The sequence below is a fragment of the Mycobacterium sp. NBC_00419 genome (assembly GCF_036023875.1).
Lineage (GTDB): Bacteria > Actinomycetota > Actinomycetes > Mycobacteriales > Mycobacteriaceae > Mycobacterium.
This window is the reverse complement of sequence record NZ_CP107931.1, coordinates 4,513,644-4,626,792: the sequence shown is the minus strand read 5'-3', so window position 1 is coordinate 4,626,792 and position 113,149 is coordinate 4,513,644. Positions and strand designations below refer to the sequence as shown.

At 67.4% G+C, this 113,149-nt stretch carries 114 protein-coding genes (2 of these 114 only partly in view); 36 read left to right on the top strand and 78 right to left on the bottom strand.

The features are described from left to right. Positions 1-775: the 3' portion of a phytoene desaturase family protein gene (locus tag OG976_RS22160; RefSeq protein ID WP_328353689.1), read on the top strand. The gene continues 653 nt to the left of window position 1, outside the view; 775 of the gene's 1,428 nt are visible here — the last part of the coding sequence; its start codon lies beyond the left edge, outside the window; the stop codon is at positions 773-775. A gap of 9 nt (positions 776-784) precedes the next feature. Here OG976_RS22160 and OG976_RS22155 read toward each other — a convergent pair whose 3' ends face one another. From OG976_RS22155 to OG976_RS22140, 4 genes are all read right to left on the bottom strand, one after another. Next, complete coding sequence (locus tag OG976_RS22155) at positions 785-3,088, bottom strand: PecA family PE domain-processing aspartic protease (protein ID WP_328353686.1); 2,304 nt, start codon at positions 3,086-3,088, stop codon at positions 785-787. 189 nt (positions 3,089-3,277) lie between these two features. Beyond that, positions 3,278-4,279, bottom strand: coding sequence for a ketol-acid reductoisomerase (ilvC, locus tag OG976_RS22150; RefSeq protein ID WP_328363889.1), 1,002 nt, complete (start codon positions 4,277-4,279; stop codon positions 3,278-3,280). A gap of 44 nt (positions 4,280-4,323) precedes the next feature. Then, positions 4,324-4,836, bottom strand: coding sequence for an acetolactate synthase small subunit (ilvN, locus tag OG976_RS22145; RefSeq protein WP_328353683.1), 513 nt, complete (start codon positions 4,834-4,836; stop codon positions 4,324-4,326). Then, positions 4,836-6,749: an acetolactate synthase large subunit gene (locus OG976_RS22140; protein WP_328353680.1), complete on the bottom strand. Its 1,914-nt coding sequence runs from the start codon at positions 6,747-6,749 to the stop codon at positions 4,836-4,838. The genes ilvN and OG976_RS22140 overlap by 1 nt, the downstream gene beginning before the upstream one ends. Before the next feature lie 240 nt (positions 6,750-6,989). Here OG976_RS22140 and OG976_RS22135 point away from each other — a divergent pair, with 240 nt between their 5' ends. Continuing rightward, complete coding sequence (locus OG976_RS22135) at positions 6,990-7,409, top strand: PH domain-containing protein (protein WP_328353677.1); 420 nt, start codon at positions 6,990-6,992, stop codon at positions 7,407-7,409. Positions 7,410-7,428: 19 nt separating this feature from the next. Here the strand turns inward: OG976_RS22135 and OG976_RS22130 are convergent, their stop codons facing one another. Beyond that, positions 7,429-8,265 carry a DoxX family protein gene (locus tag OG976_RS22130; protein WP_328353674.1) on the bottom strand — a complete coding sequence of 279 codons (837 nt, stop codon included), beginning with the start codon at positions 8,263-8,265 and terminating at the stop codon, positions 7,429-7,431. A 146-nt stretch (positions 8,266-8,411) separates the two neighbouring features. Between OG976_RS22130 and OG976_RS22125 the strand changes: the two genes are divergently transcribed. Together OG976_RS22125 and OG976_RS22120 are read left to right on the top strand one after the other, a co-directional pair. Beyond that, positions 8,412-9,533 carry a PQQ-dependent sugar dehydrogenase gene (locus OG976_RS22125; protein WP_328353672.1) on the top strand — a complete coding sequence of 374 codons (1,122 nt, stop codon included), beginning with the start codon at positions 8,412-8,414 and terminating at the stop codon, positions 9,531-9,533. A 183-nt stretch (positions 9,534-9,716) separates the two neighbouring features. After that, a complete protein-coding gene (locus OG976_RS22120; RefSeq protein WP_328353669.1) occupies positions 9,717-11,006 on the top strand; it encodes a hypothetical protein in 1,290 nt (429 codons plus the stop codon). 18 nt (positions 11,007-11,024) lie between these two features. Here OG976_RS22120 and OG976_RS22115 read toward each other — a convergent pair whose 3' ends face one another. Beyond that, positions 11,025-11,909, bottom strand: a complete 885-nt coding sequence (locus OG976_RS22115) for an NAD(P)H-binding protein (protein ID WP_328353666.1) — start codon at positions 11,907-11,909, stop codon at positions 11,025-11,027. A 397-nt stretch (positions 11,910-12,306) separates the two neighbouring features. Here OG976_RS22115 and OG976_RS22110 point away from each other — a divergent pair, with 397 nt between their 5' ends. The 5 genes from OG976_RS22110 to OG976_RS22090 all read left to right on the top strand — a co-directional run bounded on the left by OG976_RS22110 (position 12,307) and on the right by OG976_RS22090 (position 16,962). Next, the gene (locus tag OG976_RS22110; protein ID WP_328353663.1) at positions 12,307-13,326 is read left to right on the top strand and encodes a phytanoyl-CoA dioxygenase family protein; all 1,020 of its coding nucleotides are present in this window, start codon (positions 12,307-12,309) and stop codon (positions 13,324-13,326) included. Further along, positions 13,323-13,817 carry a nuclear transport factor 2 family protein gene (locus OG976_RS22105; RefSeq protein WP_328353660.1) on the top strand — a complete coding sequence of 165 codons (495 nt, stop codon included), beginning with the start codon at positions 13,323-13,325 and terminating at the stop codon, positions 13,815-13,817. The genes OG976_RS22110 and OG976_RS22105 overlap by 4 nt, the downstream gene beginning before the upstream one ends. Positions 13,818-13,961: 144 nt before the next feature. Next, positions 13,962-14,924, top strand: a complete 963-nt coding sequence (locus tag OG976_RS22100) for a DUF7065 domain-containing protein (protein WP_328353657.1) — start codon at positions 13,962-13,964, stop codon at positions 14,922-14,924. Further along, positions 14,921-16,114, top strand: coding sequence for a cytochrome P450 (locus OG976_RS22095; RefSeq protein ID WP_328353654.1), 1,194 nt, complete (start codon positions 14,921-14,923; stop codon positions 16,112-16,114). Before OG976_RS22100 ends, OG976_RS22095 begins: the two co-directional genes overlap by 4 nt. 158 nt (positions 16,115-16,272) lie before the next feature. Further along, positions 16,273-16,962, top strand: a complete 690-nt coding sequence (locus OG976_RS22090; protein WP_328363886.1) for a TetR/AcrR family transcriptional regulator — start codon at positions 16,273-16,275, stop codon at positions 16,960-16,962. Positions 16,963-17,064: 102 nt separating this feature from the next. Here the strand turns inward: OG976_RS22090 and OG976_RS22085 are convergent, their stop codons facing one another. The 13 genes from OG976_RS22085 to OG976_RS22025 form a co-directional block, all read right to left on the bottom strand. Beyond that, a complete protein-coding gene (locus OG976_RS22085; protein WP_328353651.1) occupies positions 17,065-18,192 on the bottom strand; it encodes an amidohydrolase family protein in 1,128 nt (375 codons plus the stop codon). A gap of 334 nt (positions 18,193-18,526) precedes the next feature. Further along, positions 18,527-19,219: a hypothetical protein gene (locus OG976_RS22080; protein WP_328353648.1), complete on the bottom strand. Its 693-nt coding sequence runs from the start codon at positions 19,217-19,219 to the stop codon at positions 18,527-18,529. After that, positions 19,216-20,532, bottom strand: coding sequence for a phenylacetate--CoA ligase family protein (locus OG976_RS22075; protein WP_328353645.1), 1,317 nt, complete (start codon positions 20,530-20,532; stop codon positions 19,216-19,218). The genes OG976_RS22080 and OG976_RS22075 overlap by 4 nt, the downstream gene beginning before the upstream one ends. A 94-nt stretch (positions 20,533-20,626) precedes the next feature. Next, positions 20,627-21,844, bottom strand: coding sequence for a cytochrome P450 (locus tag OG976_RS22070; RefSeq protein ID WP_328353642.1), 1,218 nt, complete (start codon positions 21,842-21,844; stop codon positions 20,627-20,629). Continuing rightward, entirely contained in the window at positions 21,841-22,677 is an 837-nt protein-coding gene (locus OG976_RS22065) for a hypothetical protein (RefSeq protein ID WP_328353640.1), read from the bottom strand. Before OG976_RS22065 ends, OG976_RS22070 begins: the two co-directional genes overlap by 4 nt. A gap of 28 nt (positions 22,678-22,705) precedes the next feature. Next, positions 22,706-23,917: an NHL repeat-containing protein gene (locus OG976_RS22060; protein WP_328353637.1), complete on the bottom strand. Its 1,212-nt coding sequence runs from the start codon at positions 23,915-23,917 to the stop codon at positions 22,706-22,708. After that, complete coding sequence (locus OG976_RS22055) at positions 23,914-24,801, bottom strand: NifU family protein (RefSeq protein ID WP_328353634.1); 888 nt, start codon at positions 24,799-24,801, stop codon at positions 23,914-23,916. Before OG976_RS22055 ends, OG976_RS22060 begins: the two co-directional genes overlap by 4 nt. Positions 24,802-24,804: 3 nt before the next feature. Next, on the bottom strand, positions 24,805-26,037 hold the full coding sequence (locus OG976_RS22050) for a hypothetical protein (RefSeq protein ID WP_328353632.1): 1,233 nt from the start codon (positions 26,035-26,037) through the stop codon (positions 24,805-24,807). A 49-nt stretch (positions 26,038-26,086) separates the two neighbouring features. Beyond that, positions 26,087-26,338: a hypothetical protein gene (locus OG976_RS22045; RefSeq protein ID WP_328353629.1), complete on the bottom strand. Its 252-nt coding sequence runs from the start codon at positions 26,336-26,338 to the stop codon at positions 26,087-26,089. Positions 26,339-26,359: 21 nt separating this feature from the next. Further along, entirely contained in the window at positions 26,360-27,151 is a 792-nt protein-coding gene (locus tag OG976_RS22040) for a hydrogenase maturation protease (protein WP_328353626.1), read from the bottom strand. Positions 27,152-27,222: 71 nt separating this feature from the next. Further along, positions 27,223-28,830 (bottom strand): nickel-dependent hydrogenase large subunit, encoded by a 1,608-nt coding sequence (locus OG976_RS22035; RefSeq protein ID WP_328353623.1) that lies wholly within the window; start codon positions 28,828-28,830, stop codon positions 27,223-27,225. A 48-nt stretch (positions 28,831-28,878) separates the two neighbouring features. After that, positions 28,879-29,850, bottom strand: a complete 972-nt coding sequence (locus OG976_RS22030) for a hydrogenase (protein ID WP_059020942.1) — start codon at positions 29,848-29,850, stop codon at positions 28,879-28,881. 98 nt (positions 29,851-29,948) lie between these two features. Continuing rightward, positions 29,949-30,485: a DUF1641 domain-containing protein gene (locus tag OG976_RS22025; RefSeq protein ID WP_328353616.1), complete on the bottom strand. Its 537-nt coding sequence runs from the start codon at positions 30,483-30,485 to the stop codon at positions 29,949-29,951. A 229-nt stretch (positions 30,486-30,714) separates the two neighbouring features. Between OG976_RS22025 and OG976_RS22020 the strand changes: the two genes are divergently transcribed. Beyond that, on the top strand, positions 30,715-31,776 hold the full coding sequence (locus OG976_RS22020) for an AraC family transcriptional regulator (protein ID WP_328353613.1): 1,062 nt from the start codon (positions 30,715-30,717) through the stop codon (positions 31,774-31,776). A 72-nt stretch (positions 31,777-31,848) separates the two neighbouring features. On the opposite strand, the gene OG976_RS22015 is transcribed toward OG976_RS22020, so the two are convergent. The 8 genes from OG976_RS22015 to OG976_RS21980 are packed head-to-tail and all read right to left on the bottom strand — an operon-like array spanning position 31,849 to position 40,053. After that, entirely contained in the window at positions 31,849-33,054 is a 1,206-nt protein-coding gene (locus OG976_RS22015) for a GAF domain-containing sensor histidine kinase (protein WP_328353610.1), read from the bottom strand. Then, complete coding sequence (locus OG976_RS22010) at positions 33,051-33,701, bottom strand: response regulator transcription factor (RefSeq protein ID WP_328353607.1); 651 nt, start codon at positions 33,699-33,701, stop codon at positions 33,051-33,053. Before OG976_RS22010 ends, OG976_RS22015 begins: the two co-directional genes overlap by 4 nt. A gap of 55 nt (positions 33,702-33,756) precedes the next feature. Further along, a complete protein-coding gene (locus OG976_RS22005) occupies positions 33,757-35,022 on the bottom strand; it encodes an amidohydrolase family protein (protein WP_328353604.1) in 1,266 nt (421 codons plus the stop codon). After that, positions 35,019-35,834 (bottom strand): energy-coupling factor transporter transmembrane component T family protein, encoded by an 816-nt coding sequence (locus OG976_RS22000; protein ID WP_328353601.1) that lies wholly within the window; start codon positions 35,832-35,834, stop codon positions 35,019-35,021. Before OG976_RS22000 ends, OG976_RS22005 begins: the two co-directional genes overlap by 4 nt. Continuing rightward, positions 35,834-36,394 carry an ECF transporter S component gene (locus OG976_RS21995; RefSeq protein ID WP_328353598.1) on the bottom strand — a complete coding sequence of 187 codons (561 nt, stop codon included), beginning with the start codon at positions 36,392-36,394 and terminating at the stop codon, positions 35,834-35,836. Before OG976_RS21995 ends, OG976_RS22000 begins: the two co-directional genes overlap by 1 nt. A gap of 43 nt (positions 36,395-36,437) precedes the next feature. Further along, the gene (locus OG976_RS21990; RefSeq protein WP_328353595.1) at positions 36,438-38,075 is read right to left on the bottom strand and encodes an ABC transporter ATP-binding protein; all 1,638 of its coding nucleotides are present in this window, start codon (positions 38,073-38,075) and stop codon (positions 36,438-36,440) included. Then, entirely contained in the window at positions 38,072-39,292 is a 1,221-nt protein-coding gene (locus OG976_RS21985) for an adenosylhomocysteinase (RefSeq protein WP_328353592.1), read from the bottom strand. The genes OG976_RS21990 and OG976_RS21985 overlap by 4 nt, the downstream gene beginning before the upstream one ends. Beyond that, the gene (locus OG976_RS21980) at positions 39,289-40,053 is read right to left on the bottom strand and encodes a hypothetical protein (RefSeq protein WP_328353589.1); all 765 of its coding nucleotides are present in this window, start codon (positions 40,051-40,053) and stop codon (positions 39,289-39,291) included. Before OG976_RS21980 ends, OG976_RS21985 begins: the two co-directional genes overlap by 4 nt. Positions 40,054-40,268: 215 nt before the next feature. Between OG976_RS21980 and OG976_RS21975 the strand changes: the two genes are divergently transcribed. Then, a complete protein-coding gene (locus tag OG976_RS21975) occupies positions 40,269-40,844 on the top strand; it encodes an HAD family hydrolase (protein WP_328353586.1) in 576 nt (191 codons plus the stop codon). Here the strand turns inward: OG976_RS21975 and gatB are convergent. The 4 genes from gatB to gatC are packed head-to-tail and all read right to left on the bottom strand — an operon-like array spanning position 40,841 to position 45,258. Next, positions 40,841-42,355 carry an Asp-tRNA(Asn)/Glu-tRNA(Gln) amidotransferase subunit GatB gene (gene gatB / locus OG976_RS21970; RefSeq protein WP_328353583.1) on the bottom strand — a complete coding sequence of 505 codons (1,515 nt, stop codon included), beginning with the start codon at positions 42,353-42,355 and terminating at the stop codon, positions 40,841-40,843. The two genes, OG976_RS21975 and gatB, sit on opposite strands and share 4 nt — an antisense overlap. Before the next feature lie 45 nt (positions 42,356-42,400). Next, positions 42,401-43,432 (bottom strand): ATP-dependent 6-phosphofructokinase, encoded by a 1,032-nt coding sequence (locus OG976_RS21965; protein ID WP_328353580.1) that lies wholly within the window; start codon positions 43,430-43,432, stop codon positions 42,401-42,403. Positions 43,433-43,473: 41 nt separating this feature from the next. Next, a complete protein-coding gene (gene gatA, locus OG976_RS21960) occupies positions 43,474-44,958 on the bottom strand; it encodes an Asp-tRNA(Asn)/Glu-tRNA(Gln) amidotransferase subunit GatA (protein WP_328353577.1) in 1,485 nt (494 codons plus the stop codon). Beyond that, a complete protein-coding gene (gene gatC, locus OG976_RS21955; protein WP_328353574.1) occupies positions 44,959-45,258 on the bottom strand; it encodes an Asp-tRNA(Asn)/Glu-tRNA(Gln) amidotransferase subunit GatC in 300 nt (99 codons plus the stop codon). It abuts the gene before it with no gap. A 129-nt stretch (positions 45,259-45,387) separates the two neighbouring features. On the opposite strand from gatC, the gene OG976_RS21950 reads away from it, so the two are divergent. After that, on the top strand, positions 45,388-46,047 hold the full coding sequence (locus OG976_RS21950) for an amino acid-binding protein (RefSeq protein ID WP_328353571.1): 660 nt from the start codon (positions 45,388-45,390) through the stop codon (positions 46,045-46,047). 1 nt (position 46,048) lies between these two features. Here the strand turns inward: OG976_RS21950 and ligA are convergent, their stop codons facing one another. Continuing rightward, positions 46,049-48,115, bottom strand: coding sequence for an NAD-dependent DNA ligase LigA (gene ligA / locus OG976_RS21945; RefSeq protein ID WP_328363883.1), 2,067 nt, complete (start codon positions 48,113-48,115; stop codon positions 46,049-46,051). 81 nt (positions 48,116-48,196) lie between these two features. Between ligA and OG976_RS21940 the strand changes: the two genes are divergently transcribed. Then, complete coding sequence (locus OG976_RS21940) at positions 48,197-48,592, top strand: MmcQ/YjbR family DNA-binding protein (protein ID WP_328353568.1); 396 nt, start codon at positions 48,197-48,199, stop codon at positions 48,590-48,592. 1 nt (position 48,593) lies between these two features. On the opposite strand, the gene OG976_RS21935 is transcribed toward OG976_RS21940, so the two are convergent. Together OG976_RS21935 and OG976_RS21930 are read right to left on the bottom strand one after the other, a co-directional pair. Next, positions 48,594-50,069: an alpha/beta hydrolase gene (locus OG976_RS21935; protein WP_328353565.1), complete on the bottom strand. Its 1,476-nt coding sequence runs from the start codon at positions 50,067-50,069 to the stop codon at positions 48,594-48,596. A 78-nt stretch (positions 50,070-50,147) separates the two neighbouring features. Further along, positions 50,148-51,158, bottom strand: coding sequence for a methionine synthase (locus OG976_RS21930; RefSeq protein WP_328353562.1), 1,011 nt, complete (start codon positions 51,156-51,158; stop codon positions 50,148-50,150). 60 nt (positions 51,159-51,218) lie between these two features. On the opposite strand from OG976_RS21930, the gene OG976_RS21925 reads away from it, so the two are divergent. After that, positions 51,219-51,857, top strand: a complete 639-nt coding sequence (locus OG976_RS21925; protein WP_328353559.1) for a sensor domain-containing protein — start codon at positions 51,219-51,221, stop codon at positions 51,855-51,857. Here OG976_RS21925 and mnmA read toward each other — a convergent pair. The 6 genes from mnmA to OG976_RS21895 form a co-directional block, all read right to left on the bottom strand. Then, positions 51,835-52,917, bottom strand: coding sequence for a tRNA 2-thiouridine(34) synthase MnmA (gene mnmA, locus OG976_RS21920; protein ID WP_328353556.1), 1,083 nt, complete (start codon positions 52,915-52,917; stop codon positions 51,835-51,837). The two genes, OG976_RS21925 and mnmA, sit on opposite strands and share 23 nt — an antisense overlap. Beyond that, entirely contained in the window at positions 52,914-54,116 is a 1,203-nt protein-coding gene (locus OG976_RS21915; RefSeq protein WP_328353553.1) for a cysteine desulfurase family protein, read from the bottom strand. The genes mnmA and OG976_RS21915 overlap by 4 nt, the downstream gene beginning before the upstream one ends. Positions 54,117-54,184: 68 nt before the next feature. Then, positions 54,185-55,021 carry a lysophospholipid acyltransferase family protein gene (locus OG976_RS21910; RefSeq protein ID WP_328353551.1) on the bottom strand — a complete coding sequence of 279 codons (837 nt, stop codon included), beginning with the start codon at positions 55,019-55,021 and terminating at the stop codon, positions 54,185-54,187. Further along, positions 55,021-55,857: a GNAT family N-acetyltransferase gene (locus tag OG976_RS21905; protein ID WP_328353549.1), complete on the bottom strand. Its 837-nt coding sequence runs from the start codon at positions 55,855-55,857 to the stop codon at positions 55,021-55,023. The genes OG976_RS21910 and OG976_RS21905 overlap by 1 nt, the downstream gene beginning before the upstream one ends. A gap of 129 nt (positions 55,858-55,986) precedes the next feature. After that, entirely contained in the window at positions 55,987-56,943 is a 957-nt protein-coding gene (locus OG976_RS21900; RefSeq protein ID WP_328353546.1) for an electron transfer flavoprotein subunit alpha/FixB family protein, read from the bottom strand. A 38-nt stretch (positions 56,944-56,981) separates the two neighbouring features. After that, positions 56,982-57,782, bottom strand: coding sequence for an electron transfer flavoprotein subunit beta/FixA family protein (locus tag OG976_RS21895; RefSeq protein WP_328353543.1), 801 nt, complete (start codon positions 57,780-57,782; stop codon positions 56,982-56,984). A gap of 206 nt (positions 57,783-57,988) precedes the next feature. Here OG976_RS21895 and OG976_RS21890 point away from each other — a divergent pair, with 206 nt between their 5' ends. The 3 genes from OG976_RS21890 (at position 57,989) to OG976_RS21880 (ending at position 61,687) form a co-directional block, all read left to right on the top strand. Further along, on the top strand, positions 57,989-58,765 hold the full coding sequence (locus OG976_RS21890; protein ID WP_328353540.1) for a class I SAM-dependent methyltransferase: 777 nt from the start codon (positions 57,989-57,991) through the stop codon (positions 58,763-58,765). Beyond that, entirely contained in the window at positions 58,762-60,357 is a 1,596-nt protein-coding gene (locus OG976_RS21885) for a glycoside hydrolase family 57 protein (protein ID WP_328353537.1), read from the top strand. Before OG976_RS21890 ends, OG976_RS21885 begins: the two co-directional genes overlap by 4 nt. A 91-nt stretch (positions 60,358-60,448) precedes the next feature. Beyond that, entirely contained in the window at positions 60,449-61,687 is a 1,239-nt protein-coding gene (locus OG976_RS21880) for a glycosyltransferase family 4 protein (protein WP_328353534.1), read from the top strand. 125 nt (positions 61,688-61,812) lie between these two features. Here OG976_RS21880 and OG976_RS21875 read toward each other — a convergent pair whose 3' ends face one another. Continuing rightward, complete coding sequence (locus tag OG976_RS21875; RefSeq protein ID WP_328353531.1) at positions 61,813-62,550, bottom strand: acetyltransferase; 738 nt, start codon at positions 62,548-62,550, stop codon at positions 61,813-61,815. A gap of 88 nt (positions 62,551-62,638) precedes the next feature. Between OG976_RS21875 and OG976_RS21870 the strand changes: the two genes are divergently transcribed. After that, entirely contained in the window at positions 62,639-63,925 is a 1,287-nt protein-coding gene (locus OG976_RS21870; protein WP_328353528.1) for an outer membrane protein assembly factor BamB family protein, read from the top strand. A gap of 3 nt (positions 63,926-63,928) precedes the next feature. On the opposite strand, the gene OG976_RS21865 is transcribed toward OG976_RS21870, so the two are convergent. From OG976_RS21865 to OG976_RS21830, 8 genes are read right to left on the bottom strand one after another with little or no spacing between them, the layout of a single operon-like run. Continuing rightward, complete coding sequence (locus tag OG976_RS21865) at positions 63,929-64,606, bottom strand: esterase (protein WP_328353525.1); 678 nt, start codon at positions 64,604-64,606, stop codon at positions 63,929-63,931. 59 nt (positions 64,607-64,665) lie between these two features. Continuing rightward, entirely contained in the window at positions 64,666-65,880 is a 1,215-nt protein-coding gene (locus tag OG976_RS21860) for a THUMP-like domain-containing protein (protein WP_328363880.1), read from the bottom strand. Further along, positions 65,838-66,902, bottom strand: a complete 1,065-nt coding sequence (locus OG976_RS21855) for a methyltransferase domain-containing protein (RefSeq protein WP_328353522.1) — start codon at positions 66,900-66,902, stop codon at positions 65,838-65,840. The genes OG976_RS21860 and OG976_RS21855 overlap by 43 nt, the downstream gene beginning before the upstream one ends. Before the next feature lie 10 nt (positions 66,903-66,912). Then, a complete protein-coding gene (locus tag OG976_RS21850) occupies positions 66,913-67,626 on the bottom strand; it encodes an enoyl-CoA hydratase (RefSeq protein ID WP_328353519.1) in 714 nt (237 codons plus the stop codon). Positions 67,627-67,629: 3 nt separating this feature from the next. Beyond that, positions 67,630-68,451: an NUDIX hydrolase gene (locus OG976_RS21845; protein WP_328353516.1), complete on the bottom strand. Its 822-nt coding sequence runs from the start codon at positions 68,449-68,451 to the stop codon at positions 67,630-67,632. After that, positions 68,448-69,305, bottom strand: coding sequence for an ABC transporter ATP-binding protein (locus OG976_RS21840; protein ID WP_328353513.1), 858 nt, complete (start codon positions 69,303-69,305; stop codon positions 68,448-68,450). Before OG976_RS21840 ends, OG976_RS21845 begins: the two co-directional genes overlap by 4 nt. After that, positions 69,248-69,943 carry a membrane protein YczE gene (yczE, locus tag OG976_RS21835; protein WP_328353510.1) on the bottom strand — a complete coding sequence of 232 codons (696 nt, stop codon included), beginning with the start codon at positions 69,941-69,943 and terminating at the stop codon, positions 69,248-69,250. The genes OG976_RS21840 and yczE overlap by 58 nt, the downstream gene beginning before the upstream one ends. After that, the gene (locus OG976_RS21830) at positions 69,940-70,107 is read right to left on the bottom strand and encodes a hypothetical protein (RefSeq protein WP_328353507.1); all 168 of its coding nucleotides are present in this window, start codon (positions 70,105-70,107) and stop codon (positions 69,940-69,942) included. Before OG976_RS21830 ends, yczE begins: the two co-directional genes overlap by 4 nt. Before the next feature lie 64 nt (positions 70,108-70,171). Between OG976_RS21830 and yczR the strand changes: the two genes are divergently transcribed. Then, the gene (gene yczR / locus OG976_RS21825; RefSeq protein ID WP_442930370.1) at positions 70,172-71,617 is read left to right on the top strand and encodes a MocR-like transcription factor YczR; all 1,446 of its coding nucleotides are present in this window, start codon (positions 70,172-70,174) and stop codon (positions 71,615-71,617) included. Positions 71,618-71,623: 6 nt separating this feature from the next. Here yczR and serB read toward each other — a convergent pair whose 3' ends face one another. Together serB and ctaD are read right to left on the bottom strand one after the other, a co-directional pair. Continuing rightward, positions 71,624-72,856 (bottom strand): phosphoserine phosphatase SerB, encoded by a 1,233-nt coding sequence (gene serB, locus OG976_RS21820; RefSeq protein ID WP_328353501.1) that lies wholly within the window; start codon positions 72,854-72,856, stop codon positions 71,624-71,626. Positions 72,857-72,880: 24 nt separating this feature from the next. Then, the gene (gene ctaD / locus OG976_RS21815; RefSeq protein ID WP_328353498.1) at positions 72,881-74,623 is read right to left on the bottom strand and encodes an aa3-type cytochrome oxidase subunit I; all 1,743 of its coding nucleotides are present in this window, start codon (positions 74,621-74,623) and stop codon (positions 72,881-72,883) included. Positions 74,624-74,822: 199 nt separating this feature from the next. On the opposite strand from ctaD, the gene OG976_RS21810 reads away from it, so the two are divergent. The 3 genes from OG976_RS21810 to OG976_RS21800 all read left to right on the top strand — a co-directional run bounded on the left by OG976_RS21810 (position 74,823) and on the right by OG976_RS21800 (position 77,401). After that, entirely contained in the window at positions 74,823-75,887 is a 1,065-nt protein-coding gene (locus OG976_RS21810) for an iron-siderophore ABC transporter substrate-binding protein (protein WP_328363877.1), read from the top strand. A gap of 56 nt (positions 75,888-75,943) precedes the next feature. Next, on the top strand, positions 75,944-76,219 hold the full coding sequence (locus OG976_RS21805; RefSeq protein ID WP_328353495.1) for a YciI family protein: 276 nt from the start codon (positions 75,944-75,946) through the stop codon (positions 76,217-76,219). 129 nt (positions 76,220-76,348) lie between these two features. After that, positions 76,349-77,401, top strand: a complete 1,053-nt coding sequence (locus OG976_RS21800; RefSeq protein ID WP_328353492.1) for an NAD(P)-dependent alcohol dehydrogenase — start codon at positions 76,349-76,351, stop codon at positions 77,399-77,401. On the opposite strand, the gene OG976_RS21795 is transcribed toward OG976_RS21800, so the two are convergent. Beyond that, positions 77,398-77,730, bottom strand: a complete 333-nt coding sequence (locus OG976_RS21795) for a DUF3349 domain-containing protein (RefSeq protein ID WP_328353489.1) — start codon at positions 77,728-77,730, stop codon at positions 77,398-77,400. The genes OG976_RS21800 and OG976_RS21795 overlap by 4 nt on opposite strands. Before the next feature lie 94 nt (positions 77,731-77,824). On the opposite strand from OG976_RS21795, the gene OG976_RS21790 reads away from it, so the two are divergent. Both OG976_RS21790 and OG976_RS21785 read left to right on the top strand, forming a co-directional pair. Continuing rightward, positions 77,825-78,631, top strand: coding sequence for a hypothetical protein (locus tag OG976_RS21790; RefSeq protein WP_328353486.1), 807 nt, complete (start codon positions 77,825-77,827; stop codon positions 78,629-78,631). 152 nt (positions 78,632-78,783) lie between these two features. Next, entirely contained in the window at positions 78,784-79,629 is an 846-nt protein-coding gene (locus OG976_RS21785) for an MlaE family ABC transporter permease (RefSeq protein ID WP_328353483.1), read from the top strand. Between the two features lie 22 nt (positions 79,630-79,651). Here OG976_RS21785 and nrdF read toward each other — a convergent pair whose 3' ends face one another. The 3 genes from nrdF to OG976_RS21770 form a co-directional block, all read right to left on the bottom strand. Then, on the bottom strand, positions 79,652-80,626 hold the full coding sequence (gene nrdF / locus OG976_RS21780; protein ID WP_328353480.1) for a class 1b ribonucleoside-diphosphate reductase subunit beta: 975 nt from the start codon (positions 80,624-80,626) through the stop codon (positions 79,652-79,654). Between the two features lie 162 nt (positions 80,627-80,788). Beyond that, complete coding sequence (locus tag OG976_RS21775) at positions 80,789-82,342, bottom strand: flavin-containing monooxygenase (RefSeq protein WP_328353477.1); 1,554 nt, start codon at positions 82,340-82,342, stop codon at positions 80,789-80,791. 65 nt (positions 82,343-82,407) lie between these two features. Continuing rightward, complete coding sequence (locus OG976_RS21770) at positions 82,408-83,145, bottom strand: TetR/AcrR family transcriptional regulator (RefSeq protein WP_328353474.1); 738 nt, start codon at positions 83,143-83,145, stop codon at positions 82,408-82,410. 153 nt (positions 83,146-83,298) lie between these two features. On the opposite strand from OG976_RS21770, the gene OG976_RS21765 reads away from it, so the two are divergent. Beyond that, a complete protein-coding gene (locus tag OG976_RS21765) occupies positions 83,299-84,477 on the top strand; it encodes an NAD(P)/FAD-dependent oxidoreductase (RefSeq protein ID WP_328353471.1) in 1,179 nt (392 codons plus the stop codon). Between the two features lie 9 nt (positions 84,478-84,486). Continuing rightward, positions 84,487-85,002 (top strand): hypothetical protein, encoded by a 516-nt coding sequence (locus tag OG976_RS21760; protein WP_328353468.1) that lies wholly within the window; start codon positions 84,487-84,489, stop codon positions 85,000-85,002. Positions 85,003-85,008: 6 nt separating this feature from the next. Here OG976_RS21760 and ygiD read toward each other — a convergent pair whose 3' ends face one another. From ygiD to OG976_RS21745, 3 genes are read right to left on the bottom strand one after another with little or no spacing between them, the layout of a single operon-like run. Next, positions 85,009-85,794, bottom strand: a complete 786-nt coding sequence (gene ygiD / locus OG976_RS21755) for a 4,5-DOPA dioxygenase extradiol (protein WP_328363874.1) — start codon at positions 85,792-85,794, stop codon at positions 85,009-85,011. A gap of 54 nt (positions 85,795-85,848) precedes the next feature. Further along, a complete protein-coding gene (locus OG976_RS21750) occupies positions 85,849-86,736 on the bottom strand; it encodes a phytanoyl-CoA dioxygenase family protein (protein ID WP_328353465.1) in 888 nt (295 codons plus the stop codon). A 57-nt stretch (positions 86,737-86,793) separates the two neighbouring features. Then, the gene (locus tag OG976_RS21745; RefSeq protein ID WP_328353462.1) at positions 86,794-87,516 is read right to left on the bottom strand and encodes a LysR family transcriptional regulator substrate-binding protein; all 723 of its coding nucleotides are present in this window, start codon (positions 87,514-87,516) and stop codon (positions 86,794-86,796) included. A 28-nt stretch (positions 87,517-87,544) separates the two neighbouring features. Between OG976_RS21745 and OG976_RS21740 the strand changes: the two genes are divergently transcribed. Then, positions 87,545-87,925: a DUF5997 family protein gene (locus OG976_RS21740; RefSeq protein WP_328353459.1), complete on the top strand. Its 381-nt coding sequence runs from the start codon at positions 87,545-87,547 to the stop codon at positions 87,923-87,925. 8 nt (positions 87,926-87,933) lie between these two features. Here OG976_RS21740 and OG976_RS21735 read toward each other — a convergent pair whose 3' ends face one another. The 6 genes from OG976_RS21735 to OG976_RS21710 form a co-directional block, all read right to left on the bottom strand. Further along, the gene (locus tag OG976_RS21735) at positions 87,934-88,323 is read right to left on the bottom strand and encodes a VOC family protein (protein ID WP_328353456.1); all 390 of its coding nucleotides are present in this window, start codon (positions 88,321-88,323) and stop codon (positions 87,934-87,936) included. Between the two features lie 114 nt (positions 88,324-88,437). Next, a complete protein-coding gene (locus tag OG976_RS21730) occupies positions 88,438-89,193 on the bottom strand; it encodes an NUMOD3 domain-containing DNA-binding protein (RefSeq protein ID WP_328353453.1) in 756 nt (251 codons plus the stop codon). A gap of 29 nt (positions 89,194-89,222) precedes the next feature. Next, entirely contained in the window at positions 89,223-91,388 is a 2,166-nt protein-coding gene (nrdE, locus tag OG976_RS21725; RefSeq protein WP_328353450.1) for a class 1b ribonucleoside-diphosphate reductase subunit alpha, read from the bottom strand. After that, positions 91,355-91,834, bottom strand: a complete 480-nt coding sequence (gene nrdI / locus OG976_RS21720) for a class Ib ribonucleoside-diphosphate reductase assembly flavoprotein NrdI (protein WP_328363871.1) — start codon at positions 91,832-91,834, stop codon at positions 91,355-91,357. Before nrdI ends, nrdE begins: the two co-directional genes overlap by 34 nt. 26 nt (positions 91,835-91,860) lie before the next feature. Further along, a complete protein-coding gene (locus OG976_RS21715; protein WP_328353447.1) occupies positions 91,861-92,103 on the bottom strand; it encodes a redoxin NrdH in 243 nt (80 codons plus the stop codon). Positions 92,104-92,557: 454 nt separating this feature from the next. Continuing rightward, complete coding sequence (locus OG976_RS21710; protein WP_328353444.1) at positions 92,558-93,100, bottom strand: NAD(P)H-dependent oxidoreductase; 543 nt, start codon at positions 93,098-93,100, stop codon at positions 92,558-92,560. An 87-nt stretch (positions 93,101-93,187) separates the two neighbouring features. Here OG976_RS21710 and OG976_RS21705 point away from each other — a divergent pair, with 87 nt between their 5' ends. Together OG976_RS21705 and OG976_RS21700 are read left to right on the top strand one after the other, a co-directional pair. Then, the gene (locus tag OG976_RS21705) at positions 93,188-93,790 is read left to right on the top strand and encodes a TetR/AcrR family transcriptional regulator (protein ID WP_328353441.1); all 603 of its coding nucleotides are present in this window, start codon (positions 93,188-93,190) and stop codon (positions 93,788-93,790) included. Then, positions 93,787-94,833, top strand: a complete 1,047-nt coding sequence (locus OG976_RS21700) for a DNA polymerase IV (protein ID WP_328353438.1) — start codon at positions 93,787-93,789, stop codon at positions 94,831-94,833. The genes OG976_RS21705 and OG976_RS21700 overlap by 4 nt, the downstream gene beginning before the upstream one ends. Before the next feature lie 3 nt (positions 94,834-94,836). Here OG976_RS21700 and OG976_RS21695 read toward each other — a convergent pair whose 3' ends face one another. Beyond that, a complete protein-coding gene (locus tag OG976_RS21695) occupies positions 94,837-95,706 on the bottom strand; it encodes an SDR family oxidoreductase (RefSeq protein WP_328353435.1) in 870 nt (289 codons plus the stop codon). A gap of 4 nt (positions 95,707-95,710) precedes the next feature. Beyond that, positions 95,711-96,349, bottom strand: a complete 639-nt coding sequence (locus tag OG976_RS21690) for a TetR/AcrR family transcriptional regulator (protein WP_328353432.1) — start codon at positions 96,347-96,349, stop codon at positions 95,711-95,713. 136 nt (positions 96,350-96,485) lie between these two features. Between OG976_RS21690 and OG976_RS21685 the strand changes: the two genes are divergently transcribed. After that, the gene (locus OG976_RS21685) at positions 96,486-97,970 is read left to right on the top strand and encodes a cytochrome P450 (RefSeq protein ID WP_328353429.1); all 1,485 of its coding nucleotides are present in this window, start codon (positions 96,486-96,488) and stop codon (positions 97,968-97,970) included. Between the two features lie 93 nt (positions 97,971-98,063). Here the strand turns inward: OG976_RS21685 and OG976_RS21680 are convergent, their stop codons facing one another. After that, positions 98,064-98,540 carry a homocitrate synthase gene (locus OG976_RS21680; RefSeq protein ID WP_328353426.1) on the bottom strand — a complete coding sequence of 159 codons (477 nt, stop codon included), beginning with the start codon at positions 98,538-98,540 and terminating at the stop codon, positions 98,064-98,066. Between the two features lie 295 nt (positions 98,541-98,835). Between OG976_RS21680 and OG976_RS21675 the strand changes: the two genes are divergently transcribed. Beyond that, positions 98,836-99,513, top strand: coding sequence for a DUF305 domain-containing protein (locus OG976_RS21675; protein ID WP_328353423.1), 678 nt, complete (start codon positions 98,836-98,838; stop codon positions 99,511-99,513). A gap of 4 nt (positions 99,514-99,517) precedes the next feature. Here OG976_RS21675 and OG976_RS21670 read toward each other — a convergent pair whose 3' ends face one another. The 4 genes from OG976_RS21670 to OG976_RS21655 are packed head-to-tail and all read right to left on the bottom strand — an operon-like array spanning position 99,518 to position 102,058. Beyond that, positions 99,518-100,630 carry a sensor histidine kinase gene (locus OG976_RS21670; RefSeq protein ID WP_328353420.1) on the bottom strand — a complete coding sequence of 371 codons (1,113 nt, stop codon included), beginning with the start codon at positions 100,628-100,630 and terminating at the stop codon, positions 99,518-99,520. After that, on the bottom strand, positions 100,627-101,358 hold the full coding sequence (locus tag OG976_RS21665) for a response regulator transcription factor (RefSeq protein ID WP_328353417.1): 732 nt from the start codon (positions 101,356-101,358) through the stop codon (positions 100,627-100,629). The genes OG976_RS21670 and OG976_RS21665 overlap by 4 nt, the downstream gene beginning before the upstream one ends. After that, complete coding sequence (locus OG976_RS21660; protein WP_328353414.1) at positions 101,348-101,761, bottom strand: DUF302 domain-containing protein; 414 nt, start codon at positions 101,759-101,761, stop codon at positions 101,348-101,350. The genes OG976_RS21665 and OG976_RS21660 overlap by 11 nt, the downstream gene beginning before the upstream one ends. A 27-nt stretch (positions 101,762-101,788) precedes the next feature. After that, positions 101,789-102,058, bottom strand: coding sequence for a metal-sensitive transcriptional regulator (locus tag OG976_RS21655; protein WP_328353411.1), 270 nt, complete (start codon positions 102,056-102,058; stop codon positions 101,789-101,791). Between the two features lie 162 nt (positions 102,059-102,220). Between OG976_RS21655 and trxA the strand changes: the two genes are divergently transcribed. Both trxA and OG976_RS21645 read left to right on the top strand, forming a co-directional pair. Further along, positions 102,221-102,595, top strand: a complete 375-nt coding sequence (gene trxA, locus OG976_RS21650) for a thioredoxin (protein ID WP_328353408.1) — start codon at positions 102,221-102,223, stop codon at positions 102,593-102,595. Between the two features lie 22 nt (positions 102,596-102,617). Beyond that, positions 102,618-102,755 (top strand): hypothetical protein, encoded by a 138-nt coding sequence (locus tag OG976_RS21645; protein ID WP_328353405.1) that lies wholly within the window; start codon positions 102,618-102,620, stop codon positions 102,753-102,755. 19 nt (positions 102,756-102,774) lie between these two features. Here OG976_RS21645 and OG976_RS21640 read toward each other — a convergent pair whose 3' ends face one another. After that, positions 102,775-103,587: a Fic/DOC family protein gene (locus OG976_RS21640; RefSeq protein ID WP_328353402.1), complete on the bottom strand. Its 813-nt coding sequence runs from the start codon at positions 103,585-103,587 to the stop codon at positions 102,775-102,777. Positions 103,588-103,598: 11 nt separating this feature from the next. Continuing rightward, on the bottom strand, positions 103,599-104,729 hold the full coding sequence (locus OG976_RS21635; RefSeq protein WP_328353399.1) for a putative nucleotidyltransferase substrate binding domain-containing protein: 1,131 nt from the start codon (positions 104,727-104,729) through the stop codon (positions 103,599-103,601). Between the two features lie 95 nt (positions 104,730-104,824). Between OG976_RS21635 and OG976_RS21630 the strand changes: the two genes are divergently transcribed. After that, the gene (locus OG976_RS21630; protein WP_328353396.1) at positions 104,825-106,357 is read left to right on the top strand and encodes an amino acid permease; all 1,533 of its coding nucleotides are present in this window, start codon (positions 104,825-104,827) and stop codon (positions 106,355-106,357) included. Positions 106,358-106,450: 93 nt separating this feature from the next. Here OG976_RS21630 and OG976_RS21625 read toward each other — a convergent pair whose 3' ends face one another. Genes OG976_RS21625 through hypF form a run of 5 tightly spaced genes read right to left on the bottom strand, consistent with a single transcriptional unit; the run spans position 106,451 to position 112,310 of the window. Next, positions 106,451-107,524, bottom strand: a complete 1,074-nt coding sequence (locus tag OG976_RS21625) for a phosphotransferase family protein (protein WP_328353393.1) — start codon at positions 107,522-107,524, stop codon at positions 106,451-106,453. Positions 107,525-107,526: 2 nt separating this feature from the next. Beyond that, entirely contained in the window at positions 107,527-108,603 is a 1,077-nt protein-coding gene (gene hypE / locus OG976_RS21620) for a hydrogenase expression/formation protein HypE (protein WP_328353390.1), read from the bottom strand. Beyond that, entirely contained in the window at positions 108,596-109,699 is a 1,104-nt protein-coding gene (hypD, locus tag OG976_RS21615) for a hydrogenase formation protein HypD (RefSeq protein WP_328353387.1), read from the bottom strand. Before hypD ends, hypE begins: the two co-directional genes overlap by 8 nt. After that, on the bottom strand, positions 109,696-109,971 hold the full coding sequence (locus tag OG976_RS21610) for a HypC/HybG/HupF family hydrogenase formation chaperone (RefSeq protein WP_167104208.1): 276 nt from the start codon (positions 109,969-109,971) through the stop codon (positions 109,696-109,698). The genes hypD and OG976_RS21610 overlap by 4 nt, the downstream gene beginning before the upstream one ends. Continuing rightward, a complete protein-coding gene (gene hypF / locus OG976_RS21605) occupies positions 109,944-112,310 on the bottom strand; it encodes a carbamoyltransferase HypF (protein ID WP_328353380.1) in 2,367 nt (788 codons plus the stop codon). Before hypF ends, OG976_RS21610 begins: the two co-directional genes overlap by 28 nt. Before the next feature lie 269 nt (positions 112,311-112,579). Here hypF and OG976_RS21600 point away from each other — a divergent pair, with 269 nt between their 5' ends. Together OG976_RS21600 and hypB are read left to right on the top strand one after the other, a co-directional pair. Then, positions 112,580-112,915 (top strand): hydrogenase maturation nickel metallochaperone HypA, encoded by a 336-nt coding sequence (locus OG976_RS21600; RefSeq protein ID WP_328353377.1) that lies wholly within the window; start codon positions 112,580-112,582, stop codon positions 112,913-112,915. Between the two features lie 23 nt (positions 112,916-112,938). Continuing rightward, positions 112,939-113,149 carry the beginning of a hydrogenase nickel incorporation protein HypB gene (gene hypB, locus OG976_RS21595; RefSeq protein WP_328353375.1) on the top strand. 557 nt of this gene lie beyond the right edge of the window, so only the first 211 of its 768 coding nucleotides appear in the window; the start codon lies at positions 112,939-112,941; the stop codon falls past the right edge of the window.

The window sequence follows — 113,149 nt, the reverse complement described above, 5'->3', positions numbered from 1 at the left end:
CGATGCGCTGCTGGCCGACCTGCAGGCCCACGGCGGGCAACTGATCGTCGGTGAGCCGGTGACGGCGCCACCGCCCGGCGTGGTCATTTATGACACCGCGCCCACCGCCCTGCTCGACATCTATGGACCCGATGTGCCCGACCGGTATGCAAAGGCGTTGCGGCGCTACCGATACGGTCCTGGTGTCTGCAAAGTCGATTTCGTACTGTCCGGCGAGATTCCGTGGCGTGACGAGCGGATGGCCTCGGCACCGACGGTTCACATGGGTGGCACGCGGGCTCAGATGGCGCAGTCGGAGAAGGAGATCGCCTCCGGTCGTCACGCCGATCGGCCGATGACGCTGGCCGCGCTTCCGCATCTGTGCGATCCGTCCCGTATCGACGCGGCGGGACGACGCCCCTTGTGGACCTATGCGCACGTTCCGGCCAATTCGTCCGCCGATCTCACCGAGACCATCACGGCGATGTTCGAGGAGAGCGCCCCCGGGTTTCGTGATCTGGTCGTGGCGGCACGCTGCGTGCCGGCCGCGCAGATGGCCGACCACAATGCCAACTATGTCGGCGGTGACATCATCGTCGGCGGCGCAACGCTGTTCGCCGCGATGGTCGGGCCGACGCTGCGCTGGAATCCGTGGACCACGCCGATTCCGCAGGCTTATCTCTGCTCGTCGGCCACTCCTCCGGGCACCGGTGTGCACGGCATGTGCGGCTATTACGCGGCGCGCGAGGTGTTGCGCCGCGAATTCGGGTTGCCGGTGCCGTCGCTGCGGCCCTGACTACCCCGCTTAGGCACTCGGCAGTGGCGCTGGGGTGAAGTCGAAGACCACGGTGCCGCCGTAGAAATTAGCGGGGTTCGGCACGTAGGCAGGGGTGTAGGAGACGTAGATGGGCCCCTGCAGGAACGGGATGATGCCGGTGTTGAAGCCCAGGCTGGCGGGCCACACTTCGGGTGCCTCTTGCGCCACGACCTGGGCCTCGGTAACCGTCGTCCAGTAGAGAAGTGTCTGACCATCGGGTGTGTAGACCTCGATGACGGTGCCGACACTCAGCGGGTCGTACTCGGCGATGCCGGCCAGGTTTGGGGGCAGCATGGCTGCCGGCACGCCGCCGCCGATACCGCCACTGTCGACGGTGGCGGTCGCGCCCTGGGTGGTCGTGGATTCCGAGTCGTAGCTGACCTTGACCGAGAGCGTGGAATAGAACCAGCCCGGGACGCTGGTGACCGCAGGCAACGGGTTGGCACCGAACGCGACCTGGCCCGCCGGCTCGTTGATTAAAAGGCCCTGCCCGAGTCCGCCCGGAAGCGTCAGGACGGGGCTGGCGATGTCGCCTCCGGTGTAGGGGGCGACGCCCATCGTCGGGGCGAGGGCAGTGGCGTACTGCGGCTCATCCCACTCCGACTGCGGAACCGGCACCCATTGGTTGTCCGAGTTCAGCTCCTCGATGTGGTCGACGACCGCGACCGGGGTGCCCGCAGTCACCATGCCGTTGCCGAAGTCGAGGGTGGGCGTATAGACGGTGTAGTAGAAGCGTCCCCAGTCCGCGTACTGGATCATGCCGGTGACGCCAAGCGTCGGGCCGAGATCGTTGGGATCCAACAGGTTAATGGGAATGACGAAACCCGCTGAGCCGGTGTCGATTTCAACACTCGTCAGCTGAGTGCCGTTGACCTTGACACCCACCGTCATGAAGTCGGCGGTGGGGTCGTAGGCCAACGCGACCACCGGTGCGCCCCCGGCGATCCCGGTGGCTCCGGTCATGCCGAGCAGTCCGCCCCGGCCACCGGCTCCACCCGCGGCCGACACCCCGCCGACGCCACCGGCACCGCCGTTGCCGGCGAGCAGACCGCCGGATCCGCCGACTCCACCTGCCGCACCGGCACCACCAGAGCCGGCCGCACCGCCATTGCCGACGAACAGCGCACCGCCACCGGCGCCACCGACCGCGCCGGCACCACCGGATCCGCCGGCACCGCCGTCACCCCAGAACACGCCACCGGCACCGCCTGCGCCACCGACCGCACCCCAGCCCCCGACGCCACCTGCGCCGCCGGTACCGATCAGCCCAGCCGCACCACCTTGACCCGCGGCGCCACCCGCGCGTGGCCCGGCACCGCCGGAGCCACCGTCGCCGCCGTCCGCGATCGACAGCGCACCGGCGTGGCCCCCGCCGCCGCCGGCACCGCCGAGCGCCGCGTAGCCCGTGGCCGCACCGCCGTCACCGCCCGCACCGGCCTGGCCCAACACCGAGAACAGACCCGTATTGCCGCCCGCACCACCGGTTCCGCCGGCGCCGAAGTTTCCGGACGCCGCACCGCCCGCGCCGCCGGTTCCGGCAACACCGAGAACCGAGAACACGCCGGTGTCACCACCGGCACCGCCGGCACCGGCGACCAGGCCGGTTCCGGTGACGGCCCCGCCGGCACCCCCCGAACCGCCATTGCCCGCGAGCAGCCCACCCCGGCCGCCGGCGCCACCGGCACCACCGTCGACGCCCGCACCGCCGGCGCCGCCGGAGCCCAGCAGACCCGCCGAGCCGCCGTTACCGCCGGCGTAGCCGCTGCCGCCGTTGCCCCACACCAGACCGGACCGTCCGCCGGCGCACGCCGCACCCTGGTTGCAGGTCTCCGAGGTCCAGCTGTAGCCGTTCCCGATCAGCAGACCGGCATCCGGATGAGTGGGGGTACCGTCGCCGACGAAGGTGCCGACGAACGTCTGGACCGAGTTCAGCGCCGGCGAACCAGCCGCGACCCGGGCACCGGTGACGACCGCCGTGCGAGCCGAACCGGCACGCGGCACCGGCGACATCGACGCCGGTTTGCTCGATTTCGCTGCGCCCGTTGCGCGGTGGGCAGCAGAGGCTCGGGGCGAGGATGCACCGGTGGACGCCGTGCCACTCGATGCCGTCGCGCCGGTGTCGGCGGCCGCCGGCGTGGACAGTGAGACCGCCGCGGCGCCCAGGGCAATCGTCAGCGCACCGGCCCAGCCGAGGTAGCGCGCACAGCCGATGCCGGCGCGGCTCCCGGGTGCCGTCGACCGGCCCGGAACCTGCTCGACAGAATCTGCAGAATCTGCAACGGGCACAGTCACTCCCCCACACCTGGTCGGCGGCACCGACTCTGAGCGCAGAGACTACAACCAACCGGCCGCGGTGCAGTCATGAATCGCCATCGCTCGCCCCCGTATCACATCCGCGGAGAGCCAACGGTCGTTCCAAAACCGAAGCCACGCAGGAGTTCCTGCGTGGCTTCGGCTCGGTGGTTCCAGACGCCCCTGGCGTCAGGCGGTTTCGGTGATCGGCCGGTCGACCCAGCTCATCAGGTCGCGCAGCTTCTTACCCGTGATCTCGATCGGGTGCTCGGCGTTCTCCTTGCGGAGCTTCTCCAGGCGCTTGTTGCCGCCCTCGACGTTGGCGACGAGTTCCTTGACGAAGCTGCCGTCCTGAATGTCCTTGAGGATGGCGCGCATGCGTTCCTTGGTGTCGGCGTCGATGACGCGCGGACCCGACAGGTAGCCGCCGAACTCCGCGGTGTCGGACACCGAGTAGTTCATCCGGGCGATGCCGCCCTCGTACATCAGGTCGACGATCAGCTTGAGCTCGTGCAGCACCTCGAAGTAGGCCAGCTCGGGGGCGTAGCCCGCCTCGACCATGACCTCGAAGCCGGTCTTCACCAGTTCCTCGGTGCCGCCGCACAGCACGGCCTGCTCACCGAACAGGTCGGTCTCGGTCTCGTCCTTGAACGTGGTCTTGATGACGCCGGCGCGGGTGCCACCGATGCCCTTGGCGTAGGACAGCGCCAGCGCCAGGCCTTCACCGGTCGGGTCCTGCTCGACGGCGACCAGGCAGGGCACGCCCTTGCCGTCGACGAACTGGCGGCGCACCAGGTGGCCGGGGCCCTTGGGGGCGACCATGCCGATGGTGACGTCGGCGGGAGGCTTGATCAGACCGAAGTGGATGTTCAATCCGTGGCCGAAGAACAGCGCGTCGCCGGCCTTGAGGTTCGGCTCGATGTCGTTCTTGAAGATCTCGGCCTGCGCGGTGTCGGGCGCGAGCAGCATGATCACGTCGGCCCACTTGGCGACCTCGGCGGGAGTGTCGACCTCGAGGCCCTGCTCCTCCACCTTGGCCCGCGACTTGGAGCCTTCCTTGAGGCCCACCTTCACCTGGACGCCGGAGTCCCGCAGGCTCAGCGAATGGGCATGCCCCTGGCTGCCGTATCCGATCACACCGACCTTACGGCCCTGGATGATCGACAGGTCGGCGTCGTCGTCGTAGAACATCTCGATTGCCACGTGGAGTTCCTTCTGCTCTCTGTCTTGTTTCTTTATTTGGAGTTCGTCATGCCGCGCGGACCGCGCGATAGTGCTACCACACCGGACTGCACGGTCTCGCGGATGCCATAGGGCTCGACCACCCGCAGCAGCGCTTCGAGCTTCTCCTGGGTACCGGTCGCCTCGATCGTCAGCGACTCGTTGGAGACGTCGATGATCTTGGCGCGGAACAGGTTCACCGCCTCGACCACCTGGCTGCGAGTTCCCGCGTCGGCGCGGACCTTGATCAGAGCCAGCTGGCGCGCCACCACGTTGTCATCGTCCTGCTCGACGATCTTGATGACGTTGATCAGCTTGTTGAGCTGCTTGGTGATCTGCTCGAGCGGCGTCTCCTCGGCGGTGACCACGATGGTCATCCGCGACATGTCCTTCTGGTCGGTGGGCCCCACCGCCAGCGACTCGATGTTGAAGCCACGCCGCGAGAACAGTGCGGCCACCCGGGCCAGCACACCGGGCTTGTCTTCGACGAGCACCGAAAGGGTATGGGTGACAGTGTTCGCCGACATCAGGCCCGTCCTTCTTCGTTGTCGTCGAACAACGGACGGATATTGCGCGCGGCCATGATCTCGTCGTTGCCGGTGCCCGCGGCGACCATCGGCCACACCTGTGCATCCGCGCCGACGATGAAGTCGATGACCACCGGGCGGTCGTTGATGGCGCGCGCCTGGTTGATCACGTCGACGACGTCTTCCTCACGCTCACAACGCAACCCGACACAGCCCATCGCCTCAGCCAGCTTGACGAAGTCGGGGATGCGATGGCTGTGCGTGGACAGGCCGGTGTTGCTGTAGCGCTCGCCGTAGAACAGGGTCTGCCACTGCCGCACCATGCCGAGGTTGCCGTTGTTGATCAGTGCGACCTTGATCGGCACGCCTTCGAGGGCACAGGTGGCCAGCTCCTGGTTGGTCATCTGGAAGCAGCCGTCGCCGTCGATGGCCCACACCTCGGCGTCGGGACGGGCCATCTTGGCTCCCATGGCCGCCGGGATGGCGTAGCCCATGGTGCCCAGCCCGCCGGAGTTCAGCCAGGTGCGCGGGTTCTCGTACTTGATGAACTGCGCGGCCCACATCTGGTGCTGGCCCACGCCGGCGACATAGATGGCGTCGGGCCCGGCGATCTTGCCCAGCTCGGAGATGACGTACTCGGGGCTGAGGCTGCCGTCACTCTGGGGATCCCAGCTCAGCGGGTAGGTCGACCGGATTCCTGACAGGTACTCCCACCAGTTGTCCAGATCCGCCTTCGGCGCTGTGCCGATTCCCCGGTCGCTTCGCTCCTGCCCGCCGGCGGTTTTCCGCAAAGCTTCGATCAACTCGGCGATCGCCAGCTTCACATCGCCCACGATCGGGACGTCGGCGTTGCGGTTCTTGCCGATCTCGGCGGGGTCGATGTCGACGTGGATCACCTTGGCCTCGGGCGCGAAGGACTCCAGCTTGCCGGTCACCCGGTCGTCGAATCGGGCGCCCAGAACGATGAGCAGGTCGCTCTTCTGCAGGGCGGCCACCGCGGCGACCGTGCCGTGCATGCCGGGCATGCCCAGGTTCTGCGGGTGGCTGTCCGGGAAGGCGCCGCGCGCCATCAGGGTGGTGACCACCGGGATACCGGTCAACTCGGCCAGATCCAGCAATTCCTGGGTCGCCTCCCCGCGGATCACGCCGCCGCCGACGTAGAGCACCGGCTTGCGCGCGGAGGCGATGAGCTTGGCGGCCTCGCGGATCTGACGGCTGTGGGGCTTGGTGTTGGGCTTGTAGCCGGGCAGGTCGATCGGCGGCGGCCAGGCGAACGTGCACTGAGCCTGCAGCACGTCCTTGGGGATGTCGACGAGCACCGCGCCGGGGCGTCCGGTGGCGGCGATGTGGAACGCCTCGGCGATCACCTGCGGGATGTCGTCACCGTTGCGCACCAGGAAGTTGTGCTTGGTGATCGGCATCGTGATGCCGGAGATGTCGGCTTCCTGGAAGGCGTCGGTGCCGATGAGCGCACGGCCGACCTGCCCGGTGATGGCGACCACCGGGATGGAGTCCATCTGGGCGTCGGCCAGCGGCGTGACGAGGTTGGTCGCGCCCGGACCGGAGGTGGCCATCATGACGCCGACCTTGCCGGTGGCGTGCGCGTAGCCGCTGGCCGCGTGGCCCGCGCCCTGCTCATGGCGGACCAGGACGTGGCGCAGCTTCTTGGAATCGAACAGCGGGTCGTAGACCGGCAGCACCGCGCCGCCGGGGATCCCGAAGATGGTGTCGACGCCGAGTTCCTCCAGCGAGCGCACCACGGACTCGGCGCCGGTGAGCTGGTAGGGGGCGATCCGTTTGGTCGGCGAGACCGACTTGGGGGCGGTAGTACCGGTGGTTTGCGCTGCGGCGTCGGCGCCGTTGGCGGGCGGGGCCGCCGATGGCTCGGGTGCTCGCGTGGTCGGTGCGCTCACGTTGTCCTCGATGTCCTCGTGTTGTTTCCTTGGGGCAAGAAAAAACCCCCGTCAGCGTCGGCGGCTGTACGAGGGTTGCGCGCTGGTGCGAGTGGCTATGCCCGGGTGGGGGCAAGCGCGGCACCAACGCGCTGGCCAATTACTACGAGCATTCCGCCGAACTTCATATGCCGACGGTAGCCTCCGCACTGGTCAGGCGTCAAATCTCGGTCACCCCGGCGGTGGTGGGATGATGCAGGCATGCCCTCCGGTTTCGCCCCCGACCCGACCTCGGCCACCACCGAACCTACAAAGCCGGTGGTGATCAGGATGTCACCGATGGCCCACTTCGCCTCCGGCTTCCTGGCGCTGGCGCTGATGGCCCTGATTCCGCTGTTCCCGGCCTGGGGCTCGGCGCTGTTGGCGATACCGGTGGTGGCCTCGGTGGCGATCGTCCGGCTGCGGACCGTGGCCAACCGGGAGACGGTCACCGCACGCAGCCTGTTAGGCAGCCGGACGGTGCGGTGGGACGACGTTCAGGGGCTGCGATTCGACCGGAATGCCTGGGCCAAGGCCCGGCTGGGAGACGACTCGGAGTTGCGGTTGCCCGCGGTGACGTTCGCGACACTGCCGCTGCTGACCGCGGCCAGCGGCGGCCGGGTGCCCAACCCCTACGAGTAAGGATCCACCTGCAGGGTGATCAGCCCAGCCTGCCGTGCAGGAAGAACCAGGCGGCCACCCCGCCGCCGATGCCGACCACCAGGGCGACGAATGAGCCGACGAACGGCCGGCGTGCCCAGCCCCGGCCGGCGTCGAACCCGTAGCGGCCCGGGCCGACCAGGATGATCGAGGCGACGGCCGCGGTGAGCACGAGCAGGTATTCCATCCCCTGCGCGCCGAACACCGAGAGATAGCCGTCCTGGCGCTGCGCGGAGATGACGGTCAGCAGGCTGTTGACCAGGTAGGCCAATCCGCCGGCCGCGGCCAGCGGGGTGAACAGTCCGAGCACCAGCAGCACACCGACGATGATCTGCGCACCGGCGCCGACGTAGGTCAGTAGCCCGGCGTGCTGGTACCCGGCGTCGGCGAGGGCGGTCTCGAAGCCGTCCATCCCCTGCCCGCCCAACCAGCCGAACGCCTTCTGTAGGCCGTGGGCGATGAAGATGACGCCGACGACGACCCGCAGCAACAGCAGGCCCAGGTCTTGGGTTCCTCGCCGCCCCGCCGCCTTGGCCCGCTCCTCGGCGTCGATGGGTTCGATCTCCATCGGTCCTGCCGCGGTGATCGGTGCGGGCTGGGCATGCGGTTGTACGTAGGGCAGCGGCTCCGGGTCGTGCAGCAACCCGTAACCGGTCGACGGCGACGCGTCCGGACTGGAGATTGCCGGGTTGTACTGCGGGATCTTCGTGGTCTCGAAGTCGCCACCATAGGTGGCCGACGGGAGATCGTCTTCCGGGTCGACCAGCTGGGCCGACGCGGGTCGAGCCGAGGAGTCGTCGGGGCGTTGCCAGCGCGTTTCGGGGCCTTGACTCGTCACGAAAGTCAGAGTAAGTGCAACTTCGCGCAAATCGGGGATTTGAGCGGCGCTTTCGGCGGTCAAATTCGCGTCCGCGCCGCCGTTGCGGGCAGGCTCGCCCGTACCGTCGTGGCGAACACCGGGGCTGTATCCGTAACCTGGCGGGCATGCGAATGCGCCGCCCGGTCCGTGGGGTGTTGGCCGCGGTGTGTGCGGCGACCCTGGTGTTGTCGGGCTGCGCGAAGTTCAACAACTCGATTTCGCAACCGTTCACCACCGCCCCCCAGCTGGCACCGGGCCCGACCTCGACGCCGCCGCCTCCCCCGCCGCTGCCGCCCAAACCGTTCCCGAAGGCCTGCCCCGCACCGGGTGTCATGCAGGGCTGCCTGGAGAGCACCAGCGGTCTGATCATGGGACCGGACAGCAAGACGGCGTTGGTCGCCGAACGCACCACCGGCGCGGTCAAAGAGGTGTCGGTCAGCGCCGAACCCAAGATCCGCACGGTCATACCGGTCGATCCGAGCGGCGACGGCGGACTGCTGGACATCGTGCTCTCGCCCACCTATTCGCAGGACCGGCTGATGTACGCCTACATCAGCACGCCGACCGACAACCGGGTGATCCGGGTGGCCGACGGCGACATCCCCAAGGAGATCCTGGCCGGCATCCCGAAGGGGGCGGTCGGCAACACCGGTTCGCTGATCTTCACCAGCCCCACCACGCTGGTGGTCCAGACCGGCGACGCCGGCAACCCCGGGCTGGCTGCCGACCCGAACTCGTTGGCGGGCAAGGTCATTCGCATCGAGCAGCCGACCACAGTCAACCCGGCGCCGCCGACGACAGCCCTGTCGGGCATGGGTTCCGGCGGCGGCATGTGCATCGACCCGACGGACAAGTCGCTCTACATCACCGATCGCACGCCCGCCGGCGACCGGCTGCAGCGCATCGGACCGGATTCCAAAGCGTCGACCGTGTGGACGTGGCCCGACCGGCCGGGCGTGGCAGGGTGCGCGGCGCTGGACGGCACGATCCTGGTGAACCTGGTCAACACCAAGCAAACGGTCGCGGTGCGGCTGGCGCAGGGCACCGGCGCTGTCACCGGCGAGCCCGAGGTGGTGCGCCAGGACACCCACGGCCACGCGTGGGCCCTGCAGGTGTCGCCGGACGGAAACATCTGGGGCGCAACGATCAACCGCACCGCGGGCGATCCGGAGAAGCTCGACGATGTCGTCTTCCCGCTCTTCCCCCAGGGCGGCGGTTTCCCGCGGAGCAACGCCGACAACACCTGATCGGTCGGTCTCGCTGTCCGACGCGATGGCAAACGCCTTGAATCGCAATGGATTCAGAAATCGGATCACCGATGCGACTCTGCCGTGCATCGGTTTCATAAAGGCGCCCACGTCGCCTTGTCTGCGGCCCGCAACCCGATACCGTCTGGTTGACGGATCAAGATCACCAGAGACGGGGAAGTCTTGTCACCCACCATCGACCGTCCGGCAGCACTGTCGGTCGGTATCGCCGCGTTGATCTTGTTCAGCTTCTCCCTCCAACCACTGGCCGGCGCCGACACCGCATCCAGCCCCGGGGTGCCGTGCGGGAGCATCATCGAGCAGTTCACCGCATCGCCGGAGACTCTGCCCGAGGTGCTGGGTAATGCGATCCCGGACTCCTCGGCGCTGGCCGCTGCCCCACCGGAGGCTGCTGTGCCCGCCGGGGTACCGGCTGCTGTGCCCGCGGCAGCCCCCGCTCCGGCCGCGATTCCGGCCGCGGCTCCGGCCGCCGCCATGCCGGTGGCCGCCGCGCCGGTGACCGATAGCGCATTGGGCCCGGCCGCCGCACCCGCGGCGGTTCCGGTTGTCCCTGCTGCGGTTCCGGTAATCCCTGCACCGCTTGGCGTGCCGGTGGTGCCGGTGGCCGCACCTGCTGCCGCCCCTGTTCCCGCACCGGTCGCTGCTCCCGTCGCTGCACCTGTCGCTGCGCCCGTCGCTGCTCCGGTGGCTGCACCTGTTGCTGCCCCGGTGGCCGCACCGGTCGCTGCTCCGGTGGCCGCTCCCGTGGCTGCACCTGCCGCACCGGTGGCGGCTCCCGTGACCGACGTGACGCCGGTGGCCGACATCTCGGCTGCACCGCCGGCGGCAGCACCGGCGGCAGCACCGCTTCCCGAAGCTGCGGCTGCAGCTCCGGCAGCACCCCCAGCCGCCGCGCCGGAAGCACCCGTTGCCGCACCGCCGACGGCGCTGGAAGCGGCTCCGGCCCAAGCACTTCCGGCCGCCCCACCCCCGGCCGCCCCGGCTCCGGCTCCGGAAGCCGCCGCACCCGCGCCCGCAGCGGCTGCCGCACCCGAAGCCGCCGCAGTCCCCGCCGACGTACCGATGGCAGCACCGATCGAGGACTCCGCATTGGCACCGGTAGCCGCGCCACCGGCCGCAGTACCTGTGGTCGTTCCGCCTGCGGGGTTTCCCCTCGGCGCACCAGTGCCGGTAGTTCCTGCACCCGCTGCCGCAGTACCCGCTCCGGTCCCGGCCGCCGCCGTTCCGAACATTCCGGCCGCGCTGACCACCCTGCCCGATACCGCAGCGCTGGCGCCGCCCCTACCGGTGCAGTCGATCGTCGACGCGGTGCCCGGCGGAGCGCTACTGCCCGACCAGATCCCGATGCCCCACGACCTGGTGTGTGAAGGCACCGCATGGTCGGCCAAAGCGCCGTCTGGCCAGTTGCCCCCGCATCCGCAAGTGCGGCACCGTTTCTGGGCGGCGAACTAACCCCAACCGGCGGCCCCGTCAGGTCCAGGCACGTTGTTCCCAGCGCCACGCACTGTCCTGCAGGAACACCTCCAGGCTGCGCGGCGGACGCCCCAGCAACTGTTCGACTTCGTCGGTGATCGGCTGGTTACGTCCCAGCCGCGTCAGCGTGTACACCGCCGCCATGAACGCGATGGCGTCCCAGCCCACGCCCCGGCGATGCAAGCGGGCGGCAAATCGCACCAGGCCCGGGCGGGTGTAAGTGACCTGATAGCCGAGGGTTTCGGTCAAAGCCGCGGCGACGTCGGCCATGCTCAATATCGTCGGCCCGGTGAGGTGATAGACGGCGTTGCGATGCCGTGGCGGGTCGGACAGTGCCAGCACGGCGACGTCGGCGGCATCGCGGGCGTCGATGAAGCTGGTCAGTCCACGTCCGGCCGGAATGAATAACTCGCCGCGCTCGACGATGTCGGTGCCGTGAGTCGAGATCGAACGGTGCAGGTTCTGCATGAAGAAACTGCACCGCAGCAGCGTCCAGCTCATCGCGGACGCCCGCAATGCGGCTTCGGCCTTGTAGTGCGGGATCACGCGGGCGCGGTCGGCGCCGAACACCGACAGATAGACCACGTGACGACAGCCGGCCTCCTCGGCTGCCCGTAGGAAAGGAATCACGGCCTCGCGAGCGGCACGATTAGTAGGCAGCGGGAACAGCAGAAACATCGTGTCGACCCCCTCGAGCGCCGCCTGCCACGTCGCCGGCTCGAAGAAGTCGAAGCGGCACACCTGGGCCCGACCCTCCACGCGGGAACGCAACGGCTCCGGGTGGCGACCCCCTACCCGCCACTCGTCAGCCGCCAGGCGCGCCTTGAGCACGTCCACCACTTCGCTGCCCACGTTGCCCGACGGTCCCGTGATCAACAGCACCGCAGCTGTATAACACAGCGACAACCGCCCAAAACGCGACTGATGAGGTCGCACGACTAGTAGTCGGCCGTTGGATCCGATCAACCCGCGTGCCGAGGCCAGCGCCGATCCACTGTGACGCTTGACACTCCCATTCGCTTGTCATACGCTCAGCGAGCTATTTGGCTTGTGGATCGACAAGCCACCCCAACCCGGTGTCGCGCTCTTATTCGTCGGTCAATTCGGAAGCGGAAGGCAGCAATGGCAAGCACCTACGCACCCGACAGCAGCGGTCAGACCACCCACGCAACACCCTGACTGCCACAGCCCTGAAAGCCTGCGGTCACCCAGACGTGCGCGGGTCAGATCTGTTGCAGCACTTAATTATTCGACGTCTTGCACAGAGAGGATTCACAATATGACACAAAACCTTGATTCCGCGACCGCCGCGGTGACGAGTTCAGGACTACCGGACCCGGTGACGGACGTCGAGGCCGGCAAAGCGGCGCTCGACCAATACGGCCTGGTGGTCCACAAGAACGTTCTCAGTCCCGACCAGGTGGAGGCCCTCAAGGAGCGGCTCATCGAACAAGCGGACTTGGAGCGCCAATACGACGTCGCCCTGATCAGCAATCAAAGCTTCACCGGCAAGACGTGGTACGGAGGAGCGGACGGTCAAACGCCCGCTTGGCAGAACGTGACGATGCTCGTCAACAAGGGCCGCGTCTTCATGGACATCGTGTTGAAAAACCCACTCGTTCACGAATACTGCCAGCACGCTTTCCGCGGCGCTCCCTACCAACTGTCCTCGACGTCGGGCATCATCCAGCGCAAGGGCTGCGAGTCCATGACAATTCACACCGATCAACAGTGGGTTCCGGTAAAGACGGAGACGGAGACGCCCGTCTTCCTGAACTTCTTCTTCTGCTTGAGCGACTTCGAAGAAGACATGGGCGCCACGCGCGTGGTCCCAGGCAGCCATCTGGGCCCGCCGCCCCAGGTCAACTTCGACGCGAACAAGGGGGCGACCAGCGCCCAAGCAACCGAGACTGTGCCGATCACCTGCAAGGCGGGCGACATTTTCTCCTGGGACGGCCGCCTCTGGCACCAGTCCGGCGCGTCTACCTCGGACAAGACTCGCTACTCGGTGGGCGCCATCTGGGGGCAGAGCTGGGTGAAGCCGATCGACAACTTCCTGCAGTCCTTGCACGACGACGTCTACGAACAACTGTCGCCCGAGGAACTTGACCTGCTGGGCTTCAGGGTGGATGCCGCGGGGCGAATGGCCCCGCGCCACCCGGGAGACCGCCAGTCGACTAATCGCAAGGTTCCCTACATTCCCGAACTTCGCACCGGTGCCCAGAACGTCGTAGAACTGGCGCCCGGCGAGCGCGGCGACATCGACACGTTGAATTCCATGAAGGCGGCTACGAAGTGACCGATGTCCACCCCAACGTCGCCCTCGCGAGGGCACTGTTCGAGGGTCCTAGTTCCGAAGCGGGCATGACGATGGGGGGCTATCTCGAGGGCGGTTGGGACACGCTCTTCGCTGACGACGTCACCTACTGCGGAACCAGTTCACACGGCAACCTCCAGATGGCGCTCGGAAAGGAGGCGGTGTTCGAATTGTCCCGTGAGGCAGCACAATTGATGGAGCCAGACGAACGGGGTGAGGAGCTACTCGACTGCGTACCATTCGGCGACGAACTCGTGGCGGTCTACGCCAGGTGTCACCGTCGCATCAAGAGCACCGGGGAACGCGTCAGCTATGAGTACGTCATGGTCGTCCGCGTCGAAGACGGTCAGATAACCCGGGGCGTCGATGTCGGGGAAAGCAAGATCGACGAAATTTACCGACGCGCCCGCGGGGTGACGGATACACCGAAAGTACTGACGACGACCGTGCTCTCGGCCCGTCCCGGGAACTAAGACGACAACGCAAGGAAACCTTTGATGACACTGAAACTTTCACCCATCGACCTGTCCGCTGAAGGCGAGTCGTACCCCCAGCCCAAGCCCGGGCAGGAATTCTGGCAACAGAGTGGGTTCACCTTCGTCGGTTCGTCAGAAGGCATGGACTTCCTGCTGTGGACCCGCATCTGCATCATCTCGGGACGGGAAGGCGGCCAGTGGCTGCACACCGGGCAGACCATCGAACACGTGACCACTCTGGTCATGGTCCCCACTGAGCGTCGCGGCTCGCTGTCGGATCACACCTTTATCGCCACCGGAGCGCAGGCGGCCCAACTACGTGCTCGCTCGGATTTGACCATCGCCGAGGACGATGGCGCCGTCTCATGGTCGATCGGCGGTCGCGTCTACAAGGCGACGCCCGATAAGTGGCACATCCGCGGTGAACACGCCGGAGTGAGCCTCGATTTGACCTTCACCCCGGCGCATCCGACGCTGTGGCCTTGGGGCAAGTCGAATGATCCTGCCGTCGTGCCGATTTGGTACGACATCATGAGCGAAGTCTCGGGAAGCATCACTGTGGACGGGAAGGCCTACACCTTCGAGACCCACGGAATCCGCGAGCACATGACGGTCGGTAAAGAGACCAACAACATCAACAACAATGCGCCTTACGACCCGATCTATTGGAACTGGTTGATCAACACCGACTTCGCGGTCTGGTACTTCCGGTACCCGGGACCGGGGCTCGAGCTGGCATTCGTCCAGGTGGACGGCGAGGAGATCGCCTACACGACGGGTCAGATCACCAACACAGTCCTGGAGCACTGGTCCGATCGCCGAAGCGGGCTGTCGCTGCCCTGTAAGTGGAACCTGGTACTCGCCTCGGAGAAGGGCACGCTTGTACTCGACTACTCTGCCCACGGACGTGCGTTCTTCCCATGGGTGCAGGTGTTGGGCGTGCGACTGGAGATCTGGATGCTGTGCTCGGCCAGCGGAAAGTTCTACCACCCAGATGGCCGGGTCACGGTGGTTGAAGAGCAGCTCATGTGCGTGAATCCGCTGCAATTCCTCACCTACGCCGAGGAAAGCCTGAGCGGCAAGATTGGGAGCTTGCCATCATGACCACATCCGCGGCGCCATTCGATTCGCGGTTGGCGCGAATCTTCACCGAAGTCGAATCCGAGAGTCAACCGCAGGACTTCTACCACCACAAGGCCAAAGAAGTCCGGTTGGAGCGCATCGACGGCGTTGTACACCTGTACCGCTACGACGACATCTTGGCCGTGAATCGCCATCCGGCTGTGCTCGGCCAAGGAGGCCGCGGGTCGATATTGGGTAGTAGCAGCGCGCTCATCCCCTTGGAACTCGATGGCCCGGACCATATGAAGTACCGAAAGCTGCTCGACCCGCTGTTCGCGCCCAAGCGAGTGGCGGAGCTCGAATCGAGCTTCCGAAAGCTGGCCGCTGAACTCATCGACAGCTTCAGCGATGAAGAGGAAGTGGATCTCTACGAGAAGTTCTGCGTACCGCTCCCCTGTCTAACGTTTTTGGGGCTGCTCGGAGCGCCCACCGAAGATCTCGACTTCTTCCTCGAGTTCAAGGACGGGGTGATTCACGCGGAGGGCAATACGGCCGAGGAGAAGATGGCCTCGGCGGCAGTCGCCGGTCTGAAGCTCTACGAGTATCTGAACGCGCTGATCGAAGAGCGCCGCAAGCACCCGCCGCGCGATGACCTGCTCGGCACGCTCATGGAGGGCACCGTCGACGGTGAGCCGGTTACTCAGCTCGAGTTGCTGAACATGCTGTTCCTACTCATGTTCGCCGGCCTTGACACGGTCACCGCGTCGATGTCGTGCATCTTCGCTTGGCTGGCCCGCAATCCTGATGAGCGCGACTTCCTAGTGGAGAATCCCACCTCGATCCGAGCGGCGGTGGAGGAACTGCTGCGGTACGAGTCGCCCGTCCCATCGGGCACCCGGTACGCGACTGAAGACATCGACCTAGGCGGCGAGGTGATACATGCCGGTGAGGCGATTCACGCAATCTGGTCGGCCGCCAACGCCGACCCGGCGAAGATAGATAATCCACTCGAAGTGAAGTTTGACCGTGCGCGGCAGATTCACATGGTGTTCGCCAGCGGAACCCACCGTTGTCTGGGGTCGAACCTGGCTCGGCTGGAACTGAAACTGGCGGTCGAAGAATTCCACCGCCGGTTTCCGCGCTATCACATTTCACCGGGCAAGCAACCGGTGTACAGCAACATCGCTGTCCGTATGGTGAGCTACCTGCCGGTCACCCTGCGAGCCGACTAGCCTGCTGCGCGGCGGTGGAGGCCGAGCATTGATCCCTTCCACCGCTGCGCGGCAATGCAACATTAGTCACGCACTGGTCGATTTCTCACCACGGCCCTTCGAGCCGCTCGACTACGATAAAACCTGCAAGAAAGGCCGATACTTCCGAAAGCGTGACGATGCCCGGTATTCGCCAGATGCAACGCGAGAGCGCCATGGAACTCATCAGCCAAGTTGCGGTTCAGATGATTGCGCGTGGCGGCTATGACGCAATGACCCTGGCCAATGTGGGACAGCTCGCTGGTTACAGCCGTGGCCTGGCTACCCACCACTTCGGTTCGAAGGCCGGATTACTCGAATCCGTGCTCGGCACCATCCTTGCCAAGAATGCTGAAGTGTTCAGATCCGTCACCGAAGGCAAAGTGGGCCGAGAGCGATTCGCCGCCATCATCGACTCCGCGCTGTCCCGATGCGTCGAAGCGCCCGACCAGGCACGGGCGTACTTGATGTTGACGCTGGAACCGACGGCCACATGGGCAGCGGCAAGGCTCATCGATCAGACAATCCAGTTTCGTGAGGCGGCCGAGGACGCAGCGAGGGATGCCATTGCGCGGGGCGAGATTTCGTCAGACTGGCATCCGGCGGACGTTGCAAGCATCGCCTCGGCCATGGCCCGAGGCTACGCGTATGAATGGGCTGCCGATCCGCAGACAGATCTCATGGACGCACGACGGCGCGTCGCGACATTCGTAGCATCCCTGGGCGGCAACTCAATGCCACCAAAGAGAACCTCCACTGCGGTTGACACTCGGCGAGGCAGCCGCACCCGGGACTCGAAGAAGGCAGCCGCCGATGACCCTTCAGGTTGAGTTTATTCCGTTGCGGCGTAACGCCATTGCGTTGAGCGAGAGTCCATAGCCACGACACAGGGCAGCCTGGTGGACCACCAGGCTGCCCTGTGCCATATGTACTCAGGACGTCTTGATGCTCAGTTCACCCGTATCCGGAACATCGAACAGTTCCTCGAAGGTACCGCGCAGCACGCGGTCCTTGATCTTGGGATCTACGGTGTCGAAGATGTCGTGCAACGTCTGCTGCGTGTGTCCGTACGTGCCCTCGAGGTGAGGGTAGTCGTCACCCCACATGACGTTGTAGTAGTTGGTGTCCTCGATAACCTGCACGGCACTGATGTCGTGCTGAAAAGACGTGTACACCTGCGAACGGATGATCTCACTCGGGAGCCGATCCAGTCGCGGCCGCACGAACATGCCGTGCTGACGGTAAGCCTCGTCCATGCGGTCGCCGATGGCCGGTACCCATCCGGCGCCACCCTCGGCGACCAGCATCTTGAGGTTGGGATGGCGGTCGAGGGCTCCGCTGGCGACCAGGTGCGAGATCACGCGCATACCGGGATAGGTCGTCTCCATGTAATTCACCACTGCGCCACCGGGACCCCGGTAGACCACCTGCGCACCGCCCGTGCCGATGTGATAGGCCAACACCATGTCGTTGGCGGCGGCGGCGTCCCACAGCGGCTTCCACAGATCCAACCCCCAGTCCTTATCCGCGGGCATCGTGCACGGCAGGAAAACGGACTGAAATCCGTTCTCCCGCGCCCACTCCAGTTCTCGGACGGTATCTGCGACATCGACGAGGGGCATCATCGCCGGCGTGAAGATGCGGTTCTGGTGGCCCATGAAATCGTCCTTGGCCCATTCGTTCCACGCGTGGGCCACCGCTTGTGACAGTTCGGGTTCACTAATATCGACCGACCAGAAGCCGACCGACGGGAAGGCTAGCTGGCAACGCACGCCCTCCTGCTCAAGATCCTGCAGACGAATGTCGAGGTCGCAGAATCCGGGCGGCCGCATGGCATCCATGAAGTCGTTGAGGTTCCGGGTCATCGTCTTGTTGTCGACGTAGATGACTTCGTACTTGTCACCCCGTTCGGTTCGGGGTGCTCGATCGGCCAAACGCTTGGGCAGTCGGGAGGTCCAGAGATCCTCCGGTTCCATCACATGAGAATCACCCGAGTGTGCCCAAATTTTCTCACCCTGAATGCTCGACTCCACTGCCGGAGAAGCGATTGCCTGCGCCATACGAACTCCTTTTGGTTATCCACTGCGCGGCGCCCACTCCATTTACCTGGCGACCGCCTTCTACAAGGCAACTATACACTGTAATGTGATTCCAGCGCCAAGATATTGCCCCAACTTCCGACAACAGTCACATGCTGCAACCCTTGATTCGTGGCGAGTCCCACTGTGCACAACGTTCCGCACATCTAGAGAGTCCGGCGCAACTGCTACCACGCCATCCACGTCGTCCCCGCCACCCAAACGTTCTAACTACCAAACGCTTTCGGTATGCGGCACAGCTGCTAGAACTCAAGGGGGACACCGACGGTCCGCCTTCGGTCAGGTTGGCTCCGGGCTAGTAGGTCAGCTCCACGAGCAACCGGCCGTCGACCTCAGTGACATGACCATGCAACCCCGTCGGTACCCGGTCGAAGGTGGCGGCACGGTCGGCGGTGTTGGACACGTAGAGCAGACCGCCCTCCTCATCAATGCGCCACTCCGCTTCATTCACCGCAGCGTTCGGTTCTCCCGGTGAACCCATCGCAAGTGCCGGGCCGCATGCGAAGACGGGCGCGATCGGCGCCACGACATCCGACAGCAGGGCGATTGCCGACGGACGCGCCCACACGGACTCCACGCCGCCGAGTAAGTCTCGTGGCGACAAGCCCTTCTCGGTCCAGCCGGCAACCGTATCGGCTCCCAAACCGACAAAGGCCTTCACCGGGAACTGCTGTAGAAACGCCGCTGACCGACCGGCATCGAACGGATACACCTCAGCGGGCAGATAGGTGATGCGAAGAGCCTTCATGGCACGCACGATCGGCGAAAACCAGGGAAGTTCGCATGCGGCAGCGGTCACGATCGCTATATCGCCGGCACCGAGGCCCGCTGCGGTCAGCCGCTCCAGCGCCCACGCGGTGTCACGCTCGAATTCCGGCCAGCCGATTTCGAAGTCGAACTGCTCTGAGCCGTATTCGTACCGTGCGATGCCGTAGATCGGCGCCCTCGGCAACTGGCCGGCTCGCGCCGTCATCGTCGCTCTGCTCATGCCTTCACCTTCCTGGCGAACTTGGCGACGCTCTTGCTGGCTGCAAGCAGTGAGTCGACGTCGATCATTTCTGCGTCGATCGGCACTCCGAGACCCTCCGCCAGGACCCGGGTGGCCCGGGTGCGGAGCTCGTCCACGTCACGAGTGCTCTGGGGCGAGTACCCAAGCCGGATGTGCAGTCTCGACGCCGGTCCGTCGTAGACGACCTGAAACATCGCGTCTGAGAACTCCGGCACCGACTCCACACGTTCCCACACATCGGAGAGCAGAAGCGCTTTGCCCGCAACGGACATCTCGTCACCACTGCGCCCGGCGATCCACATCCTGGCGTGCGTTCGACCGCTCGGCGCGGGATCGCGATTGAGCCGAACGAGGTCACCGGTCCGAAAACGGATGTAGGGCGCCGCCATGTTGTCAAGGTCGGTCGAGACGAGTTCCCCTAATTGGTTGTCTCCGACGGGCGTCCCTGTCACCGGATCAAGCGTCTCGGCGAACACGGTGTCCTCCCACAGTTGGTAGCCGTCGTGCTCAACGCCCTCCCATGCGGTGCCGGTGTCGCCTGCGCTCGTGTAGGTGAACAGGTTGAGTCCCCATTCATCACGCACCTTGGCGGTCTGCGCCTTGCCGAGCGGCATGCCTGCGAATGCGGCACCCTTAAGCGACGAGAGCATGTCCCGCATGTCGTACTTGTCCTCGAGCTTCTCCCACTCGAGCACGGTCGGCAAGAAGAGCTGCAGGTACCTGATGTCGTACTGCTTGATCGCCTTGAGTACCTCTTCGCCCCTGCCGATCCATCCATCGATGAAAACCGGTACTACACCGAGCATCTGGAAGAACGAGTCAAAGTAGTTTCGAAACGTGCCCGCCGGAATCAGGACTCGGTCGCCCGGGCGAAGGCCCAGACACCACAGGTCCCGCGCGGAGATTGTGGGCAGTGGCGCTGCGATGGACCAGATCTCCGGTATTGGTTCGGGGGTGCCCGTACTGCCGGAGGTGGAGGTGATCGACGTCAACTCGGCTTGATCGACGCACAACAGCCCGGCGAAGGGATCGCCGGTCCTGGCCCGGAACGCCCTAAGGTCGTCCTTGCAGATAGTCGGCACCTTCGTCACGAAGTCATCGATCGTACGGACCGACGCGGGATCGAGGCCAACGGCCGACCAGACCTCGCGGTAGAACGCGGAGCGCTCCCACGCGTACGGCACGAGTTCCAGAATCCGACGCTCCTGCAGAGCGGTGAGTTCGTCACGACTGGCTGTCTCGATCGACGGCTCGAAGAACCGATCGTCGTGAGCTTCGGCCTTTGTGCTCATGATCCTCCGCCTACTATCATTCGCATCACATTACAGCGTAAATGTGATGCATCGGCGGGGAACGCTACCACTCCGGCGGAGGAGAGTTGCGGTCCTAGTCGACGGCCAGTTCCAGATACTCGTATCGGCGCGCCAGAACGCTGGGCAGCCACGGTCCGACATCGGCGGCCTGGAACCACGACGTCCGCTCGAACAGTTTCGGCAGTACCGTCATGGCTTCCAGCCGGGCCAGCGGCGCACCCAGGCAGAAATGCGCACCCTTGCCGAAACTCATGTGGCCCTTGGTGTTCGGCCGGTCCAACCGGAACTCGTCGGGATCCTCGAAATGTTCCGGGTCGCGGTTGGCGGCACCCCACACCAGCAGCACCCGGGAACCGGCGGGCACCGCGACACCGGCCAGTTCGGTATCGCGCAGCACGTGTCGGTAGTGGGCACGGAACGGCGGCTCCATCCGCAACGTCTCCTCGACGAAGGCGCCCATCAGTTCGGGATGCGCACGCAGCCGGGTCTGCAGATCGGGGTTGGTCGCCAGGAAGCCGACCGCGGTGCCCAGCAGTGACGCGGTCGACTCGCCGCCGGCGCTGAACAGCGAGACCAGGATCAGCTGGGCAGTGAACTGATCGATCCGCCCGTCGGCGCACGCCTTGGCCAGGTCCCCGATCAGATCGTCGCGCGGATCGGCCGTCGCCCGAGCCAGCTGCTCGAGGATGTAGGAGCTCAGATCGGTGATCGCCGACATCGAGTCGGCGAGCTCCTCAGCGGACATCAACCCGTCCAGCAGCTGGGTCGAGGCATACCCCCACTGAGCCAGCTGGTCGGCGTCCTCGTCGGGCACGCCGATCATCCGGGCGACGATCATCATCGGCAGCCGATTGGCCACCGACTCCATCCATTCGACGTGTCCGGAGTCCAGGCTCCGCTCCCACAGCGTGTCGAAGATCTCGACGATCAGCGGCTCGAAGGCGCGCACCCGCTTCGCGGTGAACTGGGACAGCACCAGCTTGCGGTGGGCGGCGTGGATCGGGTCGTCAGCGGTCACCAGGATGTGGGTCGGGCCGCCGACCTTGTCCATGGTGAACGGTGCCACCCCGCCGTCGGCGGTGTAGGTCATCGTCGCGGTCAGATTGGACGAGAAGTCCTCGGTCCGTGTGACGACCTCGGTGATCGCCTCCCAATCGCACACCAGGTAGAAGCCGGAATCGCCGACCCGGTGCACCGGTCCGGCCTCGCGCAACCGGTTGTAGAGCGGGTACGGATCCTGGATCGCGGCGGTCCCGAAGAACTCGGCGGGGTCGAGAAGAAGAGCCGTCATGCGTTAAGGCCTACCAGACCGGGGTCGAATGTCGCCCGGGAAACAACCGAAGCCGCTGCCGCGGAGACGATCAGCGCCGCGTCGTCCTCGTGGCCTTTCGGGAAGACGATCTCGGCGCTGTCGGGGTCCTCACGGTGTGCCATCAGCCAGTCATAGAGCAACCAGTCGACCGCGCACGTCACCGCCAGCGGATCGGCATCCACCGAACGCGCCGAGGCCACCACTGCCTGGAGTGCGTCGCGGTGCTCCTTGCGGGCGGCCTCCTTGTTGACTCCGGAGCTGTCGAACAACAGCATCGACAGCGTCAGCGGAAACCGCTGGCCCGCTTCGGTTCGCACTAACCACCGGCCACCCTTCCACGGCTTGTCCGGGTCGACCTGGTGGAACTCCCCGAAGCCGCCGATCACCCCGAGCGACGGGTCGTCGAGTTCACCGTCGAAGGGCGCGGGTCCCAGCAGTCCCAGCGGCTGGCGGGCGCGGATGGAGAACAGTGCCGCGGTGCCGACGATCTTGCCGGCCCGGACATCGGCACTGTGCCCGGTCTTCTCCAGCGCCGCAGCATATTCGAAGCACAACCGGTCCAGGGTGCGGTGCAATTGCAGAAGGTCGTCGCGCTCGTCGGAACTGGCGGGGCCGCGGCCACCGCCCAGGACCTCACCGAATCGCTTGGCGGCGATGATCAGCGCGTCATCGAGCGCCTCCAGGTGGGTGGCGATCAGACGGTCAGGTTCGTCGTCGTCAGCCACCAGGGCCTGCAATGTGGTCGCGGTGCCCGACGGGGTCGCCCAGTAGAAGCCAATCTGGTCGTCGGCCTGCACGATCCGGGGTCTCACCGCTGCCTTCTGCTCTTCGCGCAAGCGCTCATCGGTCCCGCCTCCAGAGCATCACCCGGTTGTTGCCCGAGTCCGCCACCGCCAACATGTCACCGCGCAGGGACAGCCCGTAGGGCCAGCACAGGGTGTCGCGCTGCACCGAGGTCCAGCGGTTCTCGCCATTGGATCCGAAATCATGCTGGGCCAGGACGTGATCGGCGCCGCGACCGTCGACGGGCACGCCGTCCCACAACAGGATCCGATTGTTGGCGGTATCGGCAACGGCCAACCTCCCGGTATCAAGACACGCCGCGTACGGGAACCGGAACCGGTCATTGGTGTGCGGGCCGTACGGCCACTCGCCGGACTCGGCGAAATCCGGCTGCCCCAGCACCATGTCGGCGTCACGGTCGGCCTGCGGCGGCGGGGACCATCCCAGCACGCGGTGGTCACCGGCGTCGGCGATCAACAGAAGCTCGTCGTGGCCGGTGATGTCGTGCGGCCAGCGGAAACTGGCCGGTCCCGCGGGGCCACCACGGTTCTCCTCGCGGGCGCTGGCATCGGGCTGGCCGAGTACGACGTCGGCCGGCTGCCCCGGCTCGGGAATCCCGTTGCGCCACCCCATGACCCGCCGGTTGCCGGTATCGGCAACCCAGAACGTCGAGCCGACGATCGCGATCCCGAAGGGCCAGTACAAGCTCGACGCCGAGCACTCACCGCCTCGGTTCTCCAACACCGACGACGCATCGGGCTGACCGAGAATCACATCCGGTGCCACGTCACTGGTCTCGGGCACGGTGTTCCACACCAGGATTCGGTGGTGCCAGGCGTCGGCGACGACCAGCCTGCCCTCATGCACCAGAACCCCGGTGGGCAGGTTCATCCCCCGCTCGGGGCCGCGGCCACCCGCGCCGTGGCCCTCGGATTCCCCGTCAGGCTGACCGAGGACGACGTCGGCCGGTTGCTCGTCGCGGCAGGGCATCTCGTGCCAGATCAGCACCCGGTGGTTACCGGAGTCGGCCACCACAAGATGCTGCTCACCGATGAACACCGCGCGCGGTGAGTACATCCACGCCATCGACGGCTTCGCGGGCGGCAACGCCAGGCCACCGGGTGCCGGGGCGCCGAGCCACAAGGCCGGGGACCAGCCGCCGGAGAGGTCGACTGCGGGGGCTACGTCAGGCTTGGTGCCCAATCCACCGGAGCTGCCGGGCCAGCGACCATCGGCCGGGTTGTTGTGCCGAACGGTATAGCGGCTCATCCGCCGACGCGGACCCAGACGTCACCGTCGTCGACCCGCAACGGAAGCTGCTCGAGTTGGGCGCCGGGGGCACTGAGGCACTCCCCCGAGGTCGCGTCGTAGCAGAAGCCGTGCCAGGGACAGGTCAGCGTGTTGGTGGTGAGGTCGAGCACCGCGTTGTCCAGCGGCAGCGCCTCGTGCGCGCATTCGTTGCGGTAGGCCGTCAGCCGCTGGCCGGCATTGACGACAATCACCGGCGTATCCGCACCGGCGGCGGTCAGTGTCAGCACCGTCAGGTCGTCGACCGGCAGATCGGTGGCCGGCCCGACCTTCACCCATCCCTCCGCGGCCGGGTCCCGTCCGATCAGCAGGGCCTCCACCGGAATCAACGTCGGCGAGGGTTCATTCGGCAGCACCTCGACGGCGCTGATCGACGGAACACCTTGTACCAGAGCCTCTTCCACCAGATTTCGCAGCGTCACCGACGACATCGAGCACCCGTTGCACGCCCCCTCCAGACGCACGAACGCGGTACCGTCCTCCACCCGCACCAGGTTCACGTCGCCGCCGTGGCTGTGCAGCTGCGGCCGCACCGTGGCCAGCACCTGGTTGGCATGGGTGATCGGGTCGGGGCGCACGATCCCGTGCAGCGACAGCAGCAGGTGCACGGTGGGGTCGTCGACGAGATCGAACAGCGCCTCGCGGGCGGGCTCGTCGGCGCGCATCCGGCGCACTATCGTCACCAGCCCGGCGCGGTGGATCGCCTCGACAGCGGCCTTGAGCTCCTCGGCCACCGCGCGGGCCGCCGGCTCCAGGCCGGCCAGTGCCGCCACCGCATCATCGACGCGTTTGGCCAGCTCCTCGAAAGTCGGCTCGCTGACGGCACGCTCGGTGGTCGTCGACATGTATTACTCCTGCTCGGTGTCGGTCCGGTTCAGCGCGGTGTGCCGGGCTACTTCGTCGAGCACACCGCGCACGGTGCGCATCGCGTCGTGGTCGCCGAACTCCTCGAAGATGAACCTCGCCTCGTACAGCTTGGCTTTCGCCTGGTCGAACACGCCAAGATGGGCCAGCACATTGCCCTGGTTCGCCAACACCCGCGCCCGGCCCAGCGGGTCGGTGTCGCGGTCGCGCGCCTCGAGCACCGCCTCGTACAACTCGACGGCCTCGACGAGGTTGTCGGCCTGGTGCTTGGAGGGCGTGTACACCAGCGAATTGGCCAGGTTGAGCTGCACGCTGGCCCACTGTTCCGGGTACTCCTCGCGGGTGTACACCTTGAGCGCCGAGCGCAGCGACTGCGCGGCGACACCGAGCCGAAGCTGCCCGGAGGCCTCCGTCATCGGCATCGTCAGATACGCCGTGGCCAGGTTGGCGTGCGCAGAGGCCCACAGCAGCGGCGCCTCCTCGCGAAGCACCAGCTGTAGCGCCGAATGGTAGTGCGGTATCGCGGCATTGAGTAGATCAGGGCGTTCCTGGGCCTGCTCGTGCAGCAGTCCGGCGACGTTGAGGTGCAGCTCCGCGCGGGCCACGCGCAGACCGTCGGCCCCGTCGAGCGCCGCCAGCGCCGTCTCGAACCGCCGATAGGCGTCGGGGTTGTTGCTGTGCGCAGCGATCGACGCCGCCGCGCCGAGCAGCACGCCGCACAGCGGCCGCGAGACTCCGGTGGCCTCGTCGACCGCCTGGTCCAGCAGCCCGGTGGCCAGTATCTCGGCCCGCTCGTTGAACGCCTTGCTGGCCTGCGCCGAGAGCACCAGCGCGGCGAGCTCCGCGGTGGCACCCCCCAGCTCCGGCGGGGTGTCGGTGCGCCCGAGCGAGAACAGCACCACGTCGACGAGCACCCCGAATTCGCCGAGCGCCGAACGCAACTCGTCGGCGTCCTCGGCGTCGGAATCCATGACGAACCGGTTGTACCGGCTCACCGGGTCGTCACCGGTCAGGGCAGCCAGAGCGCCATCGCGGTCACCGGCAAGGGCCAGCTCGTGGGCCCGCAGCACCGGCGGCCACTGGGTGGGCAGCTGCCCCGCCAGCAGCGCTTCCCGTGCCTCCTCGGTATCCGGGGAGGCGGGAATCAGCATGTAGCCCAACGGAAGCGGGAACGCACCGAGCGGCTGTGGCCGCGCGGCAAGCACAGTCGGATCCACGAGATGGGTCGATACGTTGGTCGATACGGGGGTCAAGGCATCCCTTTCGTCATCCGTTGAGGGGTCCACGGATATCGCGCTCGGCGGCGCGTCTGATCAAGTTGGCGGACAGTTCCGCGCGGGCCTTCGTGCTGTGGGTGTCGATACGCTTGCGCACTACCCCGTCGGCGAACACCACCACGATCTCCACGGCCCAGCGGCCGCGCTCCTCGACCACGACGGTCTGGACATCGAGCGCTTCGTCGGTCGAGGTGACCTCGGGGACTCGGGTCTTGGGGCGAACCGGCGGTTGCTCGCACATCACCATCACAACCCTGGACCTTCAGCGCCGATCCAGGGGAATCCGCAGCGCCTTGTGTGCATCGTCCCAGAATGCCTCACGAACGCCCGCCGGGATACGGTCCTCGAGAACCTCGCGGACCAGGACGGCCCGGTCGCCGGCGGGGGTGCGCTGTTTGAGCAACAGGCCGCCACTGCGCGGCCCCCGCAGCGGGATCAGCCACAGGTCGTCGTCGCGCAACACCGCTGCCACGGCGTCGGACGGAAACCGGCTGGCCGCCAACGCGGCATCCAGCCGCAGATACCCGTCGGCGGTGAACTCCACGGTGGGCTCGGCCTGCACCTCGGGCCGCAGCGGGGCGAAGAAATCGCGCTCCACCACGGCGATGACCTCTTCCATCGCGGCCAGCACCGGCTCGGAGAGGTCGGTGCCCAGGGCGACATTGGCCGCCTCGATCAGGAACACGGTGATGTCGGTCGGGCAGGCCTCCCCCAGCGCCCACCGGGCGAACGGGATGGCGTGGTCCCACCGGAACGAATGAGTGTGCAGACCCTGCAGCGGCGGCATGTCGTCCAGTTCCGTACCGGGCACCCGGTAGATGGTCCCGGGGGCGGCCCCGGTTGCCGACGCGTCGATGATCACCACCCGCTGTGCGCCGCGCATCTGGAAGGCGACGTCCATGCCGGCCGTCCCACCGTCGACCAGCTTGGCGTCGGTCGGGACGCCGCGCTCCCACAGGTGCCGAACCAGAACCGGTCCGACGCCGTCATCGCCGCGCAGCAGGTTGCCGCAACCGACGACGAGCACTGCACACCCAGGCGGCTCGATGTCCATAGGAGGGGGGTGGATATCGACACCGCCTGGGTCGCTGCGGGATTCGGGTGACCCGGGCTCGGCCGCCGGGATCACACCATTCCGTTGATGACGAACTTCGAGAGCTCCTTGCCGGTCTTGCCGTCGTAGGCGTGGACGGTGCAGACCAGACACGAGTCGAAGCTGCGGGCCACGTGACCGAGTTCCACCGGGTCCTCGGCATCGACGATCGGCGAGCCGACGAGTGCCTTCTCGATCGGGCCCAGCACGTCGTTGCCGTCGCGCGGGCCGATGTTCCACGCGGTCGGTGTGACGACCTGGTAGTTCTTGATCTTGTTGTCCTCGATGACAATCCAGTCGCTCAGCGAGCCACGGGCAGCCTCGGTGGAGCCGAAGCCCTTGCCCTCGGCGTACTCGGTGGGCTTGGTGTAGAAGCTCTCCTTGAGGTCGAGCTGGTCCAGCCAGCCCTTGACCCACTTGTAGTACTTCGGGCCCTCGTGCATGCGGGCCAGCTGCCGGGTCAGCACGCTGGGCCCGATCTTGCTCAGGATGTCGACGAACAACGGGTCGTTGTCCTGGTGCGGCGCGGCATTGGGGCCGCCCGCAGCCATCCGGCGGGCCAGCGGTCCGGCCTCCAGTGGGATGGTGCCGAGGTCGCCGACGGCGTAGCGCGGTGACTTCGCCCAGCTGTACTTGCCTTGTTTCCTGCCCTCTTCGGGGTCGATCGGGAGGGTCTCGCCTTCGAACGGGTGCAGCGGCTTGCTGCCCTGATAGAAGGAGTGGCTGGTGTCCTCGCGGACGTTGGCCTGATCGAACTCGTGCCACTGGCCCTGTGCGTAGATGCCACCGCGGCCGATCAATGCCGCGTTGCGGCCCTCGATGGTGGGGTTCTCATACAGCGTCGGGTCGAAGTAGGTGCCGGTGGCGATGTAGTTGCCCACCCCCTGGCCGTACTTGTCCAGGCCGATGTCGAGGCAGTAGCGGATGAAGAAACCGCAGTCGCTATTGTAGTGCGACTCGTTCTCGTCCACCCAGGCCAGCACATCTTCCCAGGTCTTGTTCTCCAGCCAGCGGTCGATGCTGCAGCCCAGCCACGCGCCCTCGAGCCAATTGTCCTTCCAGTGCTCGAGAATCGCGATCGAGCGCGTCACGTCCGACAGCGTCGGTGCGCACATCACCCCACCGGGCACCATGAAGCTGGAGTGCGGCCACTGCCCGCCGAAGATGGCGTAGACCTCAACCGGCTTGTTGGACAGCACCACACCCTTCTGGTAGCTGGTGCCGACATAGGGCGCAAAGCGACGGACGGCCTCGTCGTACAGCTTGGATTTGGCGTAGTTCTTGTTGGTCAGGTCAATGGCGAACAGCGCGTAGAAGTAGCGCGGAATCGATTGCAGGGTCTCGCAGGCCTGAGCGATGTTGCGGATCAGGGTGGCGTTGGCCGGCATGTGGGTGCGCCAGGCGGTGTCCAGGGCGTAGGCGGACTTGTACAGGTGGCTGCCGCCGCAGATCCCGCAGATACGCGGACAGACGACGAGGCCGGCCTGTGGGTCCTTGCCCCGGAGGATGATCTCGAAGCCGCGGAACATCGCGGCCTCGGTCCAAGCCGACGTGACGACCCCGTCCTCGATGGTGACGCGGACGTCGAGGTCACCCTCGACCCGTCCCAGCGGGCTGACGTACAGGTCAAGTGCGGTCATGTGCAGTTCCTCCAAAAGGGTTGAGCGCAAGAAGTTTTCGGGGTGGTGTTAGACGACGAACATGTCCTCTTTGGACCACTGCGGGGCCGCGATACGAGCGGCTGCGGCGTGAGCCATGTAGGTGAGGTGGTCGGATCCCTCCGGCACTTCCTTGGGGATCACCCCGCCGACCTTCTGGGTCTTGAACAGCGTTCCCGGAGCCAGGTCGAAGTGTGGGAATTCCGGCTCGGTGCAGCCCAGGCACGGCATACCGGCACGCGTCTTGGACGACTGCCGGTTCCACAGGATGCGGTTGCACGGCGAGTGGGTCATCGGACCGCGGCAGCCGAACTCGTAGAACAGGCAGCCGGTGCGGGTGCCTTCGCCGAACGACATGGTCGACTGCTTGTATTCGAAGAATTGGACACGGGTGCAACCGGTTTGGGTGAACGTCTTGAAGAACGTCTCGGGCCGGTGCAGTTCGTCCAGGGCGATGTCGCCGGCACGTCCGGTGGCCAGCGCCACGATGATCTGGGTGATCCAGTCCGGGTGCGCCGGGCAGCCGGGGATGTTGATGACGGGCAGACCCATCTTGGAGCGGAAGTCGGGTCCGAGGAATCCACCCTTGTCGCGCTTGTGGAACTGCAGACCGGTCGACGCCGACGGGTTGGGCTCCATCGCGGGAATGCCGCCCCAGCAGGCGCAGTCACCGATGGCCACCACAATCTGGGCCGCGCCGGCCAGATCGGTCACCCAGTCCTTCATCGGGCGGTCGGCGAACATGTCCATCCGGCCGGTGCCGTTGGGCGCCTCGATGACGGTGCCCTCGAAGACGAAGATGTCCAGCGGACGGTCGCCTTTGGCGCAGTCCCAGAACACCTTCTGGGCGTTCTTGCCCAGTTCGAGCCCCAGCGACGGATGCCAGATCAGGTCCAGCCCGAAGTCGACGATGAGGTCGACGACGTTGGGTTCCTCGGCGTTGAGAAACGACATGGTGTTGCCACTACATGCCCCTCCCTGAAACCACAGAACGGAAGCCATGCAGAACTCCTCTCAAAGGACGACCTAGGGCGAGGCCGACGCGGGCTGATGAACGACAGATCGAGCGGTGGACGAACAGGCGGCGGGCGACGAGGTCACTACTGACCCACTCGGCGGCCGAAGGACTTGGCGACCGCGAGCAGGAAGCCAAGGCCGCGGGCGATGTCGGGATCCTTGGTGGCCTTGTACAGGCCGTAGAGACCCTTCGGCGGGTTGGCGGCGCCGGCCTTTCCGTCGACCAGTGCGTCGCCCACCGAGGCGAGCAGCTGCGCGGTCTGCGGGTCGGTGAGCTTGGAGGTCAGCAGGGTGTTCAGCGCGGGCGTCGCGCCGACGACCGAGCCGGACAGGGTGGCCAGGCTGGTGGCCAGGCTTTGCAGGTCGACACCCTTGAACGCCGCTGCGCCGGGGATTCCGGCGGCCACCGAGGCGCCGCGGAACTCGGAGACCGCCGAGGAAACACTCTCGGTGATCGTGTCGCCGCGCCGGACCAGACCGTCCAAGCCGCTGACCAGCACAGCAAGCACATCGGCATGATCAAGCAGGGTGTTGAGGGCCTCGGCGACCCTGGGGTCGTCCAACCGGTCCCGAACCGAATCCGCGGGGGTGACCGCCACTGCCTGACCGTTAGCCGTCATGCAAACCTCCTGGAGAGCCACCCACGGCACACCTACGGCAGGTGTGGCTTCAATCACAAAAGTAGACCTATGGGACTGTTGTGCCTATCGCTTTCGCGCAGTGGCTGTCAGGATTGCGAAGAATTGACCGCGTTGAAGCGACGCCGATGTTTAGGGGGCTGGACGTGCCGAATGCAAGCAAATTTGTGTCGGCCGACCTGCCTCGGGATTCAGAGCACGGCGGGCGTTGATGTCGCGGCTCACCAGACTGGGCTACATCGACGTCCGGCGCACCAGCAACCCGGTCCGCCGCAAGGTCCGGTCGCGGGGTGTGCCACCGGCGCTGGCAAACAATGAGATCTTCTACACCGAGGACGTGAAGTCGGCGGCGAGGCTCATCGCCAAGACGTTGGGGCCGCTGAATCTGACGGTCGGTCCCGACGAAATCCCGGGTTTCGCCGCCACCATGCACGGGGTGCGGCTGCGCAACGTCAGCCTGCTCTATCTCGACCTGCACGTCGCGGCGGCGGTCGACATCCCCATGCTGGGCCCGCACTACGCGGTGCACATGCCGATGAACGGGCGTGCGCTCGCCGAGCATCGCGGAAAGACCTTCGAGGCCAACACAATCTGCTCGGTGGTCAGCAGTCCCGGCGCATCGCTGCGGATGGCGTTCGACCACGACTCGCCACAGCTGATCGTCCGCATCGAGGAGCGGGCCCTGGCCGCACATCTGACCCGGCTGCTCGGCCGCGGCATGGACCGCCCGCTGATCTTCGAACCCGAATTCGACATGGCCACCGAGGCCGCCATGCGCTGGCACGCCGCCGTGCAGTTGATCCACACCGAGGTGTTCCACGAGGGCTCACTGATCCAGCGCGGGCAGGGTATCGGCGCCGTCGAGGAGTTCGTCATCAGCAGCCTGCTGCACCTGCAGCCGTCGAATTACTATGCCGAGTTCCTCGCCCCGGCCCCGCCGGATCAGCGCCGCGCGGTGGTGCAGAACGCCATGAACTTCATCGAGGACCATCTCGCCGAACGCATCACGATGGAAGCCGTGGCCAAGGCCGTGCACATGAGCGTGCGATCCATCCAGCAGGGCTTTCGCGAGGAGCTGGGCATGACGCCGATGACCTATGTGCGGGAGCGCCGGCTCGAGCGGGTGCACGAGGAACTCACCGACGCCATCCCCGCCGACGGCGTGACGGTGACCCAGGTCGCCGAGCGGTGGGGTTTCAACCACCTCGGCAGTTTCGCCGTCGAATACCGAAAGCGTTGGGGCGAAGCACCTTCGGAGACGCTGCGCCGCTAGCCCCGTTCTCGCCCAAACCCACAAACGGGCGCGAAAGTGCGAGAGGATCGCGCCATTTCGTCGATCTCGGCGCTAGCCGTCGACCGGAATGCTCACCGTCACGGTGGTGCCCGCGCCGGGGCGCGACCGTACCTTCACCGAGCCGCCGACCAATTCGGCACGCTCGGCCATCGACAACATGCCGTAGCCGCCGGAGGACGACACCGGCCCGGCCTCGAACCCCACCCCGTTGTCGACGACCTCGAGCCGGGCCACCCCGTCGGCGACGGTGAACGTGACGGTGGCGACCAGCGCCCGGGAATGCTTGACGACGTTCTGGAAGCATTCCTGGGCAATGCGATACACCGCCACCTCGATGTGCTCGGGCAGCCGCTCGTCGGCCAGGTGCAACTCCAGGTCCACCTCCGGGATGGAGGCGGCCAGGCTCGCCAGCCCACCGACCAGGCCGAGATCGTCGAGCACCGGCGGGCGCAGACCGCTGATCGCCGAGCGCGCCTCGGCCAAGGTGAGATCGACCAGATCCCGGGCCTTTTCCAGTTGCTCGGCGGCAGCCGGCTGGTCGCCGTCGTCGACGGCGCGCGCGGCGGCATCGAGTCGGTAGCTCAGGCCGACGAGCCGCTGGGAGATGCCGTCGTGGATATCGCCGGCCAGCCGGCGGCGCTCGCTTTCCTGGGCGGCGATCACCTGCTCCGCGAAGTTCTCGTGTGCGCGTTCGCGGGCGGATAGCTGGCGGTGCAGCCGGGCCTGGTGCAGCGCACCGGCGATGAGCCTGCCGATGATCAGCAGCAGCTCGATATCACGCGGGGTGAAGTCGCGACGCTCGATGTTGTGCACGTTGAGCACCCCGACGAGGCCGCCCGGCTCGGTTTCCATCGGCACCGACGCCATCGAGGTGAAGTCCTTGCCGCGCAGGGCCGCGATCGGCACGTAGCGCGGATCGGCCTCCTTGTCGCTGACGATCACCACCGGCTCACGATGGCTGGCCACCCAGCCCGAGACCCCCGAACCCAGGGGCAGCCGAACCAGTCCCACTTGCTCGTCGAACGGCGGGGTGGCACCGGCCAGCGTCAGCGAGCGGTCGGTGTCGTCGAGCACGTGCACGAAACAGACGTCGGAAGCCGTTGCCGCCGTGATCATCTGGGCCACCGCCGCGGCCATTGGTTCAACCCCGGGACCCGAGGACGTCGCGGCGATGATGTCGAGCAGCAGGGCCACCTCGCGGTCGGCATCGACCAGGCTGTGCATCGCGTGCGGGCTCACGCCGCGGGGGGTGTTCATTGAAAGATGCCCTCGCGCAACGCTGTTGCCGCGGCACTGGTTCGATCGCTGACGCCGAACTTGCGGTAGATGGAGCTGAGATGGGTTTTGACGGTCTCCTCGCCGATCACCAGCTTGGAGGCGATACCGCGGTTGGACAGTCCCGTCACCACCAGCGAGAGGATCTCACTTTCCCGCTGGGTCAGGCCGTGGCGTGCGCCGGGCCAGAACTGGTCGCTCTGCAGCCGGGCCGCCGTCTCGGCGGCACGGGCGGCCAGGCCGGCGTCGATGGCCGTCGACCCGGCGTGCACACCCTCGAGCTGGCGCACCAGTTCGTCGCTGCTGATGCCCTTGAGCAAATAGCCAGAGGCACCCACCCGCATGGCCTGGAACAGATACTGCTCGTCGTCGTAGACCGACAGCAGGATCACCTTCTGCCCGGGGTCGCGCTCGCGGATCTCGCGGCAGAGGTCCAGGCCGCTGGCGCCCTGCATGCGGACATCGCAGAGCACGATGTCGGGATGCAGCTCGGCGATCACCGCCATCGCCTTCTCCGCACCGACTGCCTCGCCGACCACCGCGACCCGTTCGGCGAACGGCGTGAGCATCGCCTTGAGACCCTCGATGACCATTTCGTGGTCATCGACGAGCACCACCCGCACCGTCATGGCATCACCGTAGCGGTGTCGGGTCGGGGAAATCTCGAGGATTAGCGACAGTGCGTCACCGGGAGAAGCGGGTCTCACCTCCGATGACCGTCGCAATCGTCTTGCCCGCACCGCTTTCCACGATTTCGGCCAGGGCGTCGGCGCCGGTGTGCGCGTCGATGCCCAGGATCGTGAAGTCGGCGAGTCGGCCGGGTTCCAGAGTGCCGAACCGGTCGGCCATCCCCAGCGCGCCGGCACCCCCGGCGGTGGCCGCCTCGAGCAGGCGGGCATGGAGATCGTCGCCCGCGTAGCCCTGCGCCCTGGCGATTCGGTGCAGCTCAGCGAGATCGTCGAGCACGTCCAGTGACGGGCTCGACGCCAACGAATCGGTACCGACCGCGATCGCGTTGCCCTCCCGCAGATAGGCCGCGACCGGTGGTTCGTCCAGGCCGATGACGGCGTTGGACCGAGGGCACAGCGCCACGACGGTGGATGTCTGCCGCAACCGTGCCCTGTCCTCAGCGTCGACGTACACGCCGTGGGCGATGTGGGTGCCCGGCCCCAGAACACCCAGATCCTCCGCGTACTGCACCGGGCGGCGTGCGGATCCGCCTTGGCGCAGCAGGGCGAACTCGGCGAATCCCCAGTCCCGCCACTGCTCGGCAAGCGGCCCCGATCCGGTGGCGACGAAGTCGTGTTCGAATGCCGATTCGGCCAGATGGACGTGGGTTCGCAACCCGTACTGGCGTGCCAGAAGCCCCAGGTCGCGCAACACCTCGGTGTCCAACGAATACGGCGCGTGCGGTGACAAACCCACCTGGTGCACCTCGCCGTGTCGCAACACCTCGATCACCTGATCCCGGCCGTGGTCGAACCAGTCGGCTTCGTGCCAGGCCATCACCTCCCAATAAGCGATGCCGTGCACTCCCGCGGTGTGCAGCGCATCCAGGGCCTCGACGTGCGTGACCACATCACCCGCCGCCGTCGTCCCGTTCGCCAGGAGCAGCTGCGCGCCGGCGTATGCGCCCTCGCGCCAGTCCGAGCGGCGCAGGTACTCCTCCTCGAAGGCCTCCGACCACGTTTCGAAGGAGTCGTACTTGACCTTGCCGAGGTCGGCCATCCCGCTGTACTGCAGATGGGTGTGGGCGTTGACCAACCCGGGGATCAACACACCGGGCCACTCCACCACCGTCGCCGCCGGAAGCAGGCGCCGCACATCGTCCAGTGGGCCCACCTCCACGATGGTGCCGCCGTCGACGGCGACGGCGCCGCGGCGGACAACCACACCGGTGCCCGCGAACAACCACGGTGCGGTGTGCAGCCTGATATGCCCAGAACTCATCCGGTCCACAACCCGGGCATCCGGCCGGTCAGGGACGCCACCGTCGCACCGATCGCCAGCACCAGGACGAATACGAGCACAGCCCAATCGGCGGCGTTGAATCTCAAGGTGCGCAACCAGGTACGCGGCGCGGTTCCGAATCCGCGCAGATCGAGCGCGTCGGCAACGTCCTCCGCGTCGACGAATGCGCTGACCGTCACCGGTACCAGCACAGGGCGCATCTGGTTGAGGCGCCGCACCGGATTACGCGTCTGGGCCACCTCGTAACCTCGGAGTCGTTGCGCAGAAACTGTTTCGCGCAGGTTCGCCGAGACTGTCGGGATGAAGCGGAACGTCAGATCGAGACCGTAGGCGAAGCGGTCGGGCACCCCGAGTCGGGCGAAGGCAACGGCCAGGTCCCCGGGCCGCACGGCGAACGCCAGCGGGAACCCGGTCGCCGCTATTGCCATGAATCGCAACAACATTGTGACGGTGTAGGCCACCGAGGCGGTCGTCACGGACAGATTGATGACCGGGATGGTGAACAGCGTCGTGACTCCGTCGCGGTACTGCTGTGCGCCGACGATCAATCCGTTCGCCCCGGCCAGCAACAACACGAAGACCGCGACGAAACCCCAGTTGGCCCGGACCTCGTGGAACGGTATCCGCGCCGCAACGTAGTACCCGAGTGCCAGGACGACGGCGACGGCCATCAGCCGCAGGTCCTGGATCTGCGCGACGATGAGCACCGTGAGCGCGGGTACCAGGATCAGGACGCGCGGATCACGCCGGCCGAGAAACGAGTTTCCCGCAAGGTAGCGCGGGGCCTCCATCAGCGACCGGCACGGTTGGCCAGGGGCTGCCAGGCTTTGTCGAGGACCGGAACGAGTACCAGTGACGCCAGACCGCTGCTGAGCAGGGCAGGCAGGTAGGCCGCGGTGAACCAGTAGACCAGCGTGTTGCCGAGGAAGATGTCAGTGATCGTGAACAGCAGACCGAGGATCACAGCGACGGCGACGATCACCTCGACCCGGACGATCCGGCGCGACTCCTTCTCGGGTTCGCGGGTGTAGTAGGCCAACAGCCCCGCGATCAGACCGACCAGGCCGTTGGCCAGGCTCCAGTTCCAATAGGTCAAGAAGCCGAACCCCTGAATCTGATCGACGATCGCGTTGCCGACGAGCCCGGTGAAGAACCCGGCGACAGGACCGAATCGAAGCCCGACGAACGGGATGATCGCCAGTGCCGGACGGAGGGCCACGTTGGCGGTTCCGGGAACGATGAAGCTGAAGACGCCCAGGGCCCCGTACAGGGCGGCGCCGACCGCACCGAACACGATGGTTCGGGACGTCACGGTCCAGGGCTTGGCGGGTGCTGCGCTGTTGATGGTCATGATTCCTCTTCTGTTGGTGTGGGTGACGGGCTGGATTCAGTGGTCAGGGGACCGCGCTGAGTTGTCGGGCAAGGTCATTCGGCGACGGGATACATCGCTCGCCCGTGGTTGCCGCTCGTGCGGCGCGAACAAAGTCGGTCTCCTGCAACACCGCTCGGCCAGGATCACCCGAGCCGGTGTCCCACAGGGACGTGTCGTGGAGGACGTCATGGGAGGAGCCGTCGGCGATGACCTTGCCGCCGTCGACGACGATCACCCGGTCGCAACGCCACAGCGCCAGATCGACATCGTGGGTGATGCAGTAGACGCTGTCCACACCGGGAAGCTCCAGGATCGAGTCCAGGAAATGCGAAGCTGACGCCTCGTCCTGGCCCGCGGTCGGCTCGTCGAGGATCAGGCACTTCGGGCTCAGCGTGAGAGCAAGCGCAAGGGCCAGTCGGCGTTGCTGCCCGAACGACAGGGTCCTAGGCACCCGCGTCATCACATCGGGTTCGTCGACGAGGCCGACAGCCTGCAGCGCACGCAGACCGATGCCCTCGATCTCGCCCGGGTCGACACCGAGGTTTCGCGGCCCGAATGCCAACTCCTCGGCGACAGTGCCGGCGAACAGGGCCTGGGTCGGATTCTGGAAAAGGTAGCCGCACAACGCAGCGAGCTCTTTAGCCGAGTAGCTCTGCACCGGCCGCTGCTCGAGCTCGATGCTACCGGCGGTGACGTCCGCCAGGCCGACTGCGGCACGCAGCAGCGTCGACTTGCCCGCCCCGTTGCGGCCCAGGATGGCGACGCGCTGACCGGCAAGCAGATCGAGGTTAGCGTCGGCTACGACTGTGCTTGTGTCATAACCGATATCGGCATTCGAATAGCGCAGCCGTGAACCCGTCACGGCGCGCGGCGCGGGCGAGGGTTGGGCGGCCAGGATATCGGCGCGGGCGCGCAACGTATCGAACGGTAGTTTCACCGCGGCCGGATCCGCCGACGACAGGAAGCCGTCCAGCCCACCGGAGTAGGTGATGGTGCCCCGGTCCAGATACACGACGTTGTCCGGTGCAATCGGCACGACATGGTCGAGGCGATGTTCGATGACGATCGCTGACCCACCGGCATCGACGTAGTCGCGCAGCGCCCGCAGAACCCTGTCGGCGGCCTCGGTGTCCAGGTTCGCCAGTGGTTCGTCGACGATGATGAGCCGAGGGTCCATCACCAGGACACCTGCGAAGGCCACGAGTTGTAGCTGGCCGCCAGACAATTCGTGAGAGTTCGCGGCCAGCAGGGATTCGGTGATGCCGAGTCGCTCGGCAGTCCGATGGATACGATCGTGAATTTCACTCGCCGGCCTGCCCCGGTTCTCCAGGCCGAACGCGAGGTCGGCCAGGACCGTCTGGCCCACAACCTGGCGGCCGGGATTCTGCAACAGCGTTCCGACCGATTCCGAGATGTCTTTTATCTTAAGTTGTTTCGCGTCCCGGCCCGCCAGGGTCACCGAGCCGCTGACGGCGGCGCGATAGGCATGCGGCACCAGTCCGTTAATCACCCGCATCACGGTGCTCTTGCCGCAACCGGACGGGCCCGCCAGAAGAACCAGCTCACCTTCGTCCACGCGAAGGTCGATGTCGGTGACCGCGGGTTGGCTTCCCGCGGCGTAGGTCACGCTGACGCGGTTCAGCTCGAGCAGTGGTGTCATCGCCGCGACCCGTCGTTGTCGATGCGGACCCCGCGACTGGCCAGTTTGAGCTCGGCCACTCGGTGATCGGCTGAGGCGGGCAGGGCGTGCAGGCCGGGGCCGAGTTCGGCGCCGTGCCGGGCGATGTACTCGACGGCCGAGAGTTGGATCCCGAACGACAGATCCATGATCTCGATCGGATTACCCTCCCCCGCAGTGCAATTGATGCACGATCCGTCGTCGAGGATCACTACCTCGTTGCCGTTCGGCAACACGAGGGCGTCGATTCGTTCGCCGAGCGCCCTGCGGGTGGCACCGGAACCGAGCGCGTCGGCGACGGCGATCTCGTCCTGCACACCACCTGCGACCGCAACCGCCGCACCCCGCCGGAGCACGAGGAGATGCTCGAGCGCTACCGTCCGAGCGATACCGGTCGCCGAGATGACGAGGTCGGCGCCCGCCACCGCGTCGACCAGCGGCGCGACGCCGAAGCCCGCATACAGAGCCTCCAGGGCTGCGACCGGGTCGACCTCGGTGACGGTGACGACGCCACCCAGCGCGCTGGCCGCCCGGGCGACGCCCCTGCCCACGTGCCCGTATCCCGCCACCACCACCGACTTGCCGGCGAGGGGTTCGTCGAGCAGGTCCTGGATGGTCAACACGCACGACTGTCCGGTGCCATAACCGTTGTCGAACAATGTCTTGCACTTCGCGTCGTTGGCCGCGATCACCGGAATCCGAAGCGTCTGAGCTTCTTCCATCGCACGAACGGCCCACAGGCCGCTCGTGGTCTCTTCGGAGGCGGCCAGCACGTCCTGGAGGACCTGCCCGCGTTCGGCATGTGCCAATTCGATGAGGTGCGCGCCGTCGTCGACGAGGATGCGGTGCCGGCGATCCAGGAATCCCAGCGCCAGCGCATGATCGGTGGCGTGGTCGGCATCACTGCGGGCAAAGACGGCGATACCCGAGCGGAACAGTGCGGCCGCGACATCGTCCCGGGTGCTCGCGCCCTCGCAGAACACCGTCACGTCCGCCCCGGCCTCTGCCAGTACGAGAGCCAGGTTGGCGGTCTTCGGTTCGAGCACCAGGCTCAGCCCGATCCGGACGCCGTCGACGATGCCTGCCGTGCGGAACTGCGTACCGAGGGCCGCGGTGACCGGCATGAACTGTTTGGCCCAGTCGATCTTGTCCTGACCGCTGCGCCACAACCCGGGATCGGTGATCGTGCCGGCGGTCATCGCAGCAGCCTGGTCGCCAGCGTGGCCTCGGCGGCGGGGGCACCGAGGCTTGCCAGCAGCACCGCGAAGTCCGCCCGACTCTCGGCGGTGGCGGTGTCGAGTTGGTCGGCCGTCGGCGCCGGAACCACGAAGACGGGCCGGGGGCCGGAGAGTTGGCGCAGGTTTCGCACCGTCGCCACCGTCGGCTGCTCAGACCACAGGCCGGCGTTCGGCAGTGTCGCGTCGACGACGACAAGCGGGTGATCAGCGGCCTGGAGCAGCTCCGGCGTCAGTGGCGGGTGGTCAACTCCTGCGACGATGGCCACATCCACGTCAGCGGGCACCGCGGGCGCACCGTCGTACAGTCGGGCGCGTATCGGGGACCGCCGTGCAGCGAGCACGAGGGCGACCGGATCGTCCGAGGTCAGTTCGACGTAACCGCCGATCCGGGACAACGCGCTGACGAGCCGCTCACTCAGCGGACCGGTCCCGATCACCAGAAACCGCGTACTGGGCAGCAACAGGTTTGTTTCTCGTGCCAACGACCGCAGCACGAGTTCCGACCAGGCCCCCACCCCGAGCTCAGCGAGCAGCCGGGACGAGTCGAACGTGTCGCGATCGATCACCAGCGTCTCCCCCGTCGACGGCTCGTCGAACGATCCGAGCCGCGCGCCGATGGCCGCGCGCGTTGCGGGGTCGACGGAGGCGTCGACGATCAGGTGTGACCGTGGTCTCTGACGTCGATCAGGGTTGGGATACTTCGAAGGAGAGTCGTGTGTCATTGGCGTAGTTGCGCTTTCAGGCAACCGTCAACTAGTAGCGAAGGCGCACCGGACAGCCAATCCTTTGATTCAAGATGAACTCAACGTCGGCTCCTGGCGCCGCCCGGACCGGCCTCGTGGGCCGCTGCGGGCTGCGGAGCCGACAGCGCTCAGCACCCGCTCGATCCCCTGATCGGGGGATGCCACTGCCGGGCGTGCGGGTTCATACTGCGCACGTGGTCGCAACTCTGGATACTCTCCCCCGGAGTTCCTCATTCTGGTGGGATCGGGCGCGCTGCGCGCACGCCGACGTGCCGGTGCTCGAGGCAGTGGTCTTCGACTTCGATGCCCCCGTCGGCGCCAGCGAGCGCGATGCCCATATGTTCCGGGATCTGATCTGGAGCCTGCACTGCGCCGATATCCGGATCGCGGTCACCGCAGCGGGCGGCCGCGACCGGATCGAGCCCCTGGTGCGCGAGCTGATCGGTGACGGCGTCGTCGAAGTACTGATCACGGGAGACGACGTACTGCGCCCCAAGCCCGACCCGGAGGCCTACCACCGGATGCTGTCCGAACTCGGCCTCGCCGCGGCCCAAGTGCTGGCGTTCGAGCATTCAGCGACCGGGTTTCACACCGCGCAGGCTGCCGGGCTGGCGACGGTGGTGGTCTTGACCGAGCAGCTTCGCGACCACGACTTCATCGGTGCGGCCGAGGTGCTCGACCGGCACAACTGGCCGGATCCGTTGTCGGCCGAACGCTGCCGGCGCCTACACGAGCGCTGGTGGATCAACCGCAGCCGACGCAGCGCCTAACCCGCCTGGCCGCAAGCGGCCATGACCAATTCACGCACGCGCGCCGCATCCGCCTGCCCCTTGGTGGCCTTCATCACCGCGCCGACGATCGCACCGGCGGCCTGGACCTTGCCGCCGCGGATCTTCTCGGCCACATCGGGGTTGGCCGCGAGTGCTTCGTCGACGGCGGCCTGGATCAGTGAGTCGTCGCGCACCATGGCCAGGCCACGACCGGCCATCACCTGCTCGGGCTCACCCTCCCCGGCCAGCACACCCTCGACGACCTGACGGGCCAGCTTGTTCGACAGCTTGCCCTCGTCGACCAGTGCCACCACCTTGGCGACCTGGGCCGGGGTGATGCCGACGGCGTCGAGTTCGACGCCCGCCTCGTTGGCTTTCTGCACCAGGAAGTTCCCCCACCAGGCGCGAGCGGCCTCACTGGAGGCTCCCTGCTCGACAGTGGCCGCCACCAGGTCCACCGCACCGGCGTTCACCAGGTCGCGCATCACCTCGTCGGAGACGCCCCATTCCTGCTGAATTCGCTTGCGCGACAACCACGGAAGCTCCGGGATGGTCCCGCGCAGCCGCTGCACCAGCTCGTCGCTCGGCGCCACCGGTTCCAGGTCGGGCTCCGGGAAGTAGCGGTAGTCCTCTGCGGTCTCCTTGTCGCGGCCCGGCGAGGTGTAGCCGTCCTCGTGAAAGTGCCGGGTCTCCTGGTGGATCCGGCCGCCGGACGCGAGAATGGCTGCCTGGCGGCGCATTTCGTAGCGGACGGCGACCTCGACGCTCTTGAGGGAGTTGACGTTCTTGGTTTCGGTGCGGGTGCCGAACTCGGCCTGGCCGATCGGGCGCAGCGAGATGTTGGCGTCGCAGCGCAGCGAGCCCTGGTCCATCCGGACGTCGGAGACGTCCAACCCGCGCAGCAGGTCCCGCAGCGCGGTCACATAGGCACGGGCCACCTCCGGCGCGCGATCCCCGGCGCCCTCGATCGGCTTGGTGACGATCTCGATGAGCGGCACCCCGGCCCGGTTGACGTCCAGTAGCGAGGTGGTCGCACCGTGGATGCGGCCGGTGTCGCTGCCCACGTGGGTCAGCTTGCCGGTGTCCTCCTCCATATGGGCACGCTCGATCGGGATCCGGAAGGTGCTGCCGTCATCCAGCGGAACGTCGAGGTAGCCGTCGAACGCGATCGGCTCGTCGTACTGCGAGATCTGGTAGTTCTTCGGCTGGTCGGGATAGAAGTAGTTCTTGCGCGCGAACCGGCACCACGGGGCGATCTGGCAGTTCAGCGCCAACCCGATGCGGATGGCCGACTCGACGGCCGCGGAGTTGAGCACCGGCAGCGCCCCGGGCAGACCTAGACACACCGGGCAGACCTGGGTGTTGGGCTCGGCGCCGAACGTCGTCGAGCAGGCGCAGAACATCTTGGTGGCCGTCGACAGCTCGACGTGCACCTCCAGACCGAGCACCGGGTCGAACCGGGCCACGACCTCGTCGTAGTCCATCAGTTCGGCGTTGGCAGTGATCGTCATGGCATCGATCCTAGTGGGGCCGGTTCGGCCCGTCGGCAGACGAGGTCAGCCGAAGAACGCGGCCGCGTCGTCGTAGCGGGACTGCGGGACCAGCTTGAGCTGGCGCACCGCGTCGGCCAGCGGAACCCGGCCGATGTCGTTGCCCTGTAGCGACACCATCATCCCGTACTCACCGGCGTGCGCGGCGTCGGCGGCGTTGACCCCGAACCGGGTAGCCAGCACCCGGTCGTAGGCGGTCGGCGTCCCGCCGCGCTGCACGTGCCCGAGCACGGTGACCCGCACTTCCTTCTTGATCCGCTTCTCGACCTCGTTGGCCAATTGCTGGGCCACTCCGGTGAAGCGCTCGTGGCCGAACTCGTCGGTGCCACCCGAGCGCAACGCCATGGTGCCCTCGGCGGGCTTGGCACCCTCGGCGACGACGATGATGAAGCTCGACTCACCGCGCTGGAAGCGCTTCTTGACCAGCCGGCAGACCTCTTCGACGTCGAAGGGCTGTTCGGGGATCAGCGTCATGTGCGCGCCCGAGGAGAGCCCGGCGTTGAGTGCGATCCAGCCGGCGTGGCGACCCATCACCTCGACCACCATCACCCGCTGATGCGACTCGGCGGTGCTGTGCAGGCGGTCGATCGCGTCGGTGGCGATCTGCAGCGCAGTGTCGTGCCCGAAGGTGACGTCGGTGCAGTCGATGTCGTTGTCGATGGTCTTGGGCACCCCGACCACGGGGACGCCTTCCTCGGACAGCCAGTGCGCGGCGGTCAGCGTGCCCTCACCGCCGATCGGGATCAGAACGTCGATCCCGTTGTCCTCCAAGGTCTGCTTGAGGTCGTCGAGCCCGGCACGCAGCTTGTCCGGGTTGGTGCGCGCGGTGCCCAGCATGGTTCCGCCCTTGGCCAGCAGGCGGTTGTTGCGGTCGTCGTTGTGCAGCTGGATCCGGCGGTCCTCCAGCAGGCCACGCCAACCGTCCAGGAAGCCGACGACCGACGAGCCGTAGCGGGCGTCGCTGGTCCGCACGACCGCGCGGATGACGGCGTTGAGGCCGGGACAGTCGCCACCGCCGGTGAGAACTCCGATACGCATGGGACCTATCTTGCCCGTTGGCCGGTTTCCAGGCAGCGCATCTACAGTGCCGACGGCAGAGTTCCGCGGGCCGCCTCGTAGGCCGCGCCCACCCGGTAGAGCCGGTCATCGGCCAGTGCGGGGGCCATGATCTGCAGTCCGACCGGCAGGTTGTCGTCGGGCGAGAGGCCCGACGGAACCGACATTCCGCAGTGCCCGGCCAGGTTCAGCGGCAGGGTGCATAGGTCGAACAGGTACATCGCGAGCGGATCGTCGACCTTCTCACCGAGGCGGAACGCCGTGGTCGGGGTCGCCGGGGACACCAGGACGTCCACCTTCTGGTAGGCGTTGTCGAGATCGTTGGCGATCAGCGTGCGGACCTTCTGCGCCTGGTTGTAGTAGGCGTCGTAATAGCCCGCCGACAGCGCATAGGTTCCGATCATGATGCGGCGCTTGACTTCTGGGCCGAAGCCGGCGGCGCGCGTGAGCGCCATCACCTCTTCGGCGCTGTGGGTGCCGTCGTCGCCGACCCGCAGGCCGTAGCGCATGGCGTCGAAGCGGGCCAGGTTGCTCGAGACCTCCGACGGCAGGATCAGGTAGTACGCCGACAGCGAGTAGTCCAGATGCGGGCAGTCCACCTCGGTGATCTCGGCGCCCAGAGCGGCCAGTTGCTCGACGGCGGCGTTGAACGAGGCCAGCACACCCGGCTGGTAGCCCTCACCGCTGCGCAGCTGCTTGACCACCCCGATCCGGACGCCTGCCAGGTCACCGGCCGCGCCGGCTTTCGCCGCACCGACGACGTCGGGAATCTCAGCGTCCACCGAGGTGGAGTCGCGCGGGTCGTGACCGGCGATCACCGCGTGCAACAGAGCGGTGTCGAGCACGGTGCGGGCACACGGTCCGCCCTGGTCCAGCGATGACGCGCAGGCCACCAGCCCGTAGCGCGACACCGTGCCGTAGGTGGGCTTGACGCCGACGGTCGCGGTCAGCGCGGCGGGCTGGCGGATCGACCCGCCGGTGTCGGAGCCCAGCGCCAGCGGGGCCTGGTAGGCCGCCAGCGCGGCGGCACTGCCGCCGCCGGAGCCCCCAGGGACGCGCTCGACGTCCCACGGGTTGCGGGTCGGGCCGTAGGCGGAGTTCTCGGTGGAGCTGCCCATCGCGAACTCGTCCATATTGGTCTTGCCGAGGATCGGGATGCCGGCCGCGCGGACCCGGGCGGTCACGGTCGCGTCGTACGGCGACACCCAGCCTTCGAGAATCTTCGACCCGCAGGTGGTGGGCATGTCGGTGGTGGTGAAGACATCCTTGAGCGCCAGCGGCACACCGGCCAGTGGCGACGGCAGCGTGTCACCGGCGGCGACGGCCGCGTCAACACGCGCCGCCGTGGCCAGCGCCTCGTCGGCCGCGACGTGCAGAAACGCGTGGTAGCGCTCGTCGGTGGCGGCGATCTGGTCCAGGCAGGCCTGCGTCACCTCGACCGAGGACAGCTCCTTGGCGGCGATCTTGCGTCCCAGCGTGGCGGCGTCGAGCCGGATCACGTCACTCATCTACTCCGCCTCCCCCAGGATCTGCGGTACCGCGAAGCGGCCGTCGATCGCCGTCGGCGCCTCGGCCAATGCCTCGGCCTGGGTCAGGCACTCGTCGACGACGTCGGGGCGGGTGACATTGACCGACTTCAGCGGATTTCCGGTCGGTGAGACGTCGGTGACGTCGACGGCCTGGATCTGGCTGACATACCCCAGGATCGCGTCGAGCTGGCCTGCGAAATTGTCGACTTCGTGGTCGGTCAGGGCCAGCCGGGCCAGCTTGGCCAGCCGGGCTACCTCGTCGCGGGAGATCTGGGACACGGTGCACAAGCCTAGATGGCGCCGCGCCCACACCGAGACCGCAGGTGTTGCCAACCGACCCCCGGCCGGTGGCCGCCGGAGCCAGAAAGCCGGAATGCCGCGACCGGACGACTGTGAAACAGTGTGCGCGTGCCTTCCTATCTACTGCGGGTTCAACTCGAGGACCGTCCCGGTAGCCTCGGGTCGCTCGCGGTTGCCCTGGGCTCGGTCGGCGCCGACATCCTGTCGCTGGACGTCGTCGAGCGCGTCACCGGCTACGCCATCGACGACCTGGTGGTCGAACTGCCGCCGGGCACGATGCCCGACATGGTCATCACCGCCGCCGAGCGCCTCGAAGGTGTTCGGGTGGACACCATCCGCCCGCACACCGGCCTTCTTGAGGCGCATCGCGAACTCGAACTCATCGATCACATCGCCGCCGCCGACGGCCGCGACGCCAAGTTGCAGGTGCTGGCCAACGAGGCGCCGCGGGTCCTGCGGGTGGGCTGGTGCACGGTGGTCACATTGACCGAGTCCGGACTCGAGCGTGTGGTGGGAAGCCCCGGATCACCCGAAACCCAGGCGACCAGCGCGCCGTGGCTGCCGCTGACCCACGCCGAAGCCCTCGACGGGACCGCCGACTGGGTGCCCCAAGTGTGGCGCGACATGGACACCACCCTCGCTGCCGCACCGCTGGGCCAGCCGCATATTGCGGTGGTGCTCGGCCGCGCCGGCGGCCCGGTGTTCCGGCCCTCGGAGGTCGCCCGGCTGGGCTATCTGGCCGGCATCGTGGCCACGATCGTGCGCTGAGCTACTCCGCCGCCGGGCTTTCGGCCGGGGCGGGGCCGTTCTCGAGCAGCGCCCGGAAGCCGTCCTCGTCGAGGATGGGGACGCCGAGTTCGACCGCCTTGTCGTACTTCGAGCCCGGGGCATCCCCGGCAACGACGTAGGACGTCTTCTTCGACACCGAGCCGACGGCCTTGCCGCCACGGGTGATGATCGCCTCTTTGGCCTCGTCCCGGGAGAAGCCGGCCAACGACCCGGTGACCACAATCGACAGTCCCTGCAGGGTCGGGGTGATGGAGGCGTCGCGTTCGTCGGCCATCCGGACCCCGGCGGCCTGCCACTTGTCGACGATCGCCCGGTGCCAGTCGACGTCGAACCACTCCGTGAGGGCGGCGGCGATGGTGGGCCCGACACCTTCGACATCAGCCAACTGCGCCTCGTCGGCGGCCATGATCGCGTCGATGCTGCCCAGCGCGGTGGCCAGTGCCCGCGCCGCGGTGGGACCGACGTGGCGGATCGACAGCGCGACCAGGATCCGCCACAGCGGCCGGTTCTTGGCCTGCTCCAGGTTGGCCAGCAGCCGCGCCCCGTTGGCCGAAAGCACACCCTTGTTGGTGCGGAAGAACTCCGCGGTCAGCAGGTCCTCGGCGGTCAGCGTGAACAGATCGCCTTCGTCGCCGATGACCTTCGCATCCAGCAGTGCGGCCGCCGCCTCGTAGCCGAGGCCCTCGATGTCCAGGCCACCGCGCCCGGCGAGGTGAAACACCCTCTCCCGCAACTGAGCCGGACACGATCGCGCATTGGGACAGCGGATGTCGACGTCGGCTTCCTTGGCGGGGGCCAGCGCTGTTCCGCACTCCGGGCAGTGGGTGGGCATGACGAACTCGCGTTCGCTGCCGTCCCGCAGATCGACGACAGGGCCCAGCACCTCCGGAATCACGTCACCGGCCTTGCGGATCATCACGGTGTCGCCGATCAGCACGCCCTTGCGCTTGACCTCCGAACCGTTGTGCAGGGTGGCCATGCCGACCGTCGATCCGGCGATCTTCACCGGGGTCATCACCGCGAACGGGGTGACCCGGCCGGTGCGCCCGACGTTGACCTGGATGTCGATGAGCTTGGTCTGGGCCTCCTCGGGCGGATACTTGTAGGCCACCGCCCACCGCGGGGTGCGTGAGGTGGCACCGAGGCGGCGCTGCAACGCGAAATCGTCGACTTTGACGACGATGCCGTCGATTTCGTGTTCGATCTCGTGGCGCCGCTCGCCCCAGTAGGTGATTCGTTCCTCGACGGCGGCCAGCCCCGCCACCCGCGTGGTGTGGTCGGAGACCGGCAGGCCCCACGCCTTCAAGGCGAAGTAGGTGTCGTGCAGGGTGGCCGGGGTGAAGCCTTCGGTGTAACCCAGTCCGTGGCAGATCATCCGCAGTTTGCGCTTGGCGGTGACGGCCGGATTCTTTTGGCGCAGTGAGCCGGCCGCACTGTTGCGCGGATTGGCGAACGGATCCTTGCCTTCGGCGACCAGGCTGGCGTTGAGGTTCTCGAAATCGGCCACCATGAAGAACACCTCGCCGCGCACCTCGAGAACCGCGGGTATCGGATAATCCTCTGCCGCAGTGAGGGTTTCGGGGATGTCGTCGATGGTGCGCGCGTTGTTGGTGACGTCCTCGCCGACCCGCCCGTCACCGCGGGTGGCCGCCCGCTCCAATCGGCCGTCGCGGTACACCAGGCCCAGGGCCACGCCGTCGACCTTGAGCTCGCACAGGTACTGCGGGTCGGGGCCGAGCTCGGTTTCCACCCGGGTGGACCAGGCCGCCAGCTCCTCGGTGTTGAACACATCTTCCAGCGACAGCATCCGTTCCAGGTGGGTGGCCGCGGTGAAGTCGGTCGCAAAGCCCGCGCCGCCGACCAGCTGGGTCGGCGAGTCCGCCACCCGCAGCTCGGGGTAGCGCTCCTCGAGAGCGAGCAGTTCGTTGAAGAGTGCGTCGAAGTCGGCGTCGGAGACGATCGGCGCGTCCTTGATGTAGTAGCGGAACTGGTGTTCGCGCACCTCGTCGGCGAGCTCCTGCCAGCGCCGGCGCACATCCGGATCGATCGGGTCGACCTCGGGATCAGGCGTCTCTGAGCTCACCCTGGCAGGTTATCGGAGGGCACCGACGTGGCAGTCTTGAGAGCCATGCCCCATCCCGTGATGTTCGACGACGACGATCCGGCACTGGCCCGGGTCCGCGGCATCGCGCTGGGCTTTCCCGAGGTGGTGGAGAAGATCTCGCACGGCCGCCCGACGTTCTGCGCGCCGAAGATGTTCGCGGTCTACGGAGGTAGCCGCAAGAACCCGAGCGGGCCGATGATCCGCTATCCACACGCGCTGCTGATCAAGGTCGACGACAGTGAACGCCCGGCGCTGACGCAGGATCCCCGCTTCTTCCTGCCGGCCTATCTGGGCCCGTTCGGCTGGCTGGGCCTGGATTTCGACGCAGCCAAGGTCGACTGGGCCGAGGTGGGCGAACTCGTCGACGCCTCGTTCCGGCTGCAGGCCCCGCCGCGGCTGATCCGGCTGCTGGACGGCTGAGCTACCGATTCGGTGGGCAGGTGTAGACCGGACCCGGCGGAAGTGCGCCCTGATTGAGGAATGCCAGCATCGTGTTCTCGGCGCAGGTGTTCTGCGCGGAGGCGATATGGCCCTGTGCCGGTGCGACCACCAGGGTCGAGGCCTTGATCTGGCTGCGCAGCGACTGAGCCCACGCCAGCGGGGTGGCCGGGTCGCCGGTGGTGCTGAGAATCAGCACCGGCCCCGCGCCCGTCGTGTCCACCGGTCCTGGTCCCCGCACCGACGGTGCCGGCCACGTCTCACACGGTTGCAGCGACCACGCCCGGTTGGCACCACTGATGGGACTTTCCATCGCCCACACCGGTGCCAGTCGCTGGGGTTTGTCCGGATTGCGGTGGGTCGCGAAGTCGGTGCACACCACCGACAGGTATTCCGAGTCGGCCGGATTGACCATCAGATCCGGCGAGTAGGCGGCGTCGAGCACCTTGGGCCACTGTCCCCCCAGTGCCTGCTGCAGTGTCGTGCGCAGGCTCGGCCACCCCGAAACCGGGAAATACTGCGAAGATTCGACCAGCGCCAGCATCCGGGCCCCGGACAGCCTTCGTCCGTCAGCACCGACATAGGGCTGCTCGTCGAGATTGCGAACAAGTCCGGAAATCTGTTGTAGCGCTTGATCACTCGGGCCGGTCAGCGGGCAGTCCGCTCGGCGCAGGCAGTCGTCGACGAAGGCGGCGATGCTGCGTTGCATGCCTTGGGCTTGGCCGTGCCGGACCTCCTGGTAGTCGAGCATCGGGTCCATCACCGAGTCGAGAACGATCCGGTCGGTCTTGCCGGGGAACATGTCGGCGTAGAGGGCGCCCAGGAATGTTCCGTACGAGTAGCCCAGATAGTTGATCTGGTCGAAGCCCATCGCTTTACGGATCTCGTCCATGTCGCGGGCGACGTTGGCGGTGCCCACATGCGCGAGGGCGTCGCCGAACTGAGCCTGGCAGGCGTTGCCGATTCCGGCGGCGAGGTCCTTGGCCCGGTCGATGTCGGCTTGGGACGCCGGAACGCTGGGCTGGTCGAAGATCGCCCGGCGCTGGGTGTCGTCGAGGCATCGGATCGCGGGCTTGGACCCGCCGACGCCGCGCGGGTCGAAGGAGACCACCGTGTAGGTGTCGGTGAACTTCTCGAAGTACTCGCGGTTGGATCGCAGATCGTTGACTCCGCTGATGCCGGGCCCACCCGGGTTGGTCACGAGCAACCGGGGTTGGGCGGCTTTCGACGGGATCCGGATCACCGGGACGGCGAAGCTCGGACCTTGGGGCTTGTCGTAGTCGAACGGCACTGTGAGGGTGGAACATTCAACACCCGGATAGGAGCCGTCAGACTCAGGCATCGATTCGGTCATGATGCACGGGCCCCACGGCGCCAGCCCGACCACCGACGCCGCGTCCCGTTGGCTGACCGGAGCCGAGCACGCCCCGACGACCATCGCGGTGACGGCCGCAGCCACGGCCCACCGCCTCACCCCCGACGCAGCTGACATGCCCTACCTTGTAACACGTTCGGCGCCCGCCGGCACGGAACTCGATCAGATGGCGTCGGGATCCTCGGTTATCGCCTCGGCGGCCCGCTGTGACAGTTCGACCGCGATGCGCGCCCATTGCGCGGTGGCTCCGGCCAGTCCGCACGCGGGGCTGATGCCGACCCGATCACGAACCACGGGGCGGGGAAAGCCGATTCGGTCGGTGATGGCGACAGCGGCGGCCGCCACCTCTTCGGCCGACGGGCGACGCTGCGGCGCGGTGGTCGGCAGCAGGCCGAGCACGACGGCGCGGCCCGAGTCAAGGAACTCACCCAGTCCGTCGAGGTCGGCGTCGTCCAAGGTCGCGGCATCGAGCGACACGGCATGGATTGCACTGCGCTGTAATACCTTCCAGGGAATATCGGCCGCACAACTGTGCAGAATCACCTCGGTGCCCGCGGCGGCGACACATGTGTCGATCAGGCTGACGGCGACGGCCTCGTCCACCGGGTGCACGGGATTGAGTCGGCTCACCCCGGCCAGCTGTCCGGCCAGCGCCGCAGGCAGCACGGGCTCGTCGTACTGCACCACCACGGTGGTGCCCAACCGCCTGGCCAACTCGGCGCGGTGCACCGCCACCCCCTCGCCCAGCGAGGCGGCCAGGTCCCGGAGGGCACCGGGGTCGGTGATCGCCCGGTGGCCGTTGGGCAGTTCCAACCCGGCGGCCAGGGTGATCGGTCCGGGCGCCTGCACCTTGACCGTGCGTCCGGCCACCGCGCTGCCCGCCTTCTCCCAGGCCTCCTCGAGGGCGTCGATGTCCTCGTCGAGCAGGCTGGTTGCCCGGCGCATCACTGCACCGGGCCGCGCGGTGATGCGGTATCCGCGCGGAACCGTGTCGAGGGCGATGTCGATGAGAAGCGCACCCGCGCGCCCGATCATGTCGGCACCCACACCGCGGGCGGGCAACTCGACAAGGTGTGGCAGCCGGTGCAACTCACCGACCACGATCTCGGCGGCTTCCCGTGGTGTCGAACCGGGCCAGGAACCGACGCCGGTGGCCGCCGCGAAAACGCTCATCCGGCAACCGTATTGGACACCCCGCCGTCCGGGGTCCACCGGGGGCCTACGGTGGAGGTCGTGACGGTGCGGGCCGGGCTGTGGTGCTGCGTGGTGGCGGCGGCCGTCACTGGCTGCACCCAGTGGACCCAGGGCGCGCCGTTGCGGGCGCTGACCGAGCCGCCGTATCACCCGCCGGGGATCGTCGACGTCGACACGGTGCTGCTGAGCCAGGCTCAGATGCAGTCGATCACCGGCGGCGGTCCGGACCTCACCATCATTCCCACCATGGACGGCACGTCCCCGGTGGACATCGACGCATTGGCCAAGTCGGTGTCACCGGAGTGCCGGTTCGTCTTCGCCGAGACCGCCGCCTTCGGCCCGGACGTCGAAGACTTCCACAAGACGAGCTTCCAGGATCCGCCCCGGGCGGCGCTGATTTCGCAGGGGGCGGCCGCCTACCGGGACGCCGCCGGCGCCCAGCGGGCATTCGATGCGCTGTCCGGCACGGTGTCGCGCTGCGCCGAGAGCTCCGACGGGGCGCTGCTGGTCGGGGAGGTCACCGGCGACGCGCAGTCGGTGCGGACCCGGCCCGGTGCGTGCGGGCGTGACTACCGGGTGAAGGGCCCGGTCCTGGTGGAGGTGACGTTCTGTGCGTTCCCCGAGTCGGTGTCCGACATCGTGATGGCGAACATCCTCAGCAGGATTCCGGGCGGTTGACGATGGTGGCGCTGCCGATGACCTCGTCGCCGGCCGGGTCGGGCCGGTAGAGCACCAGGGTCTGGCCGGCGGCGACACCGCGCAGCGGCGACCGCAGCGTGACCGCAAGTGTGTCGCCGACCAGTTCGGCCACCGCGGGCACGATACCGCCGTGCGCCCGCACCTGGACCTCGCCTTCGACCGGGCCCTGCGGCGCAACCCCGGAGGTGAACACCGGGTGCTGGCCGGTCAGCGACCACGTCTCGAGGTCTTCGACGCCGCCCACCCGCACGGTCTGCGTGGCGGCGTCGATCTCGGTGACATAGCGGGGCATACCGTCGGGCCCGGGGCCCGCAATCCCGAGACCTTTGCGCTGTCCGATGGTGAAGCTGTGCACGCCGTCGTGCTCGGCGAGGACGGTGCCCGCGGAATCGACGACCGTGCCGCGCCGCACGCCGATGCGGGCACCGAGGAAGGCCTGGGTGTCTCCGGAAGGGATGAAGCAGATGTCGTGGCTGTCCGGCTTGCTGGCCACCGTCAGACCGCGGCGGGCCGCTTCCTCGCGGATCTGCGGCTTGGGGGTGTCCCCGATCGGGAACAACGCGTGACGCAACTGGTTGGCCGTCAGCACCCCGAGCACATAGGACTGGTCCTTGTCGGCATCGATCGCACGACGCAACCTCCCGTCAGCCAGCCGCGCGTAGTGTCCGGTGGCCACCGCGTCGAAACCCAGCGCCAGCGCCTTGGCAGCCAGCGCGGAGAACTTGATCTTCTCGTTGCAGCGCACGCACGGGTTGGGTGTCTCGCCGCGCGCATAGGACTCCACGAAGTCTTCGATGACGTCCTGTGCGAACTGGTCGGCGAAATCCCAGACGTAGAAGGGAATTCCGAGGACATCGGCTACACGGCGGGCGTCGCCGGCGTCCTCCCGGGAGCAGCAGCCACGCGACCCGGTGCGTAGGGTTCCCGGCGAACGCGACAGGGCCAGGTGCACACCCACGACGTCGTGGCCGGCGTCGACCATCCGTGCGGCAGCCACCGAGGAATCCACCCCACCGCTCATCGCGGCCAGCACCCTCATCGCAAACCGCTCAGTGACGAACTGGCCAGGGCAGCCTGGCGCGCCCGCTCGACCGCGGCGGGCAGAACCCGCAGCGCGGCGTCGACATCAGCCTCGGTAGTGGTGTGCCCCAACGACAGTCGCAGGGAGCCCCGGGAGACGACCGGGTCGGCGCCCATCGCCACCAGGACGTGGGACGGCTGGGCAACACCGGCTGTGCACGCCGAACCGGTGGAGCATTCGATTCCGTTGGCGTCCAACAACATCAGCAGCGAATCGCCCTCGCAGCCGCGGAAGGTGAAGTGGGTGTTGCCGGGCAGGCGACGATCCCCCAGCGCACCGTTGACCGCGGTGTCGGCGATGGATGCCAGTACCCCGGCGATCAGCCGCTCCCGCAATTCCCGTAACCGGGCGGCGGTGGCATCCAGGGATTCCACGGCGATACGAGCGGCGGTGGCCATGGCGATCGCACCGGCGACGTCGGGTGTGCCGGAACGGACGTCGCGTTCTTGGCCGCCGCCGTGCAGCAGTGGCACAGCGGCGACGTCGCGGCGCAGGAACAGCGCGCCGACCCCGGTGGGTCCACCGAACTTGTGCGCGGTGATGCTCATCGCCGACAACCCGGACTCGGCGAAGGCGACCGGGATCTGGCCGACCGCCTGGACCGCGTCGCTATGGATGGGCACGTCGAACTCGGCGGCGACGGCGGCCAGCTCGTTGATCGGCATGATGGTGCCGACCTCGTTGTTGGCCCACATCACCGTGACCAGGGCGACGTCACCGTGTTCGTCGAGTGCCGCGCGCAGGGCGGCCGGTGTCACCGAACCGTCGGGTTCGGTGGGCAGGTAGGTCACCTCGGCGCCCTCGTGCTCGGCCAGCCAGATGACGGCGTCGAGCACCGCGTGGTGCTCGACCGAGGTGGTGACGATTCGCCTGCGGTTCGGGTCGGCGTCGCGCCGGGCCCAGTAGATGCCCTTGACGGCGAGGTTGTCGCTTTCGGTGCCGCCCGCGGTGAAGATGATCTCCGAGGGCCGGGCGCCGAGCAGGGCCGCGAGGCTCTCCCGGGACTCCTCCATGCGGCGTCGGGCGTCGCGGCCGGCGGTGTGCAGCGAGGAGGCATTGCCCACGGTGGCCAGCGCGGCCGTCATCGCCTCGATGGCAGCGGGGTGCATCGGGGTGGTGGCGGCGTGGTCGAGGTAGACCGGACCCGTCGGGCTCATGGCCTGTCCAGGATACCGGCAGGCCAGCAACCCCTCGTCCCCACCGAAGCGGATGCCCGGAGGTGGTCCTAGCCGGCCAGGGCGTGGCTGTGCTGGAACCCGGGCGTGCTGCGCCCCCGCACGGCCACTTCACAGCGCGCTGCAAGCTCGCGACGGTCGGTGCCAGGCAGTTCCAGCGAGGTCACCTCCACGTCGACCACGGTGAGGCCGGCGCGGGCGATGCGGCTCAGCGACTGCCCGATGGTGTCGTCGCCGATGAACGCCGGCACGGTCGAGGGTTGACCGTCGCGGTGGTGATACGTCAACCGCAGCGGCTGGACGGGGCGCCCGGAGTCGACGGCAGCCTGGAACATCGCCGGGTGGAACGGCCCGTAGGCCAGCCCGCACCAGGTGGTGCCCTCCGGGAACGCGACGACGGTCTGGCCGCGACGCAGCCGTTCAGCCACCGTGGCCACCACGTGCGGGAGCCTGCGCAGGCTGGCCCGATCGATCGGGATGACCTTCATGATCCGCGCCGCCAGCCCGACGGCGGGCCAGTCGATCAGGTCGGCGCGGGCCACGAATGCCCCCGGCAGCACCGAGCCGATGACGAAGATGTCGACCCATGAGACGTGGCCACTGACCACCAGTACGCCGCGCAGGTTGCGAATAGGGCCGCCGGACAAGGTGATCCGCACGCCGAGGCTGCGCAGCAGCGTTCGGCAGTACAGGCGCTGCACCCGGGAACGGCCGGGCAGCGGAACCGCCAGCAGCGGCAGCAGCGGCAGCAGCATCAGCGCCACCGCGATCCGCCGGATCATCCGTAGGGTGGCCAGCGTCGGGTGGCCCTGGTGACCGGTGCCTGCGCGCACACAGCTGTCGTCGCAGCTGGCCCTGGGCAGCCAGGCATGCTCGATGACGTTCATCAGGCAAGCCCCATCTCGGTGGCCGCCGACACCGACCGCAGCCGGGTCAGGTAGCGGGTGTCGGCCCGGCGTTTGTCGAGCAGGGCCGGGAAGTCACCGACCCCGAAGTCGGGATCGTGGGCCGGTTCGCCGCACACTTTCGCCCCCAGCCGCAGGTAACCGCGCATCAGCGGCGGGATGGTGGGCCGGGCTGGTGGCTCGATGTCATCGAGGGTTCGCCCGTCGAGGATCACCGGCCGGTAGGGGCGGACGGTGAACTCGGGTGCGGCGGCGTGGCGGCGCAGTACGAAGTCCCGCACCCCGCGCAGGAGGCTGCCGGGTTCGCCGTCGCCGTGCGTGGGCACCGAGACGCACCCGGTGACGTAGTCGTAGCCGCAGCGGTCCAGGTAGGCCAGGATGCCGCCCCACATCAGCAGGACGACAGCTCCGTTGCGGTGGTCCTCGCGCACCACCGCGCGGCCCATCTCCACCAGCGACGGCCGGAGCACGTCGAGGGCCGAGACATCGAATTCTGTTGCAGTGTAGAGACTTCCGGCCGCGATAGCGCCGGGTGGGGGCATCATGCGGTAGCAGCCGACGATCTCGCCGGTGGTGTCCTCACGGACCAGTAGGTGGTCACAGAACTCGTCGAAGCGGTCGGCGTCCAAATCGGCGCCAACTCCGTCGCCGGCGGCCGGCAGGGCGAACCCCGGTTCGGTGCTGAAGACGTGGTGGCGCAGGCGCTGCGCCTCCTCGATGAGGGCGGGGGCGGTGGTCAGCAGCAGCGTGTAGCGGGGGCCGCGCAGGGCGGCGGTCTCGGCGTGGTCAGGGGCTATGAGTACAGATGCAGTGCTCATGCCTGAACGGTCGCCGTTGCGTTGGGCGGGATGCCAACGCAGGAGTGACGTGTTCGTGCACTCTGCGTGACGAATAGACGCAAAAAACCCCGGGCACCGAGGCGCCCGGGGTCTTTTGGTGAAGCGGACTCAGCCCTTGCGAGCCTTGACGGCCTCGGTGAGCTGCGGCGTGACGTTGAACAGGTCGCCGACGATGCCGTAGTCGGCGATCTCGAAGATCGGCGCCTCTTCGTCCTTGTTGACCGCGACGATCGTCTTCGACGTCTGCATACCGGCCCGGTGCTGGATCGCTCCGGAGATACCCAGGGCGATGTACAGCTGCGGCGACACGGTCTTGCCGGTCTGGCCCACCTGGAACTGGCCCGGGTAGTAGCCGGAGTCGACGGCGGCACGCGAAGCGCCGACCGCACCACCGAGCGAGTCGGCGAGATCCTCGACGACGGTGAACTTGTCGGCACTGCCGACGCCACGGCCACCGGAAACCACCACGCTGGCCTCGGTGAGCTCGGGACGGTCACCAGCCACGGCCGGCTGGCGCGAGGTGATCTTGGTGGCGTTCTCGGCCGGTGCAGGCACCTCGACGGTGACCTGCTCGCCGGCGCCGGCGGCGGGTGCGGCCTCGACGGCACCCGGACGCACGGTGATCACCGGAACCTCGGCACTCACCTGGGCCTCGACGGTGAAGGCACCACCGAAGATCGAGTGGATGCCCACCCCGCCTTCTTTGACCTCGATGACGTCGGACAGCACACCCGAACCGATGCGGGCGGCCAACCGGCCTGCGATCTCCTTGCCGTCGGCGTTGGCGGCCAGCAGCACGGCTGCCGGGGAGGCCGACTCGACCAGCGACTCGAGCACGTCGACGTACGGCGTGACCAGGTAGCTTTCCGCGTCGGCCGACTCGGCGACGTAGATCTTGGCCGCGCCGGCGGCCTTCAGGTCGTCGACCAGCGGGGCCGCGGTGCCGGGGGCACCGACCACGACAGCAGACGGCTCGCCCAGTGCGCGGGCGGCGGTGATGAGCTCGGCGGTGACTTTCTTCACCGCGCCTTCGGAGTGCTCGACGAGCACCAATACTTCAGCCATAGCGGTTGTTCGCCTCTTGTTCTCGGGGGTGGTCGGTTCTAGATGATCTTCTGAGCGACCAGGTACTCGGCGATCTTCTTGCCGCCCTCGCCCTCGTCGGTGATCTTCTCGCCCGCGGTCTTCGGGGGCTTCGGGGTGGACGCCAGGACCTTCGAGCCGGCGTTGGCCAGCCCGACCTCGTCGGCGTCGACGCCGATTTCGGCCAGCGTCAGGGTGGCAACTTCCTTCTTCTTGGCGGCCATGATGCCCTTGAAGGAGGGGAAGCGCGGCTCGTTGATCTTCTCGTTGACGCTGATCACGGCGGGCAGCGAAGCCTCGACGGTGAACACACCGTCATCGGTTTCACGCTCACCGGTGATCTTGCCGCCCTCGACGGTCACCTTGCGCAGGTGCGTCAGCTGAGGCAGGCCGAGGTACTCGGCGATGATGGCCGGGACAGCGCCGCCGGTGCCGTCGGTGGCCTCGTTGCCGGCGATGACCAGCTCAGTGCCCTCGATGGCGCCCAGCGCGCGGGCCAGTGCCCACCCGGTCTGCACCATGTCCGAGCCGTGCAGGCCCGGGTCGAGCAGATGCACGGCCTTGTCGGCACCCATGGACAGCGCCTTGCGGATCGCCTCAGTGGCACGCTCCGGCCCGGCGGTCAGCACGGTCACCGTGCTCTCCACGCCGTCGGCGGCTTCCTTTTCCTTGATCAGCAGCGCCTCTTCGACGGCGCGCTCGTTGATCTCGTCCAGCACGGCGTCGGCGGCCTCGCGATCAAGCGTGAAGTCACCGTCGGACAGCTTGCGCTCGGACCACGTGTCTGGGACCTGTTTGATCAGGACCACGATGTTCGTCATGAGTCTTCCTACGTCCTCCTGGCAGGCGTCCTGCGCCGAGAGTGGACGCAAGACATTGGGTCACTTCCGCAACTCACACCATGTTACCGACCGGTAACTTTGAGTGGTTCGCACGAACACCATAGCTGAGCGAAGTTTGTGTTCTTGCAGCCCATCGGTGCCCGACCGGTTCGCGATCCGCCGAGTTCGGGTTAGCCTGCCTTGCAATGAGCGCATCTGAGACTGACCCGGGCAGCGGCGGCTTGCCGTTGACCGGCGAGCGGACCATCCCGGGTCTGGCGGAAGAGAACTACTGGTTCCGCAGACACGAGGTGGTCTATCGCCGTCTGAGCGGTCTTTGCGCAGGTCGTGACGTGCTTGAGGCCGGTTGTGGGGAGGGCTACGGCGCCGATCTGATCGCCGATGTGGCACGTCGCGTGATCGCGGTGGACTACGACGCCGCAGCGGTTGCCCACGTCCGGGCGCGCTACCCTCGCGTCGAGGTCCTGGCGGCCAATCTGGCGTCGCTGCCGCTGCCGGATGCTTCGGTTGACGTTGTGGTGAACTACCAGGTCATAGAGCATTTGTGGGATCAGCCACAGTTCGTGACGGAATGCTTACGCGTGTTGCGTCCCGGCGGCGTGCTGCTGATGTCGACCCCGAACCGGATCACCTTCTCCCCCGGTCTGGACACCCCGGTCAACCCGTTCCACACCCGCGAACTCAATGCCGGTGAGCTGGCCGAACTGCTCACCGACGGCGGTTTCCGGATGCAGTCGATGAGCGGGGTCTTCCATGGGCCGCGCCTGGTGGAGATGGACACCCGCCACGGCGGGTCGATCATCGGCGCCCAGATCGACCGCGCCGTGGCCGATGCCCCGTGGGCCGACGACCTGCTGGCCGACGTGACCGCGGTGCAGTGCGAGGACTTCGAGCTGCTCGACGCGGGCGAGCGCGATATCGACGAGAGTCTGGACTTGGTGGCGATCGCGGTGCGCCCGTGAACAAGCTCAATCCAACCCCCGGGTCGCTTCGCTCCTGCCCGCCGGAAGTCCCCGGCCAGTTCACCCTGGTCCTGCACACCCACCTGCCCTGGCTGGCCCACCACGGGCGCTGGCCGGTCGGCGAGGAGTGGCTCTACCAATCGTGGTCGGCGGCCTACCTACCGCTGATGCGCGTGCTGCGCACGCTGGCCGCCGAGGGCAGGCGCGGACTGGTCACGCTGGGCATGACCCCGGTGGTGACCGCCCAGCTCGACGACCCGTACTGCCTGGACGGTATGCACCACTGGCTGGCCAACTGGCAGCTACGCGCGCTCGAGGCGGCTCATCTGCATACCCCGACCGGCGCCGCCGACGGCACGGCTACCACACCGGAAGCGTTGCGCCAGTTCGGAATTCGTGAATACGACGAAGCCAGTCGTGCGCTGGAGGACTTCACCACACTGTGGCGCCACGGCGCCAGCCCCCTGCTGCGCGAACTCATCGACGCCGGCACCGTGGAGTTGCTTGGCGGACCGCTGGCGCATCCGTTCCAGCCGCTGCTCAACCCGCGGCTGCGGGAGTTCGCGCTGCGCGAGGGCCTGGCCGACGCCCACCAGCGATTCGCCCACACCCCGGCCGGCATCTGGGCTCCGGAGTGCGCCTACGCGCCCGGCATGGAGTACGACTACGCCGCCGCCGGCGTCAACCACTTCATGGTCGACGGGCCCTCGCTGCACGGCGACACCGCACTGGGCCGGCCCGTCGGCGAATCCGACGTCGTGGCTTTCGGCCGCGATCTGCAGGTCAGCTACCGGGTGTGGTCGCCCAAATCCGGTTATCCCGGGCATGCCGCCTACCGCGACTTCCACACCTACGACCACATCACCGGGCTCAAGCCCGCCCGGGTCACCGGCCGCAACGTCACCTCCGAGGACAAGGCCCCCTACGACCCGGTGCGCGCGGACCGGGCCATCGACGCCCACGTCGCCGACTTCGTCGCACTGGTCCGTCAGCGCCTCATCTCCGAATCCGAGCGCATCGGCCGTCCGGCACACGTCGTGGCCGCCTTCGACACCGAACTGTTCGGGCACTGGTGGTACGAGGGCCCGGCCTGGCTCGAGCGACTGCTGCGCGCGCTGCCCGAAGCCGGGGTGCGCCTCGGCACGCTCAACGATGCGATGGCCAACGGGTTCGTCGGCACACCGGTCGACTTGCCGCCCAGCTCATGGGGTTCCGGCAAGGACTGGCAGGTGTGGGCCGGCGAGAAGGTGGCCGACTTGGTCGCGCTGAACGCCGAGGTGGTCGACACCGCGCTGACATGCGTCGACAAGGCGCTGGCGCAGACCAACACCGCCCCGGCCCGCGACGTCGTCGCCGACCAGATCCTGCGGGAGACCCTGCTGACCGTCTCCAGCGACTGGCCGTTCATGGTCAGCAAGGACTCCGCCGCCGACTACGCGCGCTACCGCGCTCATCTGCACGCGCACGCCACCCGCGAGATCGCCGACGCGCTGGCCGGTGGCCGCCGCGATGCCGCCGAACGGCTGGCACAGGGCTGGAACCGGGCCGACGGACTCTTCGGCGCCCTCGACGCGCGGCGGCTGCCCCGATGAGGCTCTCCGGCTCTCGCGAGCGTGCGTGTCGGTACGCCGACACGCCGCTGGAGCGATCAGTTGGCGCACCCTCGCGCCAGGTGGATCCCCGATGAAGATCCTGATGGTGTCGTGGGAGTACCCGCCGGTGGTCATCGGCGGGCTGGGCCGGCATGTCCATCACCTGGCGACCGCCCTGGCCGCAGACGGACATGACGTGGTGGTGCTGTCACGGCGGCCGACAGGCACCGACCCGTACACCCACCCCACCACCGACGAAACCCACGACGGGGTGCGGGTGATCGCCGCCGCGCAGGACCCGCACGAGTTCGAGTTCGGCCGCGACCTGATGGCCTGGACGCTGGCGATGGGCCATTCCATGGTTCGCGCCGGTCTCACCCTGCACGCCAAGGGCTGGCAGCCCGACGTGGTGCACGCCCACGACTGGCTGGTCGCCCACCCGGCAATCGCGCTGGCCGAGTTCTTCGACGTACCAATGGTTTCCACGGTGCATGCCACCGAAGCTGGTCGGCACTCGGGTTGGGTGGCGGGCAAGATCAGCCGGCAGGTTCATGCCATCGAGTCCTGGTTCGTCCGCGAATCCGACTCGCTGATCGCGTGCTCGGCCTCGATGTCGGACGAGATCTCCGAACTGTTCGGCCCCGGGCTGGCCGAGATCAGCGTCATCTGCAACGGAATCGATTCCAGCCGTTGGCCGTTCGCCCGCCGCCGCCGTCACGACGGCCCGGCGGAGCTGTTGTTCTTCGGTCGCCTGGAGTACGAGAAGGGCGTCCACGAGGCCATCGCCGCGCTGCCGCGGATCCGTCGCGCCCATCCGGGTACCACATTGACCGTTGCCGGCGACGGCACCCAGCAGCAGTGGCTCATCGAGGTGGCGCGGAAACACAAGGTGCTCAAGGCAGTTCAGTTCGTCGGCCGCGCCGACCACGACGAGCTCCTGCATCTGCTGCACCGCGCCGATGTTGCCGTGCTGCCCAGCCATTACGAGCCGTTCGGGATCGTCGCGCTGGAGGCAGCGGCAGCCGGCATTCCGTTGGTGACCTCCAACGTCGGCGGCCTGGGTGAGGCGGTGATCAGCGGGCAGACCGGCGTGTCCTGCCCGCCTCGTGACGTCGCCGCACTGGCCGCCGCGGTGCGCACCGTGCTCGACGACCCGGCGGGCGCACAGCGCCGCGCGGTGGCCGCCCGGCAACGTCTGACGTCGGATTTCGACTGGCATACCGTCGCCGCCGAGACCGCCCAGGTCTACCTGGCAGCCAAGCGCCGCGAACGCGAACCCCAGCCGCGCCGGCCGATCATCGAGCACGCACTGCCCGGCCGTTCGGACTGAGCGACTAGGCGATCGCGAGCAGCAGTACGGCCGCAGCCGCCGCCGCAGCTGCCGAGCAGACGCAAACTCGCACGGAACAGGCCCGATCTATGCGATTTCGCGTCTGCTCGCGACAAAGAGGGGCCCTAGTGGGCGGCTTTCTTGCGTTCGATGTCGGCCAGCGCAGCCGCCAGCTCGGCGCGCTGCGCCGCCGAGGTCTCCCACGCCAGCTTGCGGTTCTTGACCACCTTGGCCGGGGAGCCGACAGCGATCGAAAAGTCCGGGATGTCGCCCTTGACCACGGCGTGGGCACCCAGCACGCAGCCACGGCCAACGGTGGTGCCGCGCAGCACCGTCACCTTGGTGGCGATCCAGGTGTCCGGGCCGATCCGCACGGGGCTCTTGACGATGCCCTGGTCCTTGATCGGCAACTCGATGTTGTCCATCTTGTGGTCGAAGTCGCAGACGTAGCACCAGTCGGCCATCAGCGCCGAGTCGCCGAGTTCGATATCGAGGTAGCAGTTGATGACGTTGTCGCGGCCGAGCACCACCTTGTCGCCGAACCGCAGCGAACCCTCGTGCGCCCGGATGGTGTTCTTGTCGCCGATGTGGACCCAGCGGCCGATCTCGAGCTGAGCCAGCTCAGGGGTGGCGTGGATCTCGACGTTCTTACCGAGGAACACCATGCCGCGGGTGATGATGTGCGGGTTCTGCAGCTTGAACTTCAGCAGCCGCCAGTACCGCACCAGGTACCACGGGGTGTAGGCGCGGTTGGCGATCACCCACTTCAGCGAATCCCGGGTGAGGAACTTCGCCTGGCGCGGGTCACGAAGCCGCGAACCCATCCAGCGCTTGTGGATCGGCGCGCCCCACATCGTCGTCATGGCCTGAGAGCCTAACGCCTACCCCACTCGCGTTACCCTCGCCTGTACTGTCGCAGAGGCGCGATGGCGTGATGGGAAGGTGGCTCGAGTGCTGCGGCGATTGCTCGCGTTCGCGTCGGCGACGCTGCTGGTGAGCGTCTCCGCCGGGTGCGGCACCACCGATTCGTGGGTGGATTCCACCTCGGCGCAGGGCTGGGCCGCCCAGTATGCCGACGCCGCCAACACCAGCTACACCGCCACCGCAGGCACCCCGGACCTGAAGCTGGCGTGGAGCCGCTCGGTCAAGGGCGACCTCGACGCCGGCGCCGCACTGGGCTCGGGCTCCTACCTCGCGGTCAACGGACAGACCGCGGGCGGCTGCTCGCTGATGGTGTGGGAGATCGACAACAACGGCCGCCAACGCTGGTGCACGCGGATGGTGCTCGGCGGCGGGTTCGCCAGCCCGCTGTTCGACCAGTTCGACAACCTCTACATCGGCCAGCCCGGCCTGATGCTGTCCTACCCGCCGACGCAGTGGGTCCGCTGGCGCGAGAATGTCATCGGAATGCCCACCACCACAAGGTTTCTCGGTGGGGGTCAACTTCTGGTGGTGACCCACCTCGGCCAGGTTCTGGTCTTCGACAGCCATCGCGGCACAGTCACCGGAACCCCGATGGATCTCGTCGCGGGTCTGGATCCCACCGACTCCACCCGGGGCCTGACCGACTGCCCGCAGGCCCTACCCCAGTGCCCGGTATCGGCGCCGCCGGCCTTCTCCGCCGCGACCGACACGATCGTGCTCGGTGTGTGGCAACCCGATGCCAAGGCTTCGGTTCTGGTCGGCCTGCAGTACCACCCCGGCCAGACCCCGCTGATCACCAAGGAGTGGACCAGCGATGCGGTCGCCGCCGGGGTGATCGCCGCTCCGGTGCTCTCCGGGGACGGCAAAACCGTCTACGTCACCGGCCGCAACCGTGAGCTGTGGGCGCTGAATGCCGCGGACGGTAAGGCGAAATGGTCTGTGAGCCTTGGCTTCCAGCCGCAGACACCGCCCTCGATCGGGCCGGGTGGGGTGATCGTGGCCGGCGGCGGGCCCGACACGGGCCTGGTCGCCCTCAAAGATGCCGGTGATCGCGCCGAGGTGCTGTGGCGTCGCGACGACGTCGCACCGCTGGCCACCTCCAGTCAGGCCGGTGCCGAGGTCGCCTACACGGTGGTCGCCACGGCCGCTGCGGGTCTGTCACTGCTGGCGTTCGACCTCGCCGACGGGCGCACGCTGAAGGAGTATCCGCTGCCGCAGGCCGACGGCTACCCGGTCGGTGTCTCGGTGGGCCACGACCGGCGGGTGGTGGTGGCCACCAGCGCGGGCCAGCTGTACAGCTTCGACCCCGCCTGAGCCTCAGAGCGCAAGCGGCGGAAGCGAACTGCGCGGTACCGAAGCCGATGTGGCGCCGGCATCTGACGGCAGCAGCTCACCCTGGCCGAAGTAGAAGATCACGGCGTCGTCGGTGATCGCGAAATTCTGGTAGTGCGAGGGGTCCATCCCGTCGCCGGTGGAGATGACGCCGGTGAGCCCGCTCTGGCGTTCCAGTTCACGCTGCACGATCGGGAAGATCGCGGCCAGCGGCTTGGCGCCGGCGGCGAACAACGTGTCGAAGGTGACCGGCTTGCCTCGGCCGACGTTGTAGGTGAAGGCCTTGTACCAGGTGGTCGGGTGCGCGCCACCGACGTCCTGGAACAACTTGAGGACCACACTGCGGGTCTGGTCCGAGGTGAATGTCTGTGAGGTGACGTCCATCTCGTAGGGCAGATTCCGCGAGCCGGGTTGGGCGACGTTGACGAAGCCGTCGCGGTTCTGTGCGAGGTAGTCGACGACGGCCTGCTCGTCGGGGTAGTCGGTCGGGAACTCGACGTCCATCGTGTAGGTGGGCGCTGTGGCGTTGACGTGGCAGATGTTGCCCGCCTCGAGGGTGCCCCCGAACGCCGCGCAGTCGGTCTGGGCACCGGCTTGCGCGATGGTGGGTGCGCCCAGGAGGACACCCGCAGCCAGCAGTGCGGCCAGATTCGGTATGCGCATACGTCGACAATCCTCGCGCTGAAGACGGCCCCGGCGCCGTCGCCGCCAGCGTACCCGGGCTATGCCGCGCCGGCGGATGCTCTGCACAGGTAGACCACCGTGCGTTCGGACGGGCCGGCGCCGATGCGGGTGATCACCAGGGACAGCGGTGCCGAGCCGCTGGGCCGTAACCGCCGCCGCAGCGCATCGGGGTCGACGTCGACGCCGCGCACCAGGATTTCCAGCGGACCGCAGTCGTGGCGTGAAAGTGCCTGCCGCAATATCTTTTCCCGCAACGGCACTTCGTCGATCACCTCGAAGCCACGCACGCCCTGTGGCAGCTGGTCACCGGTGAGGTAGGCGATGTCGGGGTCAAGTTGCCAGAGCCCGTGGCGGGTCGCGTACTGGCGCACCAGGCCGGCGCGCACGACGGCCCCGTCGGGGTCGACGATCCAGCGCCCCGGCGGTCCCGCCGGGCAGTCGTCGGGATCGGCGTCGGTGACCTGTTCGGCGCGGTCGAGCACCGTGGCACGCCGCCGCACCCCGGGCTGGGCCAGCGGCGCCGACCACAGGCAGGCCTCCCGTACCGATCCCCCGGCTGACGTCACTTCGATCTCGCCGTCGAAACCCAGCTCGCGCACCGCGGAGAAGTCGATACCGGGTGCACATTTCACCACCGTCGCCCGGCCCTGGTAGGCCGCGATGACCGCATCCAGGGGCGGGCTGTAGGCGCGCGGGTCGAACCGGCGCCGCCCGCCGCTGCGCCGGGCCGGGTCGACGAGGACGACGGTGTCGCGGCTGACCGGGCGCACCGCATCGGCCCGGCACAGCGGAACATCGGGCACGTTGTGGTGGGCCATCGCCAGGCGGACCGGGTCGAGGTCGCTGCCCAGCACGAACGACGCGGTGGCCCGCAGCGCGGCCAGTTCGGTGCCCACCGAGCAGGTGGCGTCGTGCACCGCGGCACCGGCCAACCGCGCGGCCCGGTGCTGCGCCACCGGAGCCGCGGTCGCCTGTTGCAGGGCCTCGTCGGTGAACAGCCATCCCGCGACGTCGGCCAGCCCGGCCAGCTTGACGGCCGCTTTGCGGCGCAGCAGCGTGGTCTCGATGAGCACGGTGGTCCGCTCGCCGAAACGCTGCCGGATAGCGGCCACGTCGGCCACCCGGTCGGTCAGCGGGTAGCCGGCGACCTCGGCGAGTGCGGCGGTGCCGGCGTCGCTGGCCAGATAGGCGACGTCGTCGAGCCCGAAGGTCAGGACGGTTTGACCCCAGTGATCATCACGTTGTAGTACCAGCCCTTGGGCACCACGCGGCGCCACAGGTTGTCGTCGACCCAGCTCAGGCCGATCCAGCTGCTGAACGCGAACTTGGCCCAGCCCCAGCCCAGCTTGCCCGGCGGCACCATGGCCTCGACGGTCCGCAGCGGCCAGCCCAGCATCGCCGCGGTGAACTCGGTGGTGTTGGTGGACACCTCGGTGGCACCGGCGTTGCGGGCCATCCGCTCGAGGTCCGCAGGGTCGAAGGTGTGCAGGTCGACGACGGCCTCCAGCGCGGCGGCGCGGGAGGACTCGTCGAGTTCGGCCTGGGGCCGGCGCCAGTCCTGCAGACCGGGCAGCTTGGTGACGTTGGTGGCGACCCGCCAGGTCAGGGTGGACAGCGAGCGGGCGTAGGTATTGCCCACAGTGGTCGGCTCACCGGCGAACACGAACCGGCCACCGGGCTTGAGCACGCGGACCACCTCGCGCAGTGACTTCTCCACGTCGGGGATGTGGTGCAGCACCGCGTGGCCAACGACGAGGTCGAAGGTGTCGTCCTCGTACGGGATGCCCTCGGCGTCGGCGACCCGGCCGTCGATGTCCAGGCCCAGGTTCTGCCCGTTGCGGGTGGCGACCTTGACCATGCCCGGCGACAGATCGGTCACCGAGCCGCGGCGGGCTACCCCAGCCTGGATGAGATTGAGCAGGAAGAAGCCGCTGCCGCAGCCCAGCTCCAGCGCGCGGTCGTAGGGCAGCTCCCGCAACTCCTCGGGCGGGACGGTGGCGTCGAACAGGTTGCGCGCATAGTCGACGCAGCGCTTGTCGTAGGAGATCGACCATTTGTCGTCGTAGGTCTCGGCTTCCCAGTCGTGATACAGGATCTGGGCCAGCTTGCTGTCCTTGAGCGCAGCCTCGACCTGTTCCGCGGTGGCATGCGGATTGGGGGCCGGAGCGGGGTCGCCCGCGACATCGGGCGCCGGAGCGGGGTCGCCCGCGACATCGGGCGCCGGAGCGGGGTCGCCCGCGACATCGGGCAGGGTGCCGGAGTCCTTCGTCGTCATGGAGGGCAGCCTAACTGCCCGCACCCGCGGCGAAGACCTCACCGTAGCGTTGTGCCTGCTCACTGGCATTTAGGTTGCCGCCGACGAGGGCCTTGACGCCCGCAAGTGCGGCCGGCGCGACGTCGACGAACCGGCCCGCCCAGGCCGCGGCTGCGTCGAACACGTCGTCGGGGGCCACCAGTTCGTCGACCAGTCCCAGGCTTAGGGCCTCCTTGGCGTCGACGAACCGGCCGCTGAACGCCAGTTCCTTGGCCTGGGCCGGCCCGACGGCACGGGCCAGCCGTTCACACCCGCCGCCGCCGGGTACCAACCCGGCCAGGATCTCGGTGGCTCCGAACTTGGCGTTGTCGCCGCTGATCCGCCAGTCCGCGGCCAGCGCCAGGCTCAGTCCGCTGCCCAGCGCGTAGCCGGTGATCGCGGCCACCGTCGGCTTCGGGATCGTCGCGACGGCGTCGATCGCCTCCCGGCGCACCCGGTCGGCGGCCTCGGCCTCGGCGCGGTCCAGGGTCCGCAGCTCCGGAACGTCGTCGCCGGCGGAGAAGATCTGGTGGCCGCCGAAGAGCACGACCGTGGCGATGTCGTCGCGACCGCCGGCTTCGGCTGCCGCCGAGGTGAGTTCCCGGTAGGCCTGCCGGGTCAGGGCGTTGGTGGGCGTGCGGGCCAGCAGCAGCACGCCGATACCCGGATACTGCTCACCGACGTGGATGCTGACGAACTCGCGCACGTGTCACTCCCCGCCGTAGCCCTGGGGGGCACGCCGGTTGCGAGCCGCGTTATACCGGTCGCTGTTGAAGAACTCGATCTCCCAATTACCTTCGTGCACAGCAAGATTGGGCTGGACGGCGACAATCTGACGTTCCAGGGCCAGCACCTCGCCGACCGTGCGCCCGGCCAAAGAGTCCAGTTGGGTCCAGGTCGGTGGCAGCAGGAACGACCGGCCCTGCGCGAAGTCCTCGATGGCGGCCTCGGGGCTGCTCCACGCCGCATGGTCGGATTCGGTGTTCTGGCCGTCGGCGCGCTGCCCGTGCGGCAGGGCACCGACGAAGAAGTAGGTGTCGTAGCGGCGGGTGCGCTCCTCCTCGGGGGTCACCCAGTTGGCCCACGGCCGCAGCAGGTCGGCGCGCAGCACGAGGTTCTCGCCGCGCAGGAAGTCGGAGAACGACAGGCTGCGGTCCACCAGGGCCGGACGCGCCTGGTGATAGACCGACGCGTCGGCGACGATGCCGTCCGGGTCGTCGGCCGGCCCGGCGAACAGCACCCCGGACTCCTCGAACGTCTCCCGCGCCGCCGCGCACACCAGCGCCTCGGCCAGATCGGTTTCGATACCGAAGCGCTGCGCCCACCAATGCGGGCCCGGTCCGTACCAGGCGATACCGGAGTTGCGGTCGCGGTCGTCGACGCCACCGCCCGGGAACACCATCACCCCGCCGGCGAACTCCATGGCGCTGTGCCGGCGCATCAGGAACACCGAGATCCCGTCGGCGGTGTCCTGAATCAGCATCACGGTCGCGGCCGGCCGCACCGGCAGCGGTTCGGGCTTGTCGGTCATGCTCGCCTCCTGTGCGCGGCGCGGGTCCGCACCCGCCGCGCGAAGTACCGGCCGTCAATGGTGTCCAGCGCGATCGACTGCCCGAAGGCCGACGATAGGTTGTCCGCGGTCAGGGTGTCCTGCAACAGTCCGGCGGCCACCACTTCGCCTTCGGACAGGATCAGGCAGTGGCTGAAGCCCGGCGGTATCTCCTCGACGTGGTGGGTGACCAGCACCATGGCCGGCGAATCCGGGTCGGCGGCCAGATCTGCCAGCCGGGAGACCAGTTCTTCGCGCCCGCCCAGGTCCAGGCCGGCGGCCGGTTCGTCGAGCAGCAGCAGCTCCGGGTCGGTCATCAGCGACCGTGCGATGAGGACCCGCTTGCGTTCGCCTTCGGACAGCGTCCCGTAGGTCCGCTCGGCCAGATGCTCGGCGCCCACGCTCTCGAGCATGTCGACGGCCTGGGCGTAGTCGATGTCCTCATAGTTCTCCCGCCACCGGCCCAGCACGGCGTAGCCGGCCGAGACCACCAGGTCGCGCACCACCTCGTCGTCGGGAACCCGCTGCGAGAGTGCCGAGCTACTCAGTCCGACCCGCTGGCGCAGTTCGGACATGTCGACGCGGCCCAACCGCTCGCCCAGGACGTAGGCGCTGCCCGAGGACGGGTGTTCCATCGCGGCGGCGATGCGCAGAAGCGAGGTCTTGCCCGCGCCGTTGGGTCCGATGACCACCCAGCGTTCGTCGAGTTCGACCTGCCAGGTGACGGGTCCGACCAGGGTGCGGCCGCCGCGACGCAGCGAGACTTTCCGGAAGTCGATCAGCAGGTCGGGGTCGACCGCATCGGCGTTGTCGGACACCGCACCATCGTGCCGCACTCGGGTGCCGGCCCACCTGCCGGGGCGGCGACGATCGGCGCCCACCCGCTGCGGGCCAGAACCGAGCGCGGGGTCAACCGCAGTACGAGCTGAACCAGCGGCCCGATACCGAAGGCATAGATGAGCGTGCCGACTCCGACGCTGCCGCCGAGCAGCCAGCCGCCGGCCAGCACGGTGGCCTCAATGCCGGTACGCACCAGGCGCACCGAAAGCCCGCTTCGCGCAACGAGTCCCGTCATCAGTCCGTCACGGGGCCCGGGACCGAGGCCGGCCCCCACGTAGAGCACGGTGGCCACCGCATTGAGCAGGACGGCGCCCAGCATCAGCGCCACCCGCACCCACATGGTCTCCGGTGCCCGCAATAACGCAAGACCCGCGTCGACGGTGACGGCGATGACGATGACGTTGGCCACGGTTCCGATGCCGGGCTTGTTGCGCAACGGAATCCATGCCAGCAGGACCACGACGCCGACGACGGCCGATGCCATTCCGATGCTCATCCGGGTGTGGCGTGCCAGGCCCTGATGGAAGACGTCCCACGGGTCGAGCCCGAGGCCGGCCCGGACCATCATCGCCATCGAGAAGCCGTAACAGCACAAGCCGATCAGCAGGGCGCTCGCGCGGATTGCGGCACTCATCGGTGGTCGGCGAACCGCACGCGAATGGCGTCGAGATCGCTGTGCTGGCGGCGCAGGTCGGAGTCGCCGTCACCCCACTCGCGTGAGGTGGGACTCCAGGGGCCGGCATGCGGGTCGAGCAGTGCCGCCCACCGGTCGGCCAGTCGGGAAAGCCAGGTACTCATGCCTCCATCGTTCGGCCTAACTGGCTTGCCAATCAATAGCCAGTCTGGCCATACTGGCATTCAAATGACGACTGCTATGGCGACCAGAGTGCTCGATCCGGACCTCTTGGCCCGCGAACTGGGCAACTGGCGCACATCCAGCCGCAGTGGACCCAGCTACCAGGCTCTCGGTGACGCGCTGCGCATGCTGATCGTCGACGGCCGCCTTCCGGTCGGCTCGCGGCTGCCCAGCGAGCGCGCGCTGGCCGAGGCGCTGCGGGTGTCCAGAACGACGATCACGGCCGCCTACACCGACCTGCGCGACAGCGGCTATCTGCATGCCCGCCGTGGCGCCCGCGCGACCACCGCGCTTCCGCACACTCCGGTGGCCATCTCCGCCGAGTCGGCGCCGACGGTCAACCTCGCCGTCGCAGCCCTGGCCGCGCCTGCCAGCGCCGTGCAGGAGTCGTTCATCGAGGCCAGCCGGCAGGCCGCGACCTACCTGCAGCAGACCGGGCATGACCTGCGCGGCGTGCTGACACTGCGCACCGCCATCGCCGAGCGGTACTGCGCCAGAGGGCTTGCCACCGATCCCGACCAGATCATGGTGACCAGCGGCGCCCAGCATGCGATCGCCCTCATTCTCACCACCTACGCCCAACCCGGTGACCGCGTGCTCGTCGAACAGCCCACCTATCACGGGGCGCTCGCCGCGATCGCCACCGCCGGTGCGCGCCCGGTCCCGGTGGCGCTGAGCCGCGACGGCTGGGACATCGAGGCCCTGCACGCCGCTGTGCGCCAGCTCGCCCCGACTCTGGCTTACCTGGTGCCCGACAACCACAACCCGACCGGTATGTCGATGCCGGCTGCCGACCGAAAACGGTTGGCGGCCATCATCTCCGAGACTCGTACCCGCACCATCGTCGACGAGACCATGACCGACGTCTGGCTCGACGAGCCCGTGCCGGCCCCGCTGGCCGCGTCGATGAGCTCACGCACCGACCTGGTGATCACGGTGGGGTCGTTGTCCAAGTCGTTCTGGGCCGGGCTGCGCATCGGATGGATCCGCGCCGAGCCGAGCACCCTGGCCACCATCCGCGCGATCCGGCCCTCGATCGACCTGGGTACCTCGGTGATCGAACAGCTCGCTGCCGCACACCTTCTCACCCACCGCGTCGACGACGTCCTTCCCGAGCGTCGCGACATCCTGCGCGCCAGGCGCGCACTGCTGCTGAATCTGCTCGACGAGCATCTGCCGGAGTGGCATCCGCTGCCCGGTGGCGGCGGCATGTCGATCTGGGTGCGGCTGCCGGCACCGATCAGTTCTGCGCTGTGCGCGTCGGCATCCCGACTCGGGGTGGAACTGCCACCGGGGCCGCGGTTCGGCGTCGACGGCACCTTGGAGCGCTTCGTCCGGATCCCCTACACGCTGCCCGAAGACCAGTTGACCGAGGCTGTTTCACTGCTGAGCCGGGCCTGGCGCAGCGTGACCGGCTCGGCCACACCCGATCCGTCGGCCGTGGTGGTCTAGGACGAGCTATTCCTGCGGGATCTCGACCCGGCGCAGCACACCGTCGACGGCGTCGGCCGCCTCGATCTCGGCGCGGGTGACCCCGAGGATGAACAGCACGGTGTCCAGGTAGGGATGGCTCAGTGAGGCGTCGGCGACCTCACGCAGCGCCGGCTTGGCGTTGAACGCCACACCCAGGCCCGCCGCGGCGAGCATGTCGATGTCGTTGGCGCCGTCGCCGACCGCGACGGTCTGCTCCATCGGGACACCGGCCGCCTGGGCGAAATCGCGCAGCGCCTTGGCTTTACCGGCACGGTCGATGACCTCCCCGACCACCCGTCCGGTGAGCTTGCCGTCGACGATCTCCAACTCGTTGGCGGCCACGAAGTCGAGCATCAGCTCGTGGGCCAGCGGGTCGATGACCTGGCGGAAACCGCCGGAGACCACACCGCAGTGAAAACCCAAGCGGCGCAACGTCCGAATAGTGGTGCGGGCACCCGCAGTGAGCTCCAGCTGCTCGCTGACCTCGTCGAGGACCTCAGCGGGCAGACCGGCCAGCGTGGCCACCCTGGCATGCAGCGACTCGGCGAAGTCCAGCTCACCGCGCATCGCCGCCTCGGTGATCGCGGCAACCGCTTCGCCCGCACCGGCACGGTCGGCGAGCATCTCAATGACCTCACCCTGGATCAGGGTCGAGTCGACGTCGAACACGATGAGGCGCTTGGCCCGCCGCTCCAGGCTGTAGTTCTCCACCGCAATGTCGACACCCTGCTCGGCGGCGACCCGGGCCAGCACGGTGCGTAACTCACCGCCGACGCCCGGCGGAACCGAGGCCCGGAGCTCCAGACCGGTCACCGGGTAATCCGAGACACCCCGGATGAAGTCGATGTTGACGCCCAGCCCGGCGGCCTCGCGTGCCACCACGCCGAACGCCGCAGCGCTGATGGGCCGCCCGAGCACCACGATGGTGTGGGTGGAGGGCTCACCGATGATCGGGACGTCATCGCTGGGCTCGATGGTGACGTCGAGCCCGACCCGGTGGATCGCCTCGGTCACGTCGGTGCGCAACGTGGTGCCGGCAGCCACTTCCGGGCATCCCGACACCAGCACACCCAGCGTGAGGCGCCCGCGAATCACCACCTGCTCGACGTTGAGGAGCTCCACATCGTGGCGCGAGAGCACCTCGAAGAGCGCCGACGTCACCCCTGGCTGATCGACACCGGTGACGGTGATCAGCACCGACACCTTGTGCTTGGTCATACCTGGGGAGCGCTACTTTCCGTTCTAAGTGCGGACGTTCTCGTCCAGCCGCGTCACGTCACCGTCGGAGGGGCCGTGCGAGCGGCCGATGTGGGCCTCAGCCCGCATCCGCTCCACCATGTGCGGGTAGTGCAACTCGAATGCCGGGCGCTCCGAACGGATTCGGGGCAGCTCGGTGAAGTTGTGCCGCGGCGGCGGGCAGGACGTCGCCCACTCCAGCGAGTTGCCGTAACCCCACGGATCGTCGACCGTGACGACCTCGCCGTAACGCCAGCTCTTGAAGACGTTCCAGAAGAACGGAAGCACCGACACACCGAGGATGAACGCCCCGATGGTCGAGACGATGTTGAGCGTCTCGAAGCCGTCGGACGGCAGGTAGTCGGCGTAGCGGCGCGGCATGCCCTCGTCACCGACCCAATGCTGCACCAGGAAGGTGGTGTGGAAGCCGATGAACGTCAGCCAGAAGTGCAGCTTGCCCAGCCGCTCGTCGAGCATCCGGCCGATCATCTTCGGGAACCAGAAATACACACCGGCGTAGGTGGCGAACACGATCGTGCCGAACAGCACGTAGTGGAAGTGCGCCACCACGAAATAGCTGTCGGAGACGTGGAAGTCCAGCGGCGGGCTGGCCAGCAGCACACCGGACAGACCACCGAGCAGGAACGTCACCAGGAAGCCGATAGAGAACAGCATCGGCGTCTCGAACGTCAGCCGGCCCTTCCACATCGTGCCGATCCAGTTGAAGAACTTGATGCCCGTCGGGACGGCGATCAGGAATGTCATGAAGCTGAAGAACGGCAGCAGCACCGCGCCAGTGACATACATGTGGTGCGCCCACACCGCCACCGAGAGTGCGGCGATCGCGATCGTCGCGTAGATCAGGGTGGTGTAGCCGAAGATCGGCTTACGGGAGAACACCGGGAAGATCTCCGAAACGATGCCGAAGAACGGCAGCGCGATGATGTAGACCTCGGGGTGGCCGAAGAACCAGAACAGATGCTGGAACAGCATCGTGCCGCCGTTGGCCGGATCGTAGATGTGCGCGCCGAGGCGGCGGTCAGCCGCCAGGCCGAACAGCGCCGCGGTCAGCAGCGGGAAGGCGACCAGCACCAGGATCGACGTGACGAAGATGTTCCAGGTGAAGATCGGCATCCGGAACATGGTCATACCGGGGGCACGCATGCAGACCACGGTGGTGATCATGTTGACCGCACCCAGGATGGTGCCCAGACCGCCGACTGCCAGACCGAGAACCCACAGGTCGCCACCGGCGCCCGGGGAATGGATGGCATCCGAGAGCGGGGTGTAGGCGGTCCAGCCGAAGTCAGCCGCGCCGCCCGGGGTGATGAAGCCGGCCATCGCGATCAGCGCGCCGAACAGGAACAGCCAGAACGACAACGCGTTGAGTCGCGGGAAGGCGACGTCAGGGGCGCCGATCTGCAGCGGCAGCACCAGGTTGGCGAACCCGAACACGATCGGGGTGGCGTAGAACAGCAGCATCGCCGTGCCGTGCATGGTGAACAGCTGGTTGTACTGCTCGTTGGACAGGAACTGCAGTCCCGGAACCGCCAACTCGGCCCGGATGAACAACGCCATCAGGCCACCGAGCGCGAAGAAGATAAAGCACGTGACCACGTACATGATCCCGATCAGCTTGTGATCGGTCGTGGTGACCAGCTTGTAGATCAGGTTGCCCTTCGGGCCCATCCGCGCCGGAAAAGCACGCTTGGCCTCGAGTTCTCCCTGTGAAGGCACAACGGCAGTCAACAGTCCTCCAAATATCCGTACCCGGTTAGCACCCCGAGAACATGGTGTTGATCCTAACCTCACGCGGGCCCGTACGGAGGGTGGGTCCTACATTGCGTCGTAATACCGTCACGAGCACGCCGTCCGCAGCTCAGCGGCGCGTTTGCGGCCAGGTGTTACGGTCGGCGGCGTGCGGTCGCGCAGTCTTGCTCCGGGTCTGATGGTGTCCGCGGGTGCGGTCCTCACGGCGCTCGCCGTGACCGTCGTCAGCGGCTGTTCGGGCTCGTCGCAGGCGCCGCCGTCGGCCACCGGCAGCGTGGTCACCAGCACCACCAAGATCGCCGGCGCCGGAATCCTGGGTAATCAGCGCCGGCCCGACGAGTCCTGCGCACCTGAACCGGCCCGGCTGGATCCCGCTCCCCCGCCACCGGTGCGGCACGCCGCTGGAGAGACGGCGGTGGTGGCAGACCCGCAGCGCATCGTCGTGCTGGCCGGTGACGAGCTCGACGCGCTGTGCGCGCTGGGGCTGCAGTCGCGGATCGTCGCGGCCGCCCTGCCGGACGGCGCGGACAGCCAGCCCTCCTACCTGGGCACCGTCATCCACGACGTGCCCGGCGCCGGGTCCCGCAGCGCTCCGGACCTCGCCGCCATCGCGGCGGCCAAACCCGACCTCATCCTGGGCTCGGCGGGGTTGACGCCGCAGGCCTACCCCCAGCTGGCGGCGATTGCGCCGACGGTGTTCACCGATGCTCCCGGCGCCCGGTGGCAGGACAACCTGCGCACCGTCGGTGCCGCGACCGGACGAACCGAGGCCACCGACGAGGTGATCGCGGCGTTCACCGACCGCGCCCGGCAAGCCGGCGGCGCCACCGACGCCCCTCACTTCCAGGCCTCCGTCGTCCAGTTCACCGACACCACGATGCGGGTCTGGGGCGCCGACAACTTCCCCGCCAGCGTGCTCGCCGACGTCGGCGTGGATCGGCCTGCGGCGCAACGGTTTACCGACAAGCCCTATGTCGAGTTCGGGATCAGCGACGCCGACCTCGACCGCTCCCCGGACTTCTCCCCGGCTGACGGCGACATCCTTTATCTGTCGTTCGCCTCGCCCGCGGCCAAGGACCGGGCACCGGCGGTGCTGGAGAGCGCGGCGTGGCGCAAGCTGTCGGCCAACCGCGACAATCGGGTTTTCATCGTCAACAACGAGATCTGGCAGACCGGCCAGGGTGTGATCGCCGCCCGCGGCATCATCGACGACCTGCGCTGGCTCAACGCACCGATCAACTAAAGCCGAAGTGCGGCAGCGTGGACGCCCGTTCGGCAACTGCACTAACGTCAACGCCTGTGTTCCATGTGCTGACGATCAACTATGACAAGCCGGTCGAGGTCATCGACCAGACCCGGCCCGCCCATCTCGCCTGGCTCAACGACGAAGTCGCCGCGGGACGCATCCTGCTGGCCGGCCGCCAGGACTCCGGCGCCGGTGGAGTGCTGATCACCGGTGACATCACCGTCGAGGACGCCCAGGACATCATCGCGCGCGACCCCTACACGCTTGCCGGTATCGTCAGCTACGAACGTCTCTCGTTCAACGGCGGAGTCCGCGCACCGGGGCTCTAGGGTCCGCCCGGACGGGACTAATCCGCCCGCCCTACTTGGTTACTGGTTACGGCCGCACCGTCGCGGGCCGCCATTTACCGACGCTTGAAGCACATCAGTGCTGACTGAGACGACGATACGAGGAACACGATGAGCACAGTTACCGCCTACGCAGCGACATCGGCCAGCGAGCCGCTGGCCAAGACCACCGTCACCCGCCGCGATGTCGGGCCGCACGACGTCGAGTTCGACATCCACTTCGCCGGCATCTGCCACTCCGACATCCACACCGTGCGCGCCGAATGGGGCCAGCCCAGCTACCCCGTGGTGCCCGGCCACGAGATCGCCGGCATCGTCACCGCGGTCGGTTCCGAGGTCTCCGCATTCGCGGTCGGCGACCGGGTGGGCGTGGGCTGTTTCGTCGACTCGTGCCGGGAGTGCAAGAACTGCAAGGCCGGCCTGGAGCAGTACTGCACCGGTGGCGGCAACGTCGGCACCTACAACGCGATCGGCCGCGACGGTCTGCCCACCTATGGCGGCTACAGCGGCAGCATCGTCGTCGACGAGAACTACGTGCTGCGTATCCCCGAGGGGCTCGGCCTGGACGCCGCCGCACCGCTGCTGTGCGCAGGCATCACGACGTATTCGCCACTTCGGCACTGGAATGCCGGTCCCGGCAAGCGAATTGCCGTCGTGGGCCTCGGCGGCCTGGGCCATATGGCGGTCAAGCTCGGAGCGGCGATGGGCGCCGAGGTGACGGTGCTGTCGCAGTCGCTGAAGAAGATGGAGGACGGCCTGCGGTTGGGCGCCAGCCACTACTACGCCACCGGCGACCCCGCCACCTTCAAGAAGCTTCGTAGCTCCTTCGACCTGATCCTCAACACCGTCTCAGCCGATCTCGACCTGGGCCGGTTCCTCGGGATGCTGGACCTCGACGGCACGTTCGTCGAGCTCGGTCTGCCCGAAAACCCCCTCGTCGTGCCGTCTTTCCCGCTGGTGGGTATGCGGCGCAACCTGTCGGGCTCGATGATCGGTGGTATCGCCGAAACCCAGGAGATGCTGGACTTCTGCGCCCAGCACAACCTCGGCTCCGAAATCGAAGTGATCGAGCCGGATTACATCAACGAAGCCTACGAACGGGTTATCGCCAGCGACGTCCGCTACCGGTTCGTCATCGACACGGAGTCGCTGCGCGACAACTAGTTCTCGTCGGCGTCCAGGTCGATCCCGGCAAGCGGCCAGCCCGCTGCCGCCAGGGTCGCGGCCACCCGGCGGACGTTCTCCGGACCGGCGTCGTGGTGTGCCACGTCTTTGATGAACGCGGCGATCTCGTCGTGGTCGATCTGGTGGCCGGCCTGCGCGTCAGCCTCGGCTGCGGCGATCTCGCGGACCACCTCCTTGACCTGATCCTCGGACAGCGGAGTGCTGCGAAGCAGTGCCAGCAGCGGCACCCGGTCCGGCCCGGGAACCCCGCTGGGATAACCGGCGCGCAGCCAGTTGAGGACCTTGTGGACGAGCGAGGGCGAAGTCACGGTGATCAGTGTCGCCGCCGACGACCGGCGGCGCCAGCACCGGCTGCACAGTTGGTCGGGGGTTCACCGCACGTTCACCGCATAGAGTGGCCGGATGAGGCTCAGGTGGTTTCGCCTGCTCACCGCGGGGCTGATCGCGCTGGCGATGAGCGGGCTGTCGGCGAACGCGACGGCCACAGCGGCCGGGCCACTGCCCGCCAACCAAGTCGTGTTCCTGCTCAGCTCCGGCGGTGGGCTGATCCCGCCCGTCGTCTACGCGCTGGAGTCACCGTCGCTGATCATCCACGGCGACGGGCGGATCCTGTCGGCCGCAGGCGCCAGCACCGGGGATGCCGTCCCGGTGCGCTACAACCTCAACCAGATCGACCCGGTTGCCGTCGCGTCCTTCGCGTCGTGGGCCCAGGGTCGCGGAATCGTCAACTCCGGCACAGACTTCGGCCAACCCGGCGTGACCGATATGGATACGACGACAGTGCTGCTGCACGGGGACGGCCCACCTGCTAAGGCGAGCGTGTACGCCTTCTACCCCAGCTTCGACAAGGACGTCACCGCGGCTGCGCAGAGGGCGCGGGCCGCGCTGCGCGAGGTGGTCGCCGAGGCGACGAGCCTGGCGGGGGCAGGAATCGTGGTGCCGTACACGCCGGACCGTGTCGCCGTCTACGAAGTCGAAGCCCCCTCGGCCGTTACGGCCGCGACGACGGTGTGGCCCGGTCCCCCGCCGGCCAGTTTCCTGACTCCCAGTACGCAGAGCCGCTCGCAGTCCTGCGGCTACCTGACCGGCGACGCCGCCGTCACCGCCTATCAAGCGGCGCTGAACAACCCGGGTGCGCTGTGGCTGGTCGACGGCGCCACCCGAGCCCTGGCAGTCAATCCCTACCCACTGACGGACTCCTGTCCCTGAGCACGTCCTGGGATGGAGAAGCCTTTCGGCGCGCGCACCCGGGACGAACGGCCCTAGAGGACGTTTCCCCATGCGAGGACCTTGAGCTAGGTGGCACCACGACCTCGGCAATGCGATGACGGTGCCTGTTGCGCACGGGCCAGTGAACGCCCGTGACGTACCGGGCGGTCTTCCCCGGAATCGTCCACGCCCTCGGGCGGCCGGGCAAGGTGTTGAGCCGCATCGGCGATCAGACGTTGTTCTATGCCAGGGCGATTGCGGGCATCCCATACGCGGTGCGCTGGTACCGCACTGAGATCGTCCGGCTGATCGCCGAGATCAGCATGGGCGCCGGCGTGCTGGCGATGATCGGCGGGACGCTCGTCGTCGTCGGCTTTCTGACCGTGGCCACCGGCGGCACGCTGGCCGTGCAGGGTTACAGCTCGCTGGGCAATATCGGTATCGAAGCGCTCACCGGGTTCCTCGCGGCCTTCATCAACGTGCGGATCTCGGCGCCGGTGGTCGCCGGGATCGGTCTGGCCGCCACGTTCGGCGCGGGGGTGACCGCCCAGCTCGGGGCGATGCGGGTCAGTGAAGAGATCGACGCCCTCGAAGCGATGTCGATCCGGCCGATCGCGTTTCTGGTCAGTACCCGGATCGCCGCCGGAATGGTGTCGATCGCACCGCTCTACGCGGTCGCGGTCATCCTGTCGTTTCTGGCCAGCCGCTACACCACCGTCGCGCTGCTCGGGCAGTCAGCGGGCCTCTACGACCACTACTTCTCGACGTTCCTCAACCCGATCGACCTGTTGTGGTCGTTCACCCAGGCCATCTTGATGGCATTGGCAATCCTGTTGATACACACCTATTTCGGCTTCTTCGCCTCAGGTGGACCCTCAGGTGTCGGCGTCGCGACCGGCGATGCCGTGCGCACGTCGCTGGTCGTCGTCGTGTCGGTGACGCTGCTCATCTCGCTGGCCATCTACGGCGGCGGAGGCAGGTTCAATCTGGCGGGCTGAGCGCCCGCCAGACGTCGTCGACCTAGAAGTCCCAGTCGTCGTCTTCGGTGACGACGGCCTTGCCGATCACGTAGCTCGACCCCGAACCGGAGAAGAAGTCGTGGTTCTCGTCGGCGTTCGGCGACAGCGCCGACAGGATGGCCGGGTTCACCTCGGTCTCGTCCTTGGGGAACAGCGCCTCGAAGCCCATGTTCATCAGCGCCTTGTTGGCGTTGTAGCGCAGGTACTTCTTGACGTCCTCGGTCAGGCCGACCGCGTCGTAGAGATCCTGGGTGTACTCAATCTCGTTCTCGTACAAGGTAAACAGCAGCTCGTAGGCGTAGTCCTTGAGATCCTGCTTGCGCTCCTCGCTCGCGAGCGCATACCCCTTCTGGAACTTGTAGCCGATGTAGTAGGCGTGCACCGCCTCGTCGCGGATGATCAGCCGGATCAGGTCGGCGGTGTTGGTCAGCTTGGCCCGGCTCGACCAGTACATCGGCAGGTAGAAGCCGGAGTAGAACAGGAACGCTTCGAGGAACACCGAGGCGATCTTGCGCTTGAGCGGGTCGTCGCCACGGTAGTAGTCGAGGATGATCTGCGCCTTGCGCTGCAGGTTGACGTTCTCCTCCGACCAGCGGAAGGCTTCGTCGATGTCGACGGTCGAGCACAGCGTGGAGAAGATGGAGCTGTAGCTCTTGGCGTGCACCGACTCCATGAAGGTGATGTTGGTCAGCACCGCTTCTTCGTGCGGGGTGAGCGCGTCGGGGATCATGCTGACCGAACCCACGGTGCTCTGGATGGTGTCGAGCAGGGTCAGGCCGGTGAACACCCGCATGGTCAGCTGCTTCTCGGCGTCGGTCAGCGTGTTCCAGGACGGGATGTCGTTGGACACCGGCACCTTTTCGGGCAACCAGAAGTTGCCGGTCAGCCGGTCCCAAACCTCGGCGTCCTTCTCATCAATGACACGGTTCCAGTTGATCGCCGTTGCCCGGTCGATCAGCTTCGTCCCATCGCTCACCGAAACCCCACTTCACCACGATGTATTGCCCGTTTCCGGCTGATGACCAAACACTACCCCTGGGGTCCGACAACAGGCGGCAACACAACAAGTTGTGTTTCGCCGATCTCGAACGCACAGGTCGGCCGCGCGTGGCGGACACCGTCGGCGTGTCGGGGCGGCTCAGCTGGCCAGTGCCCGCCGAAACACCCTGGGCCACCGGCGCGGGCGCACGCCGGAGAACCGGTACTCCGAGCGTTTCAGCGAACGCGTCGCCAGCCAGTACTGCCAGGTCATGCCGCTCCACAGCGTGCGGTTCTTGCCGTGCTCGTCGAGGTACCAGCTGCTGCATCCGCCGGTGTTCCACACCGATCGCTCCAGGTCCTCGTGCAACTCGGCGTTGAACGCGTCCTGCGCCGCCCGGGTCGGCGCCAGCGCCTGGGCTCCGGCCTTGTCGACCGCGGCGATCGCCTGCCCGACGTAGCCGATCTGGGACTCGATCATGAAGACCACCGAGTTGTGTCCCAGCCCGGTGTTGGGGCCCAGCAGGAAGAACAGGTTCGGCATGTCGGCCACCGCGACCCCGCGGTGCGCCTGGACGCCCTCGCGGTTCCACCGGTCCACCAGATCCTCGCCGCCGAGGCCCTTGATGTCGACGTAGGTGTAGGAGTCGGTGACGTGGAACCCGGTGGCGAACACGATGACGTCGACGTCGCGCTCGGTTCCGTCGGTGGTGACGATTCCGGTGCGGGTGATCCGGGCGATCCCGTCGGTCACCAGCTCCGAGCGGGGATTGGCGATCGCCCGGAAGTAGTTGTCCGAGAACAGGACCCGCTTGCAGCCGACGCGATAGCTCGGCGTGAGCCTGCGGCGCAGCTGCGGGTCGCGGACCTGGTGGCGAATGTTCCACTTGCCGGCCATCTCGCCGAGGGTCAGCAGCGCGGGGCGCTTGGTCATCGCGAAACCCAGAGACTCCTGGAACCAGTAGATGCCGTTGCGCACCAGCGCGCGGGCGCCGGGCACGCTGGCGAAGGCCTCCCGCAGCCGGGCCGGGATCGCGTCGTTGCGCCGCGGCAGCACCCAGGCCGGGGTGCGTTGGTAGAGCTGCAACTGCCCCACCTGGTCGACGATCTGCGGCACGATCTGGATGGCGCTGGCGCCGGTGCCGACCACGGCGACGCGCTTACCCGTGAGATCGACGTCGTGGTCCCACTGCGCGGAGTGGAACGCCGACCCGCCGAACTCGTCGAGCCCCTCGATGTCGGGGACGGACGGGATGTGCAGTGCGCCGGCGCCGGAGATGAGGAACTGCGCGACGTACTCCTGGCCGTCTTTGGTGAAGACATGCCAGCGGTATTCGGTGTCGTCCCAGTGCGCCCGGTCGACGTGGGCTCCGAAGCGGATGTAGCGACGCAGCCCGTACTTGTCGGTGACGCCCCGGAGGTAGGCCAGGATCTCGGGCTGGAAGGACCACATGTGGTTCCAGTCCGCCTTGGGCTCGAACGAGAACGAATACAGGTGTGCCGGGATATCGCAGGCGCATCCGGGGTAGGTGTTGTCCCGCCAGGTGCCCCCGACGTCGTCGGCCTTCTCCAGGATCAGGAAGTCGACGCCGCGGCGCTGCAGTTCGATGGCCATTCCCAGGCCGGAGAATCCGGTCCCGATGACGAGCGCGCGGGTATGCACCGGCTCCGCGGTCGTGGATTCGGTGGGGGCCTGCGATGCGGCGACGGTCATGCCACCAAAATACCCAATACCGCCGGTATCGGCTAAAGGGTCTTTCGGCCCGGGATTCGGTGCGCTCAGCTGACGGCGGCGCGGCGCGGCATCGCGTCGCGGATCGGCCGGTTCTGGTCGAGGTCGATCCCCAGCAGTTCGGCGGTTCCGTTGATGGTGCCGAGCATGATCGTCGTCAAGTGTTTGACGAAGTCGTCCGACGGCATCCGCCGCGGGCTGTCAGGGTCGGCACCCAGCCACCAGTCGGTGGCCGCCGAAGCCGAACCGAACGTCGCCGAGGCGGCCAGCTGCAGCGCCGCCGGGTCGAGCTCCATCTCACGCAGTTCGTGGTTGAACATCTCGGCGATACCCATGGTGATCTCGCGTCCCTCGTTGAGGGCCCGCACCGTGGACTCGGACTGCTCGGGGAAGCGGCCCTGCAGCATGAAGCGCAGCACGTTGGGGTGCTGGTCGACGAGGTTCACGTATTCGGCGACGCTGCGGCGGATCACCTCGCGGACCGGGTCCTTGGCGAAGTCGACATTGGGGAAGATCGCAGTCCACAGCATGTCGCGCAGCCGGGCGCCGATCGCGGCGAACAGATCGGACTTGTCGGTGAAGTGCCGGTAGATCTTCGGCTTGGCGGTGCCGGCTTCCTCGGCGATCTCACGCAGGCTGACTTCGGGGCCGCGCTGGTCGATCGCCCGGAACGAGGCGTCGACGATCTCCGCGCGGACCTTCTTGCGGTGCTCACGCCACCGTTCGCTACGCGCGTCGACTTTGCCCGAATCGCCCCCCGGCCGCGATCGCGTCACTCTGCGCACGTTCTGCACTGTACCCGGCGGTATCGGCTGACCAGGACAGACTGTTTGCGAGGTCACCATTTCGTCCCTACTTCGGGGGCTTTCCCGCCGGGAGAGGTTCACTTTTCTCAGCTAGCATCGGACAAGTCGGGCCATCGAGTGAGACGGGGTGTTGTGACCGAGCGATTCGACCTGGTGATTGCCGGCGGCGGTCCCTCAGGTTCCGCCGCAGCGTGGCAGGCCGCGCAGACCGGCGCCAAAGTGGTGGTCCTGGACAAAGCGGAGTTCCCCCGCGACAAGCCCTGCGGTGACGGCCTGACCGCCCGCGCGGTCAGCTATCTGCAGAAGATGGGCCTGGCCCACGAGGTGTCGCAGTTCCACCGCATCAGCGGTGTGACGGTGTACTCGCCCTCGGAGTGGGACCTGTCCTTCCCACAACGTCCCGGCATGCCCGACCACGGCCACACCGCCAGCCGCAGCGAGCTGGACACGATGCTGCTCAAGCACGCCGAGTCCGCAGGCGCGGTGGTCCGTCAGGGCGCCGAGGTAGCCGGGCCGGAACTCGACGAACGCGGCCGGGTGATCGGCGTGGTCCTCAAGAACGGCGAGAAGATCTACGGCGACGCGGTCATCGCGGCCGACGGCGCCTACTCCCCCATCAAGCGGGCCTTGAAGATCGACTCGGACTACAACGGCTACTCCGCGATCGCGATCCGCTCGGAGATGCACGCCAACCGGGCCGACTCCGACCGCTTCGAGATCTACCTCAAGCTGCTGTTCCAGGGCGACCAACTGCCCGGCTACGGCTGGATTTTCCCGATGGGCGGCGGCCGGTTCAACATCGGGCTGGGCTACGTCAACAGCTACAAGAACTGGCAGGCCATCAACGCCACCCATTTCTTCGGCGACTTCCTCAACAGTCTGCCGCGCGAGTGGGAGCTGCCGTCGGTCGACGAATTGAAGAAGAACAAGACCGTGCGGGCGTGGCGACTGCCGATGGGCTTCACCGCCTGGCCGCCGTGGCGTCCCGGGGTGTTGTTCGCCGGCGACTCGCTGGGTGCCGGCAAGCCGGTGTCCGGTGCGGGCATCTCCAAGGCACTCGAATCCGGTCTGGCTGCCGGCGAGTGCGCGCTGGCCGCGCTGGAGAACGGCGGGCCCGACGACTTCACCAACTACCAGCTGCGGATGGAAGCAGCGTGGGGCCGGGAGTACAAGCGGGGCCGCTTCTTCAACAAGCTCGCCGGCTACCCGCAGGTCGCCGGGACGGGTCTGAAGCTGCTCGACAACCACACCTTCCGCGACTTCCTGCTCAAGTCGCTGTACAAGAAGCAACAAAGCCCGTCGCACACCTAGTCTGACCGCATGGTCGATGACGGCGCGGTGACGCTCACGCCTGGGCTCACCGACGCAGAGCTGGCGGGCATCGAGGACGAATTCGGGTTCGAGTTCGCCGACGACCACCGGTCGTTTCTGGGCACTGCTCTGCCGATCGGGGATTCGTGGCCCGATTGGCGCGACGCGCCGCGACGAAGCCTGCACCAGCAGTTGCAGTTACCCGTCGAGGGAATCGTGTTCGCCGTCGAATGGCGCGACTTCTGGGGCGCCGGGTGGGGCGTGCGCCCGGCCCGGATGAAAGACGCCCTGCGCAGCGCGAGATACCAGCTGGCGCGGGTGCCGCAACTGGTGCCGGTGCATTCCAATCGCTACCTCGCCGGCGGGCATGGCAGCCACGGCAATCCCGTGTTCTCGGTGTACCAGGCCGACGTAACCTGCTGCGGCAGCGATCTTTCCACCTATATCGACAGTGAGTTCGGGACCGGCAAGCCCGCTACGTCGCCGCGGCAGACGGTGCCGTTCTGGTCCGAGCTGATCGGCTGACGAACGCTAGAGGGTCGCGCCCAGGGTGTAGGACGTCATCGACAGCGAGCCGTACTCGCAGCCGTCGGTAAGCACCGCGGGCTTGTCGTCCTGGGCGGCAACCAGCCCGGCGAAGTAGAGCAGCGGGATGAAGTGATCAGGGGTGGGCACTGCCGCGCGGTAGTCGGCATCGGCCTGCAGCCCTGCCGCCTCCGACGGATTGTCGAGGATCTGGGCCCGCGCGACGTCGTCGAACCGTTGCGCCCAGTCGAAGCCACTCTCCCCCATCGCGGGCTCCATCGCACCCAGGTTGTGCACGACGTTGCCGCTGCCGACGATCAGGACACCGCGCTCGCGCAGCGATGCCAGCTTGGCGCCGAGTTCGAGGTGGTACTCCAGCGGCTTGTAGGCGTTGATCGACAGTTGGACCACCGGCACCGAGTAATCCGGGAAGGCGTGCGCCAGTACCGACCAGGTGCCGTGGTCGATACCCCAGCTGTCGAGGTCGGCGCCCACCCAGGTGGGCTCCACCACGTCGGCGATCTCCTCGGCGAGATCCGGCAGACCCGGTGCCGGGTACTGCATCTCGAAGAGTTCGGTGGGAAAGCCGTAGAAGTCGTGGATCGTTCGCGGCTGTGCCATCGCGGTGACCGCCGTGGCGTTGATGTACCAGTGCGCGCTGATCGCCAGGATGGCGCGCGGCCTGCCGAATTCGTCGAGCACCGACTGCCCGAACTGACGCCAGGCCGCGGTGTAGCGATTGGACTCCAGCGCGTTCATCGGGCTGCCGTGCCCGATGAAGGCGGCAGGCATGGCGGTGGTCATGGGTCTAGTTAACCGTCGCCGGGCGCGAGCGGCTACTCGGCGTCACTCGCTGTGGGTGACCAGGTTGGCGTACGCGGCACCGGCGCCACCGGTGAGCTTGGCGGCGTCGAAACCGTAGGCGACCGCGTCGCCGCGGATCGCCCGCAGCGGGTCCTCGAAGTCGCGGAAGTAGCCCATGGCCCACGCGCCCTCCTGGTAGCCGATCAGCTTCAGCAGGTCGTCGTCGAGGGTGCGTGCGACTTCGGTTGGCACCGAAAGGAATTGGTTCTCCTCCTGGCGGACCCACCCGACGCAGTAGTTGACGTTGATGGCACGGCGAACCTGCTGGCTGCGGTTGGCGGCACCGCTGTGCACGATCTTGCCGGAGTAGAGCAGCACCGAACCGCGCGACATCTCGGCGTGCAGGCACTCGTCGTCGGCGTAGTCAGTCGGCTTCTTGTCACCGACCTGACTTCCCGGCACCACCCGGGTGGCGCCCATCTCCGCGGTGTAGTCGGTCATCGCCCACAGCGTGTTGCACTGCACGTGGTAGTCGTCGGGGAACGGGTAGAAGTCGAACGCGTTCTGGTCGCGGTGCAGGGCCTGGTCGGTTTCGCCCGGTTCGATCGAGATCACCTGGGTCAGCATCAGCTGGAAAGCGCTGGCGTGGCCGAGGAAGCCCTGGCATACACCGAGGATGCTCGGATTCTGGATCAGCGTGCGGCAGGCCGGCGAACGGGCCACCAGTGCGCCGGTGCGCCGGGTCTTCTGACCGATCATCGCGTTGTAACCCATGGGCGTCGAGTCGAGATAGGGGCCCAGTTCGTCGCCGATGGTGTCCATCAACGATTCCGGGACCAGGTTGTCGACGATGACGTAACCGTCGCGGCGGAGATGGTCGGCAAGTTCAGCCGGGGAGGTGGTGGCGGGAACGTGCGTGAGCGCGGTCATGGCTTTCAGTATCTCGAAGCATGTGTGTTGACCAGGTAAAACAGGGTCACACACCCGTTACGGCTGGCGCCGTTTGGTCGAGCCGGGCTTGCGGGCCACCTTGCCCGCGGCGGCGCGGGCGGCCTGCTTGGCCAGCGTCTTCTCCCGCGCGGTGCGCTTGGGTGCCGGCTCGGCCTGACCCCGCGACGAACCGGCTGTGCGGCCCCGCACGATCCCGGTGAACTCCTCGACCAATGCCGACGGCGGCCCCGCCGGGAAGGCCAGCGCCACCGTGCACGTCGGCCCGTCGACGATCGGGCGATAGGTGAGATCCTTGCGGTGATACAGCCGGGCCAGCGACTGCGGGACGACGAGCACGCCCAGTCCTGCGGCGACGAGTTGTATTGCGTCCGTGGTGGTTTCGGGTCGATGCTCGACCGGGACGCCGGGCGCGTCCACCCACGCGACGACGTCGTCGAGTGGCAGCAGCGTCGGCTCATCGCGGAGATCCGCGGTCGAGATCTCGTCGGCTGCACTCAGGAGGTGATCGGTCGGCACCACCGCCACCGTCGTCTCCTCGTAGATCGGGATGACGGCCAAGGCTGAGGTGTCGGCCGGCAGCCGCAGCAGCGCCAAATCGACTGTCCCGGCGCGCACTTCGGCGGCTGCATCGGCGGCGGAAACGGTGCACAACCGCAGTGACGTCTCACGGTGGCGCTGCGCCCAGATCCGCGCCCACTTCGCCGGCGTCACCCCGGGGACATACCCGAGGGTGAGTGAGGACAGTGAGGGCGAAACCACCGCATCAGGCTACCGATAAGCTCAGGCCATGAGCCGGCCGAACGCGCAGTCCATGAAACCCGCCACGGCGGCCAAGAAGCTGGACGTGTACCTGCCCGCGACACCGCCGGAATTCCAGCAGAATGCGACCACCCGCAACGAGCTGGCCGCCCTGCTGGCGGACCCGCCGCAGTGGCTCAAGGACCTCCGCAAGAACGGGCCGCATCCGAAGAACCTGGTGGCGGCCAAGCTGGGCATCTCGATCTCCGGCCTCACCCGTGGCGGTGTCACCGAGGCGCTGACCACCGAGCAGATCGACGCGCTGCTCGCCGAGAAGCCGGACTGGCTGATCGCCGAACGCGAGAGCTACCAGGCGGTGCTCAGCGAGGAGCGGCGCCTCAAGGCACTACGCGCCGAGAAGGCCCGCTGAGGCAGCGTTCACGCGTCGTCGGTCCAGAAGATCTGCCACGAGTGACCGTCAAGGTCGTTGTAGCTGCGCCCATACATGGACCCGTGGTCCTCGGAATCCCCGTCAATGCCGCCCGCGGCGATGGCGCGATTCACCAGAGCGTCCACCCCATCACGACTGTCGACGCCGAGGCAGACGACGCATTCTTTGATCGTGGCCGCGTCGGCGGTCTCCACCGGATGCAGCGAGTCGAAGGCCTCACGCTGCAGCAGCATGGCGAACTGGTTGTCACCCAGCACAAGCGTGACCGCGCTCTCACCGCTGAACTGTTCGTTGACCGCGTAGCCGAGATCAGAGAAGAACTTTCGCGAGCGCTCGACGTCGGCGACGGGCAGGTTGACGAACAGCATTGAGTGCATGAGTGCCTCCGTGGCCTCTGCGGGATCCTTCTGGATGCCGTCGGAGACATAGACCCGACAGGCGCGCGAATCTCATCGGGGAACGCGCGTTGCGTGCTGAGGATTCCCGTGGCTTCAACCCGAATCTTCAATGCAGTACCGGCACGTGTCCTTCTTGATCCCCCGATTCGTATGGTGCCGCGTGTGTGCGCTGCGTTTACTTGACGGCCTTGGGCGCCCCTTACGCACAGCTGACATCTTCGCGCGGGTCTCATCGCTCGCTCGACGCCCGTAGTTCGGGTTGCCCGCGCCTCGCCTCTGCTCGGCCAGCGCTTCGCGAGCCTCTTGCGACATGACTCGACCGAAACCTGGGTGATCGATTCCGAACTTTCCGAAGTTGGGGTTAGCAGGTCCCGCGTTCTGCCCCTTTCGATTCTTGGACCACTTCGCACGCTGTTCCGCCGCGTGAGTCTGTCCGTAGAAAGGGTTGTCTGCAGCGTATCTGCTGACACCCTTGCGTCCCGTCGATCGGATCCTCGCGGACTCGCGCATCTCGGCGGTCCACTCGATACCCATAGGACCGAGTCCGCCTTCGGACAGATTGAGCAGCGGGTGCCCGTCCTGGCGAAGCAATCTGATCCAGAAGATCTCTTCCCGACCGAGCTCGTCGAGACCTTCTACGCAGTCGAGCAGATCGACATCAAATTCATCGCCCTGATGGGCGCGAAGCCAATCGTAAAACGGCGTCTTCCTACCAGACCGAGCAATTTTCAGATGTTGCCGCAGGCGCAGCTCGGCGGATTTGGTCGTGAGTCCTACATAGCGATAGACGAACTCCGACCGGAGCCTGATCCCATAGATCACGCCTCCGGTCGGAATTTCGTTTGCCACGCAGCCACCGCGTTGTTAGCGACCAGCCGTCACAACATGCAGCTGACGCAATTTTCCACCTGAGTGCCTTCCAGCGCCATCTGCCGCAGGCGGATGTAGTACAGCGTCTTGATTCCCTTGCGCCAGGCGTAGATCTGGGCCTTGTTGACCTCGCGTGTGTCGGCGGTGTCCTTGAAGAACAGCGTCAGACTCAGCCCCTGGTCCACATGCTGGGTGGCCGCGGCGTAGGTGTCGATGATCTTCTCGTAACCGATTTCGTACGCGTCCTGGTAGTAGTCCAGGTTGTCGTTGGTCATGTAGGGCGCCGGGTAGTAGACGCGGCCGATCTTGCCTTCCTTGCGGATCTCGACCTTCGACGCGATCGGGTGGATCGAACTCGTCGAGTGGTTGATGTAGGAGATCGACCCGGTCGGCGGGACGGCCTGCAGGTTCTGGTTGTAGATACCGTGCGCCTGCACCGACTCCTTGAGCCGCTTCCAATCCTCATGCGTCGGGATGTGGATGCCGGCGTCGGCGAACAGCGTCCGGACCTTGTCGGTCTGGGGCTCCCACACCTGCTCGAGGTACTTGTCGAAGAATTCACCACTGGCGTACGTCGACTTCTCGAAGCCCTTGAAGGTCGTCCCGCGCTCGATGGCGATCTTGTTCGACGCCCGTAGGCAGTGGTAGAGCACCGTGTAGAAGTAGATGTTGGTGAAGTCGATGCCCTCGTCGGAGCCGTAGTAAATCCGTTCGCGCGCAAGGTATCCGTGCAGGTTCATCTGACCAAGGCCGATGGCGTGCGAGTCGTTGTTACCCTGCTCGATCGACGGCACCGACCAGATGTGCGTCTGGTCGCTGACGGCGGTCAACCCGCGGATTGCCACCTCGATGGTCTGCGCGAAGTCCGGCGAGTCCATCGCCTTGGCGATGTTCAGCGAGCCCAGGTTGCAGGAAATGTCCTTGCCCACCTTGGAATACGACAGATCCTCGTTGAACTGCGACGGCGTCGAGACCTGCAGGATCTCCGAGCACAGGTTCGAGTGCGTGATCTTGCCGTCGATCGGGTTGGCCCGGTTCACCGTGTCCTCGAACATGATGTACGGGTAGCCCGACTCGAACTGCAGCTCGGCCAGCGTCTGGAAGAACTCGCGCGCCTTGATCTTCGTCTTGCGGATCCGGCCGTCGTTGACCATCTCGTGGTACTTCTCGGTCACCGAGATGTCGGCGAACGGCACGCCGTACACCCGCTCGACGTCGTACGGCGAGAACAGGTACATGTCCTCGTTCTTCTTCGCCAGCTCGAAGGTGATGTCGGGAATGACCACACCGAGGCTGAGCGTCTTGATGCGGATTTTCTCGTCGGCGTTCTCCCGCTTGGTGTCCAGGAAGCGGTAGATGTCGGGATGATGCGCATGCAGGTACACCGCCCCGGCACCCTGTCGGGCTCCGAGCTGGTTGGCGTAGGAGAACGAGTCCTCCAGCAGCTTCATGATCGGGATGACACCGGAGCTCTGGTTCTCGATGTTCTTGATCGGGGCGCCGTGCTCGCGAATGTTGGTCAGCAGCAACGCCACTCCACCACCGCGCTTGGACAGCTGCAGTGCGGAGTTGATCGAGCGGCCGATCGACTCCATGTTGTCCTCGATGCGCAGCAGGAAGCAGCTCACCGGCTCGCCGCGCTGCTTCTTGCCCGAGTTGAGGAACGTCGGGGTGGCCGGCTGGAACCGTCCGTCGATGATCTCGTCGACCAGCTTCTCGGCCAGCATCGTGTCACCGGCGGCCAGCGTCAGCGCCACCATCACCACGCGGTCCTCGAAGCGCTCGAGATAGCGCTTCCCGTCGAAGGTCTTCAGCGTGTAGGACGTGTAGTACTTGAACGCACCCAGGAACGTCGGGAACCGGAACTTCTTGGCGAAGGCCCGATCCAGCAGCGACTTCACGAAGTTGCGCGAGTACTGGTCGAGCACCTCGCGCTCGTAGTAGTTCTCTCGCACCAGATAGTCGAGCTTCTCGTCCTGGTTGTGGAAGAAGACCGTGTTCTGGTTGACGTGTTCGAGGAAGTACTGGCGCGCGGCCAGCCTGTCCATCTCGAACTGGATGTTGCCGTCAGCGTCGTACAGGTTCAGCATCGCGTTGAGCGCGTGGTAGTCAGTCTCCCCCGGCAACGCGTGCGTCGGGGCTACAGGCTCAGCAGCTGTGACCGTTGGTGGCACGTGTCCTCGTCCTTCCAGAATTCAGCCAGTTCCGCACGGACGGCTTCCACGTCCTCTACGGTTCCCATCATTTCGAATCGGTAAAGCAGTGGCACGTCGCACTTGTGTGAGACCAGGCTGGCCGCAAAGCAGTACTCGGCACCGAATTGGGTGTTGCCGGCCCCGATCACTCCGCGGATCAGGGCCCGATTGTGCGGGTTGTTCAAGAACGCGATGACCTGCTTGGGCACATAGCCCTTGGCATCGAGGGTGGGGCTGTCCCCCCGGCCCTTACCGTAGGTCGGCAGGAGCAGGACGTACGGACGTTGCACCTCGATGCGGTCGTGCAGGGGAATCCGGATGGCGGGCAGCCCCAGCTTGACCGCGAAGCGGTGGGTGTTCTCCGAAACGCTGGAGAAGTACACCAACCGCGCCGGTCCCTCCGGGAGGCTGCCATCCGGATTCATCACGTTCTCCAGTGGCGCCTGGGGAGTCAGGCGCTGACTGCGACGCCGCCGGCAAGAGCCTTGATGCGATCGGGCCGGAATCCGGACCAGTGATCGCTGCCGGCCACGACGACGGGCGCCTGCAGGTAGCCCAGGGCCATCACGAAATCACGCGCCTCGGGCACCTCGGTGATGTCGACGATGTCGTAGGTAATGCCCTCTTTGTCCAATGCCTTGTAGGTGGCATTGCACTGCACGCACGCGGGCTTGGTGTACACGGTGATGGTCATCTTCGGTGACTCCTCGGCGAAACATGGAGATGGACTCAAGTCGGTTACGGGACTGGCTGTGCGCAGGCACTCACGGATATTCAGCTCGCTGCCAGACCCCGGCATTCCCAGCCTTTGGAGTGGTCCGGATCGGCACTCAAGTCCCGATTTCGGCGCTCCGGCGAACCTGTGAATCTTGTGGTCTTTCGGCGTCTCAGACACTACACCTAGTGGCCGACAACGAGAAGAGATACAACATGTTCTGAATGACAAATATGAAATTCCCAGGTCGTAAGCCCTCCGACACCTTCGTCGACGGCGTGTCGCATGTCACAACACGCCGTTTCAGCATCGCTGAGTTCAGGTCTATCAGCAGGGTCCGACACATCCCGCCGGCAGCGGCCCACGGGCCCCCCATAAACAGCAAAACCGCCAGTGAGTCGCGGCGACTCACTGGCGGCTGATGCCGAACGGTTCAGCTCACCTCGGCGGCGAGCTTGCCCACCGCGTCGCGCACGGCGGCGGCCACCTCGGCGGTCTCCCGCGGGTGCTTGCCGTCGAAGGTCGGGGTCGGCACGGACAGGCCGATCGCCTCCACCACGCGCGGACCGGCGATGCCGAAGGACTTGCGCGTCTCGTCGTGCGCCCACACTCCGCCGTACTGGCCCAGTGCCGCTCCGATGACGGCCAGCGGCTTGCCGTTCAGCGCGCCGTTGCCGTAGGGCCGCGACAACCAGTCGATGGCGTTCTTGAGCACGCCCGGGATGCTGCCGTTGTACTCCGGGGTGACCACCAGGGTGGCGTCGGCGTCGGCGGCCGCCGCACGCAATGCGACTACCGCGGCCGGCGCGTCCTCGGTATCGAGGTCCTCGTTATAGAAGGGAAGCTCGCCAAGCCCCTCATAGATGCTGGCGCTGACGCCTTCCGGCGCCGATTCCACTGCCAGTTCGGCCAGCTGCCGATTGACCGATGCCGCCCGCAGGCTACCTACCAAAACCAGGACCTTGATGTCCGCCATGTCCGTTTCCTTCCGTTGTGTTCGGATCTTCGCACGAGGTAACCGGACTACGGTCCGATTAATTCCACCTGAGCTAAAGTGGCGGATGTGACCGCCGTCAACGGGGTGGGTGGGCTGCCGATCTCGGCGCCGCAAGAGCGTGGCGATGCTGCCCGCAACCGCCTGCTGCTGCTCGGCGCCGCCCGCGCGCTGATCGACGAGCGCGGTACCGAGGCGGTGTCGATGGACGATATCGCCGCCGCCGCAGGCGTCGGCAAGGGGACGCTGTTCCGCCGCTTCGGCAGCCGCGCGGGCCTGATGATGGTGCTGCTCGACGAAGACGAGCGCACATTGCAGCACGCCTACCTGTTCGGCCCGCCGCCGCTGGGCCCCGATGCCCCGCCGCTGCAACGACTGCTGGCCTTCGGCCGTGAACGACTGCGCTTCGTCCAGGCCCATCGCGAACTACTCTCCGACGTCAACCGCGACCCCGACGCCCGCTACAGCGCGCCGTTCGCCGTCATGCACACCCATGTGCGCGTTCTTCTGGAGGCGGCGGGAAGCAGCGGAGATCTCGGCGCCCAGGCCGACGCCCTGCTGGCACTACTGGACGCCGACTACGTCACCCGCGCACTGGCCGACTCGGGCCGAAGCCTCGAGAGCCTGGCCGACGCCTGGGACAGCGTCGCGACCAAGCTGTGCGGGACGTGACCGCGGGCGAGCCCCGACAGTGGGTCCTGCACGTGGACCTCGACCAGTTCCTGGCCTCAGTCGAACTGCGCAGGCATCCCGAACTCGTCGGCCTGCCGGTCATCGTCGGCGGCAGTGGCGATCCCACCGAGGCCCGCAAGGTGGTGACATGCGCATCCTATGAAGCCCGGGAATTCGGCGTACACGCCGGCATGCCGTTGCGCAGCGCTGCACGACGGTGCCCGGACGCGACGTTCCTGCCGTCGGACCCGGAGGCGTACGACGAGGCCTCCGATCAGGTGATGGGCGTGCTGCGCGACCTCGGCCATCCGGTCGAGGTGTGGGGTTGGGACGAGGCGTACGTCGGTGCGCACGTCGAGGACCCGGTGGCGCTCGCGGAGCGGATACGCGCCGAGATCACCTCCGCGACAGGACTGGTCTGCTCGGTCGGCATCAGCGACAACAAGCAGCGCGCCAAGGTGGCCACCGGGTTCGGCAAACCCGACGGCGTCTACACCCTCACCGACGCGAACTGGATGGACGTCATGGGACAGCGCCCGGTCGACGCGCTGTGGAGCGTCGGACCGAAGACCGCCAAAAAACTTGCCGCCCTTGATATCACGACAGTGCGACAGCTGGCGTCCACCGATGCCGAACTGCTCACCGCGACGTTCGGGCCACGCACCGGGTTGTGGTTGCTGCTGCTGGCCAAGGGCGGTGGGGACGCCACGGTCAGCGCGCAGCCGTGGATTCCGCGCTCGCGCAGCCACGTGGTCACGTTCCCGCAGGACCTCACCGACCGCGCCGAGATGGACGCCGCCATCGTCGATCTCGCGACCCGCGCGCTCGATGAGGTGGTGAGCCAGGGACGCATCGTGACGCGGGTGGCTGTGACGGTGCGGACCAACACGTTCTATACGCGGACCAAGATCCGCAAGCTCGACCGGCCGGGCATACAACCCGAGGTGATCACCACCGCGGCGCTGCGAGTGCTGGACCTCTTCGAGCTCGACCGTCCGGTGCGCCTGCTCGGTGTGCGGCTGGAACTCGCCGCGCTGCAATGATTTTCAGGCCGGCGGCAGAGATTGCGCCCCGCGCGGCCGAAGCGCCCTGGTGAAGAACACATTCACCCGCGTCATCGCCACGCTGTAGGGCCACCACGCCAGCCGCTTGAATGCATACAGCGCCCAGATGTCCGCCGAGGTGTAGATCAGAAAGCGGTTCCTGGCCACGCCGGCGACGATGCGGTCGGCCACCTTGTCGGCGGTGACCGCGTGGCCGCTGAACAGCTTGACCCAGCGCTGCACCTTGGGATGCTCGCGGTCCACCCCGGCGATGTGGACGGTCTGCACAAGTGGGGTGTCGACCGCACCCGGCACCACCAGCGACACCCCGATGTCGTGGCGGGCCAGGTCGAACCGCAGCACCTCCGAGAGGCCGCGCAGCCCGAACTTGCTGGCGCTGTAGGCGGCATGCCACGGCAACGCCACCAGACCCGCCGCCGAGGACACGTTGACCAGATGGCCGCCGCGGCCGGCGGCTACCATCGGCGGCAGGAACGTCTCGATCACGTGAATCGGACCCATCAGGTTGACGTCGATCATCGACCGCCAGTGCCCATGGGTCAGGTGCTCGACGGTTCCCCACGCCGAGACGCCGGCGATGTTCATCACCACGTCCATCGCGCCGTCGCGGGTGTGGATGTCGGCGGCGAACCGGGCGACGGCGTCGTAGTCGGAGATGTCCAGGGCCCGGTGCTCGGACACCGTCGCGCCAAGCGCACGCACGTCGGCGACCGTGGCCTGTAAGCCCTCGGCGTTGATATCGGTGAGATACAGCTCCGCGCCCTCACGGCCCAGCCGCAGCGCTGTCGCGCGGCCGATACCGCTGGCCGCACCGGTGACGAACACTTTCTTGCCCGCGAAACCGCCGGTCATCCGCTCAGCCGCCGACCCGTCCGCCCCACAGGGCGCGCAGCCACAACTTCTCCAGGATCCGCACCGCGGCGTCCATGTCCCGATCCGGACCCAGAAAAGCCGACTCGCCGGACAGGGTGAGCCCGGTCGTCGCCACCAGCGTCCGGACCAGACCGTGGATGTCGTCGGTGATCGGGTCGGCGGTGCCGTTGCGGATCTCGGCCTCCACGATCGGCACGATCTGCGCGACGACGGCCTCGTTGTATGCGTCGAGGATCTCCCGGATCTCGGCATCGGTGTGCCGGGCGGCATTGCACGCCCTCATCAGTGGGTCGTTGTGGGCGTAAACCGCTGCGGCGCTGCGGACCATGCGCTCGGCGAAGGCGGTCGGGCTCTCCTCGGGGCCGCGCGGTGCATACGAATGGGTGAGGTCGTCGAGTTCCTGCCCGGCTTCGCCGACGAGGTACGCCAGCACCGAGTACTTGGAGTCGAAGTAGAAGTAGAAGCCCGAACGGGCTACCCCGGCGCGGTCGCTGATCATGCTCACCGACAAATCGGAGAACGGCTTCTCCTCCAGCAGCTCGCGAACGGCTTGCACGATGGCATGCCGCTGCTTGTCGCCGCGGCGACGGGGCGCCTCGACAGCCTGCTGGTGCGCGGTCACCCGTTCACCTTGCACCACGGCACGCCCGAAGTGAAACTTGACACACGTCAAGTGTCGTGGTGAGGATGGTGCTACCTCAAGTATCAGCCCCGGCCGGCAACCACGATCCGTCCGCCCGTCCACTTCCCCAGGAGCGTTGATGGCCACGATCAGTACCCCGCAGTACCTTCTGGACCAGGCCCGTCGCCGGTTCACTCCGACGTTGAACACCATCCCCGGGATGGGTGCCGTGGAGAAGCGGCTGCGCGAGCGCGAGTGGCCGCAGTTCCCGCTGGCTCAGCCGCCCGCGGGCAGTGACCTCAAGACGATCATGGGCGATTCCGGGCTGCCACTGCTGGGCCACATGATCGAGACCTTCCGCGGCGGTCCTGACTATCTGATGCAGGTCTACCGCAAGTACGGCCCCCTGCACTACGCCTACTCGCCGGCCCTGCCCGCCGTCGTCGCGCTGGGACCCGACGCCACCCAGGCGGTGTTCACCAACAAGAACAAGGACTTCTCGCAGAAGGGCTGGCACCCGGTGATCGGGCCGTTCTTCAACCGCGGCCTGATGATGCTCGACTTCGAAGAGCACATGTACCACCGCCGGATCATGCAGGAAGCCTTCACCCGCACCCGGCTGTCGGGCTATGTCGAGCACATCGACCGGGTCGCCTCGGCGGTCGTCGCCAACGACTGGGTCGCCAACGATCCGCGGTTCCTGTTCCATCCCGCGATCAAGGAACTGACGCTCGACATCGCCTCGGTGGTGTTCATGGGTCACGAGCCGGGCTCCGACCACGAACTGGTCACCAAGGTGAACCAGGCGTTCACCACCACCACCCGGGCCGGCGGGGCGATCATCCGCACCAGCGTGCCGCCGTTCAAGTGGTGGCGCGGGCTGCAGGCCCGCAAGGTTCTCGAGGAGTACTTCGTCGAGCGGCTCAAGGAACGTCGCAACTCCGGCGGCACCGACATGCTCTCGGTGCTGTGCCAGACCACCGACGACGACGGCAACAGCTTCACCGACGACGACATCGTCAACCACATGATCTTCCTGATGATGGCCGCCCACGACACGTCCACCTCGACGCTGACAACGATGGCCCATCAGCTTGCCGCCAACCAGGACTGGCAGGAGCGCTGCCGCGACGAGTCGTCCCGCCTCGGCGACGGCCCCTTGGATATCGAGGCTCTGGAGAAGCTGGAGACTCTCGATCTGGTGATCAACGAGTCGCTGCGCCTGGTCACGCCGTTGCCGTTCAACGTCCGCCAGGCCGTGCGCGACACCGAACTGCTGGGGCATTTCGTGCCGGCGGGTACCAGTGTCAACATCTGGCCCGGCCTCAATCACCGGCTGCCGGAGCTGTGGACCGACCCGGAGAAGTTCGACCCGGATCGCTTCGCCGAGCCGCGCTCCGAGCACAAGCGCCACCGGTATGCCTTCGCCCCGTTCGGCGGCGGCGCGCACAAGTGCATCGGCATGGTGTTCGGCCAGCTGGAGATCAAAACGGTGATGCACCGGCTGCTGCGCAAGTACCGGCTGGAGTTGCCGCACCCCGGCTACCAGCCGCACTACGACTACGCCGGAATGCCGGTGCCGATCGACGGCATGCCGATCGTGCTGCGCCCGCTGCGCTGAGACGCTGGGCCCCGCGAGATTGACGTCCCGCAGAAGAAGTTCGAGTAGGACTCCGCCTGGCGTCAATCTCGGCGCGGGTGAAGGCCCAGGACGTCAGGCCGCGAGCAGCCGGTTGGCGCAGGCGATGACGGCGCGCAGAGCGGACTGCGTGGGGTCCTCGGCCCAGCCCATCGCCCAGTGGTCGCGGTGGCCGTTGCCGCCGCGGACGAACGTCGCGGTGTGCGCACCGGACTGCAGCTGGTGAAAGGCCATCATTTCCAGGCCGATACCGCGCTCGTAGAGCATCGCCGTCAGCGCGGCCAGCGGTCCACTGGCGTGTGCGACGGCGGTTTCGATGCGGTCGCCGAGGGCCAACGTGGCGCGGAAGGTGTGAGCCTGCGGGCCGCAGCGGGTCGACGACCGGCCGGCCTGGTCGGACTCCCAGGCGCCGAGCCGAAGCGGGCCCGCGCTGGGGCTGTATCGGGCGGTGAAGGCGGCCCACGATAGGGCGGCGGCGTCGTGTCGCAACCCGTGCGGCAGGGGCGCGCAGAACCGCGGCGAAGTGTCAGGGATGGTGGTGCTGGGACTCATGATGCGGTCGTCTCGTAGTACTCGAGGGGACCGACGTCGGCGCAGCTGATGACCCACAGCGGGGGGTCGGTCTGGATCAGACCCCGCTGTGGGTTGCTACTACGAGTCGCGCACTATGCACGGTGGCGATGCTAGACCTCGCCGCAATGGCGGTGCAAATGGCTTTCCGGACCCCCGCACACCTTCATCGAATCTTCATCGAACGACTAGCGAAAGCCGGATCAGCGGCGGCAACCCTCGAGGACAGGACACGCGGCATCCCGCCGCGCGTACCGGACCGAGAGGACGCACCACGATGGACACCCGTTCCCTGGCTGTCGCCGGCGCCGCCATCGCCGCGCTGATCACACTCACCGCCTGCGGCACCACCACCAAGACCGCAACGAGTAGCACTGCCCCCGCTCCAGCGACCGCGGTGGCGAGTTCTACGGCGGCGGCACCTGATACCCAGCCGCACAACAACGTCGACGTGATGTTTACCCAGCACATGATTCCGCACCACCAGCAAGCCATCGAGATGAGTGACGACATCCTGGGCAAGCAGGGCATCGACCCTCGGGTGATCGCACTGGCCAACCAGATCAAGGCCGCGCAGGGCCCTGAGATCCAGCAGATGCAGGGCTGGTTGTCGCAGTGGGGTGTTCCCGCGATGCCCATGATGCCCGGCGGCATGGACGACATGCCCGGCAACTCCGGGATGCCCGGCATGCCCGGTCACGACATGCCCGCTATGGGCGCGGGCATGGGAATGATGTCCGACGAGGATATGGCCGCGCTGCGCAACGCCGTGGGGCCTGCGGCCAGCCGGCTGTTCCTGACCCAGATGATCCAGCATCATCAGGGCGCGATCATCATGTCGCAGAAGGAAATCGGGCAAGGCCAATACCCTGCGACCGTCGCGCTGGCGAAGTCGATCGCCGAGAGTCAGCAGAAGGAGATCGACGAGATGAACAAGATTCTCGCCTCGCTCTGAGCAATCAGGCCTCTGCGGCTGCGGGCACCGAGGGCAACTCGATGGTGAACACAGTGCCCGCGCCGGCTCCGTCACTGCTGACTGAGATCCTGCCGTCGTGGGCCTCCACGAGAGCCTTCGCGATGGCCAGGCCGATACCGCTGCCCCCTCGGCCGCGGCCTCGGGCTGCATCCGCCCGGTAGAAGCGCTCGAAGACATGGGGCAGGTGCTCGGCGGCGATCCCCTCCCCGGTGTCGGCCACCGTGATCACGGTGGCGGCTCCCCGTGCGCTCACGTCGACATCGATGCGACCGCCGGGCGGCGTGTGGCGCACTGCGTTGTCCAGAAGGTTGCCCACTACCTGGCCGAGGCGATCGGCGTCGATCCACAGCCGTCGGGCAGCCGGATCCACCGTCGAGTGCAGTCCGACACCGGCCCCGGTCGCACGGTCTGCCACGGCGTTCAGGGAACGGCCCACGAATGTCTCGGCGTCGACCCGGCCACGCGAGATCGTCAGCCCCTCCTCCGCTTGAGCGAGCGCGTTGACGTCCTCGGAGAGCCGGACCAGCCGCCGAGCCTGATCGCGCATCACCGAAATCGATTCGGCATCAATGTCTTTCACACCATCTTCGACCGCTTCGAAATAGGCCTCCAGTACCGACACGGGCGTCCTGATCTCGTGCGCAAGATCGCCGAGCAGCCGTCGGCGAGTTCCTTCGACCGTCTCCAGCCGTGCAGCCATCGCATTGAAAGCGGCAGCCAGCGAATCGAAGTCGGCACCGAGTTGCGGCGGGGACACCCGCGCATCGAATCGTCCGTCGGCGACGCGCGCCGCCGCCGACGACACCGCTGACAGTGATCGTTGCAGTCGTCGGCTGAAGTACCACGTCACCACCAGCGCAGTCAGTGCCGCGGCAGCGACAGCGACGCCGACAGAGATCGCCGTCGCGTAGGTATAGGCCTGCTCGGCGTGGAACTGCTCGTGGGAGTCAGGCTGCATACCGGCGCGGCGAAGATGTTCGCGGAACAGCGGTGGCCCGACGACGAAGGCGACCACCGCCGTGGTGGCCGCGCCGGCTGCTACCACCAGAACCTGGGCTCCGAACAGGCGCCCGGTGAGTCCCGGTGTGCGCCTCATTGACCGCTGCCCATCCGATAGCCGACCCCACGCACGGTCAGTACATACCGCGGGCGGCCCGGATCGTCGCCGAGTTTGCGACGCAGATGACCGATGTGCACGTCGATCAGGTGGTCGTTGCCGACCCAGTTGTCCCCCCACACCGCTTCGAGAAGCTGGCGCCTGGTGAACACCAGGCCGGGGCGGGCCGACAAAGCGGCCAGCACGTCGAACTCTGTGCGCGTGAGATTGGTTGGGTGTCCGCCGACCGATACCTCGCGCGCGGCGACGTCGATGCGCAGATCACCGAAGTCGCGTGGCGGGGGCTCGGTGGGCGCGGCACCGACCGCCTGCGGCGCGCTTCGGGGCCGCCGCAACATCGCCTGGACCCGGGCGACCAGTTCGCGGGGGCTGAACGGTTTGGTCATGTAGTCGTCGGCGCCCACCGACAGCCCGACGATGGTGTCCACCTCGGTGTCGCGTGCGGTCAGCATCACGACGTAGGCGTCGGAGAACGTTCGCAGCTGCCGGCAGACCTCCAGCCCGTCGATGCCGGGCAGGCTCAGGTCGAGGATCACCACATCGGGGTCGCACTCCCGGGCCAGCCGCAGCGCGTCGGTTCCATCTGCCGCCGCGGTCACCTCGAAGTGTTCCCGCGTGAGATAGGCCGCGACGACCTCGGCCAGGGCTGTCTCGTCGTCGACGACGAGTGCACGATGGCTGGCGCCCGGGTGCGGCCTAGGAGTCACCGAGCGAGTCGATCGCCGTCTGCAGTTTGACGCCCACCTCGTCGGCGACCGGCCGAAGCGCGGCCTCGCCGGTGACCTCGACGAGCAGCTGGGGATTCATGGCCTCGACGACCACCGATCCCTCGTGGTCCGGATCGGTGCGCACCACGACGTTGCATGGGAGCAGCAGCCCGATCTGGCGGTCGATGCTGACGGCGCGATGGGCCAGCGGCGGGTTGCAGGCTCCCAGGATGAGGTAGTCACCGAGTTCGTCGCCGGCAGCGGCTCCGAGTTTGTTGCTGAGCGTGGCTTTCATGTCGATCTCGGTCAGCACGCCGAAACCCTGGGCCGCCAACGCCTCCCGTGTGCGTGCCACGGCGTCCTCGAACGACGCCCGCACCGTGGTGGACAACGCGATGCTCATCTTGACTCCCCCTGTTTGGGTGTTGCGCTAAGCGAGCGCGAGGAACAACTTCTCCAGTTCCGCCTCGTTCATCGGAGCGCTGCCGTCGGCCGTGGTGCCGCTGACGCATTCGCGCAGCCCGGTCGCCACGATCTTGAACCCGGCCCGGTCGAGCGCCCGCGATACCGCGGCAAGCTGGGTGACGACGTCCTTGCAGTCGCGACCCTGCTCGATCATCGAGATCACACCCGTGAGCTGCCCCTGTGCCCGACGCAGTCGGTTGAGCACCGCTGCAATGGCGTCTTCGTCTCCGACCATGACAACCCTCCTGAGGTTTCGTACGTCGAGTGTACCCGTAGGGGTATAACGACACGCGGTCCGAATTCATGCCCGCGTTTGGGAATACCCCATGGGGTATTTTGGGTTAATCGTAGTAATACCCAAGGGGGTACCAACACAGCACCGAAAGGACCCCGCCTCATGAGTACCGTGAACCTGAGCTTCGACGATTTCGAGTCGACGATCACCGATAAGTCAGTTGTGATCGTGGACTTCTGGGCGTCGTGGTGCGGCCCGTGCCGCGCCTTCGCCCCGGTCTTCGACCGCTCCGCGCAAGCCCACCCCGACGTCGTGCACGCCAAGGTCGACACCGAGGCCGAACAGGAACTCGCCGCCGCGCTGCAGATTCGTTCGATCCCCACGGTCATGGCGTTCCGCGACGGCATCCTGGTCTACAGCCAACCGGGCGCGATGCCCGCAGCCGTTCTCGAGGAGCTGATCACCAAGATCAAGGCACTCGACATGGACGAGGTCCGTGCGACGATTGCTGCGCGCAAAGACACCGCCCACGCATAACCTTCACAACAGAGGAGTGATCATGTGCTATCCCGTTGAATGCCCGAGCTGCCACAAGACCACGTGGGCCGGCTGCGGCGAACACGTCGCCGACGTGCAGCGTTCCGTGCCGGCCAACCAGTGGTGCACCTGCGCGGCCAACCAGCCCGCGCACCACTGAATCCTGCTGATCCACCGGATTATTCAGCTGTCGACAGAGCGTCGGAGAACACCGGCAGGAACGGCCGGTGATTGGCCGCTCCCCCGCGGCGGAACGGCATGCTGTCCCTCGATGCGGCATACCACTGCGTTCGGCTGACTGCCGACAGGTCCAGCGTGTGGCCGCACACCGCGGCCAGGGTGTGCAGCAGCAGGGTGCCGGTGCGGCCGTTGCCCTCACGGAACGGGTGCACCTGGTTGTAGTCGGCGTACCACCGGGCGAACTCGTATGCCACGCGGGCGGTGTCGGTCGGGTCCAGTTCGTCGGGTAGGGCCCGGGCCCGCCGCTGCAACTCGGTCACCGCATCGGCGATCTCGGCCTGCCAGGCGAACACGGTGTCACCACGGCGCAGCTCGGTGACCCGCAACCGTCCGGCCCAGGAGTAGACGTCGGCGAAGACGTGCTGGTGCAGCGTGCAGATATCGAGATCCTCGACCACGGCCCGGCCCGCGAGCAGGTGTTGATGCCATTGGGCGGTGCGTCCGGCGGTCGCGACGAACTCCAACTCTGCGAGCACCTCGGCCGAGTCGGTGCCGAAGTTGTTGCGCAGCATGGTCGTTCCCGGAATGAGATAGGGGCGCCGACGGCGAAGGCTGCGACGCGGCGCTCGTGGCGGCGGGTGAGATGCCCGGTGCTCGGCAAGGTAGTCGGCGAACGCACGCTCTCCGCACATCAATTCGACCAGGGTCGCCAGATGGTGGTCGGTCGGCCGCCAGCCCTCGAGTCGCTGCGCCGCCACCGTCTGGTCGAGGCCGTGACGTAGTCCGGCTGGCAGCCGATCGAAGGGGTGCATCCGGCCGGCGTCTAGTGAGGGATCGAGGACAGGAAGGCCAGCTTGCGCCGGATGCCGCTGACCTCGCGGGCCACCGTGCGCACCGTGGCCCGCTCCTGGGGCGCCAGCTCCGACATCGACACGGTGTCGTCGACCGGCGTGCCGTCCAGCCACGGCCCGCTCCGCAAGCGCCAGCGCATCCGGGACAGCGCCACGTAGCAGTCCCGCAGGCTCGACGAATCGTCGGTGTCGATCACCGACGCCGCCGCTGCGTCATTGAGACGCTCCATGGTGGTCAGCGCGTCCGACCCCGCCGACAACGCCCCCCAGCGGGCGATCTTCACGATCGGGTCGATCACGGCCGCCTTGAGGTCCGCGCGGTCTGCCTGGGTGGCGAAGATGCGCAATCGGCCGGGGATCGAGGCGCGCACAAAGGTGGCGTCCTGCAGCATCGACTTGCGCGCAATCGGATGGGCCCGCGCCGCGGCGATGGCGTGCGGCCGAAGCCGTTCGCGCCGTTCGGTCTCGGTGACGCTCCAGGCGTCGGCCAGCAAGCCGAGCATCACCACCCCGCGGTCCAGCTCGGGTTCTGCCGCCCACCGCTCGATACCCTCGGCCCAGCTCACGTCGCGCCGGCAGAACCGCAGCCGGCTGCCCAGCACCCCGTTGTCGTCGAGTCGCAGACCGCAAGATTCCAGCAGCGCGTGCACCTGCGCGGCCAACGTCAGCGCCTGCGTCTTACCGTCGTCGTCGACGTCGTCGGCCAGCGCCACCAACGTCTCGACATCCGAGCCGGGAACCGCCTCACCGCGGCCGACGCTGCCAGAGACGAACCACGTCCACCGCGGCTCCGGCCCCGGTGTGGCACCGGCAACCAGTCGCGCCGCCGTGGCCACCGTGCTGCGCAGCGCCTCCGACCAGCCCGCGGCCAGCGCCAGCGTCGGCGTGTGCCGGCCCAGTTCCGCCGCGACGGCCTGCTGAGCCCGCTTGACCGCAGCCCGCAGAGCCGCCTGGTCACCGGCGGCGTCGATGTCGGCGACCGTCGCAACCATGTTCCGGCTGGACTCCGATTCGGCGGGCATGACGATGATTGTGGCCTGCCCGGACGCCGCCCGTGCGACCTTGGCCTGGTCACGCAGATGTGATGCTGCGGAAACCGTCACGACAAACTGCTGGTCTAAATTTCTGTCACACGACAGTTATTAGCTCCGGGTCAACGGCGATCCGGCCCGTCCCCGACCACAGGAGCACGCGCCACATGACCGCCACCTTCGATCCGGCGATCTCGTCCGAAGAGGACGCCGAGACTCTCTCCGAACTGGGTTACACCCAGGAACTGCACCGTGGCATCGGCGGCTACGCCGCGTTCGCCTCGGGCTTCTCGTTCGTCTCGATTCTGACGACTGTATTCGCCTTCTTCCCGCTGGGCTTCGCGCTCGGCGGGCCGGCCTTCTTCTTCACCTGGCCGATCGTGTTCGTCTGCCAGTTCTGCGTCTGCCTGATCTTCGCCGAGTTGTCGGGCAAGTTCCCCGTCGCCGGGGCGATCTACCAGTGGTCACGGCGGCTGGCCGGCAACGCCGTCGGCTGGTTCGCCGGCTGGTTCATGCTGATCGGCTACATCGTCAGCATCGCGGCGCTGGCGATCGCGATGCAGACGGTGCTGCCGCCGATCTGGAGCGGTTTCCAGCTCGTCGGGACCGACATGGATCCGCTGTCGGTCGACGGCGCCACCAACGGCATCATCCTCGGAGCGGTCACCATCGTGCTGTGCACGATCATCAGCGCCGCGGGGGTGAAGTTCATGGCACGCATCACCGTCACCGGCGTCACCATCGAGATCATCGGTGTGGTGCTGATCATCGCGGCGATGTTCCTTACCGCTGAACGCAATCCGGCTCAGGCGGTGCTGGACACCGGCGGACACGGCAGCGGCGTCCACTACCTGCCGGCGTTCCTGGCCTCCATGCTGATGGCTGCCTACGTGATGTACGGATTCGACAGTGCCGCAGAGCTTTCCGAGGAGACCAAGGATCCGCGCCGCACCGCCCCCAAGGCCATCGTCAACGCGCTTCTGGTCTCGTTCGTCGGTGGTGGCCTGATGATCCTGGCGGCGCTGATGTCGGCTCCTCAGCTGGGCGACGACCTGGCCCACGGCGGCATGGCCTGGGTCATCGAGAGCCAACTCGACACCTGGCTGGGCAAGACCCTGCTCGCGCTGGTCGCGGTGGCAATCTTCTCGGCCACGCTGGCCATCCAGGCCTCGGCGTCGCGGGTGATGTTCTCGATGGCCCGCGACAACCGGCTGCCGTTCGGCAAGTTCCTGGCCAAGGTCAACAAGCGCACCGGCACCCCGGTGATCACCGGTATCGCGGTGAGCCTGCTGGCGATCCTGGTGCTGCTGGTCAACCTCGGCCAGTCCAGCGTGTTCGCCGCCATCGCCTCGGTGTCGGTGGTCATCGTGTACCTGGCCTACCTGATGGTGACCGTGCCCGCGCTGATCCACCGCCTGCGCGGCACCAGCCTGTCCTACGGCCCGCCGGTGATGGACCTCGGTAAGTGGGGCATCCCGGTGAACCTGATCGCCGTGGTGATGGGCGGGCTGCTGGTGGTCAACATCGGCTGGCCGCGCCAGGAGGTCTACAACCCGGCGGGCGACTCGCTGTTCCTGCAGTACTTCGCGCTGATCTTCACCGCCGCCACGCTGGTCGTCGGCTACGCCGCCTATCGGGTGGTCAAGGACCGCGAGGGCGCTCCCGACCCGGCCGACGCTCTGGTCGGCAAGAAAAAGTAGCGGATTCACCCCGCGAGCAGGCGCAAAATCGCACGAATCCGGCCCAGCCGGTGCGACTATGCGTCTGCTCGCGCGGGGTGGAGCGGTAGGTGCTCAGGTGAACGGGTTGTCGCCGACGGCGACCTGCTCCCCCAGTGCGATCAGCCGGCTGGCCGAATCATGCAGCCGCTCACCGGCTTCCCGGTGCGCCTGCCCGGCCAGGTAGCGCGAATACGTCCCCTCGATGACGATCGCCAGCTTGAAACACGCCATCGCCACATACCAGTCGAGATGCTCAGTGGACCTGCCCCCGGCATCGGCGTAGGCGGCGATCAGTTCGCTGCGGTTCGCCAAGCCCCCCAGCGCGGCCAGTTCCCGGCCGGCATTGATCGGGTCGGGATCGTGCGGCCAGCACACCAGGATCCAGCCGAGGTCCAGCAGCGGATCTCCGACGGTGCACATCTCCCAGTCGACGAACGCGGCCACCTGCGGCACCTCACGACGCAGCAGGGTGTTGTTCAGGTGTGCGTCGCCGTGCATGATGGCCGGTTCGGCGTCAGGTGGGCGGTGTTCGCCGAGCCAGTCCGCGAGCCGGTTCACCTCGAGGGACTCCGGGCGGTAATGCGGGTGACGGTAGCTCTCCAGCAGCGTGAGGAAGTTCGGAACCTGGCGCTGCAGAAAGGATCCCGGGCGTTGCAGCTGCTCCAGCGGACGGCCCCGCCACGGTGCCCGGTGCAGCTCTGCCAGTGCGGCGGCATAGTTCACGCCGACCTGGTGACGCATCGCCGGGTCGGCGGCGTAGGCCGGCGCGACCTCGGTGGCCGGGTTGAATCCGTCGACCTCCTCCATGAGGTAGCAGACCACCCCGAGCACGTCGAGGTCCTCGCAGGCCGCCACGATCCGCGGGTGCGGCGCGGCACTGCCGGAAAGTGTTCGCAGCACGGCGATCTCACGTTGCATGGTGCGGTTGCTGTTGGATCGGGGATGCGGCGGCGGCCTGCGCAACACCAGCGGCCGACCGTCGAGTCGTAGCCGGACCACCACGTTCTGGGTACCGCCGGCCAGTGGTTCGACGTCGGTCACGTCTGCGCCGATGCCAGTGGCCCGTACCCATCCGGTCAGCGCCGCCACGGCCGCATCGTCGATCGCGCCCGGGACCTCGGCGGCCCGGTCAGCGGTGTCGGTCATCGTCAGCAGATTCGCGGAAGTTGTTCACCCAGTTCACGTTCGATCACCCGGGTGGTCCCGAACGCCGTGCGCCCGACCACCATGCCCGGATGGTCGGCGACCACCCGTCCGATGATGACGGCATCGGCGCCCTCGGGCCGCGACCGCATGGCCGCCAGCACTGCCTCGCTGTGCACGGGGTCGACGAACGCCACCAGCTTTCCTTCGTTGGCCACCTGCAGCGGGTCCAGACCCAGGAAGCTGCACGCCGACGACACCGTCTCGGGCACCGGGATCAGATGCTCGTCGAGTTCGACGCCGATGCCCGCCGTACGGGCGATCTCCACCGTCGAGGCGACCAGACCCCCGCGGGTCGGGTCACGCAGCGTGTGCACCGCGTTCGGGTCGTCGACCGCCGCCAGCATGGCGGCCACCAGACGGTGCAGCGGCGCGCTGTCGGTGGCCACCGTGGTGCCGAAGTCGATGCCTTCACGCACGCTCATGATGGCCACGCCATGCTCGCCGATGTTGCCCGAGATGATCACGTGATCGCCGGGGCGGGCCTGATCCGGTCCGATGCGCAGCCCGTCGGGCACGACACCGACGCCGGCGGTGTTGATGAAAAGGCCGTCCGCGCCGCCCTTTCCGACCACCTTGGTGTCGCCGGTGACGATGCCGACTCCGGCGTCACTGGCGGCCTTGCCCATGGTCTGCGCGATGGCGCCAAGGAGCTCGAGCTCTAGGCCTTCCTCGATGATGAACCCGGCGGTCAGTGCCAGTGGTTGTGCACCGCTCATCGCCAGGTCGTTGATGGTCCCGTTGACGGCGAGGTCACCGATGTTGCCGCCCGGGAAGAACAACGGGTTGACGACGTAGGAGTCGGTGGTCAGCGCGATACGCCCGCCTGCGACGTCGAGCAGCGCGGAATCCCGGGCGGGACCCCCTGTCGACCCGAATGCCGGCAGGAACAAATTCTCGATCAGTTCCTCCGAGAGGATGCCGCCGCCGCCGTGGCCCAGCAGGATGCGTTTGGTCTCGCGCAGCGGCAGCGGGCACACCCAGGCGTGCGGATCGATGGACGTGACGTGTTGCTCAGACATGCGCCGCCGTTTCAAGCCTGCGGAACTGGTAGTACGCCGCACACGCGCCCTCGCTGGACACCATGGTGGCGCCCAACGGAGTTCGCGGGGTGCAGGTCTTACCGAACGCCGGGCACTGGTTGGGCTTGAGCAGGCCCTGCAGCACCTCACCGGCGTGGCATTCCGCGGACTCCGCCACGGTCAGATGCCCCACCCCGAACTTGCGTTCGGCGTCGAACGCGGCGTACTTATCCGACAGCGCCCAGCCGGATTTCGGGATCATGCCGATCCCACGCCACTGCCGGTCGGTCACGGTGAACACATCGGCCAGCGCCTGCTGAGCGACGATGTTGCCCTCGTCGTTGACGGCCCGCGGGTAGGCGTTGCGGAGTTCGACCTTGCCGGACTCCAGCAGGTCCACCGCCTGGCGTACGCCTTCAAGCAGGTCGAGGGGTTCGAAGCCGGTGACCACGATGGGCACGCCGAACTGCTCGACCAGCGGCCCGTACTCGGAGGTACCCATCACGGTGCACACATGCCCGGCGGCCAGGAAGCCCTGCACCCGGTTGGTCGGTGAACTCAGAATCGCGGCCATGGCCGGCGGAACCAGCACGTGGGAGATCAGCACCGAGAAGTTGGTCAGCCCCAGGCGCTGGGCGTGCAGCACCGACATCGCGTTGGCCGGCGCGGTGGTCTCGAAGCCGACACCGAAGAACACCACCTCTTTGTCGGGGTTCTCGGCGGCGACGCGGGTGGCGTCCAGCGGCGAGTACACGATGCGCACATCCCCACCGCGGGCGCGCACGCTGAACAGATCCTGGTGGCTTCCGGGCACCCGCAGCATGTCACCGAACGAGCAGAAGATGACGTCGTCGCGCGACGCGATCTCCAGCGCCCGGTCGATCATCTCCAGCGGGGTCACACACACCGGGCAGCCGGGCCCGTGGATGAACTCGACGGCGCCGTCGAGCAGCTGGTCGATACCGTTGCGGATGATCGAATGCGTCTGTCCACCACAGACTTCCATGATCGTCCAGGGGCGGGTCGAGCGGCGCCGGATGGCTTCGACCAGCGCCTTGGCTGCGACCGGGTCACGAAACTCGTCGAGATACTTCATGCCGGTTCCCTCCTGCCCTGACCTTCGACGCCGCTCAGCTCCTCCTCGAGGATGCCGAGGTCTTCGAACATCTTCAGCGTCTCGTGGGCCGAGGCCTCGTCGAGCCGGGTGATCGCGAAACCCGCGTGCACGATCGTGTATTCGCCGATCTCCATATCCGGCAGGTAGGCCAGGCACACCGTCTTGGTCGTACCGCCGAACTCGACGGTCGACATCCTGGTACCCGCCTCTTCCCAGATCTCGATCACTTTGCCGGGGATTCCGAGGCACATATGCCATTCCTTTCCGGTACAGCCGCCGCGTCACAGAGCATCGCGGCGGCGATGGTGGCCTGGCCGAGCGCCAAACCTCCGTCGTTACAGGGCACGATCCGATGAGTCAGGACCTCGAACCCGCGCTCGGCCAGCGTCAGCCGAAGTCCTTGTACAAGAAGCCGATTGGCGAACACCCCGCCGGTCAAGCCGATCACCGAGATGCCGGCGGCCCGCGCACACGCGGTCGCCGCGGCGGCCGTCGCGCGGATGACGGCGTCGTGGAAACCGGCTGCCAGGTCAGCGCCGAGCGCGCCGGCCCGCAACCCGGCGACGATGCCGACGATCACCGGCGCAGGGTCGAACACACCCCCGGTGACCGTGAAGTCCAGGGGTACCGGCGTTCCGCGCCGCGCCAGATGCTCGAGTTCGACGGCGGCCTGCCCCTCGTAGGTGACGTCCTGGCAGACGCCGAGCAGGCTGGCCACCGCGTCGAAGAGCCGGCCCATGCTCGTCGTGGCCACACAGCCCAGTCCCCGGGGGATCTGCTGGCCCAGGATGTGCAGCGCGGTGTCGTCCAGGGCCGCCACCGGCGGCAGGTCGGCCGCCCACGGCACACCGGCCCGGTTCAACAGATCCAGTGCGATACGCGCGGGCTGGCGTGCCGCGCCGTCGCCGCCGGGCAGCGCGAACTCACGCAGATGCCCTACCCGGGTGAACCGCGCGGCGTCGGTGACGGCCAGCAACTCCCCGCCCCAGATCGTGCCGTCGGTGCCGTAGCCGGTGCCGTCGAAGGTGACGGCGATCGTCGGGGTGCCCAGCCTGCCGTGTTCTGCCAGCAGGGACACCGCATGCGCGTGGTGGTGCTGCACGGCGACGACGGGCCGGCCTGCGGCAGCCCGGTGCGCCCACGCCGTGGTGGCGTAGCCGGGGTGCATGTCGCGGGCGATCACCTCCGGCCGACGGTCGGTCATGAAGGCCAGGTGCTCGACGGCGGCCTCGAAGCAGCTCTGGGTGCGCGGATCCGCCATGTCGCCCAGGTGCGAGGACATGTGCGCGTGGCCCGTCCCATTGTTAGAGCCGCCCATCAGGCAGAACGTCGTCTTCAGGTCGCCACCGGTGGCCAGGATGACCCGATCGAGCCCGGGTTGCGGCACCGACACCGGCAGCGGCGCGTAACCGCGGGACCGTCGCAGTGGCAGCTGATTGTCCTGGTCGTCGAGGGTGATCACCGAGTCTTCGCAGGGCACATGGATGGGCCGGTCGTGGGTGAGCACGGCGTCGGCCAATCCGTCGATCCACGACAGGTCTGCATCCCGGAAGACGATGGGCGAGCCGCCCTGGTTGGCCGAGGTCATCACCAGCGGCACGGCTGCCCCTGACGTCGCCGGCCCAGCGGCTCCGGCCAGCCGGTCGAACAGCAGATGGTGCACCGGGGAGTAGGCCAGCATCACGCCCAGCTCGTCGAGGCCCGGGGCCACCTCCTCGGCGACGGCGCCCGGCCGCCGGGGCACCAGCACGATCGGGGCCGCCGGCGAGGTCAGCGCAGCCGCAGCGGCGTCACTCAGGTCGGCGACCTCGGCCGCGCCGGCCAGATCGGCGACCATCACAGCCAGCGGCTTGGCCGGCCTGGTCTTGCGGCGACGCAGTTCGGCGACCACGGCCGCGTCGTCGGCACGGCACGCCAGGTGGAAGCCGCCGATGCCCTTGACCGCGACGATCGCCCCGGCGAGCAACGCCGACACCGCCGCGCCGATCGGGTCGCCGTCGTCCGGTTCGCCCGTCGCGGGGCGCCACTGCAGGCGGGGCCCGCAGTCCGGGCAGGCGACCGTCTGGGCGTGGAACCGGCGATTGGCCGGGTCGTGATACTCCGCCGCGCACGACGGGCACATCGGGAAGGCGGCCATGGTGGTCGTCGGCCGGTCATACGGAAGGTCGGTGATCACGGTGTAGCGGGGGCCGCAGTTGGTGCAGGTGATGAACGGGTGGCCCGATCGCCGGTCGGCGGGGTCACGCATCTCCCGCAGGCAGTCCGCGCACACCGCGACGTCGGGCGGAACCAGCGTGCGTGAATCATCACCACTTCGGCTGTCGATCACATGAAAGCCCTTGTCGCCCTTCGCATCTATCGACGAGGCGTGGAGCGTGTCGATGTGGGCCATCGGCGGCGGCCGGTGGCCGATCGCGAGCACCGCCGCGTCCACACCGGCGGGCGGCCCCTCGAGTTCGGCGTGCACCGACCCGGCGTCGTTGAACACGAAACCACTGAGCCCGTACTCGGCGGCGATCCGGGCGACCGCGGGGCGAAAGCCGACGCCTTGCACCACACCAGTGATGTCGAGGCGCACCCGCACGTTCATCAGCTCACCTGTATCTCAGCCCACCGGCCACAGGGGTAGAAAGGTGCTCATGAACCTCCGCAGCGATGACACGGGTACCCGCGAAGGCGGGCTGTCGCCGCGGGCAAGTGCCACTCACGCTAGTCCCGGACCCCTATGACCACAATCACATTCCGGCACCAAAATCCTGCGCTTTTCCGCCCCCAAACAGGCCCGACCCGCGCGGCGCCGGACGTAAGGTGCAGGCCTGCACGATCCGGGCGATTGGGGTGAAGGGATAGTGGCCGACGGTGCATGAATTGTCGCTGTGCCATGCGATCGCCGGAGTGGTCAGGCCGTACGCCCAGGACCGGCGCATCGACGTGGTGCACGTTCAGATCGGCGCGCTGCGCCAGGTGGTGCCCGAGTCGCTGTCGTTCTGCTGGAACATGGTCCGTGAACACGAAAGCATGCCCGAGGCCGAACTGGTGCTGGAGTGGGTCACCGCCGAAGTTCACTGCCGCGGCTGCGGGCAGCAGTCCGAGATCACGTCACGGTGGTCGGTCAGCTGCCCACAGTGCCAGAGCGCCGATGTCGAGGTGGTCCGCGGCAATGAGTTCCTGGTGACCTCCCTCGACGTGTCCTGACCGACGAGCGAAAGGTCTTCACCATGGGTCGATTTCACCGCCACGACGACGGCACCGCGCATGACCACGACCACGACCATGACCACGGCGACCACGGCGACCACAGCGGCTACGGCACCGGCTCCCAACGCATCGAGGTGCTCGAGTCGATCTTCGCCGAGAACGACACCCGCGCCGACATCAACCGGTCGGCCTTCCAGGCCAACGGCATCCGCGCGCTGAACCTGATGAGCT

What these genes read in the sequence shown, in the direction of transcription:
- ilvC (WP_328363889.1), bottom strand. Translation starts at nt 4,279, where the DNA reads ATGTTCTACGACGACGACGCCGACCTGTCGATCATCCAGGGCCGTAAG.
- ilvN (WP_328353683.1), bottom strand. Translation starts at nt 4,836, where the DNA reads ATGTCGGCGAACACTGTCACCCATACCCTTTCGGTGCTCGTCGAAGAC.
- OG976_RS22135 (WP_328353677.1), top strand. Translation starts at nt 6,990, where the DNA reads ATGCCCTCCGGTTTCGCCCCCGACCCGACCTCGGCCACCACCGAACCT.
- OG976_RS22125 (WP_328353672.1), top strand. Translation starts at nt 8,412, where the DNA reads ATGCGAATGCGCCGCCCGGTCCGTGGGGTGTTGGCCGCGGTGTGTGCG.
- OG976_RS22110 (WP_328353663.1), top strand. Translation starts at nt 12,307, where the DNA reads ATGACACAAAACCTTGATTCCGCGACCGCCGCGGTGACGAGTTCAGGA.
- OG976_RS22100 (WP_328353657.1), top strand. Translation starts at nt 13,962, where the DNA reads ATGGACTTCCTGCTGTGGACCCGCATCTGCATCATCTCGGGACGGGAA.
- OG976_RS22095 (WP_328353654.1), top strand. Translation starts at nt 14,921, where the DNA reads ATGACCACATCCGCGGCGCCATTCGATTCGCGGTTGGCGCGAATCTTC.
- OG976_RS22090 (WP_328363886.1), top strand. Translation starts at nt 16,273, where the DNA reads ATGCCCGGTATTCGCCAGATGCAACGCGAGAGCGCCATGGAACTCATC.
- OG976_RS22085 (WP_328353651.1), bottom strand. Translation starts at nt 18,192, where the DNA reads ATGGCGCAGGCAATCGCTTCTCCGGCAGTGGAGTCGAGCATTCAGGGT.
- OG976_RS22080 (WP_328353648.1), bottom strand. Translation starts at nt 19,219, where the DNA reads ATGAGCAGAGCGACGATGACGGCGCGAGCCGGCCAGTTGCCGAGGGCG.
- OG976_RS22075 (WP_328353645.1), bottom strand. Translation starts at nt 20,532, where the DNA reads ATGAGCACAAAGGCCGAAGCTCACGACGATCGGTTCTTCGAGCCGTCG.
- OG976_RS22070 (WP_328353642.1), bottom strand. Translation starts at nt 21,844, where the DNA reads ATGACGGCTCTTCTTCTCGACCCCGCCGAGTTCTTCGGGACCGCCGCG.
- OG976_RS22060 (WP_328353637.1), bottom strand. Translation starts at nt 23,917, where the DNA reads ATGAGCCGCTATACCGTTCGGCACAACAACCCGGCCGATGGTCGCTGG.
- OG976_RS22055 (WP_328353634.1), bottom strand. Translation starts at nt 24,801, where the DNA reads ATGTCGACGACCACCGAGCGTGCCGTCAGCGAGCCGACTTTCGAGGAG.
- OG976_RS22045 (WP_328353629.1), bottom strand. Translation starts at nt 26,338, where the DNA reads ATGTGCGAGCAACCGCCGGTTCGCCCCAAGACCCGAGTCCCCGAGGTC.
- OG976_RS22040 (WP_328353626.1), bottom strand. Translation starts at nt 27,151, where the DNA reads ATGGACATCGAGCCGCCTGGGTGTGCAGTGCTCGTCGTCGGTTGCGGC.
- OG976_RS22035 (WP_328353623.1), bottom strand. Translation starts at nt 28,830, where the DNA reads ATGACCGCACTTGACCTGTACGTCAGCCCGCTGGGACGGGTCGAGGGT.
- OG976_RS22030 (WP_059020942.1), bottom strand. Translation starts at nt 29,850, where the DNA reads ATGGCTTCCGTTCTGTGGTTTCAGGGAGGGGCATGTAGTGGCAACACC.
- OG976_RS22025 (WP_328353616.1), bottom strand. Translation starts at nt 30,485, where the DNA reads ATGACGGCTAACGGTCAGGCAGTGGCGGTCACCCCCGCGGATTCGGTT.
- OG976_RS22020 (WP_328353613.1), top strand. Translation starts at nt 30,715, where the DNA reads ATGTCGCGGCTCACCAGACTGGGCTACATCGACGTCCGGCGCACCAGC.
- OG976_RS22015 (WP_328353610.1), bottom strand. Translation starts at nt 33,054, where the DNA reads ATGAACACCCCCCGCGGCGTGAGCCCGCACGCGATGCACAGCCTGGTC.
- OG976_RS22010 (WP_328353607.1), bottom strand. Translation starts at nt 33,701, where the DNA reads ATGACGGTGCGGGTGGTGCTCGTCGATGACCACGAAATGGTCATCGAG.
- OG976_RS22005 (WP_328353604.1), bottom strand. Translation starts at nt 35,022, where the DNA reads ATGAGTTCTGGGCATATCAGGCTGCACACCGCACCGTGGTTGTTCGCG.
- OG976_RS22000 (WP_328353601.1), bottom strand. Translation starts at nt 35,834, where the DNA reads ATGGAGGCCCCGCGCTACCTTGCGGGAAACTCGTTTCTCGGCCGGCGT.
- OG976_RS21995 (WP_328353598.1), bottom strand. Translation starts at nt 36,394, where the DNA reads ATGACCATCAACAGCGCAGCACCCGCCAAGCCCTGGACCGTGACGTCC.
- OG976_RS21990 (WP_328353595.1), bottom strand. Translation starts at nt 38,075, where the DNA reads ATGACACCACTGCTCGAGCTGAACCGCGTCAGCGTGACCTACGCCGCG.
- OG976_RS21985 (WP_328353592.1), bottom strand. Translation starts at nt 39,292, where the DNA reads ATGACCGCCGGCACGATCACCGATCCCGGGTTGTGGCGCAGCGGTCAG.
- OG976_RS21980 (WP_328353589.1), bottom strand. Translation starts at nt 40,053, where the DNA reads ATGACACACGACTCTCCTTCGAAGTATCCCAACCCTGATCGACGTCAG.
- gatB (WP_328353583.1), bottom strand. Translation starts at nt 42,355, where the DNA reads ATGACGATCACTGCCAACGCCGAACTGATGGACTACGACGAGGTCGTG.
- OG976_RS21965 (WP_328353580.1), bottom strand. Translation starts at nt 43,432, where the DNA reads ATGCGTATCGGAGTTCTCACCGGCGGTGGCGACTGTCCCGGCCTCAAC.
- gatA (WP_328353577.1), bottom strand. Translation starts at nt 44,958, where the DNA reads ATGAGTGACGTGATCCGGCTCGACGCCGCCACGCTGGGACGCAAGATC.
- OG976_RS21940 (WP_328353568.1), top strand. Translation starts at nt 48,197, where the DNA reads ATGCCCCATCCCGTGATGTTCGACGACGACGATCCGGCACTGGCCCGG.
- OG976_RS21930 (WP_328353562.1), bottom strand. Translation starts at nt 51,158, where the DNA reads ATGAGCGTTTTCGCGGCGGCCACCGGCGTCGGTTCCTGGCCCGGTTCG.
- mnmA (WP_328353556.1), bottom strand. Translation starts at nt 52,917, where the DNA reads ATGAGGGTGCTGGCCGCGATGAGCGGTGGGGTGGATTCCTCGGTGGCT.
- OG976_RS21915 (WP_328353553.1), bottom strand. Translation starts at nt 54,116, where the DNA reads ATGAGCCCGACGGGTCCGGTCTACCTCGACCACGCCGCCACCACCCCG.
- OG976_RS21910 (WP_328353551.1), bottom strand. Translation starts at nt 55,021, where the DNA reads ATGAACGTCATCGAGCATGCCTGGCTGCCCAGGGCCAGCTGCGACGAC.
- OG976_RS21905 (WP_328353549.1), bottom strand. Translation starts at nt 55,857, where the DNA reads ATGAGCACTGCATCTGTACTCATAGCCCCTGACCACGCCGAGACCGCC.
- OG976_RS21900 (WP_328353546.1), bottom strand. Translation starts at nt 56,943, where the DNA reads ATGGCTGAAGTATTGGTGCTCGTCGAGCACTCCGAAGGCGCGGTGAAG.
- OG976_RS21895 (WP_328353543.1), bottom strand. Translation starts at nt 57,782, where the DNA reads ATGACGAACATCGTGGTCCTGATCAAACAGGTCCCAGACACGTGGTCC.
- OG976_RS21890 (WP_328353540.1), top strand. Translation starts at nt 57,989, where the DNA reads ATGAGCGCATCTGAGACTGACCCGGGCAGCGGCGGCTTGCCGTTGACC.
- OG976_RS21880 (WP_328353534.1), top strand. Translation starts at nt 60,449, where the DNA reads ATGAAGATCCTGATGGTGTCGTGGGAGTACCCGCCGGTGGTCATCGGC.
- OG976_RS21875 (WP_328353531.1), bottom strand. Translation starts at nt 62,550, where the DNA reads ATGACGACGATGTGGGGCGCGCCGATCCACAAGCGCTGGATGGGTTCG.
- OG976_RS21865 (WP_328353525.1), bottom strand. Translation starts at nt 64,606, where the DNA reads ATGCGCATACCGAATCTGGCCGCACTGCTGGCTGCGGGTGTCCTCCTG.
- OG976_RS21855 (WP_328353522.1), bottom strand. Translation starts at nt 66,902, where the DNA reads ATGACGACGAAGGACTCCGGCACCCTGCCCGATGTCGCGGGCGACCCC.
- OG976_RS21845 (WP_328353516.1), bottom strand. Translation starts at nt 68,451, where the DNA reads ATGACCGACAAGCCCGAACCGCTGCCGGTGCGGCCGGCCGCGACCGTG.
- yczE (WP_328353510.1), bottom strand. Translation starts at nt 69,943, where the DNA reads ATGAGTGCCGCAATCCGCGCGAGCGCCCTGCTGATCGGCTTGTGCTGT.
- OG976_RS21830 (WP_328353507.1), bottom strand. Translation starts at nt 70,107, where the DNA reads ATGAGTACCTGGCTTTCCCGACTGGCCGACCGGTGGGCGGCACTGCTC.
- yczR (WP_442930370.1), top strand. Translation starts at nt 70,172, where the DNA reads ATGACGACTGCTATGGCGACCAGAGTGCTCGATCCGGACCTCTTGGCC.
- serB (WP_328353501.1), bottom strand. Translation starts at nt 72,856, where the DNA reads ATGACCAAGCACAAGGTGTCGGTGCTGATCACCGTCACCGGTGTCGAT.
- OG976_RS21810 (WP_328363877.1), top strand. Translation starts at nt 74,823, where the DNA reads ATGGTGTCCGCGGGTGCGGTCCTCACGGCGCTCGCCGTGACCGTCGTC.
- OG976_RS21800 (WP_328353492.1), top strand. Translation starts at nt 76,349, where the DNA reads ATGAGCACAGTTACCGCCTACGCAGCGACATCGGCCAGCGAGCCGCTG.
- OG976_RS21790 (WP_328353486.1), top strand. Translation starts at nt 77,825, where the DNA reads ATGAGGCTCAGGTGGTTTCGCCTGCTCACCGCGGGGCTGATCGCGCTG.
- OG976_RS21775 (WP_328353477.1), bottom strand. Translation starts at nt 82,342, where the DNA reads ATGACCGTCGCCGCATCGCAGGCCCCCACCGAATCCACGACCGCGGAG.
- OG976_RS21760 (WP_328353468.1), top strand. Translation starts at nt 84,487, where the DNA reads ATGGTCGATGACGGCGCGGTGACGCTCACGCCTGGGCTCACCGACGCA.
- ygiD (WP_328363874.1), bottom strand. Translation starts at nt 85,794, where the DNA reads ATGCCTGCCGCCTTCATCGGGCACGGCAGCCCGATGAACGCGCTGGAG.
- OG976_RS21750 (WP_328353465.1), bottom strand. Translation starts at nt 86,736, where the DNA reads ATGACCGCGCTCACGCACGTTCCCGCCACCACCTCCCCGGCTGAACTT.
- OG976_RS21740 (WP_328353459.1), top strand. Translation starts at nt 87,545, where the DNA reads ATGAGCCGGCCGAACGCGCAGTCCATGAAACCCGCCACGGCGGCCAAG.
- OG976_RS21735 (WP_328353456.1), bottom strand. Translation starts at nt 88,323, where the DNA reads ATGCACTCAATGCTGTTCGTCAACCTGCCCGTCGCCGACGTCGAGCGC.
- nrdI (WP_328363871.1), bottom strand. Translation starts at nt 91,834, where the DNA reads ATGAATCCGGATGGCAGCCTCCCGGAGGGACCGGCGCGGTTGGTGTAC.
- OG976_RS21715 (WP_328353447.1), bottom strand. Translation starts at nt 92,103, where the DNA reads ATGACCATCACCGTGTACACCAAGCCCGCGTGCGTGCAGTGCAATGCC.
- OG976_RS21710 (WP_328353444.1), bottom strand. Translation starts at nt 93,100, where the DNA reads ATGGCGGACATCAAGGTCCTGGTTTTGGTAGGTAGCCTGCGGGCGGCA.
- OG976_RS21695 (WP_328353435.1), bottom strand. Translation starts at nt 95,706, where the DNA reads ATGACCGGCGGTTTCGCGGGCAAGAAAGTGTTCGTCACCGGTGCGGCC.
- OG976_RS21680 (WP_328353426.1), bottom strand. Translation starts at nt 98,540, where the DNA reads ATGAGTCCCAGCACCACCATCCCTGACACTTCGCCGCGGTTCTGCGCG.
- OG976_RS21675 (WP_328353423.1), top strand. Translation starts at nt 98,836, where the DNA reads ATGGACACCCGTTCCCTGGCTGTCGCCGGCGCCGCCATCGCCGCGCTG.
- OG976_RS21670 (WP_328353420.1), bottom strand. Translation starts at nt 100,630, where the DNA reads ATGAGGCGCACACCGGGACTCACCGGGCGCCTGTTCGGAGCCCAGGTT.
- OG976_RS21660 (WP_328353414.1), bottom strand. Translation starts at nt 101,761, where the DNA reads ATGAGCATCGCGTTGTCCACCACGGTGCGGGCGTCGTTCGAGGACGCC.
- OG976_RS21655 (WP_328353411.1), bottom strand. Translation starts at nt 102,058, where the DNA reads ATGGTCGGAGACGAAGACGCCATTGCAGCGGTGCTCAACCGACTGCGT.
- trxA (WP_328353408.1), top strand. Translation starts at nt 102,221, where the DNA reads ATGAGTACCGTGAACCTGAGCTTCGACGATTTCGAGTCGACGATCACC.
- OG976_RS21645 (WP_328353405.1), top strand. Translation starts at nt 102,618, where the DNA reads ATGTGCTATCCCGTTGAATGCCCGAGCTGCCACAAGACCACGTGGGCC.
- OG976_RS21640 (WP_328353402.1), bottom strand. Translation starts at nt 103,587, where the DNA reads ATGCACCCCTTCGATCGGCTGCCAGCCGGACTACGTCACGGCCTCGAC.
- OG976_RS21630 (WP_328353396.1), top strand. Translation starts at nt 104,825, where the DNA reads ATGACCGCCACCTTCGATCCGGCGATCTCGTCCGAAGAGGACGCCGAG.
- OG976_RS21625 (WP_328353393.1), bottom strand. Translation starts at nt 107,524, where the DNA reads ATGACCGACACCGCTGACCGGGCCGCCGAGGTCCCGGGCGCGATCGAC.
- hypE (WP_328353390.1), bottom strand. Translation starts at nt 108,603, where the DNA reads ATGTCTGAGCAACACGTCACGTCCATCGATCCGCACGCCTGGGTGTGC.
- hypD (WP_328353387.1), bottom strand. Translation starts at nt 109,699, where the DNA reads ATGAAGTATCTCGACGAGTTTCGTGACCCGGTCGCAGCCAAGGCGCTG.
- OG976_RS21610 (WP_167104208.1), bottom strand. Translation starts at nt 109,971, where the DNA reads ATGTGCCTCGGAATCCCCGGCAAAGTGATCGAGATCTGGGAAGAGGCG.
- hypF (WP_328353380.1), bottom strand. Translation starts at nt 112,310, where the DNA reads ATGAACGTGCGGGTGCGCCTCGACATCACTGGTGTGGTGCAAGGCGTC.